Annotated in this window: 61 protein-coding genes and 12 pseudogenes; 37 read left to right on the top strand and 36 right to left on the bottom strand. The window is 71.4% G+C overall.

Annotated features, from left to right (window positions below):
- Positions 1–275 precede the first annotated feature (275 nt).
- Together ACFWUY_RS25930 and ACFWUY_RS25925 are read right to left on the bottom strand one after the other, a co-directional pair.
- A complete protein-coding gene (locus tag ACFWUY_RS25930; protein WP_384113787.1) occupies positions 276–1388 on the bottom strand; it encodes an IS30 family transposase in 1113 nt (370 codons plus the stop codon).
- Between the two features lie 53 nt (positions 1389–1441).
- Positions 1442–1753 (bottom strand): annotated as a pseudogene (locus ACFWUY_RS25925) (transposase); the annotation flags it as partial.
- 220 nt (positions 1754–1973) lie between these two features.
- On the opposite strand from ACFWUY_RS25925, the gene ACFWUY_RS25920 reads away from it, so the two are divergent.
- The 6 genes and pseudogenes from ACFWUY_RS25920 to ACFWUY_RS25895 form a co-directional block, all read left to right on the top strand.
- Positions 1974–3353 (top strand): IS1380 family transposase, encoded by a 1380-nt coding sequence (locus ACFWUY_RS25920; protein WP_384113784.1) that lies wholly within the window; start codon positions 1974–1976, stop codon positions 3351–3353.
- A gap of 714 nt (positions 3354–4067) precedes the next feature.
- Positions 4068–4955 carry a DUF2510 domain-containing protein gene (locus ACFWUY_RS25915; protein ID WP_384113793.1) on the top strand — a complete coding sequence of 296 codons (888 nt, stop codon included), beginning with the start codon at positions 4068–4070 and terminating at the stop codon, positions 4953–4955.
- A gap of 282 nt (positions 4956–5237) precedes the next feature.
- Complete coding sequence (locus ACFWUY_RS25910; protein WP_384113781.1) at positions 5238–5639, top strand: hypothetical protein; 402 nt, start codon at positions 5238–5240, stop codon at positions 5637–5639.
- A 309-nt stretch (positions 5640–5948) separates the two neighbouring features.
- The gene (locus ACFWUY_RS25905) at positions 5949–7028 is read left to right on the top strand and encodes a tetratricopeptide repeat protein (RefSeq protein WP_384113778.1); all 1080 of its coding nucleotides are present in this window, start codon (positions 5949–5951) and stop codon (positions 7026–7028) included.
- 726 nt (positions 7029–7754) lie between these two features.
- A complete protein-coding gene (locus tag ACFWUY_RS25900) occupies positions 7755–9260 on the top strand; it encodes an ISL3 family transposase (protein WP_384113790.1) in 1506 nt (501 codons plus the stop codon).
- A 49-nt stretch (positions 9261–9309) separates the two neighbouring features.
- Positions 9310–9420: pseudogene (locus ACFWUY_RS25895) on the top strand (DUF3626 domain-containing protein); the annotation flags it as partial.
- A 45-nt stretch (positions 9421–9465) separates the two neighbouring features.
- On the opposite strand, the gene ACFWUY_RS25890 reads toward ACFWUY_RS25895, so the two are convergent.
- Positions 9466–10533, bottom strand: coding sequence for a PQQ-binding-like beta-propeller repeat protein (locus tag ACFWUY_RS25890; protein ID WP_384113775.1), 1068 nt, complete (start codon positions 10531–10533; stop codon positions 9466–9468).
- 532 nt (positions 10534–11065) lie between these two features.
- Between ACFWUY_RS25890 and ACFWUY_RS25885 the strand changes: the two are divergent.
- Together ACFWUY_RS25885 and ACFWUY_RS25880 are read left to right on the top strand one after the other, a co-directional pair.
- Positions 11066–11287, top strand: a pseudogene (locus ACFWUY_RS25885) (hypothetical protein); the annotation flags it as partial.
- A 126-nt stretch (positions 11288–11413) separates the two neighbouring features.
- Positions 11414–12126 (top strand): annotated as a pseudogene (locus ACFWUY_RS25880) (transposase family protein); the annotation flags it as partial.
- A 58-nt stretch (positions 12127–12184) separates the two neighbouring features.
- Here the strand turns inward: ACFWUY_RS25880 and ACFWUY_RS25875 are convergent.
- The 3 genes from ACFWUY_RS25875 to ACFWUY_RS25865 all read right to left on the bottom strand — a co-directional run bounded on the left by ACFWUY_RS25875 (position 12185) and on the right by ACFWUY_RS25865 (position 17292).
- Complete coding sequence (locus ACFWUY_RS25875; protein WP_384113772.1) at positions 12185–12700, bottom strand: cupin domain-containing protein; 516 nt, start codon at positions 12698–12700, stop codon at positions 12185–12187.
- A gap of 622 nt (positions 12701–13322) precedes the next feature.
- On the bottom strand, positions 13323–15236 hold the full coding sequence (locus ACFWUY_RS25870; protein WP_384113769.1) for an NAD-binding lipoprotein: 1914 nt from the start codon (positions 15234–15236) through the stop codon (positions 13323–13325).
- Positions 15237–15594: 358 nt separating this feature from the next.
- Complete coding sequence (locus ACFWUY_RS25865; RefSeq protein ID WP_384113766.1) at positions 15595–17292, bottom strand: hypothetical protein; 1698 nt, start codon at positions 17290–17292, stop codon at positions 15595–15597.
- Positions 17293–18457: 1165 nt separating this feature from the next.
- On the opposite strand from ACFWUY_RS25865, the gene ACFWUY_RS25860 reads away from it, so the two are divergent.
- The 4 genes from ACFWUY_RS25860 (at position 18458) to ACFWUY_RS25845 (ending at position 20741) form a co-directional block, all read left to right on the top strand.
- Positions 18458–18901, top strand: a complete 444-nt coding sequence (locus ACFWUY_RS25860; protein ID WP_384113763.1) for a hypothetical protein — start codon at positions 18458–18460, stop codon at positions 18899–18901.
- A gap of 92 nt (positions 18902–18993) precedes the next feature.
- Entirely contained in the window at positions 18994–19650 is a 657-nt protein-coding gene (locus ACFWUY_RS25855) for an RNA polymerase sigma factor (RefSeq protein WP_384113760.1), read from the top strand.
- Entirely contained in the window at positions 19647–20123 is a 477-nt protein-coding gene (locus tag ACFWUY_RS25850; protein ID WP_384113757.1) for a hypothetical protein, read from the top strand. Before ACFWUY_RS25855 ends, ACFWUY_RS25850 begins: the two co-directional genes overlap by 4 nt.
- Positions 20124–20270: 147 nt before the next feature.
- Entirely contained in the window at positions 20271–20741 is a 471-nt protein-coding gene (locus tag ACFWUY_RS25845; RefSeq protein ID WP_384113754.1) for a hypothetical protein, read from the top strand.
- A 507-nt stretch (positions 20742–21248) separates the two neighbouring features.
- On the opposite strand, the gene ACFWUY_RS25840 is transcribed toward ACFWUY_RS25845, so the two are convergent.
- The gene (locus ACFWUY_RS25840) at positions 21249–22457 is read right to left on the bottom strand and encodes a phosphatidylserine/phosphatidylglycerophosphate/cardiolipin synthase family protein (protein ID WP_384113749.1); all 1209 of its coding nucleotides are present in this window, start codon (positions 22455–22457) and stop codon (positions 21249–21251) included.
- Between the two features lie 287 nt (positions 22458–22744).
- Positions 22745–22966: pseudogene (locus ACFWUY_RS25835) on the bottom strand (transposase); the annotation flags it as partial.
- A 412-nt stretch (positions 22967–23378) separates the two neighbouring features.
- On the opposite strand from ACFWUY_RS25835, the pseudogene ACFWUY_RS25830 reads away from it, so the two are divergent.
- A pseudogene (locus tag ACFWUY_RS25830) lies at positions 23379–23881 on the top strand (IS630 family transposase); the annotation flags it as partial.
- 19 nt (positions 23882–23900) lie between these two features.
- Here ACFWUY_RS25830 and ACFWUY_RS25825 read toward each other — a convergent pair.
- Complete coding sequence (locus ACFWUY_RS25825; protein WP_384113743.1) at positions 23901–24236, bottom strand: hypothetical protein; 336 nt, start codon at positions 24234–24236, stop codon at positions 23901–23903.
- A gap of 178 nt (positions 24237–24414) precedes the next feature.
- Here ACFWUY_RS25825 and ACFWUY_RS25820 point away from each other — a divergent pair, with 178 nt between their 5' ends.
- Positions 24415–25665, top strand: coding sequence for a phosphatidylserine/phosphatidylglycerophosphate/cardiolipin synthase family protein (locus ACFWUY_RS25820; protein WP_384113736.1), 1251 nt, complete (start codon positions 24415–24417; stop codon positions 25663–25665).
- A 359-nt stretch (positions 25666–26024) separates the two neighbouring features.
- Complete coding sequence (locus tag ACFWUY_RS25815) at positions 26025–26477, top strand: phospholipase (RefSeq protein ID WP_384113733.1); 453 nt, start codon at positions 26025–26027, stop codon at positions 26475–26477.
- 533 nt (positions 26478–27010) lie between these two features.
- On the opposite strand, the gene ACFWUY_RS25810 is transcribed toward ACFWUY_RS25815, so the two are convergent.
- The 7 genes from ACFWUY_RS25810 to ACFWUY_RS25780 all read right to left on the bottom strand — a co-directional run bounded on the left by ACFWUY_RS25810 (position 27011) and on the right by ACFWUY_RS25780 (position 35474).
- A complete protein-coding gene (locus ACFWUY_RS25810; RefSeq protein WP_384113730.1) occupies positions 27011–27319 on the bottom strand; it encodes a hypothetical protein in 309 nt (102 codons plus the stop codon).
- Between the two features lie 322 nt (positions 27320–27641).
- Positions 27642–28064 carry a YjbQ family protein gene (locus ACFWUY_RS25805; RefSeq protein ID WP_384113727.1) on the bottom strand — a complete coding sequence of 141 codons (423 nt, stop codon included), beginning with the start codon at positions 28062–28064 and terminating at the stop codon, positions 27642–27644.
- Positions 28065–28520: 456 nt separating this feature from the next.
- Positions 28521–29726: an amidohydrolase gene (locus ACFWUY_RS25800; RefSeq protein WP_384113724.1), complete on the bottom strand. Its 1206-nt coding sequence runs from the start codon at positions 29724–29726 to the stop codon at positions 28521–28523.
- 111 nt (positions 29727–29837) lie between these two features.
- Complete coding sequence (locus ACFWUY_RS25795; RefSeq protein WP_384113721.1) at positions 29838–30077, bottom strand: hypothetical protein; 240 nt, start codon at positions 30075–30077, stop codon at positions 29838–29840.
- A 144-nt stretch (positions 30078–30221) separates the two neighbouring features.
- Positions 30222–32261, bottom strand: coding sequence for a S9 family peptidase (locus ACFWUY_RS25790; protein ID WP_384113718.1), 2040 nt, complete (start codon positions 32259–32261; stop codon positions 30222–30224).
- Positions 32234–34018 carry an N-acetylglutaminylglutamine amidotransferase gene (locus tag ACFWUY_RS25785; protein WP_384113716.1) on the bottom strand — a complete coding sequence of 595 codons (1785 nt, stop codon included), beginning with the start codon at positions 34016–34018 and terminating at the stop codon, positions 32234–32236. The genes ACFWUY_RS25790 and ACFWUY_RS25785 overlap by 28 nt, the downstream gene beginning before the upstream one ends.
- 271 nt (positions 34019–34289) lie before the next feature.
- Entirely contained in the window at positions 34290–35474 is a 1185-nt protein-coding gene (locus ACFWUY_RS25780) for a glutamate--cysteine ligase (protein ID WP_384113713.1), read from the bottom strand.
- 951 nt (positions 35475–36425) lie between these two features.
- On the opposite strand from ACFWUY_RS25780, the gene ACFWUY_RS25775 reads away from it, so the two are divergent.
- Positions 36426–37277 carry a phosphatidylserine/phosphatidylglycerophosphate/cardiolipin synthase family protein gene (locus ACFWUY_RS25775; protein ID WP_384113710.1) on the top strand — a complete coding sequence of 284 codons (852 nt, stop codon included), beginning with the start codon at positions 36426–36428 and terminating at the stop codon, positions 37275–37277.
- A gap of 38 nt (positions 37278–37315) precedes the next feature.
- Here the strand turns inward: ACFWUY_RS25775 and ACFWUY_RS25770 are convergent, their stop codons facing one another.
- Positions 37316–38191, bottom strand: a complete 876-nt coding sequence (locus tag ACFWUY_RS25770) for a YihY/virulence factor BrkB family protein (RefSeq protein ID WP_384113707.1) — start codon at positions 38189–38191, stop codon at positions 37316–37318.
- Positions 38192–38366: 175 nt separating this feature from the next.
- On the opposite strand from ACFWUY_RS25770, the gene ACFWUY_RS25765 reads away from it, so the two are divergent.
- The gene (locus tag ACFWUY_RS25765; protein WP_384113704.1) at positions 38367–38594 is read left to right on the top strand and encodes a hypothetical protein; all 228 of its coding nucleotides are present in this window, start codon (positions 38367–38369) and stop codon (positions 38592–38594) included.
- A 751-nt stretch (positions 38595–39345) separates the two neighbouring features.
- On the opposite strand, the pseudogene ACFWUY_RS25760 reads toward ACFWUY_RS25765, so the two are convergent.
- A pseudogene (locus ACFWUY_RS25760) lies at positions 39346–39495 on the bottom strand (DUF2867 domain-containing protein); the annotation flags it as partial.
- 346 nt (positions 39496–39841) lie between these two features.
- On the opposite strand from ACFWUY_RS25760, the gene ACFWUY_RS25755 reads away from it, so the two are divergent.
- Entirely contained in the window at positions 39842–41383 is a 1542-nt protein-coding gene (locus tag ACFWUY_RS25755; RefSeq protein ID WP_384113701.1) for an FAD-dependent oxidoreductase, read from the top strand.
- Positions 41384–41518: 135 nt separating this feature from the next.
- Positions 41519–41629: pseudogene (locus ACFWUY_RS25750) on the top strand (DEAD/DEAH box helicase); the annotation flags it as partial.
- A 102-nt stretch (positions 41630–41731) separates the two neighbouring features.
- Here the strand turns inward: ACFWUY_RS25750 and ACFWUY_RS25745 are convergent.
- The 3 genes and pseudogenes from ACFWUY_RS25745 to ACFWUY_RS25735 form a co-directional block, all read right to left on the bottom strand.
- Positions 41732–42114, bottom strand: a pseudogene (locus tag ACFWUY_RS25745) (DedA family protein); the annotation flags it as partial.
- A gap of 215 nt (positions 42115–42329) precedes the next feature.
- Positions 42330–42638: a hypothetical protein gene (locus ACFWUY_RS25740; RefSeq protein ID WP_384113698.1), complete on the bottom strand. Its 309-nt coding sequence runs from the start codon at positions 42636–42638 to the stop codon at positions 42330–42332.
- Positions 42639–43190: 552 nt separating this feature from the next.
- Positions 43191–43466 carry a hypothetical protein gene (locus tag ACFWUY_RS25735; protein ID WP_384113695.1) on the bottom strand — a complete coding sequence of 92 codons (276 nt, stop codon included), beginning with the start codon at positions 43464–43466 and terminating at the stop codon, positions 43191–43193.
- Positions 43467–43557: 91 nt separating this feature from the next.
- On the opposite strand from ACFWUY_RS25735, the gene ACFWUY_RS25730 reads away from it, so the two are divergent.
- Complete coding sequence (locus ACFWUY_RS25730) at positions 43558–43842, top strand: hypothetical protein (RefSeq protein WP_384113692.1); 285 nt, start codon at positions 43558–43560, stop codon at positions 43840–43842.
- A 303-nt stretch (positions 43843–44145) separates the two neighbouring features.
- Here ACFWUY_RS25730 and ACFWUY_RS25725 read toward each other — a convergent pair whose 3' ends face one another.
- The gene (locus ACFWUY_RS25725; RefSeq protein WP_384113689.1) at positions 44146–44583 is read right to left on the bottom strand and encodes a sigma factor-like helix-turn-helix DNA-binding protein; all 438 of its coding nucleotides are present in this window, start codon (positions 44581–44583) and stop codon (positions 44146–44148) included.
- A gap of 401 nt (positions 44584–44984) precedes the next feature.
- Here ACFWUY_RS25725 and ACFWUY_RS25720 point away from each other — a divergent pair, with 401 nt between their 5' ends.
- The 7 genes and pseudogenes from ACFWUY_RS25720 (at position 44985) to ACFWUY_RS25690 (ending at position 50881) form a co-directional block, all read left to right on the top strand.
- On the top strand, positions 44985–46691 hold the full coding sequence (locus ACFWUY_RS25720) for a diacylglycerol kinase family protein (RefSeq protein ID WP_384113686.1): 1707 nt from the start codon (positions 44985–44987) through the stop codon (positions 46689–46691).
- 231 nt (positions 46692–46922) lie between these two features.
- A complete protein-coding gene (locus ACFWUY_RS25715; protein WP_384113683.1) occupies positions 46923–47729 on the top strand; it encodes a phosphatase PAP2 family protein in 807 nt (268 codons plus the stop codon).
- A gap of 466 nt (positions 47730–48195) precedes the next feature.
- Positions 48196–49118: pseudogene (locus ACFWUY_RS25710) on the top strand (YihY/virulence factor BrkB family protein).
- A 243-nt stretch (positions 49119–49361) separates the two neighbouring features.
- Positions 49362–49775: a phage holin family protein gene (locus tag ACFWUY_RS25705; protein ID WP_384113680.1), complete on the top strand. Its 414-nt coding sequence runs from the start codon at positions 49362–49364 to the stop codon at positions 49773–49775.
- Positions 49772–50239: a DUF3618 domain-containing protein gene (locus ACFWUY_RS25700; protein ID WP_384113677.1), complete on the top strand. Its 468-nt coding sequence runs from the start codon at positions 49772–49774 to the stop codon at positions 50237–50239. Before ACFWUY_RS25705 ends, ACFWUY_RS25700 begins: the two co-directional genes overlap by 4 nt.
- Positions 50236–50502 (top strand): DUF4235 domain-containing protein, encoded by a 267-nt coding sequence (locus ACFWUY_RS25695; RefSeq protein ID WP_384113674.1) that lies wholly within the window; start codon positions 50236–50238, stop codon positions 50500–50502. The genes ACFWUY_RS25700 and ACFWUY_RS25695 overlap by 4 nt, the downstream gene beginning before the upstream one ends.
- Positions 50503–50581: 79 nt before the next feature.
- Positions 50582–50881, top strand: coding sequence for a hypothetical protein (locus tag ACFWUY_RS25690; RefSeq protein ID WP_384113671.1), 300 nt, complete (start codon positions 50582–50584; stop codon positions 50879–50881).
- 103 nt (positions 50882–50984) lie between these two features.
- Here ACFWUY_RS25690 and ACFWUY_RS25685 read toward each other — a convergent pair whose 3' ends face one another.
- The 5 genes from ACFWUY_RS25685 to ACFWUY_RS25665 are packed head-to-tail and all read right to left on the bottom strand — an operon-like array spanning position 50985 to position 63989.
- Positions 50985–52841 (bottom strand): hypothetical protein, encoded by a 1857-nt coding sequence (locus ACFWUY_RS25685; RefSeq protein ID WP_384113668.1) that lies wholly within the window; start codon positions 52839–52841, stop codon positions 50985–50987.
- Positions 52838–56680 carry a DUF5682 family protein gene (locus tag ACFWUY_RS25680; RefSeq protein WP_384113665.1) on the bottom strand — a complete coding sequence of 1281 codons (3843 nt, stop codon included), beginning with the start codon at positions 56678–56680 and terminating at the stop codon, positions 52838–52840. The genes ACFWUY_RS25685 and ACFWUY_RS25680 overlap by 4 nt, the downstream gene beginning before the upstream one ends.
- A 3-nt stretch (positions 56681–56683) precedes the next feature.
- Positions 56684–57907 (bottom strand): AAA family ATPase, encoded by a 1224-nt coding sequence (locus ACFWUY_RS25675; RefSeq protein ID WP_384113662.1) that lies wholly within the window; start codon positions 57905–57907, stop codon positions 56684–56686.
- Positions 57904–63132 (bottom strand): hypothetical protein, encoded by a 5229-nt coding sequence (locus ACFWUY_RS25670; protein ID WP_384113659.1) that lies wholly within the window; start codon positions 63130–63132, stop codon positions 57904–57906. Before ACFWUY_RS25670 ends, ACFWUY_RS25675 begins: the two co-directional genes overlap by 4 nt.
- Positions 63129–63989 (bottom strand): DUF4132 domain-containing protein, encoded by an 861-nt coding sequence (locus tag ACFWUY_RS25665; RefSeq protein ID WP_384113656.1) that lies wholly within the window; start codon positions 63987–63989, stop codon positions 63129–63131. Before ACFWUY_RS25665 ends, ACFWUY_RS25670 begins: the two co-directional genes overlap by 4 nt.
- 1051 nt (positions 63990–65040) lie before the next feature.
- Here ACFWUY_RS25665 and ACFWUY_RS25660 point away from each other — a divergent pair.
- Both ACFWUY_RS25660 and ACFWUY_RS25655 read left to right on the top strand, forming a co-directional pair.
- The gene (locus ACFWUY_RS25660; RefSeq protein WP_384113653.1) at positions 65041–65628 is read left to right on the top strand and encodes a TetR/AcrR family transcriptional regulator; all 588 of its coding nucleotides are present in this window, start codon (positions 65041–65043) and stop codon (positions 65626–65628) included.
- Positions 65625–66005, top strand: coding sequence for a hypothetical protein (locus ACFWUY_RS25655; protein ID WP_384113650.1), 381 nt, complete (start codon positions 65625–65627; stop codon positions 66003–66005). Before ACFWUY_RS25660 ends, ACFWUY_RS25655 begins: the two co-directional genes overlap by 4 nt.
- A 680-nt stretch (positions 66006–66685) precedes the next feature.
- On the opposite strand, the gene ACFWUY_RS25650 is transcribed toward ACFWUY_RS25655, so the two are convergent.
- From ACFWUY_RS25650 to ACFWUY_RS25635, 4 genes are all read right to left on the bottom strand, one after another.
- Positions 66686–68209, bottom strand: coding sequence for an aldehyde dehydrogenase family protein (locus ACFWUY_RS25650; RefSeq protein WP_384113647.1), 1524 nt, complete (start codon positions 68207–68209; stop codon positions 66686–66688).
- 45 nt (positions 68210–68254) lie between these two features.
- Positions 68255–69553 (bottom strand): GAF domain-containing protein, encoded by a 1299-nt coding sequence (locus tag ACFWUY_RS25645; protein ID WP_384113644.1) that lies wholly within the window; start codon positions 69551–69553, stop codon positions 68255–68257.
- A 499-nt stretch (positions 69554–70052) separates the two neighbouring features.
- On the bottom strand, positions 70053–71708 hold the full coding sequence (locus ACFWUY_RS25640) for a cellulase family glycosylhydrolase (protein ID WP_384113641.1): 1656 nt from the start codon (positions 71706–71708) through the stop codon (positions 70053–70055).
- A 240-nt stretch (positions 71709–71948) separates the two neighbouring features.
- Positions 71949–72167, bottom strand: coding sequence for a hypothetical protein (locus tag ACFWUY_RS25635; protein WP_384113638.1), 219 nt, complete (start codon positions 72165–72167; stop codon positions 71949–71951).
- Here ACFWUY_RS25635 and ACFWUY_RS25630 point away from each other — a divergent pair.
- The 3 genes and pseudogenes from ACFWUY_RS25630 to ACFWUY_RS25620 form a co-directional block, all read left to right on the top strand.
- Positions 72148–72441 carry a hypothetical protein gene (locus ACFWUY_RS25630; protein WP_384113635.1) on the top strand — a complete coding sequence of 98 codons (294 nt, stop codon included), beginning with the start codon at positions 72148–72150 and terminating at the stop codon, positions 72439–72441. The two genes, ACFWUY_RS25635 and ACFWUY_RS25630, sit on opposite strands and share 20 nt — an antisense overlap.
- A gap of 392 nt (positions 72442–72833) precedes the next feature.
- On the top strand, positions 72834–73664 hold the full coding sequence (locus tag ACFWUY_RS25625; protein ID WP_384113632.1) for a DUF1206 domain-containing protein: 831 nt from the start codon (positions 72834–72836) through the stop codon (positions 73662–73664).
- Between the two features lie 1428 nt (positions 73665–75092).
- Positions 75093–75230, top strand: a pseudogene (locus ACFWUY_RS25620) (IS6 family transposase); the annotation flags it as partial.
- Positions 75231–75349: 119 nt separating this feature from the next.
- Here the strand turns inward: ACFWUY_RS25620 and ACFWUY_RS25615 are convergent.
- Together ACFWUY_RS25615 and ACFWUY_RS25610 are read right to left on the bottom strand one after the other, a co-directional pair.
- Positions 75350–77473 carry a SpoIIE family protein phosphatase gene (locus ACFWUY_RS25615; protein ID WP_384113629.1) on the bottom strand — a complete coding sequence of 708 codons (2124 nt, stop codon included), beginning with the start codon at positions 77471–77473 and terminating at the stop codon, positions 75350–75352.
- 520 nt (positions 77474–77993) lie between these two features.
- Positions 77994–78338 (bottom strand): alpha-amylase, encoded by a 345-nt coding sequence (locus tag ACFWUY_RS25610; RefSeq protein WP_384113626.1) that lies wholly within the window; start codon positions 78336–78338, stop codon positions 77994–77996.
- A 106-nt stretch (positions 78339–78444) separates the two neighbouring features.
- On the opposite strand from ACFWUY_RS25610, the gene ACFWUY_RS25605 reads away from it, so the two are divergent.
- Together ACFWUY_RS25605 and ACFWUY_RS25600 are read left to right on the top strand one after the other, a co-directional pair.
- Positions 78445–78591, top strand: coding sequence for a hypothetical protein (locus ACFWUY_RS25605; RefSeq protein ID WP_384113623.1), 147 nt, complete (start codon positions 78445–78447; stop codon positions 78589–78591).
- A 700-nt stretch (positions 78592–79291) separates the two neighbouring features.
- Complete coding sequence (locus tag ACFWUY_RS25600) at positions 79292–79948, top strand: hypothetical protein (protein ID WP_384113620.1); 657 nt, start codon at positions 79292–79294, stop codon at positions 79946–79948.
- A 189-nt stretch (positions 79949–80137) separates the two neighbouring features.
- On the opposite strand, the gene ACFWUY_RS25595 is transcribed toward ACFWUY_RS25600, so the two are convergent.
- The gene (locus ACFWUY_RS25595; protein ID WP_384113617.1) at positions 80138–80311 is read right to left on the bottom strand and encodes a CsbD family protein; all 174 of its coding nucleotides are present in this window, start codon (positions 80309–80311) and stop codon (positions 80138–80140) included.
- Positions 80312–80531: 220 nt separating this feature from the next.
- Between ACFWUY_RS25595 and ACFWUY_RS25590 the strand changes: the two genes are divergently transcribed.
- Genes ACFWUY_RS25590 through ACFWUY_RS25580 form a run of 3 tightly spaced genes read left to right on the top strand, consistent with a single transcriptional unit; the run spans position 80532 to position 82961 of the window.
- Positions 80532–81335: an alpha/beta fold hydrolase gene (locus ACFWUY_RS25590; RefSeq protein WP_384113614.1), complete on the top strand. Its 804-nt coding sequence runs from the start codon at positions 80532–80534 to the stop codon at positions 81333–81335.
- Positions 81335–82600, top strand: coding sequence for a PP2C family protein-serine/threonine phosphatase (locus ACFWUY_RS25585; RefSeq protein ID WP_384113611.1), 1266 nt, complete (start codon positions 81335–81337; stop codon positions 82598–82600). The genes ACFWUY_RS25590 and ACFWUY_RS25585 overlap by 1 nt, the downstream gene beginning before the upstream one ends.
- A gap of 22 nt (positions 82601–82622) precedes the next feature.
- A complete protein-coding gene (locus ACFWUY_RS25580) occupies positions 82623–82961 on the top strand; it encodes an STAS domain-containing protein (RefSeq protein ID WP_384113608.1) in 339 nt (112 codons plus the stop codon).
- Between the two features lie 96 nt (positions 82962–83057).
- Here ACFWUY_RS25580 and ACFWUY_RS25575 read toward each other — a convergent pair whose 3' ends face one another.
- Together ACFWUY_RS25575 and ACFWUY_RS25570 are read right to left on the bottom strand one after the other, a co-directional pair.
- Complete coding sequence (locus ACFWUY_RS25575) at positions 83058–85469, bottom strand: ABC transporter substrate-binding protein (RefSeq protein WP_384113605.1); 2412 nt, start codon at positions 85467–85469, stop codon at positions 83058–83060.
- Between the two features lie 831 nt (positions 85470–86300).
- Positions 86301–86528, bottom strand: a pseudogene (locus ACFWUY_RS25570) (sugar kinase); the annotation flags it as partial.

Genomic DNA, 86528 nt, shown 5'->3' with positions numbered 1-86528 from the left:
CGCCAGATCTTCCTCGCACCGTAGACCCGGTAGTTGGTCTCGAAGACCTGGCTGATCTGCTCCTTCAGCTCGGCGTCCCGCACGGTCCTGGCGGATGGCACGGCCTGGCGTTTGTGGTGGGCGTAGTAGGTGGCAGGGGCGATCTTGCAGTCGTGTGCGCTCAGCACGCGGCAGATCGGCTCGACACCGCCGAAGCGGCCCTTGTGCTCGTCGATGAACGCTACGAGCGCGTGTGTGGCCGGTCGAGCTCGGCCGCGAAGAAAGCCGCCTTAGATTCAACCGGTCAAGGCAACGCTCTCGGCTGGTGTCCGGAACCCCAGGCACTTGCGCGGACGGTTGTTGAGCTTCGTCGCGATGGCGTCCAGGTCGTCCTGGCTGAAGGTCGACAGGTTGGTCCCCTTGGGCAGGTACTGGCGGAGCAGTTTGTTGGTGTTCTCGTTGGTGCCCCGCTGCCAGGGGCTCCGTGGTGCCGCGAAGAACACGTCGATGCCGGTGTCGGCGCTGAAGCGCTTATGAGCTGCCAGTTCCATGCCGCGGTCCCAGGTCAGCGTGCCGTGCAGACGGGAATCCATGCGTGCGTAGGCTTCGGCCAGAGCGGGAACGACCACGGCGGTATGGCGGCTGGCGAGCTTCACGACGTGGAGAAACCGGGTCTTGCGGTCGACGAGTGTCGCGACCTGACTGTTGTTCGACCCGATCACCAGATCGCCTTCCAGGTGTCCGGACTCGCTGCGACCCTCTGCCGCTTGGGGCCGCTCCTCGATCGGCCGGGCATCGATGATCTGTGAACGCCACTGTCCCTTCACCGTGTGACGTTTGTTCTTCCGGATCGGCCGACCGGTCCGCAGGCGCTTGCAGAGCTCGCGGGGCACCACTTTCCACCGGGTGATGTAGACCGACCGGTAGATCGTCTCGTGGCTAACCTGCATCTCCGGGTCGTCGCCATGGTGCAGACGCAGATGCCCGACTATCTGCTCCGGTGACCACTCCTCCCGCAGCAGGGCCAGCACCGTCTGCCTCAACGCGGGCCTGCGGGCGAGCAGACACTCTTTCGGACGCCGGCCGCGCTCACGTGCACGCTCCTGCGCGGCGATCGCCCGGTAGACGTCACGTCCGCCATTGCTGTTGACCTCACGGCTGACCGTAGAGACGGCCCGCCCCAGAACAGCGGCGATCGCCCGATAGGAATCGCCGGCACACAGCCTGCGGGAGATCTCCTCCCGCTCGCCCAGAGTCAAACTTACGACGCGCTCCTTGCGGGACAGGGGAGCGATTCCTCCATGGTGTTTGAGGACGGTGAACACCGAGCCGGGCGGCTTGCCGATGCCTCTGGAGATGACACTGATCGACTCGCCGGACCTCCACCGCCGCCACAGATCGGCCTTCATCTCATCCGACATCCCCGGCCGACCCAGTCTTGCCACTTACACCGCCCTCAACCTGCACTGTTGCTCTGACCGGTTGAATCTAAGGCCGCGGCCTTGAGGCTCTCGTTCGCCCGCTTCAGCTCGGCGTTCTCCTTCTTCAGACGCTTCAGCTCGGCCGACTCCTCCGTCGTGGTGCCCGGCCGGGTGCCGGCGTCGATCTGGTCCTGCCTCACCCACTTGCGCAGGGTCTCGGTGGTGCCGATACCCAGTTTCTGGGCGACCGCTTTCATCGCGGCCCACTCGGTGTCGTACTCCGGCCGCACCTCGGCGACCATCCGCACCGCACGACGGCGCAGCTCAAGCGGGTACTGGGAAGGACGTGCCATGACTCGATCCTCTCAAATGATCGAGTCCCTACCGAACCCGGAACGGTTCACTCAGGCCTTTGACCAGCGAAAATGAAGAAGCGCTGCTGGAGTACTAGCCTCGCGCTTTCATGAGCGTGCTCGTCCATGCCTTGATCAAATAAGTGGAGAGTGCTGCTGACCTGCAACGATTGGACTTGTTTAGGGTCCTGTTGGCTGCACGGAAAGAAGCACTCTCCAGGTGAGCAAGCGTATCGGGTGGTACCCGCGTGTCCGTGTCGAGGGCGGTGGCAGAGGGACGGTCTCGCAGGCCGGAGCGGTGCTGCTGGTCGAGACGGTCCGCAAGTCCGGCCTGGACACCGCGATAACGGCGGCAATGGCGCCGTGGTGCAAGCCGCGGACAGTGCACGACCCAGGCAAGGTCCTGCTGGATGTCGCGCTCGCGACGGCTCTGGACGGGGACTGCCTCGCCGATGTCGCCATGCTGCGGGCCGAGCCCGACGTGTTCGGCCCGGTGGCATCCGACCCCACGGTCTCCCGCCTCGTCGACGTCCTCGCCGCAGCCGGCCCGAAGGCCCTCACCGCGATCCGGTCGGCGCGGGCCGAAGTACGTTCGCGGGTCTGGGAGCTGGCCGGGGCGAACGGTCCGGCCGCCGACGGTCACGTGACCGTGGACATCGACGGCGTGCTGGTCCTTGCGCACTCCGAGAAGCAGGACGCCACCGCGACCTGGAAGAAGACCTTCGGCCATCATCCGCTCGTCGCGTTCGTCGACCACGGCCAGGCCGGTTCCGGAGAGCCGGTGGCCGCGCTGCTGCGGCCCGGCAACGCCGGCTCCAACACCGCGAGCGATCACATCACCACCGCCCAACTCGCCCTGTCCCAACTCCCCAAACACCTGCGGCGGGGACGGCAGACACTGATCCGCACCGACTCCGCCGGCGGCACCCACGCCTTCCTCGACTGGCTCTCCTGCCGGGGCCGGCGGCTGTCGTATTCCGTCGGAATGACCATCACCGACGCCATCCACCAAGCCGTCCTGAAGATCCCGAAGAAGGCGTGGACACCGGCCTACGACGCCGGCGGCACCGAACGGCCCGGCGCCTGGGTCGCGGAGATCACCGACATGCCCGACCTGAGCACGTGGCCGAAGGGCATGCGGCTGATCGTCCGCAAGGAACGCCCGCACCCCGGCGCACAGTTGCGCTTCACCGACCTCGACGGACTGCGGCTGACCTGCTTCGCGACCAACACCAAACGCGGCCAGCTCGCCGACCTTGAACTGCGTCACCGCAGGCGGGCCCGCTGCGAGGACCGCATCCGAAGCGCCCGCGACACCGGTCTGCGCAACCTGCCCCTGCACGACACCGCGCAGAACCGGATCTGGCTGGAGATCGTCTCCCTCGCACTCGACCTCCTCACCTGGATGCCCATGCTCGCCCTGACCGACAAGACCCGCCGCTGGGAACCCAGGAAGCTCCGCCTGCGGCTGTTCTCCGCCGCCGCCCAGTTGGTCACCACCGGCCGCCGCCGCTGGCTCCGCTTCACCACGCGATGGCCCTGGACCGACGAGATCACCCGGGCAATCGACCGGCTCAATGCCTTGCCGAGCCCCGGCTGACCAGCCACACCGAACGCCCCAACGATCCGCACCACCACACCGGGAAAGTGGAACCCGGCGCCCACCCGACGCGACAACCGGGCCGTCAACCTGCCCCTACCCCGAAAAGACCCGCACCCCGCAAACACAGAGCCCCCGCCAGCACACCGACGAGGACTCATGAACGATCGAGGCTAGGACTGGTCGTGACCTGCCAGGACGCAACCTTTACACCATGAATTAGGTAAGAGTTGCTCACGACGGTGGGATTACTGGAAGGCCATGCTGCTCGCGTGGGCCTCCGCAAGCGGTGGCCCTTCACACTTCGAACCTGGAGATCAATATGAGCTGCATCGTTTCTGGTCTGAGCACGAACCACGCCGAGGTTGCTCTGACCGGCGATGGCCTGAGCACGAACCACGCCGAGGTTGTCCTCGGTTGACCCTACTGATTGGTTCTTGACGAACCGTCAAATCACATGCCCGGAACTTGCTGGACTGACAGCGTGGTCAGCCCGTGACGTGCTGAAGCAGTGAGCTCTTTCGGATTAGCCATCGATCGGGTGACAGAACCGTGGCGGCGACCAAGGGTAACAAGCGTGATCCAGTTGGCCGGGGGACCGTTATCGCGATGCGCGACAAGGAGCCCGTAGTCGAATCGAATTGAGGAACCGGTAGGCGTGGCACAGGTATGCATCCTTTTTTCCTTGTTTCCAGGTGAAGAGTAGTAATCGTGATGAATAACATGCCGCCCGGATGGTATCCGGACCCTGGGTATGCACAGATCAACTCAGGTCGGGAACGCTGGTGGGACGGCAGCGCGTGGAGCCAGTTCACCCGCATCGTTCCGCAGAGTTCGACAAACGCGAACATGCGGAATATTCAGGATCCGGCTCAGGCTGAAGCTCTTCAAGGCCGCCTGGGGATAGTGGTTGCCGTAGTTGTCGCCGCCGGGGTGCTGATGGTGCTGGTATTGCTGCTGGTCGGAAATATCAAACTTACGGCGAGTCCTGCGAACTCCGCGTCCCGGCCGCTAGAAACCGGCGCCCCGACAAGCTCCACATTTGCTGAAACTCCCTCGCCCACGCCAACGCCCCTCCCTAGCCGCAGTGTCGGGAATCGTTGGGTCATTGACAAAGTCGATGGCATCATTATTCCGGTTCTGGACGGCTGGAGGGGGGAGACCGTCGCCAGTGGCTCCGGGATCACCACAGGCGCCTATCCTTGTCCAGCGGACACGGAGCAGACCTGCGTTCAAGGCGGAGTAGTTTCAGCCCCGGCATCCCAAGTGTTGAAGTCCGGCACGGCTGAGGAAGCAGCCAAGGAAGACATCAGCAATAACGTAAAACAGTCTTATGCGGTAGACAACTATGGAATCATCACGTCACATAGGGAGATACACTCACGGAAGATCGAGGTCGCTGGTCAATCGGGATATCTTGTCCGCTGGGAGATTGCCACCGCAAGCGGTACTCAGGCCGTTGTCGAGTCACTCGTCTTCCCATCGCATATGGACCCGTCACAACTGATTCTGATCCGCTTCGCCTTGGACATCGGACCAGGCGCTCCGGGGGAGGACTCAATCGACATCATTACTAAGGGAATCAAGAAGTCATCTCATTAAGTCGCATGCAGTATGCAGTCAGACTTCCGAGCCGTGTTTCGCGACCGTGGCAGAGCGGGGCGATAGCCCCGCATGGCATCAACCCGATTTATGGAATGCCGAGCCTGGCGCGCGTTTCGACGGAGGACGCTGTCCCATCCAACCCAGATGGCAAGGCTGCCATGTGTCCCGGTGCGGTGCTGGCTGACAGCCCACCCTCACGGTGCCGGACTGGATGGGCTGTCCGCGCCACATTGTGACCAGAAACCCGATACCCGAACTAAATATCAAGGATGGCGTGCATTGTTCACCAGCCCTGAATCAGTGGCGAGTATATTCCTCATCGCGTGCGCCTCTCTTTTCCTTGTGTTCATCGCACTCCCACTGTTGTTTATGCCGCTTCGCTGGGCCAAGTGGTGGCAGTGGAAGGTTCCTGTAGAGAATTCAGATGTAACAGTCTATCTAGGGCGCTGCCTTGGTGCCGTCGCACTCGCCATAGCGGTTGCTGCCTATTCTTCGATAGGAGAACCTGGCCAAGTCCTCCTCATTTTCGACCTGCTCATCCTGACATCGTTCCTAATGGTGGCAATTCACGTCTGGGGAGCCATCCGGAGAGCGCAGCCATGGACAGAGACCGCTGAAATTTTTCTCTACCTGGCAATCGGAATCATCTCGGCATACTTCCGGTGTTACGTGCTGGATTGACACTGTTTGGAAGATTCACCAGAGCTGGTGAAATATGGGTTCGAATTCTTTTAATCCCGGATTGGTCTGGAGGTAGAGATTAACTGCGCCGATGGCATTTTCACCGTGAAGCACGCTACTTCTGAACTGGGCAGCCAACTGAACCATGAGGTTGTCCTGCACGGCTGATTGCCGGTCGCTGTGGTGGTTAGCCCAGCGGCATGAGCTGGCGCCGCGGATGGTCAGTTTCCTTCAGGCTTGGCCGAACGAGCTGATTGAAGGTCCGTATACGTGCGGGCCCCACTGATTTTTGGCGGAAGGGGTTTGATCGTGCTGTCGGAGGAACTGCTCGACGTGGTTAGCAGGTTTCTGAGTGAGGAGAGTGCGAGGGGTACCGGATCCGGAGCGCCACTGGCAAGGCTCCAAGAAGCGCTGGGGCTCGGGTCAGGCTGGAATGCGCTGGGTATCGCTCAAGCACTGATGGACCGGGGTGTCGCCGCACGTGTCGAGCGGGACTTCACCGTCGCGGAGCAACTGTTCGAAGGGGCTGTTGCAGTCGCAGCACTGTCACAGGGACTGGAAACAGTGGATCCAGCTGTGCTGGTAAGGGCCCGGACCCTGTTGGGTGGCCTGTGGCGGAGGCAAGGACGCTACGCCGAGGCCGAGGAGATGCTACACGGGGCGCTGGCTTTGGCGGAGAGCAGACAGGACCGGCTCCTGGGAGAGCTGACTACCGTGTGCAATGAGTTGGGGATCCTGTTCAAATACTCGGGAAAGTTCGAGAAAGCCGAAGTATGCTATCGGCGGGCGTTGGCTGTGCTGGAGGGCGGCGGGCTGCTGGAGCAGCCGATAACCGCGGCGGTGTTCCATAACCTGAGCGGACTCGCGCACTCCCGAGGGGACTTTGCGGCAGCAGTGGAGCCGGGACGGCGCGCGGTGGCTATCCACGAGCGGGCTCTGGGCGCGGACCATATTGAGACCGCGTTCGATAAGGCAGCGCTTGCCCCGGTCTTGATTGAGTTGGGAGAACTGGACGAGGCGGAGGAACTGCTCACGTCAGCACTGACGGTGGTACGGGACTTCTACGGCCCCACGCACTACGAGACCGGCATTGCGCTGGGCAACCTGGCTGCCCTGGCCTACAAACTCGACCAGTACCCACAATCAGAACAGTTGTTCCGTGAATGCCTACAGATCAAGGAACATGCGCTAGGCCCCTCGCACCCTGAGTTGGCAGTCACCTTGAACAACATCGCTTTGCTGGCACGCCGCAACGGCGACACAGCCACGGCCCGCAGCCTCTGGGCACGGGCCAAGGCAAACCTGGAACCCTCGGTGGAGCCGGACCACCCGCTGCTGCGTACCGTCCGCAACGCCCTGGACGCCCTCCCCGCACAGGCGGAAGCATAACCGACTCTGCCCGCAAGAGGCAGTGCCCCGGTCCGGCTGCGGACAGGGGTGCCACGGCACATAAGGGTCGGATGAGCCTTGGAAATGATCTTTGCTCAGGGAACCGGGGGAACGAGGGGGCCGTCATTGGTTCGCGTATCTGCACACGGGCACGTCACCCCGCCGGGACCGGAAAGCCTCGGCGGCACCCCGGCCCGGACGGTTTCCGCCTCTCGGTCAGCAACCAGCCCCAGCCAGCACCGCCCGCCGCACTGAGTATCGTGTGATCACCGCCCGCAACGCCGGCTGTGATCCCCCAAACAGGAGCGGCAAAGCCGACTCGTCCTGCCCGCCCAAGAAGGTCCGCCGGCCTGAGGTATCCCGCGATTGTATGCTCGGCCTCGGCTTCGGGGAATAGACGGAACATGCCTGGAGAGCCCTGCACTCGCACCTGCGTGCCTGACGGCCCACTTCCCGAACTGTCCACGCGGGCATGGTCGCCCGGTATCCCGCGGAGATATCCGATCTGCGTCAGGCTGGATACCGTTGCGCGGGTTGGGTCTTTCCAGATGTCGGCTGCGGACCATGCGCGGACTGGCGCGCTGCTCATCTCGACGGTTGCCCCAAACTCCGTTCGAAAAACCGGGGGACTGTAAATCGTTCGGCTCTGTTCCGTAGTCGGTGGTGACGGCTGGTAACGGGCGTCGTTGAGGTTGTATGCGAGATGCCAACTCTCTTGTCGCGAGGGTGTTTTCAGGGCTATCGGCGCTGGTCATCGATGATGTGGCCGACGACGGCGAGGTAATCCGGGTCTTGGCCCGGACCAGGGACGTTCCCTTTCCCTGCCCGATGTGCGGGGTGCCGACGGGGAAGGTGCACGGATACCACCTCCGGGCGGTTGCGGATGTGCCGGTCGATGGCCGCCGGGTTGTTGTCAACGTCCAGGTACGACGTCTGGTCTGCCCGGTCCTGGGATGCCAGCGGCAAACCTTCCGCGAGCAGGTCCCTGGGCTGATCGAGCGCCTTCAGCGCCGCACCACACGTCTGACCAGCCAGGTCTCGGGGGTGGTCAAGGAGTTATGCGGCCGGGCGGCTGCCCGGCTCGCCCGGATACTGGCCGTGCCCGTCTCGTTCGCCACCGCCCTGCGAATGCTGCGGGGAATCCCCCCGCCCGCGGTGCGGATCCCGCGGGTGATCGGGGTCGATGACTTCGCCCTACGCCGCCGTCACCGCTACGCCACGATCATCATCGACGCCGAAACAGGCGAGCGCATCGAGGTCCTGCCCGACCGCGAAGCCGCCACATTGGAGGCATGGCTGCGAGGGAAGAAAGGGATCGAAGTCGTATGCAGGGACGGCTCGGCCACCTACGCCGAGGCGATCCGCCGGGCCCTTCCTGACGCAGTGCAGGTCAGCGACCGCTGGCATCTGTGGCGGAACCTGTGCGGCAAAGTCCTGGCCGAAGTCCGCGCCCACGCTCCCTGCTGGGCCGCCGTCAACTCGCCCCGGCCCGGCGGCGTCCGCGAGCAGACCACCCGCGAGCGCTGGCACCAAGTCCACGCCCTCCTCAACTCCGGCGTCGGCCTGCTCGACTGCTCCCGCAGACTGAACCTCGCCCTGAACACCGTCAAGCGCTACGCCCGCATCCCCGAACCGCCCGCGGATCGCATCGCTCCCCGCTACCGGCCCACCCTGGTCGACCCCTACCGTGACCACCTGCGCCGGCGCCGGTCCGACAACCCAACCATTCCCGTCACACACCTCCTGCACGAGATCAGGGAACTGGGCTATACCGGCAGCGCAAACCTGCTGGTCCGCTACCTCAATCAGGGCCGCGCCGAAGGCGACCGCCCCATGACGACCCCCTGCCGCCTCGCCCGGCTTCTGCTCACCCACCCCGAACACCTGCGAGCCAAAGACACCGACCTGCTCGGCCTCCTCACCGCAGCGTGCCCGGAGATGACCGCACTCGCCCGACTCACCGGCGAGTTCGCCGCGCTCCTGGCCCCGGCCCAGGCCAACGATGACAAGCTCACCCAGTGGATCGCCACGGTCCGCACCGCCGGCCTGCCCCACCTGCACAGCTTCTGCAACGGCCTCGAACTCGACCGCGCCGCCGTGAACGCCGGCCTGACCCTGCCCCACCACAACGGCCGGACAGAAGGCGTCAACACCCGCACCAAAAAGATCATGCGGCAGATGCGCGGCCGAGCAGGATTCGACCTCCTCCGCCACCGCATCCTCCTGCAATGAGGAGAACGCACCGTCGCCACCGACTACGAAACAGAGCCATTCGATTGACCCGGACAGTTTCCTTGAGCCTTCGGATTTCGGTGTCGCGGCCCGCATGGGGCTCCTCGAGCTTGCCCTCGCCGATAGTCAGGACGAGCTTGACGACTACATCGAGGCGCAAGAGCCCTCGTGATCTTTCTTCTGGGTTTGCGTGGCGGCGCCGGTGTCAGCGGGTGGGGTGCAGTATCCATCCCGTGGCGTGGTCGAGCCCGAACAGTCCGCCGTTGAAGGGGTGGAGGCTGGAGTCCGGTCCGGGCGTCTGGTTGATGGTGAGACGGTCGGGTACCGGAAGCTGCCACAGCAGGCGCCCTTGGACAGTGAGGTCGTATGCATACAGCGTTGCCTGCTCTCCATCTGGGACCCAGGGCAGGACATAGGCGACCGTGTCGGTCAGGATGGCCTGGGCGTGCGCGGCGACTATGGGGATCCGCAGCGGATCTCCAGCGAGTTCCGGGGTGTCACCGGTCACGATCAGCACGGGAGTGGACCGGTCGCTCTGATCGATGACAGCCGCCATGACCCCGTCGTCGGTACGGACGATGTCTTCGAGCTTTTGACGTGCTCCGTCGACGGCCGGCCGGACCGGCTGGATCCGCTCGACACCGTGGGGGCCGGTGAACGCGAGTCCTCCGTGATAGTGGATCAGCAGTCGGTCCGCGCCCTGGGCATGGACCGACTGCACTGGACCGGGTATCGCGGCACGCCAGAGATTCCTGCCGGTCGCGGCGTCCAGCGCTACCACAGTACGGTCCGCTGGCGCATAAACCAGTACCCGGCTCCCGGCCAAGAAGACTGGATCGGACGCAGCCCTCCGCGGGTCGCCGAGCCGGACACTGGTGTCCACGCGCCAGGCCTCCCGACCACTGTCTAGCTCCTGGGCGAAGACCTCGGAACCCAGCCGCCCGTATACACGGGCGCCGTCCTGGACATAGTCGGTGGTACGGACGCGTGCTACCCGCTCGCCGGTCTTCGTGGAGTAGATCTCGACGTGGCGGTCCGTAATGCTCGACAACCCACTCAGGTGCGGCTTCTTGCTGGTACGTGTGGCGACGAACGCGTTGCCGGCAACGGACAGCTCGACGTGCTCTGCGCGGTCGTAGGGATGCCAGATGCAGCGAAGGAGCACCTCTCCCACCCCGGACAACAGCCGGAACTCGGAACGGGGCTTCTTCTGCTGGTGATGGGCGGCTGCAATCAGCGGCCCATCTACACCGGCCGGGGCTGCCAGGGTCACATACGCTGATCGGGGACGGAACATCTCTCCGAGCGGTGTACGCCACCGCTGTGTGAACCCGTCATCCTCCATTCGACCTGCCAAAAGATTCCCGTCAGGGTCCACCTGGTACACCGCAGGAGGTGCGACCTCAGCAGCAGCGGGAAGCACCAGAGAGGGCCCGCCCGGTAGCGCCATAAGTGACCGCGGCACATCCCGCAGTCCCTCGGCCGCCACGGCAGGCAATGGGGTATGTGCACGAACGGCACCGTCCGGGGCGGTGCCACTGCAGTTCAGCACGGCCTCGGGCGATTTCTGAGGCGTACAACCAGTTAGAGCGACCAGCAGACCGGCCGATATTCCTGCCACCCTCCGCAGATAGCCTGGCCGACTCCAGATATTCATAAAACTCCCCTTGCGCCCTCGGCGGCGGTGAACCAGTTTTCGGCGGCTATTCTGCACCGAATGTTTCCCATCAGCGGAGGTGTGCTGTACAGCGCAGAAAAGCGCCGGGACACCCAGCTGCGGCGTCGTGAACCACGGTCGGTCACATATGATGCTCCCGTCAGCCGGGCGGCGCCCACCACCCGTCAAAAAGCCCCGCAATGGCGCTCACCTGCAGCTTCACCCCAAAACCCGCACCTATAGCGCGCTTCTGCGGGGAACGCGGGCACTGGGAAAACGGGCCGCGGCCGAACTCAAAAAACGCTGGCACACCCTCAAGCACGTCACCCTCAGTCCCAGTCGAATCAGCACCATTGTCAAAGCCGCCCTCGTTCTCAGCAATACCTTGCGATGGCTTCCAATGAGAAACCTCAGCGAACCTCTTTCATCCTGTGCTGGAGGGGGAAATGGGCTGGTCAGCGGGTGTGGTGACGAGGCAGGATCCTTCGTCGGTGGGGTGGTGATTCCACTCAGCACACCGGCAACCGAAGGGGCCCTGTTGGTTCCGTAGCGAGCCACGCTCGACGTCCCGCACGAACTCGTTGAACATGGTGCCTGGCCGCTGTACGAGCATCGCCGGACCCGCAACATCCGCTGGCGCAAGTTCGGCTGCTTCGGCCAGGCACTGCTCACGCCGGTCCACTTGCGCAAGAACGAGACGTTCGCCCGACTCGGCGCCACACCTTCGCGATATCGCAGGCCACCGCCTGGCGATACGTGGAAGAGGCCCTGGACGTCTTCGCGGCCTGGGCACCAGGCCTGCATGAAGCTCTGATCGGACTGGGCGAGGGCGATCACGTCATCGTTGACAACACCCTGATCCCCACCGACCGTGTCCACGCCGACCAGCCTTGCTACTTACAGAAGCACAAGGAACACGGCATGAACCTGCAAGGCCATCGCCCGACCTGACAGCACACCGCTGTGGTTCTCCCGCGCGACACCCGGCCGCACCCACGACCTGACCGCGGCCCGCGCCCACGGCACCGTCCAAGCCTGCCTCACCAGACAGATCCTCGTCCTCGCCGACCGCGCCTACCAGGGCGCCGGCGCCACCGTCCGCACCCCCTATACCACCACCGCGAACAGCCCGAGCACTACCAGCAGTTCAACTGCAACCACGCCCGACTCCACGCCCCCGGCGGACGAGCCTTCGCCCCCGTTCAAGCCAGCCTGCTCGCTGTCGCCAAGCTACCCCCTCCCATCCCACAACGATCGCCGTCGCCGGTCACATGCTCTCGTCGCGGGAAGTCGCCCGATCACGCTGCCACTCCGGACTGTCTTGGAAGTGGTTGTCATAGAGTTCCTGAGATTCCCACAATTCCTCGAAGGTAGCCTGCCCCTGCCGCACCCTGTCCAGCAGCCGGAAGTACCCGAAACGCTCGATTCCTGGTGAGGTAACGATCAGAAGGTCGGCGCTTGAATCAGACGTGGCAGCAAAGGCATGCGGGGTGCCTGGCGGAACGGCAGCTACGTCACCCTCCTCCAGGGTCACAATTTTCTTGCCTGCGAGAATCCGTGCCCTGCCACTCAGAACGTAGAAGAGCTCAGTGGCCGAGGTGTGGTGGTGGGGTGTGGCCCCGTCGGCGCCTTTCGCAAGTATCACTCGAAGGCTGCTCAGCGCGCCGCCGATGGAACTGGACTCCAAGAGCAGCCGGCCGACAGTCGGCCCCTCGCCTACCACTTCCGCATTCACGCCGCGGGCGATGACTGCTTCAGAATTGTTCGGAACAAATAGTGACATAGCAGTCTCCTGGTCCAAATACTATTCCAGTGACGGATGTTACGGCCTGCTAGTGCGGTCACATACGGAAGGAGTGCAGGGCGCCTGTCACTTTACCGAACTCGCCTCCAAAGGAGGAATCGCATCATCCTCTCACCTTCACTATATAGGTCAACTTCCTGACTGCTCGGTGAAGTGACACCCTGCCGACTCTTATCTTTATAGACCAATCTAATTGGAGGCCTAGCGGCAGGCCTGAGTAGTTCCTGCTCTACTCAGACCTCCGAAGCATGGGACTGTAAATTGTTCGGCTCTGGCTCACATTCGGTGGTGACAGATCGTGCACGTTGAGCATGTCCATCGCGCGGAGAGTACGACTGGCGTCCTGGCCTCGATGTTTCGAGGAGGACGGCATCGTGCCGGACCATCGGGCTTGTCGCGGCGAACTCTCACTACCGGACACCAAGTGATCGGCCGGATTCTGGAGGAAACCGGCTATGAGGCGCCGATCTGCGGTTTCGTGGCCGATGTCCTGTCCGTTGCCGTCATGACCCACCGTCACCACCGAATATGAGACAGAGCCGAACGATTGACAGTCCCCACCGGCGCCGTCTCGCGCGTTCTCACGTCCTTCCGCGCCACCTCAGGGAAGGACCGGTGTATCAGCCGGCCTGGCAGGGCCTTCCGGGGGTTGGAGGGTTCCGGCCGTGGTGACGACGATCAGGGTGTCCTCGTGCGACCAACGGCGCGCTCCGGTTTTCGGCGGGTTGAGGAGCGGGATCCGGGAGTCGCCGGGTCGGTAGCCGAGGACGGTGGCGCCCTGCCGTCCGGCGGCCTCGACGAGCACGGCGAAGGGCGCTTCGGTCCCGGCGGGGACGTAGTCGGTGGCGAGGCGGAGGCGGACCGCGTTGCCCGCCGGGGAGAAGAGCTCGTCAAAGGCTGCCGCTAGTTCGGTGGTCTGCGAGACCTGGGCCATGAGCAGGCCGACAAGCCGTCCGCCGACCACGAGGTCCGTGTGCGGGCCGATGGGGGCGAGGGGGCGGTGGTGGGCGTCCGTCAATTCTGCGACGACGGGGGTCCAGCGGCCCGACTCGCGCTCGGCGGCGCGGAGCCGGAGAAGGGTGACGAGGGTGTGTTCGTCGGGGTCGGGGTGGCCGTCGGGACCGCCGAGGACGAGGACGTGGTGGGTGAGGTCAGGGGCGGGGAAGGTCCTCTCGCGGACGGCCTCCCAGCCGTTGCGGGCGAGGCCGTCGACGATCTCCGGGCCGCGCCGGTTCCAGCCGAGGACGTGGACGCGGCGGGGGGCGGCGCGGGTGTCCGCGACGGTCGCGGCCTCCGCGGAAGGGGGTGGCGGGAGTGGCGGTGCCGGGGTCGTGGTCCAGGTCGGTGGGGTCTCGTCCTCGGCCAGGACGACGACGGCGTCACCGGGGCCGAGGACCGTTCGCGGCGGCGGGTTGAGGAGTGGCGAGCCGTCCGGGCGTACGAAGCCCACCAGGCACGCGTCCGCGCAGGCCGCCCGCAGTTCGGCGAAGGTCCGGCCGCGGAGCCCGGGGACTCGGTGGACGTGCAGCTCGGCACCGGCGAAGTCGAGCAGGTCCTCCAGGACGTGTGACAGCCCGGGTTCGAGTACGCACTGGATGAGGATCCGGGCTGCGATGCCGTCGACGTCGAGGACGACCGCGCCGGGCCCGGCGGCGAGCCGGGCGGTGGCGACGTGCCGGGTCTGCCGGACCGCCGCCACGACCCGTACCGGGCGCGCGTCGCCGACCACGGCCCGCAGCGCGAGCAGCGTCTTGACGACCTGGGTGTCGGCCTCGGGGGTGTCGGGCGGCAGCACCACGACCGCCCCGGCGGCGGCCGGGCTGACGCGGGCGAGAGCCGTCGGGTCGGCGGGGCGGCCCCGGCGGCAGAGCAACCGGACGCGTCGGCCGCCGACGGCGGTGAGCACCGCCCGTAACTCCCGCTCCATGTCGAGCTTGTCGCGGTCGGCCAGGACGACGATCGCACTGCTCCGCCGCTGGGCATGAGCGGCGAGCAGCTCGGCGACGAGCGTCGGAGTCTGCTCGGACCAGCCGAGGACCAGCGAGTGGCCGCGCTCCACGACCGTCGACTGGCCGCGCTGGAGCTCGGTCAGCCGGTCGGTGATCGCGGTGGTGACGAGGCCGATGAGGGTGGAGACGTAGAGCAGGGAGACAAGGGCCAGCAGGACGGAGAGGACGATCCGCAGCGGCGGGCCGACCTCGCCGCCGAGCCGGAGGGTCTGGCCGACGGTCCGCCAGACGGTCGCCACCTTGCCCTGGACGGTGTCGGGCGAGCGGTTGTCGGTCCAGACGAGAAGGGCGCTCGTCGGTGCCACCACGGCCAGGCAGACCAGCGCGAGCCAGCCCGCGACCGTGGTCATGCCCTTCACCACGGTCCGGTCGACCCAGTACCGCGTCCGGTCCCGCAACGACGGCGCGGGCCGGTGCCGGGGCGGGCCGGAGGCAGGCAGGGGCGGGACGGCCGCGGGGCGGGACGGCCGTTGGGGCGGGACCGTGTACTCGAGCTCCTTGCGCACGTCAGCAGGGTGACGGCGGCACCGGGGCGAAACGCCGTCGACGGGCGCCTTTCATCCTTTCGGGCAGGCGGCCGGGAGTCAGGCGTTCGACCCGCGGACGCCGCCGCGCTCCTCCGCGCTCCCCCGCGCGCCCTGCGCCGGGCCGGGTCGTGGTTCCTCAGGTGCGGAGGTACGAGGCTCCGTCGGGGACGGGGACGGGGACGGGGACGGTGCCGGGGCCCGTTCGGCGGGTGAGGCGAGCCGGACGAGGGCCGAGGCGGTCTCCTCGGGTCCGGCGCCCCGGCCGGAGGGGGCTCCGGCACGAATCGCGTCACCCTCGACACCGGCCGGGCGGGGCGCCGCAGCCGCCGGCCGGGGATCAGCCGTCGGTGGCCAGGAACACGGAGGTGACCGGTGCGGTGTGGGAGACGTTGACGCCTCCGCCGCCGGTGAAGTCCGCCGTCTCGTTGCCGTTCCAGTCGGAGATCGGGGAACCGCCGCGCGCAAGGTGCAGGAAGCGGCCCGGGGCGTCGGGAGCGGAGCCGAACTGGAAGACCGGCTGGGCGCCGGTGCCGCTGCGGGTATACGGCGCGTACTCCACGTACGGCCCGCCCGGGGTGAGCTGCTTGCTCAGGACGTTGTCGTGGAAGACGTTCTGCGGCCCGGAGGATCCGGCCCACTTCGCCGCCTTCGCGCCGGCGGCCCACCAGATCGGGTACCAGGTGCCGGTCTCGACGCCGCCTCCCTCACCGCCGCAGTTGGCGGTGCAGTTGCCCGGAGCGTGTTCGTAGGGCACGCGGACGGTGTTCTTCTCGAAGAGGTTGCGGCGCTCCCAGCCGCCGTGGAGGTTCAGGTCCGAGTCGAAGTCGTTGCCGTGAACGACGTTGCCGGAGGAGGACCACTGGAGGGTGAAGTGGCGCAGGTTAAGGGTGGTGCTGTTCGCGTACAGGGAGTCCCAGACGCGGCTGCCGCGGAAGTAGCCGTTGCCGCCCTTGCCCGTGTTCCAGGCACCGTCGAGGCGGTTCTTCTCGAACTGGAGGTTCTTGGCGACCTCGGTGACGACCGGGTGGGACCCGGTCATCTCGGAGCCGACGCCCCGGGCCCACGAGTCGGCGGCCCATTTGTAGACGAGGCCGTGCAGGGCCGCGTCGGGCGCGAGGTTGCCGTAGTTGTTCTTCGCCTGCTCCGGGGTCAGGCCCGGTACCTCCTGGGTGAAGGAGAAGTTCTCGAAGCCGACGCCGACCACCATCTTCAGCGGGGTCACCTTGCTGACGTACGCGGTGCCTCCGATCGGCGCGGAACCGTCGGAGGTGGAGTCGAGGGGGAGGTCGAACTCCAGCGGCTTGTCGAGGGTGACGGTGCGGTCGGCCGCGTTCACGGCGCTGATGCGAAAGACCTGCTGGCGCATGTGCAGATCCTCGTACTGGCTCGTGTCCGTGGCGCCCTGCTGCTCGTAGAACGTGCGGCTGTTCGCGGCGCCCACCCACAGGTGTCCGCCGATGCGGAACCGGGTGGTGTCGGCGTTCGAGGCCAGGTGGACGACCTGGCCGCCCTCCCGGGCGGAGTAGGCGGAGTCGCCGGTCGCACCGCGCAGCTTCACACCGGAGGCCCAGTGCTGGTTGACCGAGCCCCCGTAGAGGTCCTTGCGGTCGGCGGGGGCGGCGGCCCACTCGTCGGCGTAGCGCGGGGCGACATCACGGGTCTGTACGCGGAAGAGCCCTCGGCCCGGCCAGATCCAGCCGCCCTTGGCGGTGTCGACCCCCGCCTCGTAGGTCATGGCGTCCTGGTCCCAGCGACTGCCGTCCTTGGTCAAGGTGTCGTAGCGGGTGTTCTCGTCCGGCGCGAAGACGATCCTGGTGCCGCCCGCGCCGCCGCTCTGGCCACGGAGGACGAGGTAGTCGGCGTCCACGGCGATCTGCCGGGTGACGTCGATCCGTCCGACGGGCAGTTCGATCAGGGAGAGCCGGTCGAAGGTGGCCGCGCCGCTGCACTGGGTGCGGACGTGGTCGATGGCCTGCTGGAGTCCGGTGGAGTCGTCCACTCCGTCGTCGGGCCTGACCCCGTAGACGGTGTCCATGCGCTGCGGAGTGATCCGGCAGGATTCGTTCCGGTTGGACTTCTCGCTGTCGGGGAGGGCTGCACCGCTGCGGTAGCCTGCCCCGGTCCAGTTCGGCAGGCCGGGCAGGGGGGCTTCGGCGGTTCCGCGTGGCGAGGTCGCGGGAGGAGGGCTTCGCCTGGTAGCGGTGCCGGTTGATGGTCTCGATCGCCCGGTGGGTGGCGCCGCCGAGGGGCAGCTCGTAGAAGTCGACGGCCACGTAGTTGGGCTTCTTGCGGGCGGCAGGCCCACAGTGGTTCAGCGCCCGGTCGACGAGTTCGTCGCCGTTGTCGATGGCGGCCGTGATGACGGTGGGGACGTCCCTGAACTGGTTCATGACGAACAGCGGGGAGAATCCGGCCTCGCGGTGGGTGAGCGGACGGTCGCCCCAGCGACTGAAGCACTCCCACTTCGAGCCCAAGGCGCCCAGGCTCCAGTAGCTCTCGACCGTCCAGCGTCCAGTCCCGGGCCTCGACGGTGATCGGGCGGCTGACCACGGTCGTGTCGACGGTCCGCGCGTCCGGCTGCGCCTCTTCGGGACGCATCCGGGCGTCACGGACGCGGGGAGCACGAGGGCCCTGTGGCGGGACGGGTGGTCAGTGCGGACCGAGGGCCCGATGGGGCATAGGAGTGGGTCAAGCGGCCGAGGCGGCGCGGGCAGTCCGCGAAAGCGTCGTGCGTCGCGTCCGCCGGTCCGGTTGTACCTTGCGGTGTCGAGGCGGATCTCCGCTGCTGGTAGCCGGCGGGCGGGCCCGGATCGGTGTGCGGGACCCAGGACCTGAGCCGGCCGCACGGGACCGCGGACCGAGACCGGGGCTGCGTACAGAGCCGGGGACCCGAGCCGGCGGACGGGTTACAGGGCCGGGACCGCAATCCGGATCGGCGTACACGGGGCCGGGCCGGGTCCAGGGCCACGGGGCCCGGGCCCGGGTCTGCGCACGGAGCCGGTGGTGCGGGCCCGGGTCGACGTACGAAGTCGGGGCCTGAGCCCGTACCCACCGCGCGGGGCGGGCGGCCGTCACCGGGCCCGACGGAAACTTTCCCGGGTCCGGTCGCAACCTCGAGGGGTGACGCACGTCTGGTGGTGTGAAGGCGCCCTTCACAGTGATCCACCCGCCCGTGTCCGTCCTTTCCTCGGGAGAACCCCATGTCCAGCCACGCCAAATGGAACTTCCGCCCCCGTCCCCGCATCCTGGGCGTCGTCAGCGGTGCCGCGCTCCTCCTCGGCGGCGGCGGCTTCGCCGCGCAGGTCATCGCCGACTCCGGTCCGCAGCCCGCGCCGGCCGCGCTGAAGGTCTCAGTCCCGGACGCGACCCCGGCGGCGCCGGCTGCCGCCCCCGCTCCGGCCGTCGCCCCGAAGACCAACGCGCCCGGCACTCCCGCCCCGGTGGCCAAGCCTGTCGCCGCTCCGGCTCCGGACGCCGCTCCGAAGGTCGTCGCGCCCGGCAAGCCCGGCCCGGCACCCGCACCCGCGCCTGCCGCCGCCCCGAAGGTTCGCCCTGCCCCCGCACCGGCATCGGCGCTCGAGCCGACGGTCGCCCCCGCGCCCGCCCCGGCCCCGGCCGGTGTCGCGCCCCGCGTCCAGAAGTAGCAGTACGCGGTAGCACCGAGGAGCGGGTGGCCCGGCCGGGCTTACGCAGGTCCGGCCGGGTCGCCCCTCCGTCCCGCAACGGATCGAGGACCGTGCAGTTGTCTTACGCCATACCCGTACCCGGACGACCGGACCGATCATCGCCCTGGTGGGGCCGGTTGCTCGCCCGCACGCCCCGGCTCCGGACCCGGGTCGACGACGCCCCAGGGACCGTACGGGGACGGCACCCGCATGCGGTGGATGCCCCGGAGCGCCAGGGGCCACCGCCCACCCTCACCGAGCTGTACCGGGCCCGGCGGCTCGACATGGTGCGGCTCGCCCTGTTCCTCGTCGACGACCTGCACACCGCCGAGGACGTGGTCCAGGACGCGTTCGCCGCCGTGTGCCGGACGTACGGCACCTCCCTGCACGGGCTCCAGGACCCGGGCGCGTATCTGCACACCGCCGTGGTCAACGCCGCCCGTTCCGTCCTGCGCAGGCGCCGCACCGCGCGCGCGTACACCCCGCCCCACCCGCTCTCCGCACCGCCCGTCGACGAGGGACTGCTTCTCGCCGAGGAGCACCGGCGCGTGCTCGACGCGCTCGCGCAGCTGACCGGGCGCCAGCGCGAGGTCCTCGTCCTGCGCTACTGGTCGGAGCTGACCGAGGCACAGATCGCCCAGACGCTCGGGCTCTCGCGCGGCACGGTGAAGTCGACCGCGAGCCGCGCGCTCGACGCCTTGGAGAAGAAGCTGGAGGCGGGCGGATGAGACCGCATGCCGAGGACCCCCTCACCGTCACCGAGGAGCGGCTGCGCGCCGCGTTCACCGCGCGCGCGGCCCTCGTCACGTACCGGGACCTGCGCCGTGACGAGCCCCCGGAGGGGCGGAGCCGGGGGCTGCGGCGGGTACGCACAGTCGCCTTCGCGTCGTTGGGGGCCGTCGCCGCCGCGGCGGCCGTGGCGGCCGCGTACCTGTTCTTCCTGGTGCCCGCCGGCACGGTCTCCCCCGCTCCGTCGCCGCCCGCCCGGCCCCCGGACGTCAGCGAATCCCCGGTCACGCCCACCCCCTCCCCAGCCTCCCCGTCGGTCACAGGACCGGAAGCGGCACACGAGCCGGGGACGATACGGCCGCCCGGTGGCGGTCCGGAGCCGGAGGCCGTACCGAGACCCGGGGCGGAGCCGGCGGCGGGGGCGGTTCCTCCGCGGCCCGGAGCGAATCCGGAGCCCGCCGGCAGGCCGTAGCCGGCGAGCCGGGTACGCGCGGTGCGTGCCAGGGGTCGCGGGCGCGGAGCCGGTTACCGGCGGCGGACCAGGGTCACGGCCATCGCTCCGTGGCGGCGCAGGAAGGTCACGGCAGGTTCCGGGGCGGGCTGCTGAGTGGAGTCGAACATGGGCCTCTCCCTGGGGCGGGTGTGGGACGGCCGGTCGGTCGACGCGGCGATCCGCACGTTCAAGGAGGAAGGGGTCAGCCGCGCGGCTCCTGGCGCTCTCGGCTGCGAGGAGGCGCTCCGACTCAGCCCGCCGGCAGGAGCGCTCATCCTCTGCCCCAGTCCGGAGAACGCCGAGAAGACCTCGCAGGCGGTGTGCGGTTTCTCCGAGATCGCACGCGAACGGCACCGGGCCGCCCACGCACCGACCGTGCCGCAGCCGCGCCCGCCGGCGGACCCGGAGACCGTCCTCGTTCGGTTCACCGCGTGGGAGCGGTCACGGCTTGCCGAGGGCCTTGGCTACGTCACCGCCCGCAGGATCACCGAGGAGCTCGACCTCACGACCCCGGAGGCCCTCGTCCTCTACCGGACACGCTGTGGGAGGGGACCCCGGAGTGCCGTGTGGCCCCTGTGGCGCCTGGCGGAGGGCTGAGCGGCGAGCGCCGGTGCGGACGTGCGCCACGTGGGTCGGTGCGAGCATGGGGCGACCCGGCCGGGGCAGGATGACGCCATGAAGATACTGGTAGTTCTGGTGGTTGTCGGTCTGGTCGCGGCGTGGTACCTGCAGTCGCGCAAGCGGCGGTAGCCGCTCGACCACGCCGTTTCGACCACGTCTGGCCGGTCTTCGCCAGGCGGGACACCACCGGGCGGCGACGTGGCCGGGTACGCGAGCGCGGACCTCGCGGAACACGTTCGACTCGGCCAGTCGCAGGAGACGAAGGCGGCGGTGCCGCACTCGGTGCTCTTCAGGATCGAGTCGCCGCCGAAGCCACCGGTGAGGATGCGGTCCTCGGAGCCGGGCCCGCTGACCGCATCGTCACGACGAAGGCCGGCACCCCGCGTGCTCGCGGCGGTGCCGGCCTCATTGCCGGGGTCGCCGCGGCCGACCGGTCCTGCCGCGGTGTCCTCCCGGTCGGCCGCGGCGAGGGCCGACCGTGGTTCAGTCGGTCAGGGTGGCGTGACTCCGCATGGCGTAGTAGTTGGCGCGATACGCGTCGTGGACGGCGTCACCGGCTATACGCAGCAGCGCCTCGTCGTTCTCCCGCAGCGAGGACACGTCGAGATTGTGGGAGCCGGTGAAGGTCCACTTGGTGTCCGGGCGGCCCGCGTAGTTGCCTTCTACGAGCAGGTACTTGGAATGGACGAACATGTCGTCGCCGGTGGTCGTGGTGCCTTTGTCGAGGAGCAGCTTGTACGGACGGATGCGGGGGTGGGCGAGGGTGGTGAGCTGGTTGCTCTCGCGGTAGACGATCTCGATCCAACAGCCCTGGTCGGCAAGAGTGCGGAGCTTCTGGGCGACGGCAGAGCGGTGGAGCGCCCAGGCGGCGATGCGCACGACCGTTTTGTGGGAGTCGGAGCCCACCGTTGTGTTACCCGTGCAAGTGACGTTGTCGAGGATGTCGACGACGATGTCGCCGGAGGACTGGGGGAAGAAGTAGTACTTCTCCGCGCCTGCGGTGCTGGCCTGCCGGAAGTAGTTCGTGTCCCTGCGTTCGGCGGCCAGGTCGTTGAAGTAGTTCACATATGCCGTGTACAGCTCGGTGTTGCCGACCGAGGTGTAGGCGTTGTTCCAGAACCTGGTGGTGTTGCCGGGAGTCTGGTTGGCCGAGGTCTGTATGACCACGTCCTCGGCGAGACCGGCGGCGCCGACACGGGAGAAGGTGAAGAACTTGTTGTGGTTGATGGGGTTGACGGGCGGAGTGCCGTCGTTCCACGCCGCGTCGGTGTCGGCGATGCAGGCGCGGCCGGTGGGACAGATGTGAACCCAGGAGGGTTGGGTCATGTCTGTGCCCAAGGCATCGGTCAGTGCCACGGCGGCGGGCGAGTCCGACTCGGAGTGGTCGAGGACGACGCGCACCTGGACGCCTCTGGCGTGTGCGCGCTGCAGTGCACCGGAATAGTCGGCGTCCGTCAGGGCGTACATCGAGGCGCGGAGCGTCCGGCCGCCTTCGGTGGCTTCGATGGCGTCGATGATGTGCTGCTTGACGGCGTTCTGCTGCTCAGGCGTACCGGTCGGGTCGTTGAACACCGCTCCGGTGGTGGGCAGCGGCGGGGCTGCCACTGCGGTAGGCGCCCCGGCGAGGAGCTGTCCGTACAGTCCCCCGATCAGTGCCCCGACCAGCAGCAGCCTCATGGCGGTTCTCCGCATGGCTCTCCGATCTCCTGTTCTTTTACGGTGGCATGTCATGGCGTAGATCATTCTCACGCCCTCGGCAGTGCGCCCGCCCACCGGCCCGCCCAGCTCGGCGAACGGCCACCGCCCCTCTCCCCGAGGGAGTGAGGACGGCCGCGTCGACCTCCTGTGCGCCGACGCGCTCGACTGCACGGGACTCGACCGCTGCGACGTCACGCCCCTCTTCCGGACCTGATGGGTTCTGGTCCCTGAAGGAGTTCCCAGAGGACTTCGGGCTCACCGACGATGCGTCCTGAGCAACTTCAGAAGTGGAGCAGGATTCGATTGCGGAGGAGCTCGAAGCCTGCGCTGCCGAACATCTGACGCTTCAGCATCTTGATCCGGTCGGCATGGCCCTCGACGACTCCGGAGTTCCACGGCTGCGAGGGTCCGGCAGTGACGGTGTCGAGGTCTCGCTCCAGATGCCGGGCGAATCGCTGGAGGCTGGGCAGGCCGGCGGTCGTCGCGGCCTCGATCCACTTCGGCTCAGCGGCACGGGCAGAACGAAGGACCGTGCTGAAGCCCATGCCGACCTGCCGGGCATGGACCGTCTGCTGTGGCCGGCGGGCAGGAGCGCGTGGACGGTTGCATGCTTGGCGCGGGTACGTTCGGCGGGCCGGTGCCCTGTCGGCCACGGCGACGGCATGGACGGATGTGACGCCCTTGGGCCTCCTCCGGTGCCGGTGCCGGTCGCAGGCAGACGCGGTGCCGGGCTGCCCGGAAAGCCAGGCCGCGAACGCGTCCGCCCCTCGGTCCGGAAGGAGGTCCACCGGCCGACGTGTCTCGACCGTGTCTCGACGCCGACGAACACCGATCCGTAGACCCGGCCCTTGCGCTGTGCGAACGCATCCACGCCGACCACGCGGGGCGTGACGCCAGAGGGCGTCTCCTTTGCCCTGGAAGACCTCGAAGGATCCCGGCTACGAGGCCAAGAAGGCCCGCGTCGAGTACCTCTACGCCATCGCCGACGGCGAGGTCCTTCCCGAGCCGGGCGAGCCGAGGTCGCATTCTGCCTGGACGAGCTTGGGCCGCTCAACCTCCAGCCCCGTCCTGGTCGTCAGTGGGCAGAACGCGGCGGCAAGCACAAGGACCCCGAGCGCGAACCACGGCCGCGCCGCCGCGCGACCTCCACCCGCCCACACGGGGTCCGGCACCTGTTCGCCGCCTACGACCTGGGCAAGGACCAGCTCTACGGCCACGTCGAGAAGACGAAGAACAGGTCGAGGTTCCTGGAGTTCTGCCGCTACCCGCGCTCCCTGCGCCACTTCACGCTCGACGGCACCGACCACCCCAGCCACCGGGCCCAGGGCAGCATGATCCGCCGCTACGTCATCCGGCGGAACGAGAACGCCACCGACAAGCGCCTCAAAGCTCTTGTGAGCAGGGCCGACGCCGCCTGACCCGGTGCGGCAGGCGGCGTCACCACAGGTGCAGGAAGCTCCGGGCATCGCCATAACCGTCGAGGGCCCGCCCGTCCGCGTCCGCCGGGTCGGCCTCGACCCGCGCCGCCGGCGACTTCGCCGGCGCGAGGGCCTCATCGCTGAGACGCCCGAAGCGTCGAGCGGTGTGCCCCAGGCACAGGCCGGCCGGCCCGAGCAGTGGGCTTCCCGGCACTGCCCGCGTCCCGACCCGCACGTACCAGTGCTCGACGAACTCCACGTCGTCGTCGTTCAACGCAGCCCCGACCAGGACGCCCGCCGCCTCGCCCTTCACCGAGCGGTCACGCAGAGCCCGCTCCACCGTCTCGATCACCACCTCGTGAGGCAGAACCGGAGGGTTCTCGAAGCTCAGATGAGAATGCGTCCCACGAGACTACGCGGACCACATCCGACATCTGCCTGCCGCCGCCCCGCCCGGCAGGACGAGGCGAACGTTGCCTGAAGCGGCACTAGAGTCATGATCACTACAAGTGGATTTCCTACGAGGAGAGTTCATGAGGACCAGCCTCCGCAGACGCCTGTCAGCGGCCGTCATCGCCCTGGTGCTGACCGCAGGCGCCATCGGTTCCGCGCAGAGCGCCACCGCCGAGGAGACGGCGCCGGCCGAGACGGCCGCCGTACCGGCGCTCGGGCCGCTGTTCAACACCCCGACGTCCGCCGACCCGGCCGCGCAGAACGCCATCAAGAACCGCGTCCGCGAACTCATCGCGGCCGCCGACGACGGCTCGACGATCCGCATGGCGATGTACCACCTGTGGGACACCACCATCACCCAGGACCTCGCGAGTGCCCACAGCACCCGCGGGATCGCCGTCCAGGTGGTCCTCGACGAGACGACGGTCAGCGCCCCGGAGGGCGACCCCTCGTCGTACGACACGCTCAAGGCGGCGCTCGGCACCGACATCGCCAAGAGCTCGTACGTCACCCTGTGCGCCAAGGACCGGTCGTGCCTGGGCTCGACCACGAGCGGGATCAACCACAACAAGTTCCTGCTGTTCAGCAGCGTCGGCGGCGGCGCGGCGACACAGGTCGTCCTGCAGACGACCTCGAACCTGACCCCCTCGAACTACTCCCGTTACTGGAACAGCGCCGTCGGCTTCGCCGGCAACCCCACCCTCTACGCGGCGTACACCTCGTACTTCGCCAAACTGACGCAGCAGAACCGGGCCGCCTGGGACTACACGTACGCCGGCGCGGGCGACTACAAGGCGTACTTCTTCCCGCGCGCCGGAACCACCGACGAGACCGACACCGTCGTCAACACCCTCGACAACGTCGGCTGCACCTGGAGCGACTCGGCCGGGGCCCATCGCACCGCGATCCGCGTGGCGATGCTGAAGATCACCCGCCAGGCGGTCGCCGACAAACTGCGCTCCCTCGCGGCGGCCGGCTGCACGGTCGACATCGTCTACAGCGAGACCGACACCGGCACCTGGAACGCCCTCCACGGCCAGTCCCGTCTCACCCCCCGTTGCTACCAGCACGACCACGACTCCGTCTCCGGCACCCCGAACCGCATCGTGCACTCCAAGAACCTCATGATCGACGGCATGTACGCGGGGGCGCGGGAGAAGCTGGTCTTCACCGGCAGCCACAACTGGAGCGGCCCGGCCCTGCGCGACAACGACGAGACGATGCTGCGGATCACCACGCCCGCGGTGTACGACGCGTTCGTGGCCAACTTCGCCCAGACGAAGGCCGCGGCCTTCCCGGGCACGGCGGACGACACCGGCGCCTGCCGCTGACCCCCGCCACGGCGTCCCGCCCGCCGGCTGCCCCTGCCCCGCACAGGCCACCGGGGCGGGCCCTCCGCCACACCCCCGATGCCGTGGTCGGCGCAGCCGGCAGGCACCGCTTCACCAGCGGTGGTGCCATGGACGTGCCTCTCCGGCCGGGGAGGCTCGGAACCAGATGGCTCCGGTGCGCCCCTGGGCCCCCGGGCCTGTCCGCTCCGCCCGGTCCGTCCGCCCTGCGGGCTGGTCCCGCCGACGACTCCACGCGAAGGCCGGCACGCCGAGGTCTGTACAAACGCTGTCACCCCGTCAATCATCTTGTCATGTACCTGCGGCCCGAAAGGCGGGCCGCGGTCTCATGGAGGTGTGGGATGCACCAGAGACTTTCCATCGGCCTGTCCGCCTCGGCCCTCGCCCTGTTCGCCACCGTCGCCACCGCCCCTGCCGCCACGGCCGCCCCTGCCGACAAGCCCCAGGTGCTCTCCAGTTGGACGCAGACCAGCGCGTCGAGTTACAACCTCTGGGCCGCCGCCCGAGCCAACCAGGGCGCCTGGTCCGCCTACGCCTTCGACTGGTCGACCGACTACTGCTCCACCTCGCCGGACAACCCGCTCGGCTTCCCCTTCTCGATGTCGTGCGCCCGACACGACTTCGGCTACCGCAACTACAAGGCCGCCGGCACCTTCAGCGCCAACAAGTCCCGTCTGGACAGCGCCCTGTACGAGGACCTCAAGCGCGTGTGCCTCAACTACAGCGGCGCGACGAAGACCACGTGCAACAGCACGGCATGGACCTATTACCAGGCGGTCAAGGCCTTCGGCTGATCGACCCGTGCCGCGCCGTTGCACCCCGCCTTCCTCCCTCACCCATACCTACCTGTCAGCCGCACGGGGGCGACTCCCGGCGGGGGCGGGTCTGCGTCTCGGCATACACATGAAAGTGGCTCCGGCAAGATCTTCGTAGCCGGAGGTCATCTCGGTGACACGGTCGGCGGTCCGCAACGCGGCCGGTCGGCCCGCCGACCCACGATCGCCTCCCGATGCGGCAACACGTTGCGCCCCGCATCCGGCGGCGGCTCCGCGGGCTCGCCGTCACCGCCCTGGGCTCCGGTTCGCAGACGCCGGTCTTCTCCTCGCGGTGCACCACCTCCAGCGGGTACTGGACTTCAGCCCGCCTCGGGCCGGACCCGCCTTCGCGCCCATGACCCTCGGCATCTTCGTGATGTCCCGGATCACACCCCATCTCCGTACCCGGCCCACTGCTCGTCAGCGGAGTGTTCACGGGGCTGGTGTTCATGCCCGCCGCCGTGCTCGTCGTGGGCGACGTCGAGCACGAACACACGGGATCGGCCCCTGAACTACTCCAGACCACCCAGCGGCCGGAGAGAGCGAGCGGTCTCCGTGAGGCTGGTGATGCTGCCGGCCGCGTACACGCCGGCCACGCTCGCCGCCCCCTGGGGGCCCGTCACGACGTGGCTGCCCGCGACCTGTCCGAAGAGCTGGAGCTCCGCGGTCTCCACTCCCAGCCCGCCGAACCCGTCGAGCCGGGCGGTGAAGCGGGGCGCGACCACCACGTTGCCGATGTCCGACCGACGCCCGTCGGCCGGCACCACATCCCGCAACCGGCCCTCCCCGACGTCCAGGTACGACACCTCCCCTTCCACCACTCGCGCGCCCCTCGCGGCGAGACGCGCGCGCCGTGTCATCAAGCCGCGGTCCGATGTGCGTGAACGCTGCCCGACACACCGGCCGCCACAGGAAAGCAGTCGTGTCGTAAGTCCGAGCCGCGGCCGCGTCACGCCGGCCCCGGACGAGCCGCGCCGCGGCGGCGCCCCCACCCTCGAGGAGCACCTCGCTCGTCCGACCGGCAGCGGCACCACCGATGCGCCGCTGCCGCTGTGCCGGCCCACCGGCAGCCGTGGGACGGCTGCCGGTCCTCTGCTGCCTTCACGGGGACGGCATGGTCATGAGACATGCCCGGCATGACCCCTACCCCAGGAAACTCAACCGCACCTGACGGTTGGCATTGTCCTTGTTCGTGTCTACCAGACAGACCGACTGCCAGGTGCCGAGGGCCAGTTCGCCGTTGATCACGGGGAGGGTCGCGTGGGGTGGAACGATGGCCGGCAGCACGTGGTCGCGGCCGTGGCCTCGGCTTCCGTGGCGGTGCTGCCAGCGTTCGTCGGCGGGGAGCAGGTGGTGAAGGGCCGTCAGCAGGTCGCCGTCACTCCCCGCTCCTGTTTCGATCAGCGCGACACCCATGGTCGCGTGTGGCGCGAAGACGTTCAGGAGTCCGTCACGGCCCTCCGCCACGTCCGCCAGGAAGGACGCACACTCCCGGGTCAGGTCGTAGACCTTCTCCGAGGTTCCGGTGGTGATGTCCAGGGTGCGGGTGGTGAATCCGTGGCTCATGTCTTCATGGTGCCCGACGCCGGCGCACCCTTCCACATCATGTCGAGCCGGTGGTTGCGCGCGGCACCCCTTCCGGCTGGGGACAGGGGAGGACACACCGCTCCCTTCACCGGGAGGGTGGGGCACGAACCGTCTCCGACGGAGTGCGCGAAGCAGCGGCGTGGGCGTTCATGTCCTTCGATCCGCCGGGAACCCGGAATGTCGCAGGACCCGGAGCAGAGGGTCCCTGGCCCTGGACCGGCCGGGCAGGCCTTTCCCCGCCGCGGCGACCTCAGAGCGGGGTCACCCGTTGGGTGGCGGGTGAGACGGACCGGGCCGGGCGAAGGCGGCGGACGTGGCCGGCTTCTCCGGCGGGTCGGGGCCTACGCCGTCGGCCGGGTACGTGGAGCGCGAACTGCCGCCGGGAGGCACGTCCGCGTACCTTGCGGCCCGGCGGCTTCGCACGCGCCGGCGCCGTCACTGTCCCGCGGCCGCCTTCGCCCGCAGGCGCGCCCAAGCCCGCTCCGACACGTCCGGGAGCAGGAGCACGTCGGCCGCCGTGCACGCCAGTGCCTCCGCGGCGGCCGTCATCACCCGCCGCGCCTCCGGTCCGGCCGCGGCCTCCGCGAACTCGGGCGTGTGGTCGGATCCGTCCGACCCCATGACGGCGACGAAGGGATGGATCGCGGGCACCCGCGTACTCACGTTTCCGATGTCGGACGAGCCCAGGTACACGCCCGCCGTGGGCTGCGTCAGCCGGATGCCCGCCCGGTCGAGATGAGCGGCGAACCGGTCAGACAGCACCTCGTTGTCACGGAAGTGCTCGTACCGCCCTCCTACGTCGGTCACCTCCACCCGGGTACGGGTGGCCAGCGCCACGCCCTGGGCGCACGAGCGGAGCTCCTCCACCAGCGCCTCCAGGGCGGACGTGGTCCCGCCGCGCAGCCCGAACAGGCCCTCCGCGTATTCGGGGACGATGTTCGTGGCCCGGCCACCGTCCGTCACGATGCCTTGGACGTGGGAGCCCAGGGGAAGCCGCTTGTGCAGCACGCCGAGGGTGTTGAAGAGCTGGATCAGCGCGCCCAGCGCGTCGATCCCCTCCGTGGGGCTGCCCGTCGGGTGTGCGGCTCGCCCGTGGAACCCCACCCTCACCTGCGCACTGGCCGTCAGCGGTGCCCACGCCCAGTCGTAGACGCCCGGATGGAACATGAGAGCCGCGTCCACCCCCTCGAACAACCCCGCGGCCACCTCCACGACCTTGCCGCCGCCCCGCTCCTCCGCAGGCGTTCCGACGGCCAGCAGCGTTCCCCCGATCTCGCCGAGTGCGGCCCGTACCGCCAGGGCGGCGCCCAGACCCGCCGCCGCGATCAGGTTGTGACCGCAGGCGTGCCCGAGCAGCGGCAGCGCGTCGTACTCCATCAGGAGAGCCACGACAGGCCCTTCTCGCGTTTCCGCCGGCGATCCCGTACGGCCCAGGAAGGCGGTCGGCAGACCGGCCACCCCGCGTTCCACCTCGAAACCCTCCCGTTCGAGTTCGCCCGCCAGCAGGCGAGCCGCTCGGTGCTCCTCGTAGGCCGTCTCCGGCTCGCGGTGCAGGGCGAGGCTCACTTCCCAGAGCCGGTCCGCGCGGGCGGCCACCTCCTGCCGGACACGGGCGTACAAGGTCTCCGGGAGCTGTGACATGGAGGGCCTTTCTCGAATCCGGGGATCGCTGCGCCTCCCCATCTCGTCGACGGCCCCACCGGGGCCGTCCGTCCTCCCGCACCGTCCTCGGCGCGGGCCCGGCGCCGAGGCTCAGCCTCCGGCCTCGCCCCGGGCGTCCCCGCGTTCCTCGTCCTCGGTGTTCGCCTCGACCCCCTTCAGCGGTTCACCGCTTCGGGTGTCTCGCCGGTGGCAGCCCTCGCGCGCGGCTGCCACACCGGGAACGACGCGCTCGCGTGCCCGGCTCTCGGTCCCCGAGTGGGATCCGGGCTCTCCCTGGTCACGCGCCCGCCCGTACCCCGCCCGGCCCCCGGACTTCTCCTGCCGGCTCATCCCGTCACCTCTCCGGCCGCTGCCCGCGCCTCGGGCGGCCGCCTGCGTCCGGTTCGTGGTCGCCGCGGTCGCCGCGCCCATGTCCGCGCTGCGCGTCTGCCCACCGGCCCGGCGGGCAACCGGACCGGCGCCGGACCGTGCGCGTCATACGGTGAGCAACCGCTGGAGCCAGTCCGCGGCGGTTCGCCGGAACAGCCGTCGGCTCTCGGCGCGCCGGAAGTCATGACCCTCCCCGTGGAGCAGGAGCAGTTCGGCTTCCAGACCGCGTTCCCGGGCCGCGTGGACGATCTGCTCGGATTCACGCGGCGGGACGTTGGTGTCGTGTTCGCCGTGGACCGCGAGCAGCGGTACGCGCAGGGCGTCGACGCGGCTCATGGGGGACAGCGCGTGCAGCAGCGCCCGGTCCCGGTCGGGGTGGCCGTACTTGTGGGCGGCCGATTCCGCCAGCCACGGTTCGGTGCCGGCGAAGAAGGTGGCGAAGTCCGACATGCCGCAGACGGTGACGCCCGTGCGGAACAGCTCGGGGTGCCACACCAGGGAGGCGAGGGTCAGGTAACCGCCGTACGAGTGCCCCATGACGGCCAGGCGGCGGGGGTCGGCGAGTCCGGCCTCGACCACGTGCGCCACGCAGGCGGCGACGTCCTCGATCGCGGCGAAGCGCCCTTCCTGGAGGTCGGCGTCCCGGAACGAGCGGCCCCAGCCGGACGACCCGCGGACGTCCGGGGCGAAGACGTCGAGGCCCCGGCCGAGCAGCTCGTGGTACAGCGGGTCGAAGACGGGACGTTCCTGTTCCTCCGGGCCGCCGTGGAGGTGCAGCACGCAGGGCGCGGGCTCGCCGGCCGCACGGCCGGGGGCCCGGTGGTACCAGCCTCCCAGGAGCAGCCCGTCAGGGGCCGTCGGACGCATGGGCACCGGCTTCACCGGGGGCCGTCCCGGTGGGACGGTCTCGGTGTCCCGGGCCGACCACGGTGTACGCCTCGGCGGCGCCGTGCCCGGCAGGTGCCACACCCCGGGCCTCCGCTGCGAGCCCGACAGCGCGACCAGCATCCCCCGTGGTCCGGCCGGCGTGACGCGGGTGACCACCTCGTGCTCCAGGTCGACGGCCCGGGGCACGGGCGGCGCCACCCCGGTCGCGCCGAGCGACAGCGTCTCCAGCGCGCTCGTCCCCCCGACGTTCCACGAGAGCACGGCTCGTCCGCCGTTCTCCACGACGGCGAGCAGCTCCAGGTCACAGGAGGGGCGCCGGGCGTGCACGCGGAGGTCCATCGCTTCTCCCGTCTCGTCCAGGCGCAGGGCGAGCAGCGCGGCGAACTCCCTGTCGTGATCGCTGCGCAGCCATACCGTACGGGCGTCCGCCGAGAAACGGCCGATCCACGGGTCGCCGTCGGCGACGGGCAGCGTGCAGACGGGCGTCCGGTCGGAGACGCGGACCACCACCGCCTCACGGCGCCCGCGGGGCCCGCGGCGCAGCAGGGCCAGGCTGCCGTCCTGGCTGACGTCGCACACCCGGAGCGTCGCGGCCTCGCTCTCGTCGGCGAGCAGGACGGGGGCGGTGGTCCCCGCCGGATCGAGGAGGTAGGCCGTGAGCCGGTCGCGCAACGGGGGGCCGCCGTCCTCGGCGCCGTGCGCGCCGGGGCCGAGGAGCGTGGCGTGACCGTCGCGTTCCGTCCAGCCCGCGGGGAGCTCGCCCAGGACGCCGAGGTCGGGCCGGTCGGTCACGGGTTCGGCTGTCGTGACCGCCAGGGCGGAGCCGTCCGGGGCCCAGCAGCCGAGGTACGCCGAGGTGCCCGGTTCCGCGCCGGCCAGGATCCTGCGGTCGGAGCCGTCGGGGCGGACGCAGAGCACCCGGGTGTGCCCGCTGCCGCCCGGAGCGACGGTGTAGGCGATCCATCGGCCGTCCGGGGACCAGGACACCTCGGTGACGTGATCCGGCCCGGCGTCGAGCAGGCGGACCTCCTCGCCGCCCACCGGTCCCGTCCAGAGCTGGGGCACCCCTCCCCGGTCGCAGATGAAGGCCACGCGCTCGCCGCCCGGATCCGCCGTCGGGTACCAGCAGGCGTGCGCGACCAGTCCTCCGGTGGCGTCCTGGGGGCCCGCGGCGGCGACCAGCGCCTGCGCCGAGGGCCCGGAGAGAACCCCGGACGCGCTTTCCGCGGTCAGTCGATGCCGTGCGTCTGCAGCCATATCTCCAGCAACGCTACCTGCCACAGGGCGTTGGCCCCTCGTTTCGTACGGTGGCTCTCCGGTGCCTTCAGGAGCGCGTCGACGTACTCGTCCCGGAAGAGTCCTCGTCCGCGTGCGGCGGGCGCGGTCATCGCGTCCCGTACGCGGTTCAGGACCGGCGCCGCCATGGACCGGATGGCGGGCACCGGGAAGTAGCCCTTCGGCCGGTCGACGACGCCTCTGGGCAGCACCGTCCGTCCGGCGTCCTTCAGTACGCCCTTGCCGCCGTGGGCGAGCTTCAGTCCGGGAGGACAGGCAGCGGCCAGCTCGACCAGTTCGTGGTCGAGGAACGGCACCCGGGCCTCCAGGCCCCAGTCCATGGTCATGTTGTCGACCCGCTTGACGGGGTCGTCGATCATCATGACGTGGGTCTCGGTGCGAAGCGCGGCGTCCAGTGCCGTCTCGGCGCCGGGCGCCGCCATGTGCGTACGGATGTACTCCCGGGACGGATCGCCGCCGGGCAGCATGTGCGGCTGGAGGATTCTCGCCAGCTCGGAGTGCGGTCGGTCGAAGTAGACCTCGGCGTACCGCTCGGGCTCCTCCTCACGCGTGACCTCGGCCAGCGCCGGGTGCCAGTGGTAGCCGGCGAACACCTCGTCGGCGCCCTGGCCGCTCTGCACGACGCTGACCTCCTTGGAGACCAGTTCCGACAGGAGGTGGAAGGCGACGACGTCGTGGCTCGTCATCGGTTCGCTCATGGCGGCGACCGCGCCGTCCAGGGCGGTGGACACCCGGTCCGAGGGCACCATCAGCTGGTGGTGGTCGGTCGCGAAGTGCCGTGCGACCAGATCGGAGTAGGCGAACTCGTCGCCCTCCTCGTCGGCTTCCGACTCGAACCCCACGCTGAAGGTGGCGAGGTCCTTCTGCCCCTCCTCGGCGAGCAGGGCGACGATCAGGCTGGAGTCCAGACCGCCGGAGAGCAGGACGCCGACCTGTACGTCGGCCACCATCCGGCGGCGTACGGCGGTGCGCAGCGCCGTGAGCACGGCGTCCCGCCACTCCTCGGGGCCCATCCCGGCGTATTCGCTCCGGCGCGTGTAGGAGGGCTGCCAGTAGCGGTGGTCGTGGTGCGTGCCGTCCGGTTCCACGACCCGGACGGTCGCGGGCGGGAGTTTGCGCACCCCGGCGAGCACGGTGCGGGGGGCCGGCACCGTCGACTGCCAGCTCATGTAGTGGTGCACCGCTACCGGGTCGAGCGTGGTGTCCACCCCGCCGCCCGCGAGGAGGGCCGGGAGGGTCGAGGCGAACCGCAGCCGCCCCGGCCCCGCGGCCAGGTAGAGGGGCTTGACGCCCAGCCGGTCACGGGCGAGGACCAGCCTGCCGGTGGCGTGTTCGGCCACCGCCACGGCGAACATGCCGGCGAAGTGCCGGACGAAGTCGGTGCCCCACTGCCGGTACGCCTTCAGGACCACCTCGGTGTCCGAGGTGGTGGCGAAGCGGTGGCCCAGCCCCCGCAACTCCTCACGCAGCTGCTCGTGGTTGTAGACGCAGCCGTTGAAGACGCAGGTCAGACCCGCCTCGTCGTCGGTCATCGGCTGGGCCGCACGCTCCGACAGGTCGATGATCTTCAGCCGCTGATGACCGAGGGCGACGGCGCCCCGGGACCAGAGACCGCGGCCGTCGGGTCCCCGGGCCGCGAGCCGGTCCCTCATCCGCTCCACGGCGGCCAGGTCGGGCCGTCCGCCGTCGAAGCGGATCTCTCCGCTCACGCCGCACACGCCGGACCTCCCGGAAGGTTCGCGAGACGGACGGATGGCGTGGTCACAGAGACAGAGGCAAGGGATGGTTCGGTGGGTTTTCGCATGATCCGCATATCCTTGTCAGGTCGTGGTGTGTGAGGTGTGCGCCGTGCCCGTCGTGGGCCCGGGAGGTCCCGGGTCGCCCTGAGCGGTGAACGGATCCCGGATCGCTCCGCCATCGCGTTCTCCCGTCTCGTATCGCGTCCTCCATGTCTCATGGGGTGTTCGCCTCTCATGGGGTGTTCGCCTCTCATGGGGTGCTCGCCGCCGCCCGGGCGGCACGTCGGGCACGGAGGTGCTGGATGCGTCGTCCGCGGAACGGACTGCCTCGGCCGAGCCGAGGCTCTCCTCCCCGGGTCTCGGTCAGGATGTCGTCCAGGCCCGCGAGGAGGTCCTTCCGCGCCGCCTTCCGGCGCAGTCTGTGGGCGGCGCTGCCGCGGGCCACGGCCGCCTCCGCCGAGGAGTGCACGGTCTCCCAGTCCCCATACGACTCAAGGGTGGGGCGGAGCCGTCGCAGCATGTCGCGTACGACCGCGGGAGCGGGGGCCGCGAGCCGGGTGACGGGGTCGACGAGGTCGCCTTCGAGGCCTGACCGGGCGGCGCGCCAGGTGGCCGCGCGCAGCCACTCGTGACGGCCGTCGCACCCGGTTCTCCCGTCGGCCAGGACCATGTCGCAGGCATCGGTCACGAGCGCGCGGAAGAGCGCGGCGATGAGCACCACCGTCTCGACGCGGGGGCAGGCGTCACTGATGCGCAGCTCGAGGGTCTGCAGATGTGCCGAGGGACGGACGTCGTAGTAGATCATCCCGGTGTCGCTGATGACACCCGAGCGGACCAGTTCGTCCAGCGTCCGGTCGTACTCCTCCGCGTCGGCGAAGCACGCCGGCGGACCGGAGGTGGGCCAGCGCTGCCAGACCATCGTGCGCCAGCTCGCGTAGCCGGTGTCTTCGCCGAGCCAGAAAGGAGAGCTCGCCGACAGCGCCAGGAGCGGCGGCAGCCACGGGCCGACGGCGCACATCGCCCGGACCGCCGTGTCCCGGTCCGGCACGTCCACGTGCACCTGCGCGCCGCATATCAGCTGCTCGTCCGCGAGCCGACGGTACTCGTCCGTCATACGCAGGTACCGGTCGTCGTCGGTCGGCGGTACGGTGCCGAGCCGGGTCAGCGGAGCGGTGCCCGCGGCCGCGATCGCGAGGCCCTGGGAGGAGGCGGCCCTGTCGAGCCGTGCACGTGAGGCGGACAGGTCCGCGGCGAGGTCCTCCAGGGACCCGTGTACCCCGCTGTTGGACTCGACGACCGACCGCGGCAGCTCCCGTGCGTATCCGTCCGCTCGCCCAGGGAGTCTGCTGAGTACCGCGTCGGCTCGTGGGACGAGTTCCCCGCTCTCGACGTCGATCACGTGGAACTCTTCCTCGACCCCGATCCGAATGGTCACGGCGATTCCCCTCGACGACTGGACATGGTCTCCGATCGGCCCCGCCCGCGATCGACGCCGTCGTTGTGCCCGTACGGGTGCCCGCCTTCGCCGAGCGTATTCGCCTGCCGCCCAGGTGCCCGGTTCGTCACAGAACGTCACAGAACGAGCGGACGCTCGGTCGGCCGTGCCGGTCCTGCGTTCGGGAGGGCGACGGCGGTGCGGCAGGAGACCTGCCGGCGTCGTCCGAACAGCTCGTCAGGACAGCCGTCACCATTCCGGCCGTAGCAACGGCATTCACACCCGGTGTCGCACGGCCCGCCCGCCCTCGTCACGCCTCAGCGGCCCCTACTGCGAGCGCCGGTAGGAATTGTCTGCGGGGTCAGGCCGAGGGCGATTCCGACGAACCAGTCGGATATCTCCATGACGCGCGCTGCAGCGCGCGCCCGGGACCCTCGGGAGAAAGGTGCCGGTGAAGGATGTCGCGGCTTGGCTCGACCGCCCATGCGAGGGGCCGGTGGCGGGCCCCTCTTCGCCGCACTCGAGGTCACAACCGGCAAGGTGATCGGACCGCTCCACCGCCCCCACGCCCCGAGGAGTTCAGGAAGTTCCTCACCGAGCTCGGCAGGGAGGTGCCGGACGGTCTCGACGCCCACCTCGTGCCGGACGACTACGCCACCCACAAGACCCCGGCGATCAAGTCGTGGCCGCTGGCACACCCACGCTTCCACCTGCACTTCACCCCGACCGGATCGTCCTGGCTCAACCTCATGGGGAGCGATGGACCGCCGGCTGACGAACAAGCGGATACGACGAGGCGTGCACAGGACCGTCCAGACCCTGGAGCAGGACATCCGGATCCGGCTCGCCGCATGAACACCGGCCCGAAGCCCTGTGTCCGGACCAAAACCGCGGACGAGATCCTCGAGCGCCTCGTCTCACACATGAATGGCCCGACCGAGGAGTGCCGGTATGTCCGGTAGAGAGCCGTCACTCAGCGGTGCAACGGCTGCGACCGCCACCGGCGGCCCGGCGGACGAACGGATCCACCGCATACGCCGGCGTCTGGAGCGGCTCATCGGCGTCGCGGCGACCGAGGGCAACGCCGTGCGTCCCCTGCGCGACGGGGACGAGATCTTCGCCACGATGCCGGACGCGATCGGCAGCCGCCCGACAGAGCGGAACCCGCTGGACCGGATGAGCGGGGCCGGAGTCGAGATCGCCTGGTTCCGCAGACCTCTCCCCCTCTCGCCGCTCAAGCGGAACCACCGCTGCCACCGCAAGGTCCTCGTGGTCGACGAGCGGACCGCTTTCACCGGAGGCGTCGGGGTCGCCGAGGAATGGTGCGGTGACGCGCGCGACCCCGACGAGTGGCGGGACACGCGCGTCGAGGTCCAGGGCCCCGCCGTGGACGGCATCGCCGCCGCCTTCGCCCAGAACTGGGCCGAATGCCATACCGAACTCTTCGACGAACGCGACCGGTTCGTGAGCCGCCGCCCCAGCGGGAACGCCGTCGTGCAGGTAGTCCGCGGCTCGGCCGGTTTCGGCTGGCAGGACTTGCAGACCCTGATGCGCGCGAAGGCCATGTCCATGGACGGCGTCGTCTCCCTGATCGGCTCCACGGACTTCGACCGCCGCTCCCTCGATCACGACGAGGAGGTGATGCTCGCCGTCATGGACGCCGAGTTCACCGCCACCATCGACGCGGACTACGACGAGGACCTCGAGGTCGGCGAACTGATCGATCCGGATCGCCGGAAGCGGCGCTCGCTGCTGCAGCGCGCCCGGGAGACCGCGGTGCTCCCCATCCGCCGCTCCCCGTAGGACGAGGCGGTCCGGGCGCCCACCGGTCCCCCACCGGTTCATTCCCGGGTCCGTGCGAGCACCGCGTTGAACTGCGCGCCGGCGAGCAGGGCCAGGTTGCTGAACCACAGCCATACGAGGAAGACGACGACCCCCGCCAGCGAACCGTAGAGGCGGCTGTAGGTCCCGAACTGCGTGTAGAGGGTGAAGAGCGCCGAAGCACCGAGCCACAGGAACGCCGCCAGGGCGCCGCCCGGGAACCCCCGGCGCGTTCCGCGGGCCTGGGCGGGTCCCGTCCGGTAGAGGATGAGGATCAGTGCCGTGACGATCAGCAGGAGCACCGGCCACCGCAGGACGGCCATGGCGCCCGTGCCCGAGTGGCCGGCGGCCGCCGCGATCCGTCGGGCCACGGGGCCGGTCGCGACGAGACTGGCGGCGCCCGCGACGAGCAGGGCCAGCAGCATGCCGGCGGTGAGGACGAGGACGTGTGCCGCTCGTAGGGGCGGCCGCGTGTCGGGCAGCCGGTGCATCGCGTGCAGGGCTCGACGGAAGACGGCCAAGTAGCTGCAGGCCGACCACAGTGCGCTCAGGACGCCGCTGACGAGCAGCGCCCACAGGGAGGACGGCGCCGAGGTGAGACCGTCCAGAGCCTCTCGGAGCACCTGGGCCGACTGGGGAGGGGCGTAGGAGGTGAGGTCGCGGATCAGTCGCTCGCGGGTGCCGGTCCCGGCCAGTCCCACCAGGGAGACCGAGACGAGCAGGGCGGGCACGAGTGCCAGCACCGCGTAGTAGGTGAGAGCCGCCGCGTAGTCGGCGATGTTGTCGTCCCAGAGGCGCACGGCGGTGGCCCGCAGGTTCGAGCGCGCGTGTCTCAGCAGCTCGGCGAAGCGGTTTCCCGGAGTGCTCCGATGCGTGCGGAGGGTGTTCGATGTCACGATGCCCTCCTGCCCGGCGTCACCGCTCTCATCCTCCGCACCCTCCAGTGGCGATCGGCGTTCCGGGGCCGCGCACCACGTCGACGGACGGTGCCAGGACACGGCGAAGGAATGAGGACCGCGTACAGGGGCAGTCGGGTGTGCAACCTGTGTGGAATCGAAGGAGGAGACTCTTATGCCCAGCACCGAGCCGGAGCTTCCCGACCCCGTCCCGGCGTCTCGCGATGCCGTCACGCCGGACCTGCCCGCGCCGGGACCGGACGCACCGGACATCCGGGGCGCTGGAGACGAGCGCCCTCGGACCGACGAGGACGGCGGGCGGCAGGGAGACCCCGAGGAGCACGACGAGGACCGCCCGGCCGCCGGCCCGGGCACTCCGGCGCCCCAGGAAGAGACCGGTTAGGACCTGTCCGGTCGGTCACGGATACCCTCCGGAACGGACGGCGCCCCGGTGGCCGGGCGAGGGAAGGGGAGCGTGCTGGCGGAGCGGTACCGCGTGGAGTAGACCTACGGGGGAAGCTCGATGGCGCCGTACGACACGTACGACCTGCCCGGCGCCGAGCGGTACCGGGTCAGGGTGGCGGAGGACCCGATCGCCGAAGACGTCCGGATCGTGGAGGCCGAGCCGGAGTGGTCAGCCCCTGCCTTGTTCCGCCGGACGAGACCTACATGGCCAGGAGCCGGTCGGCGAAGACCACGCGGTGTTTCGCACCGGCGCCCACGGCACGCTTCCGCGGCCGGGACGCAAGCCTGGCCTGGCGCCGTTCATGCCACAACGGACCTGCCTAGAAAGCGAGTCCAGAAATCACAGCGGTCGACAGGCCCGTGATCCTCCGGTCGTCGATGAGCGAGAGGTACAGCACGATCAGGTACTCCGGCGCCAGGTCGGCGCGGCCGACGGCCCCGGCCTCGCCCAGCGGCTGCGGCTGCGCCTGCCCGGGGAAGGGGCCTTCGGCGCCGGCAGCTCAACCTCTCGCAGCCAGGCGTCGAGCGAGCCTGGACGGCGTCCGCCTTCGTGAACACCAGCGGGATGACGCCATCGGCGTGGCAGTCGAGACCGGGCTGTGGGGTGGCGGGTGGAGCGGCTCCACCACGATCACTCGTGCCTTCGCCCGATCGTGTGTCGTTCGAGGAGGGGCTGCGAGGAGGGGGTGCCGGCGCGCCGTGTTCTCTCGCCACTCCCGGCCGATGGATCGCATCAGGGCCGGGTAGACCCCTGGATAGCGGAAGGGTTTGATGCCGAGCGTGTACAGCGAGCCGAGGCGGCCGTCGGGCTTCACCAGGACGGCCATCTGGCCGCGGTAAGCGCATGGAGAAAAGAAACCGGCCCACGGGGTTGCCACCGTCCGGCTGATCACCTTCTCACTGCGCATCGGCGACCGCCTCACCGCAGTCGGCGGCGTCCGCCATCCGCCGCAGGAAGACGGACGGGAGAAGCCGAAACAGTCGCCACCGACCGGCTCCACGGGCTCGAAGCCGCGCCACGCCATGCCACGCCGCATACCGGGTGAATACCAGGGCAACGGCTCACCATGAAGGCCTGCTTCCCACTTCCCGCCCACCCGGACGTGCGGGAATCCGTCTGCCAACGGCGACCCGTCTGCCACTGGCAGCGGCACCCGAGGACACCTGTGAATGGAGAACGCTGACATGACGCGATGGCCCGGCACCTACGAGTCGTACTGGATGGAGACCGCGGAGGGCCCCCGGCACCCCAGCCTGGCCGGCGATCTGGAGGTCGACGTCGCGGTGGTCGGCGGGGGCATCGCCGGCATCTGCACGGCGTGGGAACTGGCCCGCACCGGGCGGAGCGTCGCCCTGCTGGAAGCCGACCGCATCGCCGCCGGCGTCACCGGGTACACCACGGCGAAGCTCTCCTCCCAGCACGGGCTCGTCTACGCGCAGCTGCGCAGGTCGTTCGGCGTGGAAGGCGCAAGGCGATACGCGCAATCGCAGCAGGAGGCCGTCGAGTACGTCGAGCGCGTCGCGGCCGAGCTGGGGATCGACTGCGACCTTGAGCGCCTCCCGGGATACGCGTACGCCGAGTCGGCGGGAGCGGTCGACCAGCTACGGGCCGAGGCGGACGCGGCGCGCGAGGCCGGACTGCCCGCGTCGTTCGTGAAGGACACCGGCCTGCCCTACCCCGTCGCGGGCGCCGTCCGGGTGGAGGAACAGGCGCAGTTCCATCCGCGCAAGTACCTTCTGGCACTCGTCGCCGACCTCGTCGGCCAAGGCGGGAAGGTGTACGAACGCACGCGGATCGTCTCGCTCCACGAGGGAGAGCCATGCCGGCTCACCACCGAAGGCGGAGCCGAGATCGTCGCCCGTGATGTCGTGGTGGCCACGCACTACCCGGTCTTCGACCGAGCGTTGCTGTTCTCCCGGCTCGAACCCCACCGTGAGCTCGTCGTCGCGGCGACCGTGCCCGCCGAACGCGACCCGGAGGGCATGTACATCACGCAGGAGCAGAACACCCGGTCGGTGCGCACCGCTCCGTACGGTGAGGACCAGCGGCTGCTCATCGTCACCGGGGAGAAGTTCAAACCCGGTACCGGCGAGGTGAACGAGCGTTACGAGCGGCTCACCGCCTGGACCGAGGAGCGCTTCCCGTTCGCGCGGATCACCCACCGGTGGGCGGCGCAGGACAACACGACCACCGACCAGGTGCCGTACGTCGGACGCTTCCACCCGGGTGCCCGGCACGTGTACGTGGCGACCGGATTCGGTGGCTGGGGCATGAGCAACGGAGTCATGTCGGGCCGGCTCCTGGCCGCACACATCACAGGTGAGGAGCTGCCCTGGGCCTCCCTGTACGATCCCCGGCGCCTGCACCCTCGTGAGACGCCCTCCCTCCTCAAGGCGCAGGGGTCGGTCCTCAAGCACTTCGTCGGTGACCGGCTGCGCGCCTCCCACGTGGACAGCGTCGAGGAGATCGCGCCCGGTTCGGGGGCCGTCGTGCGGGTCGGCGGCCGGCGCTGCGCGGTCTACCGCGACGAGAGCGGCGCGGCCCACGCCGTGTCCGCGCGCTGCACCCATCTGGGCTGCCTCGTCCATTTCAACGACGCCGAGCGGGCCTGGGAGTGCCCCTGCCACGGATCACGGTTCGACACCGACGGCACCGTGATCCAAGGCCCCGCCGTCCGCCCCCTGGAGCCCCGGCCGCTGCCCGGCGAGACCGGCGCCTCCGACTGACAGCCACCGGGCGCGACACCGAACGGCGCGTCGACCGACGACCAGGAGACGACCGTGCCCCCGCCCGCAGGGCGTCCACAGGGCGCCTCGGGCCTGCTGACCCGAACCGCCTCGGACGTGTCCGGCTGACGGGCCTTGCGGCCCGGCCAGTTGACCGCCATGGAGGCGGCGCTCGCGGCATGTGACACGCTCGTGGCCATGCCGACTGGCGCCGGCAAGTCGGCGGTGTACCAAGTGGCCGGGCTTTCGCCTAGCAGTTGGCGAAGGACAAGCTGGTCAAGCGCCTGGTCCGAGCCGCGCCGTCCCTGTTCGTCGTCGACGAGGCGCCGTGTGTCACCGCTTGGGGCCGGACACCCCGAGTACCGTCCGCTCGGCGAAGAGCCTTTCCAGCACTTCGAACACGCCGAGCCCCGCGATCGCGTAGATCAGCGCCCAGGCCGCTCCTCCCACGAGTAGGGCAGGGAGATATCGCGGCAACGGCATGCGCATGCTACCCGTGAGGAAGTTGGCGGCGGTCTGGAAACCGACGGTCAGGAAGGAGGCGGCCACCACTGGCTCGCCCCATCGCTGGACCGTCCGCTCGGCGCGCCGGAACTTCGCCGACGTGATCCGCCCGGTGAGCCGGCTGCGCCGGGTACCAGTGCCGGCGAGCCACCCGACGGCGAACGTCCCCCGGCGGGGAGCAGGACGATGACGTACAACTCTCCGGCCGTGAGCGCGATCTCATCCACGACGCCTCGTCCCGGGCTCCGGACCGGAACGTGCCCACCCGCGTGGGCGTCCCGCCCGCGGGTGCACGACGCGCACAAGCCCGGTCACCGTCTCCCACCTGCGCCCTGTCCCGGTCGTTCCATCCGCTGGGTTTCCCACCTGCGGCACGAAACGTCGATGGCGACAGAGGCGGATTCTGCTCGAGTCGGTGCAGCCCAGCCACTGACTGAGGGGCTCAGGGTCTGGGGTCGGTACGGTGCCACCGAGGGCGGGCATCGCCACCGCGACGCCCGGCGACGGAGGCGCAGCGCGGACACTGGCGCCGGACGCGATCCGCCGCACCGCCGGACTCCGGGAAGGTATCCATCCAGGTGATGTGCGGGAAGCGTCCGAGCTGGGAGCGGCTGAGGGAGAGACCGCACACGGTCTGGTTCATGCCGGGCTCCCAGGCGTGCACCTCTCCGGCGGGCAGGCGGCGCCTGCCTTCCTCCTCGTCCGTCCACTGCCCGGAAGCGGCGACGGCGTACTGCTTGGCGCGTGCCATGGCGTACCCCGATGCTCGGTCAGTCGAACGAGTGCCCGGTCTGCCGACGTTGATGCCCCGCAAGGCGGGCTGGTTCGTCGGGTGCCCTTCGTCGAACGGCGACCCTGCCATGACGAGGGCAGCGCTCCGGGTAGGAGGTCCCGCGGTCCCCATTCGGCACCCTGCGTGAGCGATCGAGCGCGAAGGCGGAAATTGAGGTGACCGCAGAGGTCCGCGACAGCAACCCCTGGCGCCCGGTCCCTCGAACAGAGTTCGGCAGACGGGAATGGGCGTGGCAGCACCATCGTGTCCGCCCTGGCTGAGCGTCCTGAGCAAGCATGGACCCCGAACACGACGGCAGAACCGTCCGAGCCGCCATGTCCGCCGTCTCACAGTCCCGGCGTCTTCCACGGCCCGGACGACGCGACCGTCTGCTCCCCGCACCCGCGGGGATGACCCGCCTGTTGGCCCATGTGGCCAACGGGCACGCTCAGGCACGGTTCACACACCCGTGCAGTGCCCGGCCGTCGAAGTCGTCGAGCGATGCATGCAGGTGGCGGCCCGCCGGAGTCGTCAGGCAGGGAGGAAGAAACCGGTCACGTCGGCGAGCAGACCGTCGCGGTGCACCGCGCTGCTCACGCCCGTCATGAAGGTCTCACCATCCGGGCCGACCTGGGTCCAGCGGACCAGTGACCGGTCGTGGCGGTCGAGGACCTCGCGGCGCCATGGGCGGCGGGCGAGGGCCTCGCGGTGGTTCAGTGGGGTTCCGCCAAGTGGGCGCCTCGTCTGGCGGGCGTCGTCGGTCGCCCTGAGCCTGAGTCCAGTGGTCCGCGCGGCGGGAACGCCCATGTCCTGCACTCCGGCCGCACGCTGCCCGTGGGACAGGGCACGGCCCCGTCCGCCGTCCGTATCCGCCATCACTCACGCAAGGAGAGACGTCATGCCCAGAGCTGCCACGACCAAGGTGACGCAGCCCGTCACGGACGACAGCATCAAGGTGCGCCAACTCAGCCACTACCAGTTCAGCTGGGTCGCCGGTGAGCCCGCTGCCCGGGGCACCCTGACCCTGCAGCTCGTACTCGACGAAGGCGCCTGGGAAGAGGTGCTGACCGTCGACGCCGACGACGCCGACATCCTCCAGGACCTCCTGCGCAGCACACCGACCGTGCACTACGACGTCAGCCGTCGGACCCTGATGTTCGGTGTCACTGCTGTCGGCGCCTGAACAAGTAACGCCCACCCGCGCAGAAGGGCTTCTGAGCCGCCGTCGGTGACGGAAGCCCGCCCGCCGTGCCGACCGGGCCCCGTCTTCCGGCGTTTCGACCGCGGTCGTCGTGAGCAGCTGCCGCGCGGCCGAGGCCGCGGTCACGACGCTCCCGGTCCCGGTCCGGTGCAGGCAGCAGGTACGTCCGGCACGGGGAAGAGGCGGCCGCCCGGGTTCTCCCGAGCAGCCGCCTCTTCTCGCCGTCTCGATCCCGTACCGCACCCGCGGCCACCTGCACTGCCGCGGACGCGGCCATGAAGTCGATCACTCCCGCCCCCGGCTCCCCGCGGACGTCCCCCAAGCCCGCCCGCCTTCTCGCAACCGCCGCACGGAGCTCCGCAGACATTCCGCCGAGGCCACCGGGCGCTCCTCCACCTCTCTCCTGGCGTGCCCCGGAACACGGACACGGCCCCCACCACGGCGGCGGCACCCGCGGCGACTCCCCACCGCCGGCGCGCGGGCGGCGCGGCTCTTCACCGTGCCGCGCGAGCAGCCCGGCGCACCGGCGATCTCTTCCTCGCTGAGCTGGTGGCAGTACCGCAGCACCGGCACCGCCCGCTGGGCGGGAGAAAGCAGCCGCAACGCCTCGCGCACGGCGATGCCGGTCGCCGTCTCGTCCTCGTGGCCCGGCGCGACCACGTCCGGCAGCCGCTCGGCCGGGATCTCCGCGTGCCGCTTCCGCCTGCGGTCCTTGATCAGCAACCACACCGTCGTGGTGCGCGTGCATGCCTCCGCGGCGTCCGGCCACCCGATCCGGTGCCACGCGCGACAGCTGCGCGGCAACACCTCCCGGGCGAGATCCCCAGCCTGTGCCCCATCTCCCGTCAGAAGCCTCGCGGTCCTCGGGACCGACGGACGGCGCGCCGCCACGAGCACCATGAACGCCTCGTCTCCAGCGCTGCGCATCCGTTCCACTTCCCCGTCGGCCCGCCGCTCGGGCCTCTCCCCCTGGCAGAGACCCCGGCCTCTCCGAAGAGTTCCCCGGTTCCGGGAGGCTCTGGCGGACCCGGTGGCGGGGCCTCGTGCCCGGCGCGTGACGCCCCGGTCGGGGCTGGACGGCCCGGTGGGCGCATGACCCGGGCCCGGCAGGTAACACGGCGTCAATGACGAACCCATACCGGGCGGGAGCGAGACCGGGTCGCTCGCTCCTGCTGCTGCCCGTGCAGACGGCCGTGGTCGCCGCGCTGGGGCTGCTGGTGACCGGGCCCCTCGCGCACCGCTGGCCGCTGTCGGCGGAGGACGGCGTCAACCGCGCCCTCGCCGTCCGCCGCACCCCTTTCGCCACCGCGCTCACCGACGGGGCGTCCCTCCTGGCCGGCACGCAGAGCATGATCGCCCTGACCCTCATGTGCACGGCCGCCCTGGTCCTGGCGCCCCGCGCGCCCCGTTGGCGGGAGGCGGCGTTCCTCGCCGTGGCGGTGGCGGCGCAGTCCACCGTCTTCCTGCTCGTCACCCTCGTCGTGAACCGTGAACGCCCTGACGTGCCCCACCTGGATCCGGCGCCGCCGACGTCCAGCTTCCCCTCGGGCCACGTCGGAGCCTCCGTCGCCCTCTTCGGGGGGCTGGCCGTCCTCGCGTCCCGGCGTCTGCGCGGTGTTCAGCGACACCTCGTGGTGGGACTGCTCCTCGCGGTCCCGCTGCTCGTGGCGGTCTCCCGGGTGTACCGCGGCATGCACCACACCTCCGACGTGGTGGCGGGGCTGCTGAACGGCGCCTGCACGCTGGCCCTCGTGGCGGCCGCTCTGCTGCCGCGCTCCCGGAAGGATGCCGCACCGCCCGCTCCGGGTCCGTCCGTCCACGGCGCGCGGCGGGCCGTGGTGGTGCGCCACCCGCGCGCGTGCGACGACGGGACCGCCACCCGGCTACGGGTCCTGCTGCGCGACCACGGTTACGCGGAACAGTGGTGGACGGAGACGACACCCGGTGATCCGTCCGGTGCCCTGGCCTCACGACTGAGCGGGACGGACGCCGATCTGGTCGTCGTCTGCGGCGGGGACGGCACCGTACGCGCCTGCGCGGACGTGGTGGCCGGGACCCGAGTCCCCCTGGCGATCGTCCCCTGCGGTACCGGGAACCTCCTCGCCCGTAATCTGCGGCTGCCGACCGAGCCCGTGGCCGCTCTGCGGGAGGCCCTCCGCGGGCAGGCCGTGGGGATCGACGTGGGACGGATACGGGGCGACGGGATGACACCGACCCGGTTCGCGGTCATGGCTGGTGCCGGGTTCGACGCCGCCATGGTCCGGGACGCCTCGGCACGGCTCAAGGAGAGCGTGGGCTGGGCCGCGTACGTGATCTCGGCCGTACGGCATCTGGGGGACGCCCGGATGCGGCTGACGATCAGGCTGGACGGGGGCGCCCCGCTGGAGCGGTGGGCCCGCATGGTCGTCATCGGCAACGTCGGGACCCTTCAGGGCGGACTGCCGCTCCTGCCGGAGGCCCGGCCCGACAGCGGGAGGCTGGAGGTCGTCCTGCTCGACCCGCGCGGGGTGACCGGCTGGCTCGCGGCCGCCGGACACCTCGTCTCGCGCGCACCGGGCGGGCGGTGGCCGAGGGCCTCCGGCGCGGGGGAACGGCCCCTCGCGCACGGCGCGCTGGAGTACTTCGGCGCGGCCCGGATCGACCTCCGCTTCGCCCTGCCCCAGCCACGCGAGCTCGACGGCGACGTCCTGCCCGCGGGCACCCGGCTGATCGCGGAGGTCGAGCCGGGGGCGCTGCGGGTGTGCCTGCCGGCTCGGGTCGGCGCTCCGGCGGGGGCCGGAGAGGAGGGAGGGGTCCATGGGCACCGCGACGCGCGTACCGCAGCGCAGTGAGGTCGGGGCCGTGGAGGCCGCGTCCGCCACCAGCGTGTACGGGCCGCTGAGCGCGTTCGTGGCGCTGCTGCTGTGGTCGTACCTCACCTCGCTCGCGCTGTTCCTGGGCCTTTCCTCGCCGCCCAGCTGGAGGCCGTACGGGCGGGGATGGCGGCGCCGGTCACCGAGGACCCCGGGGTCTGAGCCGGCAGGCCCTCCCGACTTCCCGAACGGAAAGGAACCGTACCGACCATGACCGAGCGTTCCACCCGGACCCGGCGGCACCGTCTCGGACGGCTCGTGACCGGCCACGGCGGGTCCGACACGCGGTTCGGCGTGCGGTTGGTGGTGGGCACGGCCCTCACCGCCGTGGCGGCCGTCCCGTTCTCCCTCGCGTTGGTGCTGGTGGAGTCGCACTGGGCTCCCCTGCACCGTCTCGACCAGGACGTGGCCGAGCGGCTGCACCGTTCCGCGCTCGGCAGTCCGGCCTGGGTACGGGTGCTCGACTTCCTCACGCACGTCGCGTGGGGGCCACTGACGATGCGGCTCCTGGTGGCCGGTGTGGTGGTGTGGCTCCTGTGGCGTCGAGCGTTCCGTCTCGCCGCCTGGGCGGCCGTCACCGCGACGGCCGGCGGGTTGGTGGGGCTGCTGGTCAAGAACGTGGTCGAGCGTGCTCGGCCGCACCTGCCGGATCCCGTCGCCCACGCACCCGGTTTCTCCTTCCCGTCCGGACACGCCATGGCGGCCACCACCTCCTGCGCCGTGCTGCTGCTGGTCCTGCTCCCCCTGGTCCCACGGGCCTGGCGGCCGCTGCCGTGGGTCCTGGCGGTGGTGGCGGTGCTCGGCGTGGGCTACACGCGGGTCGCGCTCGGGGTGCACTGGGTGAGTGACGTGGTCGGGGGCTGGCTGCTGGGACTGGCGGTGGTGACCGCGACCACGCTCGCCTTCGAGGCGTGGCGCGACGACATCGGCCGCTCCCGCACCACCCCCGCCGAGGGCCTGGAGCCCGAGATCGTGACGGACACCCCTGAGCCGGTGGGCCGGTCCGGCTCCCGGTGACGGGCTGTCGCCGCGGCCGGTCCTTACCGGCTGCCGGCCGGTCCGGTCGCCCGCGCAGGACGGCCCTCGCCGGCACGGCGTACGGCCCGTCCGGCCGAGGCGCTCCGCGGATCCGGGGCCTACGGGAGCCCGGACGTGGCTCGACGCCCCGGGGCCGGCCGTCCGGCGTCCGGCCCCTCCCCGACGGCCGTCTCGCCGCGCAGGCCCACGGTCGACCGACGAGTTCCACCATGAATCTCGGCCTGGAGCGATCGGTCGGTCACGTTCGCACCTCCCCGGACCGCGCGACCCGTTCACCCGACCGGACTCGGGGAGGCGTGTGGGAGGGGCGTGAGTGGAAGGCAGCCGGTTATGGCACACACACCGAAGGCAGAGCGTGGTGACACCGCGGGTCCGCCGCGAGCGGGCCGGGGGCGTGGGTCCCGACGAGCAGGCCGAGGAGCGGGCTCCGGGCCGACTCTCGGAGATGCCGAAACGGTCGTGGAAGGCGGCCCTGCGCGGCACGCCGAAGGAGTTCAAGGACGACGAGCTCACCGACCGGGCCGCCGCGCTGACGTACTACGGCGTGCCGGCCCTCTTCCCGGCTCTTCTGGTGTTCGTGTCGCTGCTCGGCGTCGCGGGCGAGTCGGCGACGCCGAGCAGGTCCTGGACACCTCCAGAAGCTCACGCCCGGCTCGGCCCGTGACGTGATCAGCGACGCGGTCCGGCAGCTCCAGGGCAACGCGGGGATCGGCTCCCTCGTGGCCGTCGTGGGTCCGGCCGTCGCGATCTGGTCGGCCTCCGGGCACGCCGCCGCGTTCATCCGTACCTCGAACGCCGTCCACGACATGCCCGAGGGCCGCCCGGTGTGGAAGGTCCTGCCCCTGCGGTCGGCGCTGACCGTCACGGTGATGGTCCTGGCCGTCGTCAGCGCCCTGATCGTCGTCTTCACGGGTGGCCCGGCCCGCCGGGCAGGTGCCGCCCTCGGTATCGGTGACAGTGCGCTGACGGTGTGGTCGATCGCGAAGTGTCCGGTCCCGGTCCTGCTCGTGACGATCATGATCGCGATCCTGTACCGGCCGGCTCCCAACGCGAAGGGCCTCGGTTTCAAGTGGGTCACCCCCGGCAGCTTCCTGGCGCTGGTGATCTGGATGCTCGCCTCGGCCGGCTTCGCGTTCTACGTCGCGAACTTCGGGTCCTCCAACAAGACCTACGACACTCTCACCGGCGTGATCATCTTCCTGATCTGGCTGTGGATCACCAACCTGGCCATCCTCCTCGGCCGGGAGTTCGACGCCGAGATGTCCCGCCGGCGCGCGGTCACCGGCGGTCGCCCCGAGAAGGAGGGGCCTATTGGAGCCCCGGGACACCCGTGAGTGGACCGACGAGGACCGCCGCCACCTGGAGTGAGCGGCGCGTGGAGCGGGGGCGGCCTGTGCGCCCGTTCGCCCCCACCCGGATGACCGGCGCTCCCGGGTGGATGAGCGGCTGCCTGCGGGGTAGGCGCGCCGTGACGGCGACGGGCACGTTCCAACCGGACGCCGCCGGTGCCGATCCGGGCCACTGACCTGCACGGCACCGCAGAGGTGACACGAGCGTCGGCCGTCGCGCCACACGGCGGGCAATCAATCAAGCGGAGAGGGTGAGGAGTGGATGAGCGCCATCGGACGACACCCGGACCACACCGAGGAATCGGTGGGAGACCTCGTTTCCCGGGCGTCACAGCAGATCTCGGAACTGGTTCGCGAAGAGATACGGCTGGGCCGGGCGGAGATGGCGCAGAAGGGGAGACGCTTCGGCATGGGCGGCGGCCTGTTCGGCGGGGCCGGTCTGGTCGGGTTCCTGGCCGCGCAGGCTCTGGTCGGCGCCCTGATCGCAGCCCTCGCCCTGCTCCTCCCGGTATGGGCTTCGGCCCTGATCGTCGCCGCCCTGCTGGCGACCGTCGCGGCGGTGATGGCCGCTGCCGGGAAGAAGCAGATCGCCAAGGCGGGTACCCCCGTGCCGGAGCAGGCCATCGACAGCGTCAAGGCCGACGTGGCCGAGATCAAGGAGGCAGCACACCGATGAGCATTCCCTCCAAGGGCGACAAGGAAGCCGCGCCCACCCCTGAGGAACTGCGCGAGCAGGTCGAGCACACCCGTGACGAACTCGGGTTGACCATGGAGGCACTGGCGGCCAAGGCCGACGTCAAGGCGCAGGCCAAGGAGAAGGCGGCCGAGTTCAAGGAGCAGGCCGCCGGGAAGGCGGCCGTCGTCACCGGACAGATCCGGGAGAAGACGGCACACGCCGTCCAGTCGATCAAGGACAAGACCCCCGATCCGGTCCTGGACAAGGCCGCCCACTCCGCGGCGCAGGTCCGCGACAGCGCGACCCGTGCCGCACACCTCGCTGCCGAGAAGGCGCCGGAGCCGGTCCGTGAGAAGGCCGAGGCGGCCGTGACCATGGCCAGGGGCAAGCGCGCTCCCCTGCTCGCCGTGGCCGCCGCGTTCGTCGTCCTCGTGCTCCTGCGTCGCGGACGGAGGCGGCGATGAAGCCGTCCAAGATCGCCTACAAGCCGGTCGGCCTGGTACTCGGCGCCGCGAGCGGGATGATCGCCAGTGCGGCCTTCAAGCAGGCGTGGAAGGTGATCGGTCACGACGACGACGCCCCGGACGCCACCGACGAGAACCGCACCTGGCGGGAAGTCCTTGTCTCCGCTGCCCTGCAGGGTGCGATCTTCGCGGTCGTCAAGGCGGCCGTCGACAGGGCGGGAGCCACCGGCGTCCGGCGCCTGACCGGCACCTGGCCCGGCTGAACCGTCCACGGGCGGCGGCGGCCTCGTCCTGGGGACCGGCGCCGCCGGACCCCTGTAGCCCGAAGCACGGGAGGAGCCCTTGGCCACACACCACGGACTGCACGCCCTCACCGCCGCCGCTCTCGCCGCCGCCGTGCTACTCGTCCGGCGGCGGGCGGCTCGCGGCACACACGACGCAGACGTCGCAGAGGCGTCCTGGTCGCGTGCGGCGTCCCCGCCGGACGGCGGAGAGTCCACCCCCGACCGAGTGGCCGAACTGCACGCTTCGTTCCTGGAACCGGCCCCGGCCCTGCGGGAGGCCGACGCCCACCTGGAGCAGTGCTGGAACAGGCTCGCGTCTCTGTACCCGCACAGCGAGGGGGAACGCCGACACGGGTAGGGACCGGATCCCGTCCTGCGGCCCGCCGTCGAGGTCCACATCGAACCGGGGCGCTCCAACCCGTCTGAACCGCCCGGAGGTTGAGCCGGGGGGGTGAGAAGGTTCACCGAGCGGTTTGCGCCACAGCTTGTCCCGGCCCCCGGTCCGGAACGGACGGTGCTGCGGCCGGGCTCTCCCGTGTCGATACCCAGACTGCCGCGCACAGGGACTCCGCGACGGCGGCCGTGTAACGGGCGGCGGTGAGCCAGTGGGTGGCGAAACCGTCGGTGTCGGCAGGGAGGAGGCGGCCGAAGAGGTCGCGATCGCGTTGGGTCGCCGAGGCGCACAGGGCGGTGAGGAGTCCGGCGGCCGTGGGGAGGCCCGCGCGGCGGATGCGGCGGGTCTCGGCGGTGACGTCGCCGAGCATGCCGAGGGCGGCACGGCCCGCCACGACCGTCTGTTCGACCCGGCGCTCCAGGAGGTACAGGGGCGAGTGCGCGCCGGATCCGTCGGACTGTGGCGGGGCGGGGTGCACGGGGGCGGCCGGGTCCGGGAGGTCGGCGCGGCGCAGGCGGTCGAGACCGAGGTCGATCGTGCCCTCGCCGGTGGGGTGCGAGCAGGCGAGGAGGGTGAGCCGGGGGTGGAGGGCGGGCATCAGGCGGCCGATGATCCTCAGTCGTGTCCCCGGCGCCGTGGCCAGCAGCATCAGGTTGTCGCGGTGGGCCAGCGCGGGGTCGTCGTCGGCGACGGCGAGCCGGACGGGGATGCCTCCCTCGCACAGCGCGAGCAGGCAGGTGCCGCCCGGCTCCTGTACGGATCCCAGGAGCTCGACGTCCAGGAAGAGCAGGTCGCTGCCGCCCCCGTCCGGGTCCGCGTAGCGGGAGGTGGACCGCAGGGCGCGGGCGGCCTGTTCGGACGGCGGCGTCTCCCAGAGGGCGGCGAGCGGCGGCTCCGTCCACGCCGCGCCCCGGGCGGTGACGGCCTTGACGCCCTTCCCGGCGCCCAGTCTGCCGTCCGGCGAGACCGTCGCCCCCGAGACCGCCAGGCCGGCCCGGCCCAGCTCCCGGTGGGTGAGCGCGCTGTCCCCCAGGCGCACGGCCCGGTCGGCCACCCCCAGGGCGCGCCCGACGCCGCCGGGCGCCACGTCACCGACCGTGCAGAGCCGGCCGTCGGCTCCGGCGACCCAGGTGCGGACGCCGCCGTGCCCCGAGTCGGTGACCACGGGTTCGGTGAACAGGCCGTACAGGCGCAGCGAGCCGTCCGGGCTGTACGGGCGGCGCGCACGGCCCCTGACGGCGGCCAGCTCCGCCCCGGACGCCGTCCCCACTCGGTGTGCGGTGCCCAGGAGTTCGGCCAGGGCCGTGACGAGGTCGGCGGTGCGGTAGGACGGGTCCCCGGCGCGGGCCGCACGCAGCAGCGTGACGACGGACAACGCGGCGCCCGCGGCACGCGGCAGGTGCCGGAGCCGGGCGGTGTGCGCGGCGCGGAGGAGGGCCGACTGGGTGACGGCACCGGCCCCGTCGACGCCGGCCTCCAGCACGGCGGCGCCCGCCGACCACAGGGCGTCGGCCGCTGCACGCTGGGCCGGGCTCGCCGTCTCGGGCGAGGAGGCTGAGTCAGGGGTGGAGTCTGTCGCGGAGGCGGGTTCGGGGAGCGCTCGGTTGGGCTGGTCGGCGGGCTCCGGCACCGGTTCCGCCGTGGGGGCGGCGCAGGCGGCGGCCGTGCGGTGGACGCAGGCCGGGGCGAGGAGGCAGCCGCAGGTGATGGCGTCCGCCGTCGCCACCACGCCGCCCGGGGCGTGCAGGCGCAACTCGGTCTCGTCGTCGACCTCGATCGTCACCGTGTCCCCGTCGCGGCGCGCCGGGCGGGCGCCGAGCTTGGTGACCGCCGCGTCCAGCCGCTTGCGCAGCCGGGGCGAGAGGTCCTCCACCAGCGTGGCCGTGACTTCCGGCGCGACGGGCGGCAACTGGGCGGCGGTCATGCGGTCTTCTCCCCTATCCAGCGGGCCAGTTCGAGTGGGCTGAGGGCCGCCACGGGCATGCCGGCGGCCACGAGCTGCCCGGCGACGCCCGTCGAGTAGCGGGGTCGGCCGGCGTCGTCGAGACTCGCGCACCCGAGGACGTGGCAGCCGGTGGTCACCAGGGCCCGTACCTCGGCCAGCAGTCCGCCGAGCGGCGCGCCCTCCTCGAAGTCGCTGATGACGACGACGAGGGTGCGGGTGGGCACCGTGATCAGGCTGCGGGCGTGCCGCAGCCCGGCGGCGATGTGTGTGCCGCCGCCCACGCTCACCTCAAGGAGGAGGGAGAGGGGATCGTGCACATGGCCGGTGAGGTCGACGACCTCCGTGGAGAAGGCGAGGAAATGGGTGCTCAGGGTCGGCACCCCGGCGAGTACGGAGGCGGTCAGCGCGGACCAGATCGTGGACGCCTCCATGGATCCGGATACGTCGGTGACCAGGATCAGACGCCAGTCGGCCGACCGGCGGGCGCGGCTGCGGAACACCGGCTTCTCGGGGATCACCCGGACCGTTCCGTCGGCCGTCCGGCGGGCGGTGGCCAGGTTGGCGCGCAGTGTGCGCGGCAGGTCCAGCCGGCCGCCGGGGCGGCGGGTGGGCCGGGCCAGCATCGTGCCGGTGAGGGCCGGCCGCAGCCGGGTGGCGAGCTGCCGGGTCAGTTCGTCGACCAGGTGGCGGACCAGGGGCCGGAGTGCCGCGAGGCGGGTTTCGGGGAGGCCGCCGGCGTACCGCAGGACCGTTCGGAGCAGTTCCACGGAAGGGGTGGCGGCCGCCGGGTCGAGTTCGGCGAGGACGTCCTGCCGGCCGGTCACGGCCGCGGCGGCGAGGACCTCCTCGCGGATGCCGGGGCCGAACAGCGCGGCCAGTTCCTCGGACCACTCGCGGACACCGGGGAACGACGGTTCCCGGCCGCCGCGCGGTCCGGAGCCGGGCAGGCCGCCGCGGGACCCCTCGCCGCGTCCCGCGCCGTAGAGCTCGTCCAGAGCCGTCGCCAGGCGGTCGGCACCGGACGGCAGTCGGTCGGGACGCCGTCCGAGCACGAGCCGCCACCGGTCGGCGGGCGCGAGGGTCCGCGCGGAGGTGGCCTCGACCGAGGGTGTGGCGGCGGGGTGTGCTGCGGCGGGGTGGCCGGACGGCGGTGGGAACCGGTCGTCGTGCACGGGTGGCGGGACGGGCAGGCCGAGGCCGGTCAGGAGCTCGCGGGCCGCGAGGTCGGCGGCCGTCCGGCGGGCCAGCTCGGTCGGGTCGTCCGCGTCGAGGGTGTCCACCCGTTCGCCCAGCCGCTCCTCGACGGTGTCCAGGAGCCGGTCCCGGGCGGCCGGGCTCAGGGTGTCGAAGCCACCGCGCAGGGCCGGCAGCCGGGCCAGGAACGCGGTGTCGTCCAGCTCGACGACCCGGCGCAGCAACGGGTCCAGGGCGCCGGCGCCGACGGTCAGGAGCGGACCCGCCACCGTCAGGACGCCGGTGAGGCGGGCGGTGAGCGCGGCCCGGGAGGTGCTGTCCACGGCTCCGTCCACCCAGGAGGCGACGCGGACCCCGAAGGCCTCGGCCTCTTCGTGGCCCGTGAGCACCCTGACCGCTCCGGCGGCCGCGGCGATCAGCGGGGTGCCGTCGGCGGCCAGCCGGGCGAGGGCGTCGGTGAGCCGGATGCCGCCCACCCGGTCGGCGCGCTGGGCCAGTTCGAGCAGCGCCCGGGCGTCCTCGGGCTCCTCGGAGCCGGTCAGGCCGTCGATCTGGCGGACCGCGGCCGAGGTCAGGAGTTCGGCCGCGCGCGCGGTGCGGGCGGCACGGGCGGAGACGGTGGCGGTGACGTCCGGGGTTTCGGGGACCGAGGGGTCGCCGGACGGGGCCAGGCCCGGCAGGTGGCCGGCGTCGATGCGGTCCAGCAGGTCGAGCCCGGCGAGGAGTTCGGGAAGGGTGCCGCTCGCGGGGAGTACGGCCGCCAGTTCCGTCAGCCGTTCGTCGGCCAGGGCGGGGAGCCCGCATTCGGCGGCCTCCGTGAGGCCCCGGACGACCTGGGCGGCCGTCGGGCCGCCCTCCGCGCGCTCGGCCGCGTGCCGCTGCCGCAGCACGCCCTCGGCCGCCTGGGCCGGGGTGACGCCGCGGGCCCCGGCCGCGGTGAGCATCGCGGCCGTTGCCGGGGTCCACCGCACCTGCCAGCGCGTCGTGAGCCCTTCCGTGCCCGCCGCGCCGGTCACCCCCTGCTCCTGCGCGTAAGGGATGCCGCACACCGTCAGCCTGCGCAGCAGCAGTTCGCGGCGCCGGTCCAGGGTGGAGCGCGCGGGGTCGAGCCGGAGGTCGCGCGGTGTCTTCTCGTGCGCGTCCTCCGGGCCGGGGAGGGAGAGCGCCGCGGTCTCGGCCTCGACGGCCGGGCCCAGTCCGCTGCGCGGAGCGGCGGGCGCGGGCCGTCCTGTGCGGGCTCCGACGAGTACGCGTTCGAGGGCCCGGGCGACTGCGCGGCCCGTGCCGTAGGTCTCGCCGCGCCCCAGCACCGTCTGTACGGCCTCCAGGAGTTCACCGCGGCCGGGGGCGGGCAGGTCGCGCAGGCGGGCCAGGTCACCGGCCACCCGGACGACCTCCCGGCCGTCCGCCGGGCCGTAGGGGTGGCCCTGTTCACGCAGGGCGGCGCAGACGCGGACCGCGGTGCGGATCAGCGCCTCGTGCAGCGCGGCCGGGTCTCCGGCGGCGTCCAGGACGGTGTGCTGCCACTCCGGGTCCCGGATGCCGGCCGGGTAGCCGGACCGTGAGTCGAGCAGCGGGTAGGTGTACGGGACCAGGGAGACCGTGCACGCCGTCGTCCCGGCAGCGCCGTTCATCTGGCCGTCCGCGGCCGGCTCGGGCGCGGCGGCGGACGCGTCCGGCGCGTCCGGCGGGGGGTCTCCGGCGGCTCCGGCGGCGGACGCCAGCAGCGCCGGGGTGTGGAAGGCTCCCACCACCACGGCGGGCCGCCGTCCGCTCGCCAGGGCCTCGGTGACATGTCTCCGCATGCATGCCTCGCGCACCAGGTCCGCACCGTGCACCCCGCCCTCTGCCTCGGCCTCGTACCGCAGCGCCCAGCCGGTGAGCAGGGCGGCGCGGCGGAGCGCCTCGGGTGTCGAACCGGGCGCGGGGGCCTCCACCAGCCGGTCCCACAGGTCGTCGCCGTCCCGGCCGGTGAGCCGGGACCGGAGCGCGGCGGACAGCCCGTGCCCCTCCCCCCGCACGGGCGCGGAGTCGGCGCCCGGGGCGGGGGTGGGGGCGGGGACGGGGGCGTCCGGACCGCCTCCCGCCCACGCCCGGTCGGCCAGCGGCAGATCGCAGGCCACGGCCGGGACCCCGTTTCGTGCCGCCCAGCGCAGGGCGACCAGTTCGGGCGAGAAGTCCGCGAAAGGATAGAAGGCGGGCCCCCGTTCGCCTGCCGAGCCGGTCCCGGGCCCGTCGGCGGGTACGGCGGCCAGCGCCACCGGCGCCTCGGTCTCCTCGTGGGCGAGCCAGCCCAGCCAGGGCTGGAACTCGGCGGGCAGTTCGACGAGGAGGACATCGGGGGCCGCCGCGTCCAGCAGTGCCGGGAGGGCGGCCGCGAGCGAGGGCGCGTGGTGGCGCACCCCGATCAGGAACGGCAGCCCGGGTCCGGTCGCCGCGAGGGCCTCCACCGCGGCTTCCGGGGTGGCGGGCCCGGCCGCCGGGCCCTGCGCCGGGGAAGCGCCCGGCGCACCGGCGGTGGGCGACACCTCGACGGTGGACCGCGTCTCCGGGGTGGACCGCGTCTCGGCGGTGGACCGGGGCTCCGGAATGGACCGGGGCTCGGGGGTGGTCGACTCGCTCATCCGTCAGTTCTCCAGCACCGCGCGCAGGTCCCACAGGGCACGCCAGGTGGCCGACCCCTGCTCCGCGCGCCTGCGCACCGGACCGTCCCAGTACCCCAGCAGCCGTGCCGCGTCGGCGGGGTCGTCCTTGCGGACGACGCCGAGCAGATGGCCGGGCAGGAGGGAGAGCACGTCCCGGTCGCCGGGGAAGTAGGCGGCGGCCAGGCCCAGGGAACCCGCGACGGAGACGGCCTCCGCCGTGCTCATCACCGTGGAGGGGCGCTCGACCTCCCAGCCCTCCACGGAGCGACCCTCGCGCAGGTCCCGGAAGGCGGTGACGAGGGCTTCGAGGACCGCGTCGTCCACCTGGTAGGCGGCGCCCGCGCGCTCGACGGCCGCCCGCGAGTGGCGCCGGACGAGCGCGGTCTCGGCGTCCACGTCCCCGATGGGGCCCACGGTCTCGAAGTTGAAGCGCCGCTTCAGCGCGGCGGACATCTCCGAGACGCCCTTGTCCCGCAGGTTGGCGGTGGCGATGAGGGTGAACCCGGGGGCCGCGTGCACCTGGGCGCCCTCGCCGCCCGCGAGTTCGGGGACCGCGATCCGCCGCTCGGAGAGCAGTGACACGAGGGCGTCCTGGACCTCCGGCAGGCAGCGGGTGACCTCCTCGACGCGGGCGACGGCCCCCCGGGTCATGGCGGTGAGCACCGGGGAGGGCACCAGGGCCTGCTCGGTGGGGCCCTGGGCGAGCAGCAGCGCGTAGTTCCAGCCGTACTTGAGCTGGTCCTCGGTGGTGCCCGCGGTGCCCTGCACGGTGAGCGCGCTGGTCCCGCAGACGGCCGCCGACAGCAGCTCGGAGAGCATGGACTTGGCGGTGCCGGGTTCGCCCACGAGGAGGAGTCCGCGCTCTCCGGCGAGGGTGACCACGCACCGTTCGACCAGGGCGCGTTCGCCGACGAACTTCTCCTCGATCACCAGGCGGCGCGGTACCCCGGCTCCGGGCCGGGCGTCCTTCGGCAGGCTCAGTGCCTCGCCCGCGCTGCCCATCACGAAGGTGACGACGGCGCGCGGGGTGAGCAGCCAGCCGGGCGGGCGGGGCCCGGAGTCGTGGGCGGCGAGGAAGGCCAGCTCGGTGGCGTACCTGTCCTCGGGTGGCGTGACCTGGCGGTGCTCACGGCCGGGCGCCGTCGCCTGGTCCGGGACGCCGCCCGTGGTGGTGCTGTCCTTGGTGGTCGTGGTGTCGCTCGTCATCGGCGGCGGCCCTTCCGGGTTGCGCGGGTGTCCAGTTCTTCGAAGGCGGGGGCGTCGCCGCCGCGGACCCGTGCCCAGGCGGCTGCGAACAGCGCGGGCACGGGGATGTGGGGCAGGGTCCGGGTGGACCCGGTCACGGGGTACAGGCGTTCCTTCCAGGTCTCCAGCGGCAGTCCGGGGGCGCCGCGTTCGAGCCAGCCGCAGGGGAGGAACAGGGTGCGGCCGGCGCGGGAGCGCTTCGCCTCCACGACGAGGTCGGTGGCGGCAAGTTCCGTCCGGGCCTTCTTGACCCGTGCCGGCTTCCACTCGGTCCAGCGGACGCAGTTGCGGTCCGTCGGGTCGGGCAGGGCGAGCAGCATCAGGTACAGAGCGGCGGCGTCCTCGCTCAGGCCGAGGACGCCGGCGGCCTCGGCCACCAGGTCCGGCACCGCACGCGTCGGGTCCTGGGCCGGGTGGTGCGGGGAGCCGTCGGGGGCGCCCGCCGAGGCCAAAGCCTCGGTCTCCTCGCCCAGCAGTGCGCGCAGGGCGAGCAGATCGCCGCTGCCGTGATGGCCGACCGTGCCCTCGACGAGACCGAACGCCGGGTCGTCGGGACCCGTCAGGCCGGCCGGGCGGATCAGCACCTTCTCGTTGCTGCCGTGGCCGGGGGCGAGGAGCAGCGCCGTGCCGGCCCGGACCAGACCGTCGGCCTCGGCGCCGCCGGACTCGGGGAGCCCGTGGGCGGCGCGGATCACGGGGCCGACCGAACCCCCCGACTCGGTCCACTCCAGACCGAGGTCCAGTACCAGGTCCGGGTCGGCGAGGCGGCCGCGCAGGGCCGCGAGCCCGACGGGCAGGTGCGCTCGCAGGAGGTGCCCGTACGGCAGCGTGTAGGCGAGGGTGCGCAGGGCGGTCAGGACAGAGAAGACCGCACCACGTGCGTTCACCCGGCGCAGGCCCGGGCGACCGGTGCCGTCCTGGACATCGGTGCCGTGGGCGAGCCAGGTCCGGGAGTCCGTGTTGAGGATCAGGTCGACGGCACTCGAGGTGGTGCCCGACAGGTCGAGGTCCAGTTCCTCGGGGACGCGGACGAGGGAGGCCAGGCGCTCCTGCCAGACCTCGGCGGCGGCCCGGACGTCGGGGCCCGTGGACCACAGCTCGGCCGGGTCCGCGGGCAGCAGTGCCCGGAGCAGGGCGTGCCGGTCGTCGCGGGGCAGGGCGTTCAGCCTGTCATGGGCCGCCTCGAAGGCACGTGTCTTCACCCCGAGCAGCTCGAGCGCCTCGGCGCCGGGCTCCGCGACGGCGGCCGACAGCAGGGCGGTGGACTGGAGGGGGCCGATTCCGGTGGCCGTGTGGAACGCCTCGGCGGCCTCCGGACGCCAGGGTGCCGGGCCCTGTTCCCGTACCAGGGTGGTGAGCCGGGTGAGCCGGTCACGGGCGATGCCCTGCCGGTACACGTGCTCGCGGTCCAGGGCGAAGCCGGGCACGGGACCGAAGGCGCCGGTCGGGTCGTGGTCCAGGGCGAGCCAGCGTGCCGCGTCGTTCCGGGAGTTCCGGCCTCGGTCGGCAACGATCACGACCGTGCGGGCGCCCCTGCGCAGCACCTGGCCGAGGCGGTGCACGACCTCGTGGCGCCCCTGTCCGGGTGTCCCGCCGTCGAACGGCTCGACGAGCTCCATCCGCCGGACCGTGCCCGCCGGGTCGGCCAGCGGGCCTGCGGCGAGGGTGTCAAGGAGCACGAGGAGCCCGGTGCGGTGCTCGGGGGAAGTGGTCGCCGAGGCGGCCCGGTAGGCCAGTTCGGGCAGCTTGTCGAGGAGGGAGGTCCAGGCCTGGGAGTCGCCGGGCACGGTGTACTCGTCCCGCTGCCAGCCGTCCGTGGGGGTGAAGGGGACCTTGGACGGCACGGGCGGGCCGAACGCCGGCTCGCCGCAGAGGACGTGGTTGACGGCGAGGATCTGCCGGATCGTGGTCCACCGGCTGCCGGCTCCCCACCAGCCGCCGTGCATCCGCTCGGAGCCCCAGGCGGAGGCGTCCCGCAGGGTCGTGTCGTCGCCGTGCTCGGGCGCGTGATCGAAGAACATGCCCTGGGTGCGCGCGGTGTTCCGGGGAGTGGCCGGCTGCGCGGGCTCGGGCGGTTCCAGGTACCGGGCGGCCGCGGCGGCGCGGTCCACCGCGTTCCGGACGAGCGCGGTGACGCCCGCGAGGAGCCGTGCGTCGGAAACCTCGGGCAGCACCCGGGCGACGGCCTCCTGGCTCAGCTCCCGCGACGAGGGCCCGGTGTACTCCTTGACGGCCCGGAACGCCTCCAGGTGCCGGGCGACCGCGGCGGCGACCTCCTTGAACAGCTCCCCCGCCCGGGAGTCCGTCAGGTTCCGCAGGGCGGTGGAGCCCCGCTCGTCCCTCGGGCGCAGGGCGTGCCAGTAGGCGACGGGAGGCACGTAGGGGGTGCCCGCCGCGTCGTTCCCACCGGAGGAGCCGGGGGTGACGGACCACAGAACGCCACCGGTGCCGTCCGTGTCCACCGGGTGCGCTTGGACGGAGCGGTAGTTCAGGGCCGTGACCGGTCGTGACCCGCCGGGCAGGGTGAGGGCGCCGAGCGGCACCGGGGAGCCGCCGCCGGGCAGCGGGTGCGGCAGGGTCACCGTGTGGCCGTCGGGGGCGCCGGCGACGATCCGGTGTCCGTCGGCGGGGGCGGCCGTGCCGGGCTCGGAGACCGTGCGGCGGACCCAGCGGCCGAGGACCGTGCCGTCCGTGCCGAACGGGGTGGTCTCCAGGCCGGGCTGGAGGGGCAGCACCTGGCAGTGCTCGGTGAGCAGCCGGGTGCCGTCCCGCACCCCGGAGCGGAGGAAGGCGGGGAGGGACGCGCGGCCGTGGGTGCCGTCGGCCGGGTCGTACTCCAGCCACACCCGCCGCGTGCCCTGGTGGCCTTCCCGCCAGTGACCGGTGCCGTCGGAGATGACGGCGCGCTGGGGCGGGAGGGAGGTGTCGCCCGCGTGCAGGGCCTTGCCGCCGGTGGTGCGGCCGCCGCCGGGCAGCGGCAGGCAGACCTCGTTCGAGGGGGTGGAGTCGCCCCAGCAGGGGATCTGCTCGCCGCCGACGGTGAACACCTCGGCGGGGCGGTGCGACCAGTAGCCGCGCTGCTTGCCGTCCTCCCACCAGATGACCAGCAGCTCGCCGTCGACGTATCGGAAGGCGGGCGCCCGCCAGCGGTCGACGGTGGCGGGCAGCCGCATGGTGTGCCGCAGCAGAACGCCTTCCGGGCCGACGACGACGGCCCGTTCGAGAGTGTTCAGGATCAGCGCGGGCCAGGCGCCGGTGACACCGACGCTCTCCGACCGGTGGCCCCGCTGACGCGTGGCGGCGGTCTCGACCGCCAGTTCGGCGTAGGTCTCGTCGAGCGCGGGCCAGCCCAGTTCGTCGAGGACGCCGGTGCGCAGCGTGGAAGCGAGCAGCGGCACGACATCGTGGCCCTTGAGGAGTCGCACGGCCTCCGGGGCGACGTCCGCGACCACGGTGCGGAACGCCGAGAGCCTGTTGAGGGCGGTGTGCAGCCCGGGGAGCCCTCGCGCGGCCGTGTACTCCTCGGCGCGGGCGGTCAGCCACTCCCGCAGGACACCGGAGAGCACCGGGTGCGCCGCCAGCTTCGCCATGCCGGCGTCGCTCAGCCGCTGGCCGTGTCCGCCGCCGAGGTCGCCGACGTTCCGGCTCAGGAGGGCACGGAAGACCGGCCGTTCGGCGACGGCGGTGAGATCCCGCGCGCCGGGCGCGGTGTCGGTGAGCCACGGGCCGACCGGGACACCGGAGGGCTGCGCGCTGTCCGTGTCCTGGTCGTCCGGCTCGGCGACGGGGACGCCGGAGGCCAGGCAGAGGTCGAGGAGGTCCAGGTCGGCGGTGCGCTGCCAGCGGCCCTGGAACAGCTCGACGGGGCGCCCGTCGGCGCGCAGCCGGTCCGCCATCCGGGCGGCCAGGTCGAGGGTCTGTGGGCTGCGGCCCGAGGTGGCCCGGTTGCGCCGGCGGTGTGCCTCCCAGCGGGCGAGCCAGTCAGCCGGGGAGACGACGGACGGGTCGGCGGCGGAGCCGGAAGGGGGGTTGCCGGGGGCGTCCGGGAAGGCGGTCAGCAGGTCCTCGGCGCCGGACTCGGCCAGCAACGCGAGCCAGCCGGGCTCGCCGTCCGTGTCCTGGTCGCCCTCGCTGAAGGTCTCCGGGAAGAAGCCGAGGAGCCGGGCCCGCACGGCGGCATCCCGTCGGGCGAGGGCGATGAGCGCGGAGCGGTAGGTCGCCCAGAACGAGGCGGGGGCGCGGACGACTCCCGGGGAGCCGATCAGATCGGCCACCAGCTCGCGTTCGGCGGCCTCGCGGTCCAGCCCGGCGGCCTTGACCAGCGCGCGCACGTCCTGCGGCAGCGCCGCGTACGGCGGCATGCCGGCCGCGCAGCGCTCGACCAGCAGGCGGCGGAACTGCGCCCAGGCGTCCGCCGGTGCGAGCCGGGCCACCAGGTCCCGCACGTACTGCCGCAGTGCCTTGACGGTCAGCGCGCCGGCGAAGGCGAACTCCAGGAAGACGGCCCGCTGCCGGTCCTCGTCCACGACCAGCCCGTGCACCCGCTCGGCCTCGCGGGCCTTGCCGAAGAAGGAGGCGGCGTAGGTGGTGTTCTCGGCCTGGAGGAAGAGGCGTGCCACCTGCTCGTAGTAGGTGGGGAGGAAGTGGGGCACGGCCCGGCCGAGTCGGGTGCCGAGTGCGTCGAAGCCCTCCTTGGCCGCTCCGGCGCGGGTCCTGGCCTGTCGGCCCAGCCGCTCGATGTCTTTGACCAGGGCCAGGGCGTGGTGCCCGTTGGCCGGGTCGTTGACCAGCGCCCAGGCCGGGAAGCCCAGCGTCTCGCGGCGCACCTGGCCCACGACGGGGGCCTCGGCGGTCCGGGCCAGCCCGAGGAACTCCAGGGCCAGGTCCTCGGCTTCGCCGAGAGTGCCGGGTACGAGCCGGACCACGGGGCGGTCGCCGAGGGCGGTGTGCGTGTAGGTGCGGGCGGTCAGCGCGTCGGCGTCGTCCCGGTCGGTGGTGCCGACCGGGAGGATCGCGCCCGCGTCCAGCAGGGCCGCCGCGCGGACCTCGGCGGCGGGGGTGGAGGTGCCCTCGCCCCCGGCCTGGGTCTGGGCCTGGGCGGGAAGGAACGCCTCGCCCGCTGCCGTCGTGTCCGCGTCGGTGTTCATGTTGGTGTTCGCGTTGGTGTTCGTCGTCGTGGTGCTCATGCCGCCCGCTCCTCGTCCTCCACGTCGCGACCGGCGTAGAGCGCCGCCGCCATGCGCATGCCCTCAGACCACGCGACGGGGCCGACCTCTGCGGCCGTCAGCGCGCGCCCCGCAGGGTCGGTCCAGCCCAGGGGGCCCGTCTCCGTGCCGTACTCGTCGTATCCCTCGTGCTCGCCGATCCAGATGCGCGCCTCGGCGGTGGCACCGTCCTCGACGACCGGGCAGACCGCGTATCCGCCGCGCGACCGGTACCCGAGCTGGGTGACGCGGCCGTGCAGGAACCGCAGTTCCTTGAACACACCGCCGGCGTAGGTGTCCACGGAGGTGGTGTCCGGGGCGAGGCCCGGCGGGCGGCGCCACACCTCACGGAACAACTGCTCCACGCTCTGGCGCACCCCCAGTTCGACCGCGAACTCCCGCAGCTCGTCGAGCTCGTCGAGGAGGACGGGGTGAGGCACGCTGACGACGTCCGGGGTGATGCGGACCGTGTCGCCGTCCAGGTCGACGAGGCCGAGACCGCGGTCGGGGTCGACATCGCGCAGGAACCCGGCGACCCCACCGTCCGCGCCGGTGACCACCACGTCCCGCAGGACCGCCTGCCACGCCGGGTCGGGCCAGACCCGGGCGAGCACGGCCGTGGGGACGGGCAACGAACGCACCATCCACTGCTCGACGTCGGTCAGGCACTGGCGCTCGTGCCGCTCCAGCCACTCGGTCAACTGCCGGAGACCGACGACCGCCGGGTCGTCCTTCAATCGGGTCGGAACGGACTTCAGCCGTCGGCCCTTCCCGTTGCGGCAGACCACCTTGCCCGCCTCCAGGGCGACTTCGTAGTCGCCCGCCGGAACCCACCCCATGCGCTGTTCTCCCCGTCGTTCCGGACGGCCGCCGAACCGGCGGCACGCTGATGAAACCCGTCGACGGCAACGCACCGTGACGAGTGGAAGAGACTCTAGGCGTCCCCAGTGACAATGGGCTCGGCCACCTCCACCTCGCCTTACGGATCGCCCCCCGGAAGACACCACCCGCCATGCCCACCGTCCCACCGAGACCCGCGACACCACGGAACCCGCTGACGCAGCCGACGGAGCGCCAGGAGCGGGGAGCGCCGGCGACCGGGCCTCGCTCGGGTTCGGCCGGGCCGTCACGGTGGTCTGCGCCGAGGTACGCGAGCGGGTGGCCGTGCACTACGCCGACCTGCCGCGAGGACACCGAGGAGCCACACCTCGGTGACTGAGCGCTTCGGGCCCATGCCGAACCGCGGAACGTCGGGCTCGTCCGCCGCCCCGGGATCTCGAGCGCCGCCCCGAGCGCCTCGACGCCCCCGGTGGCCGCGATCAGGAAACGGTCGGGCAGCGGCGCGCCCCGGCCGGGCTACCGGCTTCCGAAGCGGCGAACGTGCCGCGGGCACCCACCCCTTGGCCGCGAGGTCCGGTATCCCGATGACCTGCTTACGGGTGTCCCCACGAGGAGCGTGCAGTTCGACTTCGGCGATTCCTTCCTCCACCACCCCGTCGTTGTCGCCCCGTTCGATCCGCCGCGCCGGGCCATGCCCGCCGGAGGCGGCCTGCGTGCTGTGGGTGAGCAACGGCTTTCCGTTTCCGACCACTTGGCGGCCCGACGCCGCCGAGGCGGTCGCAGCGCCGCCGACGTTCCCCGCCGGGGCTGACCGGTGGAGCGCGCACCGGTTCCCGTACACGCCCTCGCTCAACGGCCGGCCGGAGTCACAGCGGTCCGGGCCCTCTCCGGACCCCGTCGCCGAGGAAGAAGAACCACTCCGGCCAGGGTGTCGTCGGCTCGCCCATCAGCTGCCCGGTGACGTGAAGAGGCGTCGGCGGCTCCGGTTCCGTTTCCGGGGGGAAGGCGACCCCTTGTTTACGTTACGGGTCGACCCGTATGGTAAACACCATGAGTTCTTCTCCGCCCTCCAGGGGGCGCCCCAGGGATCCTCGGTCGCACAAGGCGATCGTCGACGCGACGGCGGAACTGGTGGTCGAGGTCGGCTACGCAGCGACATCGATCGGGGCGGTGGCCGCGCGGGCCGGTGTCGGCAAGGACACGATCTACCGGCGGTGGCCGGGCAAGCCGGAGTTGGTCTTCGAGGCCGTCTTCACGACCACCGACGACGCTCCGCCCCCGGACACCGGAACACTGGCCGGGGATCTGACCGTGCTGCTGCAGGGCCTGGTCGACGAGTTCCACGCGCCCGCCGCCGCGGCGGCGCTCCCGGGACTGCTCGCCGACTTCGCCGCCGATCCGGAACTGAAGGCGCGCATCCGCGGCGACTTCCTGGCCCCGTCGAAGGAACGGCTGCTGGTCGTCTTCGAACGTGCCCTGCTGCGCGGGGAGATCGCGGCCGAAACGCCCGTGGACCTGGTCCTGGACACGCTGGCAGGAGCCGTGTTCTTCCACGTAGGGCTGGTCGGGGAGCACCCTGCCCCACAGCTGGCCGCGCTGCTGGCCGCCGTCGTGGCCAAAGGAATCGAGGTCCGATGAACGGCTGGCTCCTCGCGGCAGGGATCACCGCGCTCGGCGTGGCCGCGGTGCACATCGTCGGCGGGCACCGCGATGTGGTGCGCCCGCTGCTGTCCTGCGGGCTCGCGGACGAACCCAAGCGTGTCCTGCACGCCGTGTGGCACATGGTGAGCGGCGACCTGGTGCTCTCCGGACTCGCCCTGCTCCTGCTCTCCCTGACGGACGGTACGCCGGACGCCGGCCTGGTGGCGTGGTTCGTGGCCGCGCACTTCCTCGTGTACGCGGCGGCCTTCCTGATCGTCACGCTGTCCGTCGGCTGGCCCAGACCTCTGCTCCGCCTACCGCAGTGGATTCTGCTCCTACCGGTCGCGGCGCTGGCAGCGGCGGGCGCCGCGTAGCCGCCCTCATCGGCTCCATCGGGCGGAGCGAGGCGGGGAGAGGCGGGGAGAGCGGTCCCCCACTCCCCCACTCGGGACCTCACCGAGTGGGCGCCGACCAGCGGACACGGCGTGTGGGACGGAGCGGGAGGCGACGGCGCGCCTCCCCTGACACGGGCTCGTGTCAAGTCATCGCGGGGAGTTGAGAAGCCGAGCAGGTCCCTTCCCTGATCGGGCTCGTGAACCATGGCACCGGCGGTCCTCCCGCGAAGCCCGATCACCGCCGGGGCCGCCGATCGGCCGACCGCACGACCGTGCCCGGATCCGTCGCCCGGCCGCCCGGCCGCCTGCCCCGATCAAGTCCGAGAGGCGCGTGCTCCGTGAGCCCGAGGCCCGGGACCATACCGCGGTCACCGAACCGCCGGCCTCGCCAGAGGCGGGTGCTCACCTCGATGGCCCTCGACCGCGTGACGAGATCGAGCGCGCGATGCCCGGGGCGCCCGGCCGGTCGGCCGGCCAGAACCACGGAGGATGAGGAATCCGGTGCGCTCTTCGCCGGTGGCCCGTGCTCCGCGCTGGTCGCCACGGTGATGGATGCCCCGCTTGATCTCGGTGCCACGCGGATCGACTGGTGCGGCGGATGAGGCGGCGGAGAGGCGCCCACCGGTCAGAAGACCTGTTCGGCGCCTCTTTTGCCGCCTCTAGAAGAAGCCCAGCTTCTTCGGCGAGTACGACACCAGGAGGTTCTTCGTCTGCTGGTAGTGGTCGAGCATCATGCGGTGGGTCTCGCGCCCGATGCCGGACTGCTTGTAGCCACCGAAGGCCGCGTGGGCCGGGTAGGCGTGGTAGCAGTTCGTCCAGACGCGGCCGGCCTGGATCGCACGGCCGGCGCGGTAGGCGGTGTTGGTGTCGCGGGTCCAGACGCCGGCGCCGAGGCCGTAGAGGGTGTCGTTGGCGGTGCGGATGGCGTCGTCGAAGTCGGTGAAGGAGGTGACGGCGACGACCGGGCCGAAGATCTCCTCCTGGAAGACGCGCATGCGGTTGTCGCCTTCGAAGACGGTCGGCTGTACGTAGTAGCCGCCGGCGAGTTCTCCGCCGTGCTCGACGACCTGGCCGCCCGTGAGGATCTTCGCGCCCTCCTTCTGGCCGATCTCCAGGTAGGAGAGGATCTTCCGGAGCTGGTCGGAGGAGGCCTGGGCACCGATCATGGTGGCGGTGTCGAGGGGGTGACCGGGGACGATCTGTTCCGTGCGGGTGACCGCCGCGGCCAGGAAGTCGGCGTAGTGGCCCTGCTGGACGAGGGCACGCGAGGGACAGGTGCAGACTTCACCCTGGTTGAGGGCGAACATCGTGAAGCCTTCGAGGGCCTTGTCGCGGAAGTCGTCGTCCGCGGCCCACACGTCGTCGAAGAAGATGTTCGGCGATTTGCCGCCGAGTTCCAGCGTCACCGGTTTGAGGTTCTCGGAGGCGTACCCCATGATCAGCCGGCCCGTCGTCGTCTCGCCGGTGAAGGCGATCTTGGCGACGCGCGGCGAGGAGGCGAGCGGCTTGCCGGCTTCCTCACCGAAGCCGTTGACGACGTTCAGGACGCCCGGCGGCAGGAGGTCGGCGACGAGGCTCAGCCAGAAGTGCACGGAGGCGGGGGTCTGTTCGGCCGGCTTGAGGACCACGGCGTTGCCGGCGGCCAGAGCCGGGGCCAGCTTCCAGACCGCCATGAGGATCGGGAAGTTCCACGGGATGATCTGCGCGACCACGCCGAGCGGCTCGTGGAAGTGGTACGCGACGGTGTCGTCGTCGATCTCGCTGAGCGCGCCCTCCTGCGCTCGCAGCGCCCCCGCGAAGTAGCGGAAGTGATCGATCGCGAGCGGGATGTCCGCGGCGAGCGTCTCCCGGACCGGTTTGCCGTTGTCCCACGTCTCGGCGACCGCGAGCGCCTCCAGATCGCTTTCCATGCGGTCCGCGATCCGCAGCAGGACGGACGCCCGCTCGGCCGGCGACGTCCGCCCCCATGCCGGGGCCGCCGCGTGCGCCGCGTCCAGAGCACGCTCCACGTCCTCGGCGGTGCCGCGGGCGACCTCCGTGAAGGGGCGACCGTCGACGGGGCTGGGGTTCTCGAAGTAGCGGCCGGCCGCCGGAGCGACGTACTCGCCCCCGATCCAGTGGTCGTAACGGGCCTGGTACGACATGAGCGCGCCCTCGGTACCGGGTGCGGCGTAACGGGTCATGGGCATACCCTCCCTGAGGTTCGCCGGCCGTCTCCGGGCCGGCGCTCACGGTCGAGTGTGGTGACCCGTACGTTGCAATCCCGTTGCACCGTCCGACAGCTCCGACTCCAGGAGATCCAGCCGAGCTCGCACAGGGGGAAGCTGGGGAGCCGGCACGGCAGCGCACAGCGCCCGCCAGACCACCACGTCGTCCTCGCCCCACGCGCTGTACGCCCAGTCGGCGAGCAGCCCGGGATCGCCCCGGTCCACCAGCGCGGCCCGCAGCCGGCCCGCGAGCCGTTCCCGGAGCCGTACGACACCGGGCGCGGCCGACGCGGGAAGAAGCGGGCCCGCGTAGTCCCCGGCCGCCGCCGCGACGGCTCCGGAGGAGAGCCGCCGGTCGACCGTGGCGAAGTCCGCGTCCACGACGCCCGCGAGCCGGTACGGGCGGGAACGCAGCACATCGGGACCGAGCAGCGCGCGCAGCCGGGACAGTTCCGCCCGCAGCGTCACCGGGGTGACCGTCTCGTCCTCGTACACCAGGGTGAGGAGTTCGTCGCCGCCCACACCCTCCGGGCGGTGCGCCAGGATCACCAGGATCTCGCTGTGCCGACGGCTCAGCCGCACCCGGCGTCCGCCGACCGAGAGCACGGCCTCGTCCCGGCCGAGCGCCGACAGGCTGAGCCGCTCCTGCTCCGGGGTCGGCCCGAGAAGAGCCAGCTGGGACTCGGCCGCCCTGGCCACCGCCTGCACGAACCCGAGACTGTGCGGGTGCGCGAGCCGCGCCCCGCCCGTGATGTCGACCGCCCCGAGAACCCGCCCGCTGCGCGGGTCGTGCACGGGTGCGGCGGCGCAGGTCCACGCCCGGACCGGACGCCGGAAGTGCTCGGCGGCGACGACCTGCACCGGCCGGTCGACGGCGATGGCGGTCCCGGGCGCGTTCGTCCCCGCCGCCGACTCCGACCAGCGGGACCCCACCACGAAGTTCATCCCCCGCGCCTTGCGCAGCGTGGCCGGATGCCCCTCGACCCACAGCATCCGCCCGGCCGCGTCGCAGACCGCCAGCAGATGCTCCCCGTCCGTGGCGTACGCGCCCATCAGTTCCCGGATCACCGGCATCGCCGCCGCCAGCGGATGCCCGTCCCGGTACGCCGTGAGCTCGTCCTCCTCCAGCTCCACCCGTGCCGCCCCGTCCGGGCTCACGCACGCGCGAACGGAACGCCTCCAGGACGCGGCGACCAGCGGCCGCACTTCCCCGGCGCCCCGTCCGGATTCCGCTTCTCCGGCGCCCCGGTCCGGCTCCGCTCCTCCGGCGCCCGGGCCCCGGTCCGGGTCCGGGTCCCGCGTCACCCACGCATCGCTCAACTCGGCCTCCCCGTCGAGGTCGTCACGGCCCGTTCATCATCGTGGTGCCCGGGCGGGCCGCCGACAAGCGGCCGGACGTCCTTGCCTGTACCTCCTCCTGTCCGGGGCCCGCCCCTGGCCCTCACATGGGGTCGGGATCGGGCCGTGACCGACGCCTGCAGTGGCCCACCACCGGGAAACGGCCCGGCGAAGCGCGTCACGACGGCGCGTGTCGCCGATGCCGTACGGCTGGACGGACCACCCGTCAGGGACGACGCCCACGGCCCTCGACGCACTCGTGGGCCATGCGGATGGCGGCCTGGACGCCGGGCTCGGACGACGGTGCGGCCGCCGCATTCCAAGGGGAAGGCGACGGGGCGCAGAGGGTGATCACAGATCCGGGGGGGGTGGTCGGGCTCGTCGTCGCCGGGCTCGTCGTCGCCGGGGACGTCGACCGTGGTGGCGGCGAGGAGCCCGGAGATGGTCAGGGGCGCGGACGGCGTGTCCGCGCCCCTGGAGGTCAGGACGTGGTGCAGGCCGCACCGTCGAGAGTGAAGGCGGCCGGGGCCGGATTCGTCGCGCCCTTGGTTCCGATGAAGCCGACGGTGACCGAACCGGACGGGGCGATGGTGGCGGTGTAGGAGGCGGGCGTCACCCTGACCGCGCTGCCGATCTGGGTGGCGGTGCCGCCCCAGGCCTGGGCGACGGTCTGCCCCGCGGCGAAGGAGAAGCCGAGCGTCCAGCCCTGGACGGGGGTGGTGCCGGTGTTCCGCAGGATGATCTCTCCCTGGAAGCCGCCCGGCCATTCGCCGACCACGCGGTAGCCGACGGCGCAGCTCGCGCCGGGGACGGGGGTGTCCTCGTCGGTGGTGACATCGACGGAGGACGAGCGGGCGGAACGGTTCCCCGCCGCGTCGCGGGCGTAGACGGCGAAGGTGTACGTGGTGTCGGCGGTGAGGCCCGTCACCATGACTCCTGGGGTCGTGGTGGACGCGACCGGGGTCTCGGTGGTGCCGTCGACCCGGACGACGTCGTAGCCCGTGACTCCGGTGTCGTCGGTGGCCTCCGCCCAGGTCAGGGCGGCTGAGTCGGCGGTGACGTCGGTAGCCGAGAGTGCGCCGGGGGCGGTCGGCGCCTGGGTGTCCTGGGAGCCGCCGCCGAAGACGGTGGCCTCCCGCGAGGTCTGGGCGATGCCGTTCGCACCGTGGAAGATCCGCTCGCCCCAGCCGCTGAGGCGGCTCGGGTCGAAGTCGACGGCGAGGTCGAGGACGGGATCGGTGTTCCCGCTCCAGGACCAGGCGAGGTAGCCGAGGCGGAGCTCTTCGGCCACGGCCATCATGGTGTCCTCGTCGGGGTCGCCCCACTGGTCGGCGGGTCCTCCGAACTCCCCGATGAGAATCGGGAGCCGGGCGGCGGTGAACGCCCCCAGGTAGTCCCGGATCTCCTGCGCGGTGTCGAAGACGCTGTACATGTGGATGGAGAAGACCAGGTTGCCGGTGGTGTCGGCGGCGTACACGGATTGCGCTTCGGCCTTCATGACGCCCTGCCAGTCCTGGCCCCAGTTGGGCGCGTCCACCATGATCGTGTGCGCGAAGCCGGCGGCGCGCAGCTTCTTCACGGCGGCGATGGTGGGAGCGGTCCAGCCGGCCGGGTCGGCGTTGCCCCACGGCTCGTTGCCGATGTTGACGATGATGTGGTCCTCCTGGCCGGTGAGGACGCCCTTCAGGCCGATCCAGTAGTCGGCCGCCTGGTCGAGGGTGCCGGCGGCCGCCTCCTCGCCGTATCCGGTGGTGTCGTGGACCTCCAGGACGCAGATCAGCCGGTTGGCCTTGCAGTCGGCGACGACCGCCTGGACGTCGGCGGGGCTGTTCGCGGTCCAGCGGTGGCCGTTGGAGAGCACGACCCGGACGCTGTTGGCCCCGAGGGCCTTGATGTCGGCGAGCGACTGGGTCTCGCCCGGGTACCAGGTGTGGGCGTGGTTGACGCCCCGCATCACGAAGTCGTTGCCGTTCGCCTCCAGCAGCCGTCCGCCGTTGACGTGGAGGCCTGTCGCCACGGCGTCGGCGGTCCGCGCCTGCGCGGCGGCCGCCCCGAGGAGGACGTACGCGAGGAGGGTCGCGGTCCCGGTCACGAGGGCGAGGACGGCACGGGGCAGGGGCGCTGCTCGGGTATTCACTGGGCCTCCGGTCGAGGGGATGGTTCAGAGCGGTGGGAGCGCTCCCATGAAGTCATCACGACGCGAGCACGTCAAGACTTTGGCAAGCAACTTCTTTGCCTGGCTGGCTACTTGGTGGAGCAACAGATAAAAAAGCACATACACACTTCCGGAATGTCCGGCGGGAATCCGGCGTACGGGCCGGGCCCTGCGCGCGACAGGGTGAACCGCTCCACCCGTTCCGCGGTCGCGAGTTCCACGTCAGGCTGCGCCAGGACTTGCGGGGCTTGATCGGTTCTGCTTCGCAGAGCCGGTCCGGGACTCCGTGAGGGCGCTGTCCAGGGCGTCACCGGCGGTGCCGGTCGAGGCGTCGGGGTGGATCCACCGGAAGCTGATCAGATTGACGACGGCTTCGCGGACGGCGTCGTACACCGTGGTGTCGATGGTGCGCTGTGGTGTGGTGAGCGCGTCGGTCTTCACCGTCGGCCGTTGGTCCCTGGCGCTCGGTGGCGACGGACACGCCCCGCTGTTCTTCGGCCGCCCTGTACGCGGTGTCGGAGCGAAGGACGTCAAGATCGTGACGGCCGGGGGCACCCACCGCGGTCTCGCCGGGATCAAGGACGGCCGCCTCTCCGTCGCTGTCACCAACTCACCTCCGACGAACGGCAGGGCGGCCGTCAAGAACACCCTGGCTCCGCATCGACGTCTCCCCCACCGCGCCGGTCACCTCGTCTTCCTCAGCGACGCCGAGTGACGGCCGAGCGACGGCCGCGACGGCCCCGTCCGTCGCGGCCGTCGCGGCCAGGAGGCATGCCGCTCCTCGGTCCCGCCGTGGATGTCGCAGTCCGGTACGTCGGCCCGGATCAAGCTGGACCACCAGATCTCGCCGATGTCCGGTCCCATCAGGGCGGCGAACTCCTCCTCGATGCTGCCCGCGCGCCGGTATTCCATCGATGCCCAGAGCGACAGGGACGCCCCGTGTGGACTGGTGGCAAGCCGGGGCGTGCGGCGTGGGCCCGGAGGTTCTGCCCGTCGGTCCGTGCCGATGCGGAGGGGCCGGTGCCCTGTCCGTGCGGCAGGCGCCGTGGGTTGGGCGGGTGGAGACGGGGCATCCGATGGTTCCGAACTGGAGGGAAGTGACCGGTCATGACCACAGCGAACTCGTCCACAAGGTTGGCGAGAAGGGCTGCCCGCGGCAATGCCGTTCGTGCCGGAGCCCGTATGGGCTTCGTGGCGCGCGGAGTGCTGTACCTGCTCGTCGGAGCACTGGCCGTACGGATCGGCCTGACGGGCACGGGTGAGCAGGCCGACCGGGGTGGGGCCCTGGCCGAGGTCTCGCGGACCCCGTTCGGTGCCATGCTGCTGTGGGCGCTGGGGCTGGGTCTCGCGGGCATGGCGCTCTGGCGGCTGACGGAGGCCGTGTTCGGTGCCGCCGGGCCGAAGGGTGACGGTGCGGTCAAGCGGGCCATGTCCGGGGCCCGCTGTGTGTTCTACGGAGTCTCCTCCTTCCTCGTGTTCTCCTTCGCGGCGGGCGTGCGGGACAGCGGTGCGGGGTCGAGCGACCAGCAGAGCCAGGACATCACCGGTCGGCTGCTCGGGCTGCCGGGCGGGCAGTGGTGGGTCGGCGCGGCCGCCGTCGGCTTCGCGGTGACCGGCCTGTGCATGGCGGGCAGCGCGGTGATACGGAAGTACCGCAAGCACCTGAGGTGGGGGCAGATGCCCCGCAAGGCGCGGCGGTTCATGGACGTGACCGGCATGATCGGCGGTGCAGGGCGGGGGCTCGTGTTCGCGGCGGTGGGCTGGTTCGGGCTCAAGGCGGCAGTCGCGTTCGACCCGGCCGAGGCCAAGGGCCTGGACGACTCGATCCGTTCGTTCGCGGAGACGCCCGCCGGTCCGTGGCTGCTCGTGACCGTGGCGGTCGGGCTCGTCCTGTTCGGCGTCTTCTCGTTCGGGCAGGCGAAGTGGCGGAAGGTCTGACGCGCTGATGATCAGACAGGTCCCGCGGTCTGCGGCCTCGGGAAGCGGGGGTCTTCGGGCGCGTCCGGCCCGTCGGGGCTTGCAGGGGCCGCCGGCGACGTCCACGAAGCCGCCGTGGCGTCTCCTGGGGGCCGCACCTGCCGGAGGTCAGGGCGATCCCCGTTCGCGGAAGACGCACCGCTTCTCGGCTTCCGGTAACCGGTGGCGCCCCGCCTCCCGGGGATCGGTCGCGCCCAGTCTTCCCGGACCTCGCAGGCCGGCCGGGCGTACTTCCGGCGGGCGGCGGCGATCCGCTCGCGGTCGCTGGACCGCAGGGCCTCCCGCTCGTGGGCGAGCCTGGTCTGCGCCGCGCGTGCCGCCCTGATGGCCGCCTGGTCCGGCTGCGGCTTCGCCTCCCTCGGCGGTGATGCCGGCGGTGCTCCGGGCAGTCGAGCGGTTCGGCAGCGCATGTGCCGTCCCCGAGGGGGACGGCGGCCGGCTCGAAGCGCTGCGGGTGCCCGTCGATCCGGCGGGTGACGACGGCCGGTCGGGTCGTCATCGCCCTGCGAGTCGTCGGTCCGTGGCAACGTCCGGCGCTCCGCGTCACAGAACGTGTACCGCTCCCCCGGACTTCCAGCCCGGTGTTCTTCCCGCCCCAGCTCGCAAGCGCATCGATCACCCTCCGCCGGTACTGCGAAGCATGCTCGTCGCCAGGACTTCCCGCAGCAGGGGAATCAAGTCCGCTCGACGGAAGATCCAGGGCCCGGGGTGAAGGACCAGCGCCGTCCGCCCGGGCCGTCGGGCCGGCTTCGGGCTTCGGGCTTCGGGCTTCGGGCTTCGGGCTTCGGGCTTCGGGCTTCGGGCTTCGATGACGATCTTCCCAGGGGTACGGCCTTCCCGGCTGAGGGCGCAGGCCGCTCCGAGTTCGGGGCGCGGGAACGTCGCGGCGACATCAACGACGGGGACGGGGACGGCAGCCGTATTCCCTCCGGGCACCGCTGTGAGGGCCCGTGGTGCTGTCGTGGCCTCGGTCCCGGTACGGCGAGCGCTCTGCCCGCCACCATCCGCGAGCGCCAGGGCCGTACCGCCGAAACGGCCGCCCTGCCGCGTCCCCGGCGCATCACTGCGGTGCATGACGGCGGCCGGCCTGCCTGTCGGCACGGCACGGCCGCCTTACGGCAGAGGGTGGTCCTCGATCGGCCCGGAGCGGGACCAGGAGCTTCCGCGCGCTGGTCAGGACCGTGCCGGCGGCCGCGTCACCGAGATCGAGGACCTGACGCGGACAGGTGCGGGCTTCCGCGCTTTCTCCCGGTTCGGTGAGGGCCTCGCCCGGTCCACGGGGAGCTTGCCGCTGCCGCACGAGGGGCGCAGGTCGAGATCCATAGTGGCGGCGGTACCCGCGGTGGACGTCGACCAGGACGGCGACGTGCTGGACGTTCCCGTGCGGGGCCGCGGGTGGTCTCCACCGACAGGCTCCGTTCCTGCGGCGCGGCCCGTCACGAGGCCGTGCCCTCGGTGGGAGATCGCTCGCACAAGGGTCTGAACAACCGGGCGGAGAACAGCCACCTGCCCACCCGTCGGCGCGAAGGCACGAGGGAGGGATTCCGCCCGGCAGGAGGGCGCGGCGGTCCCTGTCCGCATTCGGTTCCCGTACGGCACCCGGCCGGGGAGAACTCCCTGGCCGGGGAAGGAGCGGTCCGCTCCGCCTACCGGCTGCGCAGGAGGAGCAGGGCGATGTCGTCCGTACGGCTGCGACGAAGGCCGGCGTGACGGAGAAGGCTGTCGGCCAGGACGTCGAGCGGCTGGTCACCGGTCCTGGTGAGGTGGTCGGCGAGGTCGGTGATGGAGTCGGTGATGTCGGTGCCAGGAGTTTCCACGAGGCCGTCGGTGTAGAGAGCGAGGAGGGATCCTGCGGGCAGAGGGACGGTGATGACGGGATAGTCGGCTTCGGTGCACATACCGATGCCGAGCAAGGGGCCGGGCTCGACTTCGAGCGCGATGGTGTGGGGTGTGGCTGCGGGGCCGCGGAGCAGCGGGGGCAGGTGTCCTGCGCTGGCCAGGTGAAGGCGTCGTCCGGCGAGGTCGATGTGGATGTACAGGCAGGAGACGAAGAGGTCGGTCTCCAGATCCATCAGTACGCGGTTGGTGCGGGCCAGGACTTCGCCGGGCAGGGAGCCGGCTGTGGCGTGGACGGCGGTGCGTACCTGGCCCATGAGGGCCGCGGCCTTGATGTTGTGGCCTTGTACGTCTCCGATGACGGCGGCGGCAGTGGTGTCGCTGAGGCGGATGAGGTCGTAGAAGTCGCCACCGATGTCGATGCCGTGGGCGGCCGGCAGGTAGCGGGCGGCGACGGCGAGGCGGGGGACGAGGGGCAGGGTCACCGGCAGGAGGGCTTGTTGGAGGCCGTGGGCGAGGTCGTGCTTGGCGTCGTACAGGAGCGCGCGGTCCATGGCCTGGGCGATGAGCCCGGCCAGTGACACCAGGACGGCGCGGTCGCCCGCGCTGAAGGAGCGGGGGCGGTCATAGGACAGGATGCAGCAGCCGACGCGGCGCTCGGATACCACCAGGGGAAGGAACGCCCAGGCTTGTTTGCCACTGAGGGCGGGTGCCTGCGGGTGGGCACCGGCCATCTCGGCGGGGTTGGCGTAGAAGGCCGGGACGCCGCTCTGCAGGACGTGGCCGACAGGGGTGATGCCGGTGTCCAGGGGCAGGCCGTCCAGTCGGGCGACGTTGCGGGGATCGTAGCCGCGGTGCCCGATGATCCTCAGACGGCCGGCGTCGGCGGCGGAGATGACCATGCCCTGGGCGCCGAAAGCGGGCAGGATCTGGTCGGCCACGGTGTTGATGACGTCGGCCACGGTGACGGTCTGGCTCAGGGCTGCCGCCAGGTGGATCAACTGGTGGACCCGTCCCGTGCCGGCCGGCTCCGGTGACGCGCCCGGGATCGCAGTGATGTGGGGCGGTGGGGCGTCCGCCGACCGCCGGCGGACGCTGGGGGAGATGAGGGCGCTGATGCCGCTGTCGCCAGGGTAGAGACGGATGTCGAGCCAGCGGTCGGGTGGGCGCGGTGCGGTGTAGGCGACCGGCTCGCGGCTGAAGACGGCGGTGCGGTAATGATCCTCGTGGACCGGAGTGTCGAGCCAGGGCACGGCCTGCCACGGCATGGCGCCGAGGAGGCTGTCGGCACTGCGGCCGAGCAGCCGGGCGGCCGCGTCGTTGAGGTAGGTGATGCGGCCCTGCAGATCGAAACCGAGGGCGCCGACGGGCAGCCGCTGCAGCAGGTCGACGGCGGCGAGTCCGATCTGCGCCGGGTCCGGGCCGGGCCGGATCAGGGACACCGCACGGGGCTGATCAGGGATGCTCCAGGGAGTGGGCGCCTGCTCCAGCACTTGGGTGACGCGGCTTGCACTGGACAGGATGCTCCCGCGTTCACGACGGGTCAGCGAGGGCGGATGACTCTTGGGCCACACCAGCGCCAGAACCCCCCAGCGGCGGGCCGCGTGCAAGGGTGCGAAGGCCAGCGCGAACTGGTAGGGCAGCCCGGCCGCCGCGTTCGGATAAAGGCGCGCCATGTCCTCCTGGCGTCCCACCCATACGAGGTGGTCCTCCCGTACCGCTTCGGACAGCGGGCCGGCAGCCGACACCGCCACCCGCCACCATGGGGCCACCGCCCTCACCGGCAGCCCGCACACCGCCGTCAGACACAGCACCGGCTCGTCCGGGGACAGCAGGTACACGCCCGCCGCCAACGCCCCCGTACGCTGAACCGTGCCGTTGAGCACCTGGTCCAGAGACGCCTCACCACCAGACGCGATGCTGTCCTCACTCATATATACGACATTAAGCCGCTAAAGGGATGAAAGGCCGCACCGGCCTGGCAGCAGGCGCCCCGGACCTGCCAGATCGGCGCGTCAGGTCGGCGCGTCACCGTCGAACCGCCGCGTCACCGGCCAGGACGGACGATCCGGGACCCGCCTCTCCCCCGCCGCACGGCGCGCACCGCACAACGTGCCCCGGTCTGCGATGTCGGCGTTGACCGGACTCCGGGTGGCGGGCCGAACGAAAGCGGCCGATGCGGCGACCGTGAAGAGCAGCGACCCGAACCGGTTCACCTCGACGACCCACCGGCCGAGGCCGCGCGAGCGGACACAGGGCCGGGGCCTGTGTCCGGCCTCGACGAACGCGAGATGCCCGAGACCAGGAACAGCACGCACCCGACCACGTCCGGCGCCCGGATCAGCCTGTTGACCTGCTGGACCCGGCCCGAGCCGGTCCGGTCGTTCCGGTGCGGCGCAGGGCCGGCGCAAGACCGCCACCCCGCGCCGCGCCGGTTCCCGGAAGCCTCGGAACTCAGGCGCCGCCGGATGTGACGGAGTCGGGCTCGCACGTCTGCAGCCCTGTGACGTAGTTGAGCCCCGGTCCGTAACCGGCGAAGGTCGCCGACGTGCCGGGCTCGATGACGCGGCACGGGGCGGTCTGACCGTCGGCGTACTCGACCGTGACGGCGATCGCGGCGTCGCATCCGTTGACGACGTGGGTGTAGCGCCAACTCGAGTGGTGCTGGACGCACTCCGGAGGTGCGGAAGTGGTGACGGCAGCAGCGGAGGGGACGGTGGTCAGCGCCAGCAGGAGACCCGCAGCGGTCGTGGCGGCGAGGACGACAGGACGCGGTATGCAGCTCGTAAGGCTTGTCATGCCCGGCATCTTGAGGCTCTCAGCGGCCTTGCGCAAGTTCCTGAATACATTTTCAGTCACTGGTCGATACGGTCAGGTAACCACCAGCTCAAGGGTGTTCTCAGGCATGAAAGGCCTTGCAGACGTGCGGTTCGTCGTCGTGGAGCAACAACGGTCCATGGGCATCAACGCGTGGATCATCACCGGCTCCGTCGTCCTGCTCGCCCTCTACCGCCTCTTCACCGGCAACCGGAGTTCGCACAGTCATGCCTGACCCGCTGAAGGCACACGCGGCCACGCCGCCCGGCCCCGTGGCCCTGACTGCCGCGCGGGCCGAACGACGGTTCCTGAACCGCCCGGTGGGGCGGGCGGCATCTCCCGCTTCCCGTCATCGGGTCCTCCTCATGGCGAACGGCCCGCACCCCTGCCCGGTGCGGGCCGTTCAGCTTGCCCACAGGCCCGCCGGAAGGGGGAGACGGCGGGCCTGTGGGCATCTGGAGCGGTCCCATGCGCTCACCGTCCTCCTGCCCCTGATCCCACTTTCCATTCCAGGCCCGCGGGGACTTTTCGTCAGGACGTGAGGTCGGCGTGGCACGGCGGCGGCCACACCGGACTCGCGGGGGCCGGCGCGCCCTCGGACCCCGTGCCGTCTCCTGAGCCGTGAGCCGCTGTGAAGACGTCCTCGCGGACCTGGAGTGCACCCGGTCGGCACGAGCGGGGGGGTCCAGGCCTGCGCGGAGAAGACCGCGGTACGTCCGGAGACCGGTGCGAAAAGTCCTGGCGCACGGCTGTGTCGGCGGGCCGGTGACCAGAGGGCCGGCGCTGCTCCGTATCGCTGTGGCCCGCCCCGGTGAAACGGCCGCGCGTCGGCAGTATGCTCCGGCTCACCAGGGTGGGGGCCTCTGAGAGGCCGACTGCCGACGGACCCCGTCCGGGCGCCGCTTCTTCGCGGCCCCTCCAGACCGGAGCGCGTGATGATCGCCCATGAATACGGCTACAAGGTGCTGCCGGGCGCCGCGCTGGACACTCCCGGGGTGGACGACGTCCTGCGGCGCCGCGAGCGGGGCCAGTGGTGGGGCCTGCTCACTCTGGCCGCCGAGGCCGCGCTGCTCGGGGCGGTCGCCATGGCCGTCGGCCCCGCTTCGACGACGGTCCGGGTGACGGCCGTGTGCCTGGCCCCCGTCTTTGTCGTGACGGCGGGACTGACGCTCCTGTGGAGGCGGGCCCGGCGCAAGGAGCGGCTGGTCATGAGCAGTTACGGCTGGCAGGTCTGGCCCGTCCGCACCCAGGACGTACGCGTCGTGGCCACGGAGGGAGAACGCGCCGGGGGCCGGCGCTGGGGGCGGGACGGCCGTGTCGTGCTGCTGCAGCCCGACGGGCAGAGTCACTGCTCCTTCCCGCCGCCCTCGGACGGTTGGGACGGCCCGGCCCCGAGGCCCGGTCAACACCCGCCGGACCTGATGTGGTTCGCCGGTGACACCCGCTTCGGCGGGATGCTCGCCGAGCCGGGCGGGACACCCTTCCGCTACGTCGTGCGGTCCAAACCCGGCAGGCGTCGGGGAACTCCGCAGGAGGACGAGGCGGCCCGCCGCGCCGCGCTGGTGCCCCGGGGCTGGCACCCCGCCTCCTGAACACCTGCCCCTCTGCAGGACACCCCCGCACGGGCGACTCACGACCTGCGATCCGCGATCCGACGCTCCGGATCTCGTCGGCGGCCGCGGGGCGGGACGGACCGCTGCACGCGACTGGGCCCCGACCCAAGGGGGGAGGTCGGGGCCCAGCGGCACAGTCGTCAACTGTCGGCTGACGACTGCGGGCTTCTAGTGACGGAAGGCGTCCTTGGCGTCTTCCTTGGCATGGCGGGCGTTGCCCTTGGCCTGGTCGGTGCGGCCCTCGGCAGCCATGCGCTCGTTGCCCACAGCGCGGCCGACGGTCTCCTTGACCTTGCCCTTGGCCTGCTCGGCCTGGGCCTTGCTCTTCTCCGTGCCCGACATCGGGACCTCCTCGTGATGTACCGGATTGGTCGTGACCCCCTCCTGCTCCCGATCGCCGACCCCAAACCCCACCTGCACGACGGACTTTTCCGGTGGACATCCCGCCGCCGGATCCGCGGGAAGGACCTCCGGCAGGTCGCCGTCACGGTGCCGGTCCCGTGACTGGCAGCTGTCGAGAGCGGCGACAGAGCAGTGCGCGGAATCTGAGAGGGTAGGGGGCATGAACATCTGTCGCAGGAACAACGTGACCGTCACGGGCAACCCGCAGGGGCGCACCGTGGTACTGGCTCATGGGTTCGGCTGTGATCAGAACATGTGGCGGCTGACGGTACCGGCTCTCACCAGGGACTACCGGGTGGTGCTGTTCGACTACGTGGGTTCGGGCCGCGCCGATCCGGCCGCCTTCTCCGAAGAGCGCTATGCCTCCTTGCACGGCTATGCCGAGGACGCGGTGGAGGTGTGCGAGGCGCTCGACCTGCGCGACGCGGTGTTCGTGGGCCACTCGGTCAGCGCGATGATCGGCGTGCTGGCCGCCGTCCGGGCGCCGGAGCGCATCGGCGCGCTGGTGATGATCGCGCCCTCGCCGCGGTACATCGACGACGACGGCTATCTGGGCGGGTTCAGCGCACAGGACATCGATGAGCTGCTCGCGGCGCTGGAATCGAACTACCTCGGCTGGTCGGCGGCGATGGCACCGGTGATCATGGGCAACGCGGAGCGGCCCGAACTCGGCGACGAGCTGAGGAACAGCTTCTGCGCCACCGATCCGGCCATGGCGCGTGTGTTCGCCCGCACCACGTTCCTGTCCGATTCACGGGACGATCTGAAGGGGGTGACGGTGCCGACGCTCGTACTGGACTGCACGCAGGACGCCATCGCCCCGAGGCAGGTCGGCGCCTTCGTCCACCGGGCGATCCCCGGCTCGACGCTGATCACCCTGGACGCCACCGGCCACTGCCCGCACCTGTCCGCGCCCGAGGCCACCAACGAGGCCGTCACCGGTTTCCTGGCAGGGCTGCGGTGATGTGCCGTACCGGGCATCAGTCCGATTCGCACGACGCGGACGATGCGAACGACGAGGAGACGTCGGACGCGGCGTTCGCCGCTCTCCTGGAGGACAGCGCCGAGGAGCTCTACGAGAACGCGCCGTGCGGGTACCTGTCCACGTTGATGGACGGCACCATCGCGAAGATGAACGCCACGCTGCTGGGCTGGCTCGGTCTGGAGAGGGACGCGGTGGTGGGCCGGATGCGGTTCACCGACCTTCTGAGCGTGGGCGGCAAGCTGTACCACGAGACGCACTTCGCGCCGCTGCTGCGGATGCAGGGCGAGATCGGCGGTATCGCCCTGGAGATCAGGCAGGCCGACGGCGAGCGCATGCCGGTCCTGATCTCCTCCGTCGTCAAGCACAGCGACTCCGGTGAGCCGCTGCTGATCCGTACCACCGTCTTCGACGCACGGGACCGCCGCGCCTACGAGGAGGAACTGCTGCGGGCCCGCAGAGCCGCCGAGGAGGCACGTATCCAGGCGGAGGCCGACCGCGCCCGGCTGCAGGACGCCCTGGTCGTGCTGCAGAAGTCCCTTCTCCCCGACTCCCTGCCGACGGTGCCCGGGGTGGAGACGGCCACCCACTACCGCACGGCCTCGCCAGACCGGCTGGGCGGCGACTTCTACGACCTCTTCCCCGTCGGCGACAAGCGCTTCGCCTTCTTCCTCGGCGATGTGTGCGGCAAAGGCCCCCAGGCGGCGGCGGTCACTTCGCTGACCCGCTACACCCTGCGCGCCGCCGCTCTGCACGATCCCGACCCCGTCTCCGCGCTGTCCACCCTCAACCAGGTGATCCACGAGCGGTACACCGGCGGCGATCCGCGCTACTGCACCGCCGTCTTCGGCGTCATCGACCCCGATCCCGAAACCGGGGAGGTCGCCCTCCACATCGCGTCGGGGGGCCACCCCCCGGCCCTCGTCCTGCGTGCCGACGGCACGGTGGACTTCCTGCCCACACCCGGCGGTCTGCTCGTCGGTATCCTGCCCGAAGCGCCCTTCACCACCGCGGCCACCACCCTCGCGCCCGGCGACACCCTTCTGCTCTACACCGACGGCATCACCGAAGCCCGTACCGGTGCCGACCGGAATACCCTGTACGGGGACGAGGCCCTGCGTGCCTTCGCCGCTGGTCACGCGGGCAAATCGCCGCACGCCGTCATCCAGGCCCTGACCGGTCTGCTGGACGATTTCGGTGACGGTCTGGACGACGACACCGCCCTCCTCGCCATCGGCGCCTCCTGAGCCCTACGACGAAGAACATCGAATGAGCCCGCTGAAGATCACTGTCCGAGACGCCGCGACCGGTCCGGTGCTGGAGGTCCATGGCGACATGGACTACGCCCATGCCTCCCGGCTCGGTCAGCTGCTGGCCACGCTCACCCTCCGGCCGGGCCAGCGCCTCGTCCTGGACCTGGCAGGGATGGAGTTCTGCGACTCCAGCGGTCTCACCGCTCTGATCGCCGCCCGCAACCACGCCCGAGCCGCGCAGGCCGACATCGCACTCGCCGCGGTCCCCGGCCACACCCTTCGCGTCCTGAGCATCGTCGGCCTCGACCAGGTCTTCGCCCTCCACCCCGACAGCGAGGCGGCCACCCGGCCCTGATCCCGGAGCGACGAGGGGAACGGCCTCGGGACCACCCGAACCGGAGCACCTCGGACCGTCGCGCGACGGTCCGAGGTGCTGCTCCGCCGGAATGCGTCAGCGGTTGACGGGGCCGCTCTTCACGGCTGTCCAGCTGCCGTCGTCCACCGCGTACACCGTCAGCCGGCGGTCGACCGTGTCGCCGTTCCCGTCGAAGCCGACGCGGCCCGTCACACCGTCGAAGGACAGCCGCGCGACGGCCTGCGGCAGTTTCGCCCGGGCGTCGTCGGGGAGGGTGCCGCCGTTGGCCGACACGACGGCCTTCACCGCCTCGATGAGCGTCCAGGTCGCGTCGTACGCGTAGGGGCCGTACCAGCCGGCCTCCCCCGGGTACCCCGCCTTCCGGTACCGGTCGAGGAAGTCCCGCCCGGCCGCCGACTCCTCGGCGGCCACGCCGATGTGCGTCGCGAGGTCACCCTCCGCCTCCGGGTTCGCCGTGAGGTACTGCTGGTCGAAGATGCCGTCGCCGCCCATCAGGGGGACGTCGACCCCCGCCTGTTCGAGCTGCTGGGAGAGCGGCGCCGCCGTGTCGTAGTAGCCGCCGAAGTAGACGGCGTCGGCGCCCGAGGACCGTACCCTCGCGGCGAGGCCGGCGAAGGCGCGTTCCGCCGGATCGACCTGCTCGGTGCCGACGACGGTCCCTCCGAGCCTCGTGAACTCTGCCGTGAGACCGGAGGCGAGGGCGGTGCCGTGGGCGCTCGCGTCGTCGACCACGTACAGCTTGGTCTTCTTCGCCTCACCGTGCAGGTACCGGGCGGCGAACGGCCCCTGGTCGACGTCCGTGGCGACGGTGCGGAAGTAGGTGGAGTACGGACGGGACTCGGTGCCCGCCGTCCAGTCGGGGCCCAGCGTCAGTACGGGGTCGGTGTTGCCCGGTGACACATTGACCAGGCCCGCCTGGGCGAGCGGTGGCACCAGGGTCCGGGCGACCGCGGAGTTGAGGGGCCCGACGACACCCAGCACCTTCTCGTCGGAGACGAACCGGGCGGCGTTGGGCGCGCCCTTGACCGGGTCGGCCCCGTCGTCCAGGGCTTCGATCTCGAACTTCACGCCGGGGACGTGGCGGGACTCGTTGGCGGTCCTGACCGCCAGATCGGCGGAGTTCCTCATCCCGACGCCCATCGAGGACAGTCCGCCGCTGAGCGGCGCGTCCACCCCGATCACCACCGTGACCGAGGAGGCCCCCGAGCCGCTGCCTGACGCACCGCCGCGGGGCGCGTCGTCGTCGCGGTTGAGAGCCCAGTTCAGGACGGATCCCGTGGCGAGCACGGCCAGCGCCGTGCCCAGGACCGCGGAGCGCCGGGTGAGGCCCGGCCGCCGGACGGACGCCCGCTCGCCGTGCTCCGGCTCGGCCGCCGTGCCGAGTGCGACCTGGTCCTGGGCCGGGGGCACGGGCGGGGCGGTCGGCCGGTCCGGAAGGGGGCGCCGGGGACTGCCGGAGGCGGCACCGGAGTCCAGGACCGTGGGGGTCGGCGGTGACGGCGTCGCCGGGGGCGCCTGCTTCGGCGCGGTCGGGACGGAAGCGTTCTCCGGTGCGGGGACGGGAGCAACCCTCGGATCGGGCGTAGGCGCAGGCGTAGATGCGGGTTCGGGTTCGGGTCCCTGTCCCGGCTCGTGCTCGGCGGACGCGCCGGCCCGGGACGGGGAGGACCGCAGCACCGACGCCAGCATCTCGGCCGCTTCCGCGACGCCCGCGCGCCGCACCGGGTCCTTGGTCAGGAGCGCGTCCAGCACGGGTGTCAGCGGGCCCGCGTGCACCGGCGGCCGGTGCGGGCGGGTGAACACGGCGACGGCGAGGGCGTGGAGCCCGTCCGCGTCGAACGGCGGGTGCCCCTCGACGGCATGGTAAAGGGTGGCGCCGAGCGCCCACAGGTCGTTGGCGGGAGTCGGGCGCCTGCCCTCCAGCTGCTCCGGCGGCATGTAGTGCGGCGTACCGATGACGATCCCGCTGCGGCTCAGCCTGGTCGTGGCGTCCGCGAGGTGGGCGATACCGAAGTCGGTCAGGACGACGCGGTCCTTGGCCAGGAGCACGTTGTCCGGCTTGATGTCACGGTGGATGATCCGCGCGCCGTGCGCCTCGGCCAGCGCGTCGAGCATGACGGCGCCGATCTCGGCCACCCGCCGCACCGGCAGCCGGCCCTGGTCACGGAGGGCGGCGGCCAGGGACTGCCCCCGGATCAACTCCATGACGATGACGGGGGCACCGTGGTGCTCCACGACGTCGTGAACGGTGATGACCCCGGGGTGGCTGAGAGCGACCGCCGCACGGGCCTCGCCGGTGAACCGCCTGAGCAGCGCGGCACGGTCGCCGTCGTCCATTCCCGGCGGGAAGAGGATCTCCTTGATGGCGACCTCGCGTCCGAAGAGCTGCTGGTCGAGGCCACGCCAGACCCGGCCCATGCCGCCTTGGCCGATACGCTCGACCAGCTGGTAGCGGCCGGCGACAAGTTCGGGATTCTGCTCGGTCACGCGCACACTCTAGGTCCTGCTGAGCCGATCAGGTGACGAAAGGACGGCTTGATCCAGCCCACGGTGACGCGGGCTCGGTGTGCCCGGCGGAGGAGAACGCGGTGCGGACGCCCGCCCCCGGCGCGCAAGGCGCGGCGGAAGCCACCACCGACGGGGCGGTGGCCTCACGGTCCGGGCGCGCTGCGCCCGTACGGGTTTCCCAGCTGCGCCCGTACGGGTTTCCCACCGGTCGCCGAGGACGAGACGTCCGCCGACATTGCCGAGGTCGTAGGTGCCACCCGTGTACCGGACGCCGTCGGAGCCGGCGCCGTCGAGGAACGGCGCTGTACGCCGGGACCAGGTCGCGCACGAGGGGGTCCCGGCCGATCGTGCCGACGCGGTCGACGGCCACGACCGGCCGGGCCTGCTCCCGTCGAACCAGCCGAAGGCGTCGCCGAGGACGCGTTCACCGGGCACACCCGGCGGTGCGCCGGGGGTCGGCTGCGCGGCCGCGCGGCGCCAGGTGTTCTGGGGCGCCGGACCGCTCTCGGCGATCTGGTGGAGCAGCGTGAGCCGGTCCCGGAACACGCGCGCGACAGCCGGCAGTTCTCATCGAGGGGCCCTGTCCCGTCGCCCCTTCTCGGTCGACAGCCCGTGCGTGTCGTCCCGTCTGTCCGGCAGGCGTGGGCACGACCCGATTCGACGGCGACGCTCCTCCCGCGCTTTGCCGCCGTCGTCGCGAGGCGTGCCGCTCCCGCCGCGGCCGCTCTCCGCGTGATACGGCCGCGGCGGCCCGGGGGCGCCCGCGCGTCGCCGGGCCGACGCGTACGCGGCCCGTGAAGGGCGGTCGTCTCAGGTGGTCACCCTGTCCTGGAGGGCCGACTGCCAGGCGGGGGCCGGGGTGCTGGGCTGTCGTTCGGGGCGGCGGCCTCCTTGGGCGAAGAAGTCGACGAGGGGAAGCAGGGCCGCGCCGACCGTGACCGCCTCCGGGCCCAGGGTGCCCAGGCCGATGCCGGTGCGGCTGGCCGGGTAGTCGAGCGCGTACTCCTTCGCGTACCCCTTGACGGTCTCCAGGAAGCG

This window comes from Streptomyces sp. NPDC058664, from assembly GCF_042716635.1.
Classification (GTDB): domain Bacteria; phylum Actinomycetota; class Actinomycetes; order Streptomycetales; family Streptomycetaceae; genus Streptomyces.
This window is presented reverse-complemented; position numbering and strand designations above follow the sequence as displayed.

Excerpts from the sequence above, each read along its gene's own strand:
- ACFWUY_RS25840 (WP_384113749.1), bottom strand. The coding sequence starts at position 22,457 with ATGCGGAGAACCGCCATGAGGCTGCTGCTGGTCGGGGCACTGATCGGG.
- ACFWUY_RS25765 (WP_384113704.1), top strand. The coding sequence starts at position 38,367 with ATGCCCAGCACCGAGCCGGAGCTTCCCGACCCCGTCCCGGCGTCTCGC.
- ACFWUY_RS25915 (WP_384113793.1), top strand. The coding sequence starts at position 4,068 with ATGAATAACATGCCGCCCGGATGGTATCCGGACCCTGGGTATGCACAG.
- ACFWUY_RS25740 (WP_384113698.1), bottom strand. The coding sequence starts at position 42,638 with ATGGCACGCGCCAAGCAGTACGCCGTCGCCGCTTCCGGGCAGTGGACG.
- ACFWUY_RS25615 (WP_384113629.1), bottom strand. The coding sequence starts at position 77,473 with ATGAGTGAGGACAGCATCGCGTCTGGTGGTGAGGCGTCTCTGGACCAG.
- ACFWUY_RS25875 (WP_384113772.1), bottom strand. The coding sequence starts at position 12,700 with ATGTCACTATTTGTTCCGAACAATTCTGAAGCAGTCATCGCCCGCGGC.
- ACFWUY_RS25790 (WP_384113718.1), bottom strand. The coding sequence starts at position 32,261 with ATGGCTGCAGACGCACGGCATCGACTGACCGCGGAAAGCGCGTCCGGG.
- ACFWUY_RS25795 (WP_384113721.1), bottom strand. The coding sequence starts at position 30,077 with ATGAGCCGGCAGGAGAAGTCCGGGGGCCGGGCGGGGTACGGGCGGGCG.
- ACFWUY_RS25625 (WP_384113632.1), top strand. The coding sequence starts at position 72,834 with ATGACCACAGCGAACTCGTCCACAAGGTTGGCGAGAAGGGCTGCCCGC.
- ACFWUY_RS25580 (WP_384113608.1), top strand. The coding sequence starts at position 82,623 with ATGAGCCCGCTGAAGATCACTGTCCGAGACGCCGCGACCGGTCCGGTG.
- ACFWUY_RS25730 (WP_384113692.1), top strand. The coding sequence starts at position 43,558 with ATGCCCAGAGCTGCCACGACCAAGGTGACGCAGCCCGTCACGGACGAC.
- ACFWUY_RS25735 (WP_384113695.1), bottom strand. The coding sequence starts at position 43,466 with ATGGGCGTTCCCGCCGCGCGGACCACTGGACTCAGGCTCAGGGCGACC.
- ACFWUY_RS25600 (WP_384113620.1), top strand. The coding sequence starts at position 79,292 with ATGATCGCCCATGAATACGGCTACAAGGTGCTGCCGGGCGCCGCGCTG.
- ACFWUY_RS25805 (WP_384113727.1), bottom strand. The coding sequence starts at position 28,064 with ATGAGCCACGGATTCACCACCCGCACCCTGGACATCACCACCGGAACC.
- ACFWUY_RS25715 (WP_384113683.1), top strand. The coding sequence starts at position 46,923 with ATGACCGAGCGTTCCACCCGGACCCGGCGGCACCGTCTCGGACGGCTC.
- ACFWUY_RS25815 (WP_384113733.1), top strand. The coding sequence starts at position 26,025 with ATGCACCAGAGACTTTCCATCGGCCTGTCCGCCTCGGCCCTCGCCCTG.
- ACFWUY_RS25605 (WP_384113623.1), top strand. The coding sequence starts at position 78,445 with ATGAAAGGCCTTGCAGACGTGCGGTTCGTCGTCGTGGAGCAACAACGG.
- ACFWUY_RS25655 (WP_384113650.1), top strand. The coding sequence starts at position 65,625 with ATGAACGGCTGGCTCCTCGCGGCAGGGATCACCGCGCTCGGCGTGGCC.
- ACFWUY_RS25595 (WP_384113617.1), bottom strand. The coding sequence starts at position 80,311 with ATGTCGGGCACGGAGAAGAGCAAGGCCCAGGCCGAGCAGGCCAAGGGC.
- ACFWUY_RS25845 (WP_384113754.1), top strand. The coding sequence starts at position 20,271 with ATGGGCCTCTCCCTGGGGCGGGTGTGGGACGGCCGGTCGGTCGACGCG.
- ACFWUY_RS25685 (WP_384113668.1), bottom strand. The coding sequence starts at position 52,841 with ATGACCGCCGCCCAGTTGCCGCCCGTCGCGCCGGAAGTCACGGCCACG.
- ACFWUY_RS25590 (WP_384113614.1), top strand. The coding sequence starts at position 80,532 with ATGAACATCTGTCGCAGGAACAACGTGACCGTCACGGGCAACCCGCAG.
- ACFWUY_RS25650 (WP_384113647.1), bottom strand. The coding sequence starts at position 68,209 with ATGACCCGTTACGCCGCACCCGGTACCGAGGGCGCGCTCATGTCGTAC.
- ACFWUY_RS25695 (WP_384113674.1), top strand. The coding sequence starts at position 50,236 with ATGAAGCCGTCCAAGATCGCCTACAAGCCGGTCGGCCTGGTACTCGGC.
- ACFWUY_RS25660 (WP_384113653.1), top strand. The coding sequence starts at position 65,041 with ATGAGTTCTTCTCCGCCCTCCAGGGGGCGCCCCAGGGATCCTCGGTCG.
- ACFWUY_RS25720 (WP_384113686.1), top strand. The coding sequence starts at position 44,985 with ATGACGAACCCATACCGGGCGGGAGCGAGACCGGGTCGCTCGCTCCTG.
- ACFWUY_RS25820 (WP_384113736.1), top strand. The coding sequence starts at position 24,415 with ATGAGGACCAGCCTCCGCAGACGCCTGTCAGCGGCCGTCATCGCCCTG.
- ACFWUY_RS25585 (WP_384113611.1), top strand. The coding sequence starts at position 81,335 with ATGTGCCGTACCGGGCATCAGTCCGATTCGCACGACGCGGACGATGCG.
- ACFWUY_RS25865 (WP_384113766.1), bottom strand. The coding sequence starts at position 17,292 with ATGGACACCGTCTACGGGGTCAGGCCCGACGACGGAGTGGACGACTCC.
- ACFWUY_RS25930 (WP_384113787.1), bottom strand. The coding sequence starts at position 1,388 with ATGAAGGCCGATCTGTGGCGGCGGTGGAGGTCCGGCGAGTCGATCAGT.
- ACFWUY_RS25675 (WP_384113662.1), bottom strand. The coding sequence starts at position 57,907 with ATGACGAGCGACACCACGACCACCAAGGACAGCACCACCACGGGCGGC.
- ACFWUY_RS25705 (WP_384113680.1), top strand. The coding sequence starts at position 49,362 with ATGAGCGCCATCGGACGACACCCGGACCACACCGAGGAATCGGTGGGA.
- ACFWUY_RS25775 (WP_384113710.1), top strand. The coding sequence starts at position 36,426 with ATGTCCGGTAGAGAGCCGTCACTCAGCGGTGCAACGGCTGCGACCGCC.
- ACFWUY_RS25850 (WP_384113757.1), top strand. The coding sequence starts at position 19,647 with ATGAGACCGCATGCCGAGGACCCCCTCACCGTCACCGAGGAGCGGCTG.
- ACFWUY_RS25860 (WP_384113763.1), top strand. The coding sequence starts at position 18,458 with ATGTCCAGCCACGCCAAATGGAACTTCCGCCCCCGTCCCCGCATCCTG.
- ACFWUY_RS25680 (WP_384113665.1), bottom strand. The coding sequence starts at position 56,680 with ATGAGCGAGTCGACCACCCCCGAGCCCCGGTCCATTCCGGAGCCCCGG.
- ACFWUY_RS25800 (WP_384113724.1), bottom strand. The coding sequence starts at position 29,726 with ATGTCACAGCTCCCGGAGACCTTGTACGCCCGTGTCCGGCAGGAGGTG.
- ACFWUY_RS25610 (WP_384113626.1), bottom strand. The coding sequence starts at position 78,338 with ATGACAAGCCTTACGAGCTGCATACCGCGTCCTGTCGTCCTCGCCGCC.
- ACFWUY_RS25670 (WP_384113659.1), bottom strand. The coding sequence starts at position 63,132 with ATGAGCACCACGACGACGAACACCAACGCGAACACCAACATGAACACC.
- ACFWUY_RS25665 (WP_384113656.1), bottom strand. The coding sequence starts at position 63,989 with ATGGGGTGGGTTCCGGCGGGCGACTACGAAGTCGCCCTGGAGGCGGGC.
- ACFWUY_RS25700 (WP_384113677.1), top strand. The coding sequence starts at position 49,772 with ATGAGCATTCCCTCCAAGGGCGACAAGGAAGCCGCGCCCACCCCTGAG.
- ACFWUY_RS25755 (WP_384113701.1), top strand. The coding sequence starts at position 39,842 with ATGACGCGATGGCCCGGCACCTACGAGTCGTACTGGATGGAGACCGCG.